Source organism: Ruegeria sp. AK4, assembly GCF_056541025.1.
Genome location: NZ_JBQFXS010000013.1, coordinates 1 through 100,688, shown reverse-complemented (window position 1 = coordinate 100,688; position 100,688 = coordinate 1). Strand labels below are relative to the sequence as shown.

91 protein-coding genes and 2 pseudogenes are annotated in these 100,688 nt (G+C 54.8%); 60 read left to right on the top strand and 33 right to left on the bottom strand.

Features of this window, described 5'->3' with window-relative positions; genetic code table 11:
- Positions 1–218 precede the first annotated feature (218 nt).
- The 7 genes from ACR0EZ_RS19240 to ACR0EZ_RS19210 all read right to left on the bottom strand — a co-directional run bounded on the left by ACR0EZ_RS19240 (position 219) and on the right by ACR0EZ_RS19210 (position 7,892).
- Positions 219–2,210, bottom strand: a complete 1,992-nt coding sequence (locus tag ACR0EZ_RS19240) for a cation:proton antiporter domain-containing protein (RefSeq protein WP_480616163.1) — start codon at positions 2,208–2,210, stop codon at positions 219–221.
- Positions 2,211–2,213: 3 nt separating this feature from the next.
- Positions 2,214–2,822 (bottom strand): NAD(P)H-dependent oxidoreductase, encoded by a 609-nt coding sequence (locus ACR0EZ_RS19235; RefSeq protein ID WP_480616161.1) that lies wholly within the window; start codon positions 2,820–2,822, stop codon positions 2,214–2,216.
- A 164-nt stretch (positions 2,823–2,986) separates the two neighbouring features.
- Positions 2,987–3,838: a 2OG-Fe(II) oxygenase family protein gene (locus tag ACR0EZ_RS19230; protein ID WP_480616159.1), complete on the bottom strand. Its 852-nt coding sequence runs from the start codon at positions 3,836–3,838 to the stop codon at positions 2,987–2,989.
- Between the two features lie 201 nt (positions 3,839–4,039).
- Positions 4,040–4,447 carry a nuclear transport factor 2 family protein gene (locus ACR0EZ_RS19225; protein ID WP_480616157.1) on the bottom strand — a complete coding sequence of 136 codons (408 nt, stop codon included), beginning with the start codon at positions 4,445–4,447 and terminating at the stop codon, positions 4,040–4,042.
- Positions 4,447–5,292, bottom strand: coding sequence for an enoyl-CoA hydratase/isomerase family protein (locus ACR0EZ_RS19220; protein WP_480616155.1), 846 nt, complete (start codon positions 5,290–5,292; stop codon positions 4,447–4,449). Before ACR0EZ_RS19220 ends, ACR0EZ_RS19225 begins: the two co-directional genes overlap by 1 nt.
- Before the next feature lie 205 nt (positions 5,293–5,497).
- On the bottom strand, positions 5,498–6,643 hold the full coding sequence (locus tag ACR0EZ_RS19215) for an adenylate/guanylate cyclase domain-containing protein (protein WP_480616153.1): 1,146 nt from the start codon (positions 6,641–6,643) through the stop codon (positions 5,498–5,500).
- Between the two features lie 262 nt (positions 6,644–6,905).
- Positions 6,906–7,892, bottom strand: a complete 987-nt coding sequence (locus ACR0EZ_RS19210) for a zinc-dependent alcohol dehydrogenase family protein (protein ID WP_480616151.1) — start codon at positions 7,890–7,892, stop codon at positions 6,906–6,908.
- Between the two features lie 325 nt (positions 7,893–8,217).
- Between ACR0EZ_RS19210 and ACR0EZ_RS19205 the strand changes: the two genes are divergently transcribed.
- From ACR0EZ_RS19205 to lpdA (ACR0EZ_RS19155), 11 genes are all read left to right on the top strand, one after another.
- Positions 8,218–9,204, top strand: coding sequence for a thiamine pyrophosphate-dependent dehydrogenase E1 component subunit alpha (locus ACR0EZ_RS19205; protein WP_480616149.1), 987 nt, complete (start codon positions 8,218–8,220; stop codon positions 9,202–9,204).
- A 16-nt stretch (positions 9,205–9,220) separates the two neighbouring features.
- Positions 9,221–10,240 carry an alpha-ketoacid dehydrogenase subunit beta gene (locus ACR0EZ_RS19200; RefSeq protein ID WP_480616147.1) on the top strand — a complete coding sequence of 340 codons (1,020 nt, stop codon included), beginning with the start codon at positions 9,221–9,223 and terminating at the stop codon, positions 10,238–10,240.
- A 71-nt stretch (positions 10,241–10,311) separates the two neighbouring features.
- Positions 10,312–10,545, top strand: a complete 234-nt coding sequence (locus tag ACR0EZ_RS19195) for a biotin/lipoyl-containing protein (protein ID WP_480616145.1) — start codon at positions 10,312–10,314, stop codon at positions 10,543–10,545.
- Positions 10,542–11,222 carry a 2-oxo acid dehydrogenase subunit E2 gene (locus ACR0EZ_RS19190; RefSeq protein ID WP_480616143.1) on the top strand — a complete coding sequence of 227 codons (681 nt, stop codon included), beginning with the start codon at positions 10,542–10,544 and terminating at the stop codon, positions 11,220–11,222. The genes ACR0EZ_RS19195 and ACR0EZ_RS19190 overlap by 4 nt, the downstream gene beginning before the upstream one ends.
- Positions 11,219–11,929: a lipoyl protein ligase domain-containing protein gene (locus tag ACR0EZ_RS19185; RefSeq protein WP_480616141.1), complete on the top strand. Its 711-nt coding sequence runs from the start codon at positions 11,219–11,221 to the stop codon at positions 11,927–11,929. The genes ACR0EZ_RS19190 and ACR0EZ_RS19185 overlap by 4 nt, the downstream gene beginning before the upstream one ends.
- A gap of 53 nt (positions 11,930–11,982) precedes the next feature.
- Entirely contained in the window at positions 11,983–12,345 is a 363-nt protein-coding gene (locus ACR0EZ_RS19180) for a putative quinol monooxygenase (RefSeq protein WP_480616139.1), read from the top strand.
- A 138-nt stretch (positions 12,346–12,483) separates the two neighbouring features.
- A complete protein-coding gene (locus tag ACR0EZ_RS19175) occupies positions 12,484–13,077 on the top strand; it encodes a hypothetical protein (protein ID WP_480616137.1) in 594 nt (197 codons plus the stop codon).
- Positions 13,078–13,088: 11 nt separating this feature from the next.
- Positions 13,089–14,666, top strand: coding sequence for a GMC family oxidoreductase (locus ACR0EZ_RS19170; RefSeq protein WP_480616135.1), 1,578 nt, complete (start codon positions 13,089–13,091; stop codon positions 14,664–14,666).
- Positions 14,667–14,785: 119 nt separating this feature from the next.
- Complete coding sequence (locus tag ACR0EZ_RS19165) at positions 14,786–15,376, top strand: VOC family protein (RefSeq protein WP_480616133.1); 591 nt, start codon at positions 14,786–14,788, stop codon at positions 15,374–15,376.
- Between the two features lie 65 nt (positions 15,377–15,441).
- On the top strand, positions 15,442–16,716 hold the full coding sequence (locus ACR0EZ_RS19160; RefSeq protein WP_480616131.1) for a HupE/UreJ family protein: 1,275 nt from the start codon (positions 15,442–15,444) through the stop codon (positions 16,714–16,716).
- A gap of 23 nt (positions 16,717–16,739) precedes the next feature.
- Positions 16,740–18,134, top strand: a complete 1,395-nt coding sequence (lpdA, locus tag ACR0EZ_RS19155; protein WP_480616129.1) for a dihydrolipoyl dehydrogenase — start codon at positions 16,740–16,742, stop codon at positions 18,132–18,134.
- 51 nt (positions 18,135–18,185) lie between these two features.
- Here lpdA (ACR0EZ_RS19155) and ACR0EZ_RS19150 read toward each other — a convergent pair whose 3' ends face one another.
- From ACR0EZ_RS19150 to ACR0EZ_RS19140, 3 genes are all read right to left on the bottom strand, one after another.
- Positions 18,186–20,066 carry a sigma-54-dependent Fis family transcriptional regulator gene (locus ACR0EZ_RS19150; protein WP_480616127.1) on the bottom strand — a complete coding sequence of 627 codons (1,881 nt, stop codon included), beginning with the start codon at positions 20,064–20,066 and terminating at the stop codon, positions 18,186–18,188.
- Between the two features lie 95 nt (positions 20,067–20,161).
- Positions 20,162–20,950, bottom strand: a complete 789-nt coding sequence (locus tag ACR0EZ_RS19145; RefSeq protein WP_480616125.1) for an SDR family NAD(P)-dependent oxidoreductase — start codon at positions 20,948–20,950, stop codon at positions 20,162–20,164.
- Between the two features lie 139 nt (positions 20,951–21,089).
- Positions 21,090–21,989: a CmcJ/NvfI family oxidoreductase gene (locus tag ACR0EZ_RS19140; protein ID WP_480616123.1), complete on the bottom strand. Its 900-nt coding sequence runs from the start codon at positions 21,987–21,989 to the stop codon at positions 21,090–21,092.
- Positions 21,990–22,025: 36 nt separating this feature from the next.
- Between ACR0EZ_RS19140 and ACR0EZ_RS19135 the strand changes: the two genes are divergently transcribed.
- From ACR0EZ_RS19135 to ACR0EZ_RS19030, 22 genes and pseudogenes are all read left to right on the top strand, one after another.
- Entirely contained in the window at positions 22,026–22,934 is a 909-nt protein-coding gene (locus ACR0EZ_RS19135) for a LysR family transcriptional regulator (protein WP_480616121.1), read from the top strand.
- Positions 22,935–23,621: 687 nt separating this feature from the next.
- The gene (locus ACR0EZ_RS19130) at positions 23,622–24,617 is read left to right on the top strand and encodes a substrate-binding domain-containing protein (RefSeq protein WP_480616119.1); all 996 of its coding nucleotides are present in this window, start codon (positions 23,622–23,624) and stop codon (positions 24,615–24,617) included.
- A gap of 68 nt (positions 24,618–24,685) precedes the next feature.
- On the top strand, positions 24,686–26,188 hold the full coding sequence (locus ACR0EZ_RS19125) for a sugar ABC transporter ATP-binding protein (protein WP_480616117.1): 1,503 nt from the start codon (positions 24,686–24,688) through the stop codon (positions 26,186–26,188).
- Positions 26,189–26,199: 11 nt separating this feature from the next.
- The gene (locus ACR0EZ_RS19120; RefSeq protein WP_480616115.1) at positions 26,200–27,177 is read left to right on the top strand and encodes an ABC transporter permease; all 978 of its coding nucleotides are present in this window, start codon (positions 26,200–26,202) and stop codon (positions 27,175–27,177) included.
- A complete protein-coding gene (locus ACR0EZ_RS19115; protein WP_480616113.1) occupies positions 27,177–28,202 on the top strand; it encodes an ABC transporter permease in 1,026 nt (341 codons plus the stop codon). Before ACR0EZ_RS19120 ends, ACR0EZ_RS19115 begins: the two co-directional genes overlap by 1 nt.
- A 45-nt stretch (positions 28,203–28,247) precedes the next feature.
- Entirely contained in the window at positions 28,248–28,958 is a 711-nt protein-coding gene (locus ACR0EZ_RS19110) for a bifunctional 4-hydroxy-2-oxoglutarate aldolase/2-dehydro-3-deoxy-phosphogluconate aldolase (protein WP_480616111.1), read from the top strand.
- Positions 28,959–28,992: 34 nt separating this feature from the next.
- Positions 28,993–29,829, top strand: a complete 837-nt coding sequence (locus ACR0EZ_RS19105) for an SDR family oxidoreductase (protein WP_170386406.1) — start codon at positions 28,993–28,995, stop codon at positions 29,827–29,829.
- Between the two features lie 4 nt (positions 29,830–29,833).
- The gene (locus ACR0EZ_RS19100; protein WP_480616109.1) at positions 29,834–30,889 is read left to right on the top strand and encodes a zinc-dependent dehydrogenase; all 1,056 of its coding nucleotides are present in this window, start codon (positions 29,834–29,836) and stop codon (positions 30,887–30,889) included.
- On the top strand, positions 30,886–31,941 hold the full coding sequence (locus ACR0EZ_RS19095) for a galactitol-1-phosphate 5-dehydrogenase (RefSeq protein WP_480616107.1): 1,056 nt from the start codon (positions 30,886–30,888) through the stop codon (positions 31,939–31,941). Before ACR0EZ_RS19100 ends, ACR0EZ_RS19095 begins: the two co-directional genes overlap by 4 nt.
- Before the next feature lie 23 nt (positions 31,942–31,964).
- On the top strand, positions 31,965–33,467 hold the full coding sequence (glpK, locus tag ACR0EZ_RS19090) for a glycerol kinase GlpK (RefSeq protein ID WP_480616105.1): 1,503 nt from the start codon (positions 31,965–31,967) through the stop codon (positions 33,465–33,467).
- A gap of 8 nt (positions 33,468–33,475) precedes the next feature.
- Positions 33,476–34,426 carry a shikimate dehydrogenase gene (locus ACR0EZ_RS19085; protein WP_480616103.1) on the top strand — a complete coding sequence of 317 codons (951 nt, stop codon included), beginning with the start codon at positions 33,476–33,478 and terminating at the stop codon, positions 34,424–34,426.
- Positions 34,427–34,438: 12 nt separating this feature from the next.
- The gene (locus ACR0EZ_RS19080; RefSeq protein ID WP_480616101.1) at positions 34,439–35,014 is read left to right on the top strand and encodes a glucose-6-phosphate isomerase; all 576 of its coding nucleotides are present in this window, start codon (positions 34,439–34,441) and stop codon (positions 35,012–35,014) included.
- Positions 35,015–35,030: 16 nt separating this feature from the next.
- On the top strand, positions 35,031–35,951 hold the full coding sequence (locus tag ACR0EZ_RS19075) for a phosphoglycerate dehydrogenase (protein ID WP_480616100.1): 921 nt from the start codon (positions 35,031–35,033) through the stop codon (positions 35,949–35,951).
- The gene (locus ACR0EZ_RS19070; RefSeq protein ID WP_480616098.1) at positions 35,948–37,252 is read left to right on the top strand and encodes an arsenate reductase/protein-tyrosine-phosphatase family protein; all 1,305 of its coding nucleotides are present in this window, start codon (positions 35,948–35,950) and stop codon (positions 37,250–37,252) included. The genes ACR0EZ_RS19075 and ACR0EZ_RS19070 overlap by 4 nt, the downstream gene beginning before the upstream one ends.
- Before the next feature lie 124 nt (positions 37,253–37,376).
- Entirely contained in the window at positions 37,377–38,420 is a 1,044-nt protein-coding gene (locus ACR0EZ_RS19065; protein ID WP_480616096.1) for a sugar ABC transporter substrate-binding protein, read from the top strand.
- 58 nt (positions 38,421–38,478) lie between these two features.
- Entirely contained in the window at positions 38,479–39,987 is a 1,509-nt protein-coding gene (locus tag ACR0EZ_RS19060; protein ID WP_480616094.1) for a sugar ABC transporter ATP-binding protein, read from the top strand.
- Between the two features lie 11 nt (positions 39,988–39,998).
- On the top strand, positions 39,999–40,994 hold the full coding sequence (locus tag ACR0EZ_RS19055; protein WP_480616092.1) for an ABC transporter permease: 996 nt from the start codon (positions 39,999–40,001) through the stop codon (positions 40,992–40,994).
- A gap of 3 nt (positions 40,995–40,997) precedes the next feature.
- A complete protein-coding gene (locus tag ACR0EZ_RS19050) occupies positions 40,998–41,783 on the top strand; it encodes an SDR family oxidoreductase (RefSeq protein ID WP_170694280.1) in 786 nt (261 codons plus the stop codon).
- Positions 41,784–41,792: 9 nt separating this feature from the next.
- Positions 41,793–42,674: a sugar phosphate isomerase/epimerase family protein gene (locus ACR0EZ_RS19045; RefSeq protein WP_480616090.1), complete on the top strand. Its 882-nt coding sequence runs from the start codon at positions 41,793–41,795 to the stop codon at positions 42,672–42,674.
- 62 nt (positions 42,675–42,736) lie between these two features.
- Positions 42,737–43,654 (top strand): MurR/RpiR family transcriptional regulator, encoded by a 918-nt coding sequence (locus ACR0EZ_RS19040; protein ID WP_480616088.1) that lies wholly within the window; start codon positions 42,737–42,739, stop codon positions 43,652–43,654.
- 99 nt (positions 43,655–43,753) lie between these two features.
- Positions 43,754–44,438: pseudogene (locus tag ACR0EZ_RS19035) on the top strand (IS6 family transposase).
- 67 nt (positions 44,439–44,505) lie between these two features.
- Positions 44,506–44,778, top strand: a complete 273-nt coding sequence (locus ACR0EZ_RS19030; RefSeq protein WP_480616086.1) for a hypothetical protein — start codon at positions 44,506–44,508, stop codon at positions 44,776–44,778.
- Between the two features lie 338 nt (positions 44,779–45,116).
- Here ACR0EZ_RS19030 and ACR0EZ_RS19025 read toward each other — a convergent pair whose 3' ends face one another.
- The 5 genes from ACR0EZ_RS19025 to ACR0EZ_RS19005 form a co-directional block, all read right to left on the bottom strand.
- Positions 45,117–45,974 carry an SDR family oxidoreductase gene (locus ACR0EZ_RS19025; protein ID WP_480616084.1) on the bottom strand — a complete coding sequence of 286 codons (858 nt, stop codon included), beginning with the start codon at positions 45,972–45,974 and terminating at the stop codon, positions 45,117–45,119.
- Between the two features lie 244 nt (positions 45,975–46,218).
- Positions 46,219–46,842: a class I SAM-dependent methyltransferase gene (locus ACR0EZ_RS19020; protein WP_480616082.1), complete on the bottom strand. Its 624-nt coding sequence runs from the start codon at positions 46,840–46,842 to the stop codon at positions 46,219–46,221.
- 9 nt (positions 46,843–46,851) lie between these two features.
- Positions 46,852–47,610 carry a CDP-diacylglycerol--serine O-phosphatidyltransferase gene (gene pssA, locus ACR0EZ_RS19015; RefSeq protein ID WP_480616081.1) on the bottom strand — a complete coding sequence of 253 codons (759 nt, stop codon included), beginning with the start codon at positions 47,608–47,610 and terminating at the stop codon, positions 46,852–46,854.
- A complete protein-coding gene (locus tag ACR0EZ_RS19010; RefSeq protein ID WP_480616079.1) occupies positions 47,611–48,285 on the bottom strand; it encodes a phosphatidylserine decarboxylase in 675 nt (224 codons plus the stop codon).
- Between the two features lie 289 nt (positions 48,286–48,574).
- Entirely contained in the window at positions 48,575–49,351 is a 777-nt protein-coding gene (locus ACR0EZ_RS19005) for an SDR family NAD(P)-dependent oxidoreductase (protein ID WP_480616077.1), read from the bottom strand.
- A gap of 256 nt (positions 49,352–49,607) precedes the next feature.
- Between ACR0EZ_RS19005 and ACR0EZ_RS19000 the strand changes: the two genes are divergently transcribed.
- Entirely contained in the window at positions 49,608–51,398 is a 1,791-nt protein-coding gene (locus ACR0EZ_RS19000; protein ID WP_480616075.1) for an ABC transporter substrate-binding protein, read from the top strand.
- Here ACR0EZ_RS19000 and ACR0EZ_RS18995 read toward each other — a convergent pair.
- Positions 51,392–53,014, bottom strand: coding sequence for an FAD-dependent oxidoreductase (locus ACR0EZ_RS18995; RefSeq protein WP_480616073.1), 1,623 nt, complete (start codon positions 53,012–53,014; stop codon positions 51,392–51,394). The genes ACR0EZ_RS19000 and ACR0EZ_RS18995 overlap by 7 nt on opposite strands.
- Before the next feature lie 247 nt (positions 53,015–53,261).
- Here ACR0EZ_RS18995 and ACR0EZ_RS18990 point away from each other — a divergent pair, with 247 nt between their 5' ends.
- The 20 genes from ACR0EZ_RS18990 to lpdA (ACR0EZ_RS18895) all read left to right on the top strand — a co-directional run bounded on the left by ACR0EZ_RS18990 (position 53,262) and on the right by lpdA (ACR0EZ_RS18895) (position 76,451).
- On the top strand, positions 53,262–54,419 hold the full coding sequence (locus ACR0EZ_RS18990; RefSeq protein WP_480616071.1) for a substrate-binding domain-containing protein: 1,158 nt from the start codon (positions 53,262–53,264) through the stop codon (positions 54,417–54,419).
- Between the two features lie 57 nt (positions 54,420–54,476).
- The gene (locus ACR0EZ_RS18985; RefSeq protein ID WP_480616070.1) at positions 54,477–55,556 is read left to right on the top strand and encodes an aldo/keto reductase; all 1,080 of its coding nucleotides are present in this window, start codon (positions 54,477–54,479) and stop codon (positions 55,554–55,556) included.
- A gap of 14 nt (positions 55,557–55,570) precedes the next feature.
- A complete protein-coding gene (locus ACR0EZ_RS18980) occupies positions 55,571–56,092 on the top strand; it encodes a VOC family protein (RefSeq protein WP_480616068.1) in 522 nt (173 codons plus the stop codon).
- Positions 56,093–56,464: 372 nt separating this feature from the next.
- Positions 56,465–57,823, top strand: a complete 1,359-nt coding sequence (locus ACR0EZ_RS18975) for a M24 family metallopeptidase (RefSeq protein WP_480616066.1) — start codon at positions 56,465–56,467, stop codon at positions 57,821–57,823.
- Positions 57,824–57,875: 52 nt separating this feature from the next.
- Positions 57,876–58,784, top strand: a complete 909-nt coding sequence (locus ACR0EZ_RS18970; RefSeq protein WP_480616065.1) for an NAD(P)-dependent oxidoreductase — start codon at positions 57,876–57,878, stop codon at positions 58,782–58,784.
- Positions 58,781–60,235 carry an NAD-dependent succinate-semialdehyde dehydrogenase gene (locus tag ACR0EZ_RS18965; RefSeq protein WP_480616063.1) on the top strand — a complete coding sequence of 485 codons (1,455 nt, stop codon included), beginning with the start codon at positions 58,781–58,783 and terminating at the stop codon, positions 60,233–60,235. Before ACR0EZ_RS18970 ends, ACR0EZ_RS18965 begins: the two co-directional genes overlap by 4 nt.
- Before the next feature lie 24 nt (positions 60,236–60,259).
- On the top strand, positions 60,260–62,455 hold the full coding sequence (locus tag ACR0EZ_RS18960; protein WP_480616061.1) for an alpha-ketoacid dehydrogenase subunit alpha/beta: 2,196 nt from the start codon (positions 60,260–60,262) through the stop codon (positions 62,453–62,455).
- Position 62,456: 1 nt separating this feature from the next.
- A complete protein-coding gene (locus tag ACR0EZ_RS18955; RefSeq protein WP_480616059.1) occupies positions 62,457–63,002 on the top strand; it encodes a VOC family protein in 546 nt (181 codons plus the stop codon).
- A gap of 12 nt (positions 63,003–63,014) precedes the next feature.
- A complete protein-coding gene (locus ACR0EZ_RS18950) occupies positions 63,015–64,283 on the top strand; it encodes a pyruvate dehydrogenase complex dihydrolipoamide acetyltransferase (protein WP_480616057.1) in 1,269 nt (422 codons plus the stop codon).
- Positions 64,284–64,612: 329 nt separating this feature from the next.
- Positions 64,613–65,743: a substrate-binding domain-containing protein gene (locus ACR0EZ_RS18945; protein WP_480616055.1), complete on the top strand. Its 1,131-nt coding sequence runs from the start codon at positions 64,613–64,615 to the stop codon at positions 65,741–65,743.
- A 65-nt stretch (positions 65,744–65,808) separates the two neighbouring features.
- Positions 65,809–67,299 (top strand): sugar ABC transporter ATP-binding protein, encoded by a 1,491-nt coding sequence (locus ACR0EZ_RS18940; protein WP_480616053.1) that lies wholly within the window; start codon positions 65,809–65,811, stop codon positions 67,297–67,299.
- A 13-nt stretch (positions 67,300–67,312) separates the two neighbouring features.
- Positions 67,313–68,275 (top strand): ABC transporter permease, encoded by a 963-nt coding sequence (locus ACR0EZ_RS18935; RefSeq protein ID WP_480616051.1) that lies wholly within the window; start codon positions 67,313–67,315, stop codon positions 68,273–68,275.
- Entirely contained in the window at positions 68,275–69,249 is a 975-nt protein-coding gene (locus ACR0EZ_RS18930; protein ID WP_480616049.1) for an ABC transporter permease, read from the top strand. Before ACR0EZ_RS18935 ends, ACR0EZ_RS18930 begins: the two co-directional genes overlap by 1 nt.
- Positions 69,250–69,266: 17 nt before the next feature.
- The gene (locus tag ACR0EZ_RS18925) at positions 69,267–70,046 is read left to right on the top strand and encodes a glucose 1-dehydrogenase (RefSeq protein ID WP_480616047.1); all 780 of its coding nucleotides are present in this window, start codon (positions 69,267–69,269) and stop codon (positions 70,044–70,046) included.
- A gap of 17 nt (positions 70,047–70,063) precedes the next feature.
- Positions 70,064–70,831 carry an SDR family NAD(P)-dependent oxidoreductase gene (locus ACR0EZ_RS18920; RefSeq protein WP_480616045.1) on the top strand — a complete coding sequence of 256 codons (768 nt, stop codon included), beginning with the start codon at positions 70,064–70,066 and terminating at the stop codon, positions 70,829–70,831.
- 11 nt (positions 70,832–70,842) lie between these two features.
- The gene (locus ACR0EZ_RS18915; RefSeq protein ID WP_480616043.1) at positions 70,843–71,910 is read left to right on the top strand and encodes a 2,3-butanediol dehydrogenase; all 1,068 of its coding nucleotides are present in this window, start codon (positions 70,843–70,845) and stop codon (positions 71,908–71,910) included.
- The gene (locus tag ACR0EZ_RS18910; RefSeq protein WP_480616041.1) at positions 71,907–72,995 is read left to right on the top strand and encodes an SDR family oxidoreductase; all 1,089 of its coding nucleotides are present in this window, start codon (positions 71,907–71,909) and stop codon (positions 72,993–72,995) included. Before ACR0EZ_RS18915 ends, ACR0EZ_RS18910 begins: the two co-directional genes overlap by 4 nt.
- A complete protein-coding gene (locus tag ACR0EZ_RS18905) occupies positions 72,992–73,993 on the top strand; it encodes a Gfo/Idh/MocA family protein (RefSeq protein WP_480616039.1) in 1,002 nt (333 codons plus the stop codon). Before ACR0EZ_RS18910 ends, ACR0EZ_RS18905 begins: the two co-directional genes overlap by 4 nt.
- Positions 73,994–74,004: 11 nt before the next feature.
- A complete protein-coding gene (locus ACR0EZ_RS18900) occupies positions 74,005–74,988 on the top strand; it encodes a zinc-dependent alcohol dehydrogenase (RefSeq protein WP_480616037.1) in 984 nt (327 codons plus the stop codon).
- Positions 74,989–75,056: 68 nt separating this feature from the next.
- Positions 75,057–76,451: a dihydrolipoyl dehydrogenase gene (gene lpdA / locus ACR0EZ_RS18895; RefSeq protein ID WP_480616035.1), complete on the top strand. Its 1,395-nt coding sequence runs from the start codon at positions 75,057–75,059 to the stop codon at positions 76,449–76,451.
- A gap of 386 nt (positions 76,452–76,837) precedes the next feature.
- Here the strand turns inward: lpdA (ACR0EZ_RS18895) and ACR0EZ_RS18890 are convergent, their stop codons facing one another.
- Positions 76,838–77,155: a hypothetical protein gene (locus ACR0EZ_RS18890; protein ID WP_480616033.1), complete on the bottom strand. Its 318-nt coding sequence runs from the start codon at positions 77,153–77,155 to the stop codon at positions 76,838–76,840.
- 99 nt (positions 77,156–77,254) lie between these two features.
- Positions 77,255–77,500, bottom strand: coding sequence for a YdcH family protein (locus ACR0EZ_RS18885; RefSeq protein WP_480616031.1), 246 nt, complete (start codon positions 77,498–77,500; stop codon positions 77,255–77,257).
- 173 nt (positions 77,501–77,673) lie between these two features.
- On the opposite strand from ACR0EZ_RS18885, the gene ACR0EZ_RS18880 reads away from it, so the two are divergent.
- Positions 77,674–78,588 (top strand): hydrogen peroxide-inducible genes activator, encoded by a 915-nt coding sequence (locus ACR0EZ_RS18880; RefSeq protein WP_480616029.1) that lies wholly within the window; start codon positions 77,674–77,676, stop codon positions 78,586–78,588.
- A gap of 203 nt (positions 78,589–78,791) precedes the next feature.
- Here ACR0EZ_RS18880 and ACR0EZ_RS18875 read toward each other — a convergent pair whose 3' ends face one another.
- The 8 genes from ACR0EZ_RS18875 to ACR0EZ_RS18840 all read right to left on the bottom strand — a co-directional run bounded on the left by ACR0EZ_RS18875 (position 78,792) and on the right by ACR0EZ_RS18840 (position 87,751).
- Positions 78,792–79,562: an SDR family oxidoreductase gene (locus ACR0EZ_RS18875; RefSeq protein ID WP_480616027.1), complete on the bottom strand. Its 771-nt coding sequence runs from the start codon at positions 79,560–79,562 to the stop codon at positions 78,792–78,794.
- Complete coding sequence (locus ACR0EZ_RS18870; RefSeq protein WP_480616025.1) at positions 79,559–80,599, bottom strand: zinc-dependent alcohol dehydrogenase; 1,041 nt, start codon at positions 80,597–80,599, stop codon at positions 79,559–79,561. The genes ACR0EZ_RS18875 and ACR0EZ_RS18870 overlap by 4 nt, the downstream gene beginning before the upstream one ends.
- A complete protein-coding gene (locus ACR0EZ_RS18865; RefSeq protein WP_480616023.1) occupies positions 80,596–81,696 on the bottom strand; it encodes a mandelate racemase/muconate lactonizing enzyme family protein in 1,101 nt (366 codons plus the stop codon). Before ACR0EZ_RS18865 ends, ACR0EZ_RS18870 begins: the two co-directional genes overlap by 4 nt.
- A gap of 1 nt (position 81,697) precedes the next feature.
- The gene (locus ACR0EZ_RS18860) at positions 81,698–82,693 is read right to left on the bottom strand and encodes an ABC transporter permease (protein WP_480616021.1); all 996 of its coding nucleotides are present in this window, start codon (positions 82,691–82,693) and stop codon (positions 81,698–81,700) included.
- 3 nt (positions 82,694–82,696) lie between these two features.
- On the bottom strand, positions 82,697–83,704 hold the full coding sequence (locus ACR0EZ_RS18855) for an ABC transporter permease (protein WP_480616019.1): 1,008 nt from the start codon (positions 83,702–83,704) through the stop codon (positions 82,697–82,699).
- Positions 83,701–85,227, bottom strand: a complete 1,527-nt coding sequence (locus tag ACR0EZ_RS18850; protein WP_480616017.1) for a sugar ABC transporter ATP-binding protein — start codon at positions 85,225–85,227, stop codon at positions 83,701–83,703. The genes ACR0EZ_RS18855 and ACR0EZ_RS18850 overlap by 4 nt, the downstream gene beginning before the upstream one ends.
- 69 nt (positions 85,228–85,296) lie before the next feature.
- A complete protein-coding gene (locus ACR0EZ_RS18845; RefSeq protein ID WP_480616015.1) occupies positions 85,297–86,271 on the bottom strand; it encodes an ABC transporter substrate-binding protein in 975 nt (324 codons plus the stop codon).
- 55 nt (positions 86,272–86,326) lie between these two features.
- The gene (locus ACR0EZ_RS18840; protein ID WP_480616013.1) at positions 86,327–87,751 is read right to left on the bottom strand and encodes an aldehyde dehydrogenase family protein; all 1,425 of its coding nucleotides are present in this window, start codon (positions 87,749–87,751) and stop codon (positions 86,327–86,329) included.
- 289 nt (positions 87,752–88,040) lie between these two features.
- Here ACR0EZ_RS18840 and ACR0EZ_RS18835 point away from each other — a divergent pair, with 289 nt between their 5' ends.
- The 3 genes from ACR0EZ_RS18835 to ACR0EZ_RS18825 all read left to right on the top strand — a co-directional run bounded on the left by ACR0EZ_RS18835 (position 88,041) and on the right by ACR0EZ_RS18825 (position 91,374).
- Positions 88,041–89,663 carry a GMC family oxidoreductase gene (locus ACR0EZ_RS18835; RefSeq protein ID WP_480616011.1) on the top strand — a complete coding sequence of 541 codons (1,623 nt, stop codon included), beginning with the start codon at positions 88,041–88,043 and terminating at the stop codon, positions 89,661–89,663.
- 94 nt (positions 89,664–89,757) lie between these two features.
- Complete coding sequence (locus ACR0EZ_RS18830) at positions 89,758–90,429, top strand: FCD domain-containing protein (protein ID WP_480616009.1); 672 nt, start codon at positions 89,758–89,760, stop codon at positions 90,427–90,429.
- On the top strand, positions 90,430–91,374 hold the full coding sequence (locus ACR0EZ_RS18825; RefSeq protein ID WP_480616007.1) for a sugar kinase: 945 nt from the start codon (positions 90,430–90,432) through the stop codon (positions 91,372–91,374).
- 194 nt (positions 91,375–91,568) lie between these two features.
- Here ACR0EZ_RS18825 and ACR0EZ_RS18820 read toward each other — a convergent pair.
- The 7 genes and pseudogenes from ACR0EZ_RS18820 to ACR0EZ_RS18790 form a co-directional block, all read right to left on the bottom strand.
- A pseudogene (locus tag ACR0EZ_RS18820) lies at positions 91,569–91,790 on the bottom strand (IS6 family transposase); the annotation flags it as partial.
- A 93-nt stretch (positions 91,791–91,883) separates the two neighbouring features.
- Entirely contained in the window at positions 91,884–92,396 is a 513-nt protein-coding gene (locus tag ACR0EZ_RS18815) for a hypothetical protein (RefSeq protein WP_480616005.1), read from the bottom strand.
- An 11-nt stretch (positions 92,397–92,407) separates the two neighbouring features.
- Positions 92,408–94,807, bottom strand: coding sequence for a trimethylamine N-oxide demethylase (locus ACR0EZ_RS18810; RefSeq protein WP_480616004.1), 2,400 nt, complete (start codon positions 94,805–94,807; stop codon positions 92,408–92,410).
- On the bottom strand, positions 94,804–95,175 hold the full coding sequence (locus tag ACR0EZ_RS18805; RefSeq protein ID WP_480616002.1) for a cupin domain-containing protein: 372 nt from the start codon (positions 95,173–95,175) through the stop codon (positions 94,804–94,806). Before ACR0EZ_RS18805 ends, ACR0EZ_RS18810 begins: the two co-directional genes overlap by 4 nt.
- Before the next feature lies 1 nt (position 95,176).
- A complete protein-coding gene (locus tag ACR0EZ_RS18800; protein ID WP_480616000.1) occupies positions 95,177–97,159 on the bottom strand; it encodes an ABC transporter permease in 1,983 nt (660 codons plus the stop codon).
- Complete coding sequence (locus ACR0EZ_RS18795) at positions 97,159–98,187, bottom strand: glycine betaine/L-proline ABC transporter ATP-binding protein (RefSeq protein ID WP_170694194.1); 1,029 nt, start codon at positions 98,185–98,187, stop codon at positions 97,159–97,161. Before ACR0EZ_RS18795 ends, ACR0EZ_RS18800 begins: the two co-directional genes overlap by 1 nt.
- An 82-nt stretch (positions 98,188–98,269) precedes the next feature.
- Positions 98,270–99,223: an ABC transporter substrate-binding protein gene (locus ACR0EZ_RS18790; RefSeq protein WP_170694193.1), complete on the bottom strand. Its 954-nt coding sequence runs from the start codon at positions 99,221–99,223 to the stop codon at positions 98,270–98,272.
- A 238-nt stretch (positions 99,224–99,461) separates the two neighbouring features.
- On the opposite strand from ACR0EZ_RS18790, the gene ACR0EZ_RS18785 reads away from it, so the two are divergent.
- Both ACR0EZ_RS18785 and ACR0EZ_RS18780 read left to right on the top strand, forming a co-directional pair.
- Positions 99,462–100,397, top strand: coding sequence for a LysR substrate-binding domain-containing protein (locus ACR0EZ_RS18785; protein ID WP_170694192.1), 936 nt, complete (start codon positions 99,462–99,464; stop codon positions 100,395–100,397).
- 173 nt (positions 100,398–100,570) lie between these two features.
- The coding region (locus ACR0EZ_RS18780) for a formate--tetrahydrofolate ligase (RefSeq protein ID WP_480615515.1) at positions 100,571–100,688 on the top strand (118 nt) is incomplete at its 3' end.

The following is a 100,688-nucleotide window of genomic DNA, read 5'->3' as shown; positions in this document are numbered from 1 at the left end:
CTATGACAGATGCCCCAAGGTCTTCCTGTCAGCCATCGCGCTCGCGGCTACGGTCCTATTCTGGCTGTAAATCAATGAGTCTGGAGCCTAGCAGGGTTTGATCTGTTGTATTTGTCGGGTACTTTCCCGGCGATTCTACCGCTCGACACACGCAGAAACCTGATCCGCTTTCTGACTGAGACTCGCTGGTTTCCGTTCTGAACTATACTCTATTGATGTTAAGCCTTCTTGGTTTTCACGTGATTTGCCTTAACTGCCTCGACATCCTTCCCGGACGGCGGCAACCAACCGGAATCTGTTCGATCACCGTAAGCATCGCCTTTACCGAAAATCTGCGCATCGCGTTCCTCCATCAGCGCCCGTGATTTCTCGATGTAGGCAGCGTTTTCCTGCAACGGGATATTGGGATCATAGACTTCAGCCATTTCCTGAAGAATGTGCCGGTCATCCTCTGAAAATTGCCGCGCGAGCAGTTCGGCTTCAAAAGGGTGCATGCCCAAGATTTCAAACGCCGACCGCCCGGTTCGCACCGAGGAGTCAAACGTCTCGCGAATGATTTCTTGCACGCCGGCCGCATAGAGGTCGTAGACATGCTGACGGTCTATCGCCCGCGCGATGATTTTTACATTCGGGTAGCTATGGCGCACGTGGTGTACCAAAGAATTGATCTGCTCTTTCCCGTCAATCGCGACCACCAGCAGCCGTGCTTTAGATATTCCTGCCGCATGCAACAGGTCTGGCCTGGTAGCATCTCCGAAAAACACTTTGAAACCAAACGAACGGAGCAGTTCGAGATGTGACGCGCTGTAGTCGAGAACGGTTGTGGTATACCCCGCCGCGCGCAGCATTCGGTTGACGACACCACCAAAACGCCCGTGACCCACAATAATCACGTCCCCGTCCTCATCAATTGCGTCTGTTTCTCGTTCCTGTTCCTGGGCGGAACGGGGCAGAACGAGTTTTTCGTAGATGATGAACAAGGCCGGAGTAAGCAGCATGGACAGCGCGACAACCAACAGCAGTTGATCAGCGATTGGTTTCGGGATGACGTGGCTTGCGACGGTGAAGGATAGCAAAACGAACCCGAATTCCCCAGCTTGAGCAAGCCCCAATCCAAAGAGCCACTTGTCGTTTCCTTTAATCCGGAAGATGTAAGCCAAAGCAAACAGAACACTGGCTTTCAAAAGGATCACGCCAAGCGTCAGTGCCAAGATGGGCACGAAGTTCTCGCCAAGCAGCGCAAAATCAATTCCTGCACCGACGGTAATAAAGAACAACCCCAGAAGAAGCCCTCTGAATGGATCTATGTTCGATTCCAACTCGTGCCTGTATTCGCTGTTCGCAAGAACCACACCGGCTAAGAAGGTCCCAAGCGCTGGGGACAAGCCGACGACGATCATCAAAAGCGCAATTCCGATAACGAAGAGAAGAGCGGTTGCCACAAATAGTTCACGCAGGCCAGCCATCGCGATGAAGCGAAAGATCGGACGGGTCAGGAATGTGCCACCGAGAACGATGGCGGCGACTGCTCCGATCGTTACGGATGCAACTTGCCAACCGGCCAGACCGTCCACGAGGCTGAGGCTTGCGTGACCATCGCTTCCGTGCCCATCGGATGCGTGCGAGTCTACAGTATGAGCCACTTCAGCCCCGTGACCTGTGTTGGAGACGACACCGAGCGAAATATCTGAGAGTTCCGGTAATGCGAGAAGAGGGATAAATGCCAACATCGGAATGACTGCGATATCCTGAAAAAGCAAGACGGAGAAGCTTGACTGACCTCCCTCCGTTTTCATCAACCCTTTTTCGTTTAGGGTCTGCAAGACAATCGCCGTCGAGGACAAAGCGAGGACCATGCCGATAGCAAGAGAAACCGTCCAGGGCTGCCCAAAGAAAAGCGCGACGACCATCACAAGACCGGTTGTCGCAGCAACCTGAAGTCCGCCTAAACCAAGCAGCTTGGATCGCATGGCCCAGAGCATTCTGGGCTCAAGCTCCAACCCGACAAGGAACAGCATCATCACGACGCCGAATTCAGCGAAATGCTGGATCGAGATTACATCTACGCCGAGTGCCACCAGCACAGGGCTGATCGCAATGCCAGCGATCAGGTAACCCAAGACTGACCCCAGACCCAAACGTGTAGCAATAGGGACCGCGACAACACCAGCTGTCAGAAAGACGAACGCGAGGAGCAAAAAATCGTTCATGGGTCAGGCCTTTTCTCGGATGGGCAGATCGGAAAATGTCATGATGTCTTGTTGCTCAGCCTTTCCGAAATCAAAGGTCTCGTCCTGAAGCGCGTTCAACAGTTTCGTGTAGCCGTTTGTGTGTTTTGCGATGGCACCTTCCTCATCCGCCTGCAGAGCGGAGTACAGCACATATGGCGTCACGAAAGTCATCCGGCAGAGGCGTGCGGTTTGCTCAAGCGGATACAGAAAGGAGCGTAGTGGAAAGTTTTGATACCCTGCGGCGGTATAAGCCTCTTCAGACCCGCCAGTGGTGATTGCAAGCACCATCGACTTGCCTGTCAGCTTGTTCCCGCCGTGACCATATGCAAACCCATGTTGCAGAACGAGGTCCTGCCACTCTTTCAGAAGGCTCGGCGTCGAGTACCAATACAGCGGAAACTGAAACACGATCACGTCGTGATCGAGCATGCGACGCTGTTCCTGTTCGACATTTATGTCGTGGCGGGGGTATTCGGCGTAAAGATCGACGAAGGTTAAACCCTCAACATCCTTGGCCGCTTTTGCCATGACCGTATTTGCTCGGCTATGGCGCTGACCGGGATGGGCGAAATACACGATCACTCTGGACATTTTAGCCCTCACTTCGGTTGTGACTTCGGTGGATCATACGGAGTCAATCCTGGTTGTCGCGGCTCGTCAGCTGCACCGCAACCAGGCACAATTTTGTAACCTGGTAACGCTGTGCAGACTGACGAGGTTTGTTTTGCACCGATGAAGCTGATTCAACGACTCTGCTAAAACGGTGCAAAATTGTCAGACGAGGCCGCTGGCACAGTCCAACGCTGACGCGCGTCTATTTCCTTGTGCTCCGCCCCTTGAGGTGGGATCTGACCGTTTTCACCGTAGAGCCAGAGCACAAAGTTGTAGCGCTCGCCGCTGGTGATCGGCTCGGACGCATGGGGCACACTGCCATGGTGTATCAATGCAGTGCCAGGCTCGAATGTAAGCTTGCTGACCTGACGCGTTTCATTGTCAAAAAAGCTGACAGCAGAACCTGAAAAATCCTCGCCCGGCAGGTTCAGATTGATGTTGAGCGTCACAGCGGACGCGTCGGTATGCGGGCGCAACGAGGTATCTTTGTTTTCTTGCCAGCGGATCGAGAACCCAAAGGTTTGTGTGTCATAGCCGACAACATCGGGGAACAGCAGACGAGAAACCGGCCTCATATAGCTGTCCATCAGCCCTTTATAAAACGCTTGGAAACTTGGGGCCGCAAGATACCCTTCCGAACGCGGATCAAGCAGCGCGCCGCCCCGGTTCAGCACGATCCCATAGGGAGGACGTAGTGGAATTTCCGCGCTGGATACCTCGTCCAGGTAATCCCTGAGAGCGGCGAGCCGTTGCGGGTCGAAGAACTGTGTCGCGTAAACACCAGGAAATACTTCATTCCAAAGTTCTCGAACCGCTGCCTCTTTGGTTGGGTCATCCCATGCTTGCTCGACAGCCGATCGCAGTTGTGGATGAAAAAGGGACGAGTCGAGCACGTGTTCTCGTCCCTCTAAACTTTCCCAATCAGTCCAGGCGTCTTTGAACAAGTCCCGGTTCTTGGTCCAGAATTGTTGAACAGAAGGTGCGCGTTGCAACATCTCGTCTCGTGTAGGTCGCTCGATTGTACGAGCCCGTTCCAGTGAAGTGACTGACATGATTACATTAGTCTCCGTTTGTGGGAGGCCGCGCCGCCTATAGCGCCGCAGCAGCAAGTGAAGTTGTCTAAAATCGCGGGCACCGGGTCCGCCGCCTAACAACGTCTGGACTTGGAAATCGCCCGTCAGCTGCGCAGATTTTGGTCAGACGTCGTCAATTAGGACCTGCTTGAGATGCAGCGTGTCCATGTATTCGCGGATTGCAGTGATCTTGCCGTCCTTCAACGTCACCAAGAAATGGTAGAAGTTGTTGTAGACAGTTCCGTTCACTTTGGTCCCGTAGGACTCCATTTCCATCGCGACCCGATCACCTTCTGCAGTCCAGCCTGTCGGCGCAAGCTGAAGGCCATCAGGCATTCTTTCACGCATCTTTTTGATAAGCTCCGCTATTCCTTGTCGATCCATCCGTGTATCCACAGGTGGGTTGCTTTTGAGGCCCATCGCTTGCCAAACGACGTCCGCGTCCAGCAAGGCCAGTGCCCCCTCAACATCGGTTTCAGAAAACCGCTCAAAAAAGCTTTGAACGGTTTCCTTGTTCTGGGTGGCAGACATCAGTTGATGTCCTGAACCTTCATCACCAGTTCGCTCCAGTTGCGCTGGTTTTCGATGTCATGCTCGAGTCCCTGCTCATCTGCGATAGCAAAGCGTTTGACCGCAGGGGTTTTGCTGGTTGCCTGATACAGCCAATAGGCTTCAGCTTTCAGAGCCTCATCAATCGGCTTATCGATGGACTCGTAGACCATTTGTTTGCAGGCATTGATCGACTCCGCCGGGAACTGTGCGATGCGTTTGGCCAGCGCGTCGACAAATGGTCCGATCTCGTCTGGTTCCAGCGCCTTGTTGATGGTGCCGAACCGTTCCGCGTCATCCGCATCATAGTCCTGCGCGCTGAGGATGATTTCCAGTGCGCGACCCAGACCCGTTTGACGGGCCATGCGTGATGCACCGCCGCCGCAAGGCAGGATACCCATGCCGACTTCCATCTGCATAAACTTGAACTTACCGCGTGCTGCAAATCGCATGTCCAGCGCCAGGGCCAACTCGTGACCGCCACCACGGGCGAAGCCTTCCAGTTTAGCGATGGTCGCCTGTGGTACACGGCTGATCCTTTCGCAGACGGCTTGCAAGTCCAGCAGCTTGGCTTCATCGCGCGACACAGCCTCGGTCGAAATGTCTTTCAACAGTTCAGTGTCATAGTGACAGACCCAGATTTCCGGATTGGCAGATTCAAAGACCACAACTTTTACGCTGCGATCCCTCTCCAGCCGCATCGCGAGGCTGTTCAGATCAGCCAGCATTTCCTGACCCTGAACGTTGACGGATCCGAAATCAAACGTGACGGTAGCGATTGCGTTCTCAACCTTCACGTTAAACGTGCTGAAGTTCTCATACTTCATTTTGGTTCCTCATTTCCTGTTTCGAACCGTTCGGACAAGAACGGTTTTGGAGGTTGGCGTTTCCCTAAGGGCGAAGCGGTTCTTGAAAAACACCCTGCCCGAACCGCAATCTATTGACTGGAAAACTTTAATAAATGGGCATAATCAGATTTCAGTATTTAAAATATTTATATAATAATCCGGAAAATACGGTCATTACCAACCTTCAAACCATTGAACGCAATGAAAACAGTTGCTTTGATTTGTTGAATCCTTTGAGATATCGTGTGCCCAGAGACTCGACCTTGTCATCAAGAAGGCATGCGACGTCTGAAGAGAAAAGCAGGTCTCGTTTCAGGTGTTTACAGCAGCCCTCGATACGGCTTGCCAGATTTACGGCATCGCCAATGACGGTAAAATCCAAGCGCTGCGCCGCACCGATGTTTCCAAAGAAGATTTCACCCAAGTGCAAACCAATGCCCGCATGTAGTGGAGTCCAAGCCGTTTCACTACGCATGCGCTCGTTCAGTAAATCCAGCTCAGATAGTGCTTGTCGCGCGGCTTCAACAGCCGCTTGAGCGGCGCTTTGAGACGTTTCAAAAGAAGCAAATGGAAACACGGCGAGCATACCGTCACCAATAAATTTCAAGACGTCGCCGCCATGCTGATTTACTGCGTCTGCCATGGCTGTGAAGTAATGATCGAGCACCGTTGCGACGGATTGGTTGTCCATGTTTTCCGAAAGCGTAGTAAAACCACGCATATCAGAGCTCCATACAACTGCCCTGATCGGAACGCCCGTTCCCCGCCGGATCGTCCCGCTTGCAACGCGGTCGCCTGCTTCCCATCCAAGATAGGTATAGGAGATGTTCTTCGTAATCCGCTCTGCGACGTGTCGATCCACATGCAAACCGAACAGCTTGATCAAGAGGATCAAACTTTCCAGTTGGTCCGTCTTGAATCCGCCTTGCTGTCGCGTGGCCAGCGTGATCGCGTTAAATCTGCCGCAACTCGCAGACATCGGAAGCGCCACATATTCGGAGAAACCCTCCTTACCAAGACTCTTCATGAGAGGGCTTGCCGCTTCGCCTTCATCGTTTTCAAGAGCCACCCGAACCGTTCGGCCGTACTCCATCACGTTGAAAAGAGGGTTTTTTCTGTAGCCATCAGAATAAAGGGTGTCCTCGCCAATTTGAATCTCATCGCAAAACCCGTCGGTTGTGCTCCAGTTCCACGCATATCCAAAGGCTTGCGGATGCAGCGTTCCAACATTGAGACTCAGACGACCAACCCCCAACCCAGCTTGCACCAACCTTTCCGCAAACTCTTTTGTAAGATCGATGGTGTCTTTAGTCAGAACTGCTGTGTTCAACAGCCAATCCCTGACATCGTCCGGAGCGCATTGTTGATTCAGGTCCAGGTCGAACCGGCTACGCCTGAGCAGACTAACACCAGAAGCATATGTCCTCGGTGCAGGATCCAGTTCGTTGGACCGAGCGTCAGAATTTTGTCGGGTCGCCGAATGCATCGTAATTTAGTTCCTTTAGTTCTCAAACTGAGTTCGAGGAAAGAAAAGAGGGCAGCGGCGCATATGGAATGCGCGCTGCCCGAGAGTTTGGTTTTGGTGAAGTGCCTCAGAGTTCGACAACGACCTTGCCGATGGCTTGACCACTGGTCAGTCGATCATAAGCATCACCAACTTGTTCAAACCCGAAACGCTGGTCATCAAGCAGTGGCTTCAACGCGCCTGCGTCTACGATCTCGGCCAGCTTGGCAAGGATCACGCCATGCTCTTCGCGTTTATGGTCGTGGATCATCGGGATCAGCATGAAGATGATGTGCAGAGACAAACCTTTGAAATGTGCAGGAGTAAGGTCCAGTTCGACCAAAGCAACGGTTGAGGCGATGTTGCCGTTCAGCGCTGCCGCCTCGAAGGAGTTGGTCATGTTTGGGCCGCCGACCGAGTCAAAGATGGTCTCGAAACCTGCACCAGCAGTGTGTTCCTCGACATAGTCTGCGACCTTCTCCTTCATGAAATCGATTGCCGTCGCACCGTAGCTCTCGATCATTTCAAGTTGCGACGCACCGGTTCCGGTTGCGAAGACGTCTGCACCAATATGCCTGGCAACTTGCACGGCTAAGTGGCCGACTCCACCGGCACCACCTTGCACCAGAACCTTCTGACCTGCTTGAGTACCTGCGCGGGTCAGCCCCTCATAGGCAGTAATGCCGACCAACGGGATCGCAGCAGCTTCTCGCATCGAAAGGGACTTGGGTTTGTGTGCAATAAGACGCGCATCAGCGACCATGTATTCAGCCAGTGCGCCCTGTAGCTTCAGTAGACCGCCAGCACATCCGTAAACCTCATCGCCTACCTTGAAGCCTCTCACGCCGTCCCCAACGGCCTCGACAGTTCCAGCAAAGTCCATACCCAGAACAGCGGGTAGTTCGGGCGAGAGAGGGAGATCCGTGCCCATCGCGCGGATCATAGTATCCACTGTGTTCACGCTGGTGGCTGCAACGCGCACGATAACATAGCCGGGGTCGGCAGTGGGCGTATCAATCTCAGCGAGTTCGAACTTTGCGTTCTCGCCGTACTCAATAAGGGTCATTGCTTTCATTGGGCATCTCCGGATGGATGTTTGACGGCTCATACGTAGATTGAACACCCAGCCGGATAAATTGATCTAAATCGGAGTTCAGTTTTCCGATTCTGAGAATAATTTGGGTGAATCTCCAATATCGGTTTTGGTACGTACCCACAGGCGGTGGTGGTGAAAGTTTGGGGTGCCGTTGTCTCAAACTGTCTCAAACTGTCTCGCGGTGAGACAGTTAAGCAATTGGCGAGATGCAGGACCAACGAGTTCCTTGCCGAATTCAGCGCTTCTCGCCAGCCTTCCCAACGAAACATGAGCGACATCATGATCGCATGCTTGGGAGGAGCGCATGACACCAACTCGCGAAGAACAGCATTGGATGTATCGCAATATGGTCACGAGCCGCCGGTTCGAAGAAACTATTGCGGGCATCTATTTCGAGGGCAAAACGCCCGTTTTTAATATGGCTAACGGACCGATCCCTGGGGAAATGCATCTCAGCGACGGTCAGGAGCCGGTCGCCGTCGGCGTATGTGCGCACCTCAACCCTGATGACGTCGTAACAGCAACGCATCGCCCACACCATCAAGCGATCGCCAAGGGTGTCGATCTGGACAAAATGGCAGCAGAAATCTTTGGGAAAAAGACAGGCCTGTCCGGTGGGCGCGGTGGTCACATGCATATCTTTGATGCTGACGTGAATTTTGCCTGCTCGGGGATCATCGCCCAAGGCATGGGGCCAGCCGTAGGCGCGGCACTTTCCCGCAAGATGCAAAACAAACCCGGAGTAGCGGTCGCGTTTGTTGGCGAAGGCGCAGTTAACCAGGGCGGTTGGCATGAAGCCATGAATTTGGCCGCCGTTTGGAACTTGCCCTTTGTCTGCGTGATCGAGGACAATGCATGGGGCATCTCCGTTTCCAAAGAAGCCTCAACAGCCGTTACGAACAATGCGGATCGCGCTGCGGCTTACGGCATCCCCGGGAAACGCATCGAAGGTAATGATCCTTTCGCGATCTATGACGCAGCCGGAGAAGCCATAACGCGCGCACGCGCTGGCGAAGGTCCGACCCTTCTGGAAATCGAGACATATCGCCTGGCGGGGCATTTCATGGGAGATGCGGAAGGCTATCGGCCAGAAGGCGAAAAGGACGCGCTTTTCGAGAAGGATCCAATCCCGAAGATGCGGACCAAAATGCTTGCCGATGGCATAGCCACCGAAGCTGAGCTCGACGCAATCGAAGCCGAAAGCGCGGCACGCGTCGAGGCTGCAATCAAATTCGCCCGGGAAAGCGAAGAGCCAGAACCTGAAGATGCACTGACAGCAGTCTTTGCCTGAGCTGGAGGGAGGAAAAATGAACAAACCAAACGAAAGAAAGCTGACTATCGCCCGAGCTATGGCCGAAGCGATGCAGCAGGAAATGCAGATTGACCCTTCCGTATTCGTAATGGGTGAAGATATCGGTGCACTGGGCGGAGTTTACGGCAATACGCGCGGCCTCTTGGACGAGTTTGGCGCCGAACGGGTTCGCGACACTCCGATCTCGGAAACAGCGTTTATTGGTGCCGCAGTTGGTGCAGCCCAGGATGGTATGCGGCCGGTCGTAGAATTGATGTTCGTGGACTTCTTCGGCGTTTGCTTCGATGCGATCTACAATCTAATGGCCAAGAACATCTACTTCTCGGGTGGCAATTTCAAAGTACCGATGGTGCTGATGACTTCGACCGGAGGCGGCTACTCGGACGCTGGTCAGCACTCGCAATGTGTCTACGGCACATTTGCCCATTTACCGGGTATGAAAGTCGTGGCTCCTTCCAACGCTTACGACGCCAAAGGGTTGATGACGGCAGCAATGCGTGACGATAGCCCCGTGGTCTACATGTACCACAAAAGCCTTCAAGGGATGGGGTGGTTAGGTACCGAGGCCGGAGCAACGGTTCATGTTCCCGAGGAAAGTTACACCGTGGAAATCGGCAAGGCCAAAGTGGTTCGCGAAGGTTCAGATGTCACCATTGTTAGCCTTGGCATGGGCGTTCACAACGCATTGAAGGCGGCTGCCAAGCTGGAAGCGCAAGGCGTTAGTGCCGAAGTTGTCGACCTCGTCAGCCTCGTGCCGCTGGACCGAGAAACGATCCGCGCCTCGGTGGCCAAGACCGGCCGACTGATCGTCGTTGACGAAGACTACATGAGTTATGGTGTCTCCGGTGAAATCATCGCGACAGTTACAGAGCATGACATCTCGGTGCTGAAAGCTGCGCCAAAGCGGATCGCGTTCCCGGATGTGCCGATCCCGTTCTCACGCGTCATGGAGCAACACTGCTTGCCGAACCCGGACAAGATCGTCGCAGCCTGGAACGACATGAAAGCCGCCTGATCTAAACACCAGTGGAAACCAACAAGCACGGGGCAGCACATTGCGGCCCCGAACAAGGAAGGAGTGCCTAAATGGCAACTGATATCGTTATCCCTTCGGACCTTTGGGAAGAGGACGAGGAAACCGTCATCACAAGCTGGCTGGTTGATGATGGATCTACCGTCGAAGAAGGCGCCCTGATCGCCGAAATTATGACGGCCAAGGTTCAGTATGAAATCCTTGCCCCAGCATCGGGGACTATAAGCATCAAAGAAGAGGCCGATGCTGTCGTCGCCAAAGGCGCCGTGATCGGATCGATAGAATGAGCGGTGAAGTGAAAACTGTCCCGCTCAAGGGTGTGCGCGGGATGATCGCTGACGCGATGGTGAAAAGCCTGCAGACAGCCGCTCAGCTAACGCATCAGGGCAGCGCCGACGCGACGGCTCTTTTGGCGGAAAAGGCCCGGTTGGCCGAGGCAGGAATCAAGGCTTCGGTTGAAGATCTTTTGATGTCAGCGGTCATCCGCGCTTTGAAAAAGAACCCAGACGCCAATGGCAGAGTGGAAGGAAAAGAAGTCAAACTTTTTAGCGCAATCGATCTGTCGGTTGCGATTGCCTTGCCAGGCAACTTGTTGGTCGCACCAGCGATCTTCGGTGCGGGTGAGATGGATGTTTCTGAACTGAGGGCGGCGCGACAAGACCTTGCCGCTCGGGCAAAGACCAACAAGCTCAGCGTAACAGAAATGACTGGCGGCACGTTCACTGTAAGTAATCTTGGATTGACCAGGGTCGAGCACTTCACACCAATCATCAATGCCCCGCAAATCTGCATTCTGGGTATTGGGCGCCTTATTGACAGGGCAGTTAGAGGTGAAGATGGCGGCATTGAACTGCGTCCGCATGTGGGCCTGTCATTAACTTTTGACCATCGTGCCCTCGACGGAGCCCCGGCGGGCGACCTCCTGACTTCGATATGCGAAGAAATTGAAGGAATGGGCAAATGACCGGCCTTCTACGTCAGTTTTCCAGCCCGGAAGAGGGTTTGGTTTTTGAAGCCAAGCTTTTTTCCGCACGGGAATCTGCCGTGGGCCTCTGGGCCAGCGAAAACGAAGCACTGGTCTGTCCGGCTTCGTATCGCAAAAGCCCTGGTTTCAAAGAAGCTGCAGCGCATTCGCTAAAGCGAGGTTGGCCTATCTTTACTCGGCCAACCGGGGGCGGTGCTGTTCCGCAAGGGTCGGGGATTGTCAATCTGGCGATCACTTTTAACGCGCCGCGCGGCTTCACGATCAATGATGGCTATAGGCTAATTACCGGCATCATCCGAGACGGGCTTGGTTCCACAGGAAACCGGCTGGCAACAGGTCCAACGCCGACCAGTTTCTGCGACGGCGACTGGAATCTCTCTCTTGGGGGCAAGAAGGTCGTAGGCACAGCACAGCGCTGGAAGCCGCTTGGTGAAACCAACACCCGGGTTTTGGCGCATGCCCTGATCCTGACACAAGGCCCAGTTGAACCCGGCGCACGGGCAGTAGACGCCTTTAATGCCGACCTCGGATTAGGTGCGGTCTCTTGTGCCGCTCACACGAGTTTGGAGCTTGCCACGGACAAGGCCATGCGGGCTCCTCGCACCCTCGTTCAAGACCTGCACGCAGCTTCAGTTTCAGCTCTGCGATCCATCCACTTCGAAGCACAGACCTCTGTCGCGGCATGAGCAAAGACATAAGCCGCAAGAGGAGAGCGGCTTTTAAGTAAAGGGAGGAAACCATGTCCAACGAAACGATCCACATTCACCTAAAAGTTGGTGTGCCCTCAGAAAACGGCGATAAGTTCGAAGACCTCATGACTGAGCTCGTCGCGAGAACTCAAAACGAGCCGGGCACACTGGTTTACGAATGGTATCGAACTGACGACGGCAACACCTGGCACATCATTGAAAGATATGCGGACGCTGAGAATGGCGACCTGCATGTGAAAGGGTTTGCCGAAAACTACGCTGGCCGGTTCTTCGATCTGATCGACGGGTGCGAAGCCATCGTATCGGAAAATGCGACTCCATACATCCGCGGCATCCTGGAGGGTATCGCGCCCCTATACGTCTCGCAGAAAGGCGGATTTCACCGCTTCTGATCCACGCAATTCGCCAGCGACCGACGCAAGAGTTTCCCCACGGTTTCTCGACGGGACCTCGTACGCGCCGCTGCCCAGGGATTCAATGGGCGATCCAACACGCCCAGCCAACAAGACAGCTAAAATCTGGAGGAGAAAATGAACATACGTTTCCATCGTCAAAAGCGGCGGGGTTTGGACACATCAGGTGTCAGTCGCCGCATGTTTCTAATGACGACTGCGATGGCTGGCGTCACGACAAGCGCGATGCTTGGCAGTGCGAGCCCTGCTTTCGCCGCCGTCTTTGATGAGGCGGAAAGCGCGACGCTTCTGCAAATGACTCAGGACATATATCCCCACCCGGACCTTCTGGAAATCAGCCACTATCAGACGATTGCAGACACGGTCACCACAAATGCCGAGGGGGCTGCGGACACTGCGGACGGCTTGCGGGATGGGCTGAAGCGGATCAACGAGCAGGCAGAAGCCCTGTTTGGGGTGCCATACGTTGAAATTGACGATCCAGACGCACGCGAAGGCCTCCTTCGAAAATTCCAAAACGAAGGCTTCTTCCAAGGCGTACGCTGGACCGCCTATTTCGCCATCTACAACAACAAAGATGTGTGGCCGCTGTTTGGATACCAAGGCTCTTCCGTTGAGCACGGCGGCTACATCGACCGTGGATTTTCAGACATCACCTTCGTTCCTCCGGGCCCGACCCTGGAAGAGCGGTTGGCGCAAGTTCAGGGCTAAGGGAGGCGATCATGGCTACGTTTGAAAAAGACGACGACAGCGTTGTTGTCATCATCGGTTCAGGTGCCGGAGGTGGAACCCTTGCGTATGAACTGGCGCAAAAAGGGATCAAATCCGTCGTGCTGGAAGCTGGGCCCCGGTTCGACAGTACCGACATGGAAAACGATGAATGGACCCAGTTCCAGAAATTGTCGTGGCTGGACAAAAGATACTCAGGCGGCGGTTGGCATGGTTCCGTCAACCACCCAAACTTGCCGGCTTGGATCGTCAAGGGCTACGGGGGATCGACCGTGCACTGGGCGGGTGTCGCTCTGCGATTTAAGGACTTTGAGTTCAAGACCCGCTCAACCTATGGCGAAATTGCAGACGCGAATATCGAAGATTGGCCCTTTTCACTGGAAGAGATGACGCCCTGGTACGAAAAGGCTGAGCTCAAAATGGGTGTGACCGGCAAGACCACGGGCATGCCACACCTGCCTTGGAACAACGGCTTCCGCGTCCTCGCAGAAGGATGTCGTCGCACTGGTCGCACGGATTACGCGTCTGGTCCGATGGCTATAAACTCCATTGATCGCGATGAACGTCCGGCCTGCATGCAGATCGGGTTCTGTATGCAGGGCTGTGCAATCGGTGCCAAATGGTCGACGATGGTTGCAGAACTTCCCAGAGCTGAGGACACCGAATTCTGTGAAGTCCGCACGGATGCCATGGTGCTGAAGATTGAGCATGATGAAACTGGGAAGGTGACCGGCGTCCTTTATGCGGACGCGGAAGGTAACCAACACCTGCAGAATGCACGCATTGTTTGCGTTGCCGGGAACTCAATCGAGAGCCCACGCCTGCTGCTCAATTCCGCTTCTACAATGTTCCCCGACGGTCTCGCAAATTCATCAGGACAGGTTGGCAAGAACTACATGGTGCATACCACGGGCGGCCTTTACGCAGCCATGCCCGAGCCAGTCCACATGTTCCGCGGCACCTCGGTGGCAGGCATTGTCGGAGATGACGTCAAACACGACCCCTCGCGCGGTTTCTCTGGTGGTTTTTACTTGGAGTTCCTGTCACTTGGCCTGCCGTTCATGGCTGCATTTTTGGAACCAGGCAACACGGGCTGGGGACGCAGCGTTTCCAGTGCACTTGAGAAGTATGATCATATGTCTGGTGTCTGGGTGCTGGGTGAAGACCTGGCGCAAGAGCAGAATGGGGTGGCTCTGCATGATAGCGAAGTAGACCAGTATGGTTTGCCTGTGCCAATCGTGTCGAAGACCCCGCATATCAACGACGTCAACATGACCAACTACATGTACGAGTCGACAGCTCAGATTTATGAGTCGGTCGGGGCAACCGATATCTACGAACTGCCTGCCTATCCCGCGTCTCACAACATGGGTACCAACCGGATGCATGCCGATCCGGCGAAAGGTGTGGTCAATGCCTATGGCCAATCGCACGACATCTCAAATCTTTTTGTGTCGGATGGTAGTCAGTTCACATCATCGGGCGCCTGCAATCCGACGCTAACGATTGTCGCTTTGGCGATCCGACAGGCGGAATACATCGCGCAAGAGATGAACGCCCAAAACATCTGAAATCGCATGCGTCTCTCCCTGGTGCGGTCAGGCCTTTGTGCCTGGCTGCATTGGAGGAGGAACGAGTGCGAACCATCGCGTGCGAACGCCGAATAACTAACAAACTTAAGGAGGATAAGATGTTAAAAAAGTTAAGTAAATTTGCCTGCGCCACGGCACTGACTCTGGGCATTCCAGCATCTGCGTTTGCCGAGCTACCAGGTATGCGGGGAACTCAACATATCGGCATCACCGTACCCAACGTGGACGAAGCCGTTGAGTTTCTCGTCGACATCATGGGATGCGAGGCGTTTTTCTCTTTCGGTCCTTTTGGTCCGTTTGAAGATGACTGGATGACAAAAAACCTGAACGTGAACCCGCGCGCGGTCATCGAAGTCATTACAATGGTTCGGTGCGGCAACGGTCCGGCTTTTGAAGTGTTCAAATACACATCGCCGGATCAGAACCCGAACCCGCCAAAGAACAGCGACATCGGTGGGTACCACATCGCTTTTTATGTCGATGATATCAACGAAGCGACCCAGTACCTGCGTGATAACGGTGTACAGGTCTTGGAAAGCCCTCACCCGCTGACGGGCACATTGTTGGAGGGGATGGACTGGGTCTATTTTCTGACGCCTTGGGGCATGCAGATGGAAATCGTCAGCGCGCCCAACGGCATTCTGGACGAAAAGCAGAATAATCGGAATTTCTGGGACCCGCGCTCCTGAAGATAATCCAAATACGAAAACGGGCTGCGGCACCCCAAGCCGCCACCCTTCTTAAGGAGGCGAACATGGCTTGGTTGAGCTCCTCGAAATATACACGACGCCAGCCTATCTTAACGGGTGTTTTAGTTCTCTTACTAGCGCTCTGCTGGTGGCCGCAGCGAGGATACGCTCACTTCAGCTATTCCGACCCGCGGATCATCCACATTGTTGACGACGGCGGAGACCAAGCACTCGTTCTCATTCGCATGCCCGCTCCTTTGGCTCTGCTTCCCGACGATTGGCAAGGACAGAGCGAAACTCGCTTACCCCCATTTGGTATCAGCAACGGTGCTGACACTTTTCTGGATGCGCATGCGATTGAAAACAACACACTTGAGCTTTTGGACGTATTGAACCGATCGTTGTCTATTTGGATTGATGGGCATAGATCAGATACGAAAGTTGAGCAAGTTCGGTTCTGGGCTGATACTGAGAGGCCCTCATTTGGAACTGTCAAATCTGCAAAGGCAGCATTTCAAGAGGCCGCCCAAACAAATGTGGCAGCCTTGCCATACTTCGACCTCACTGTAGACGTCGCGCTTTCGGTCCCGGCTGGATCTCTAAATCAGGATCTGCGCGTTGCTTCGGATCTTGGTAAGAATTTTCAGGTGATGGACAGGTTTGGAACTGTCGTGAAGCTACATCGCAGCAACTCAATCGAGACGCAGGCGATGATTGGGGTGCTGGATGTCTCGTATCCAGCGGCTTCAAACAAATGGATCGTTATGCGCGATGCGGCCTTAATCGGAGCAGAACATATTTACTTTGGTCTTGATCACCTGGCCATAATTGTCCTTATCGCTATTGCCGCACAAAGCTGGCGCCAAGCTCTGGGGATGGCTTCGGCCTTCACCATTGGACATATGATCACTCTTGCTGCCGGCCTCTACGGCATCGCCCCGGCAACGATCTGGTTCATACCGTTGGTGGAATTTAGCATTGCGCTATCGATCGTTGTTGCTGGCGCTTTTATATGCTTTCAGATCAGACATCCGCTGGGTTGGTTAGCGTTGTTCGTCATTGGGCTGGTCCATGGCTACGGGTTTGCCGCCTCTGCGTCTCAGGCAATGTTTGCAGGTCAGTTTGATTTCCTCGACCTATTGGCATTCACCTTTGGGCTGGAAGCCTGCCAATTCGCGATCTACGCCATGATCCTACCGATCATCCTGCTGACAGATCGCCTATTCCCATTGCTACACGACACGTGGCGCAGAGGTGTTGCGGTGTTCATCGCGCTGTTTGCCGCGTCCGCTACATTCACCCGCGTTACTGAAGCAGCAGACGCTTTTGGCCTAGTTTAGACCATTCACCTCGGAGATCCAAAATGACTGAAACAAAATTCGATATGATCGTAATCGGAGCAGGACCAGGTGGTTATGTTGCTGCAATCCGTGCAGCCCAACTGGGGTTGGATGTCGTTTGTATCGAGCGTGAACACCTCGGTGGTATTTGTCTGAACTGGGGCTGCATTCCCACAAAGGCACTTCTCCGCTCGAGCGAAGTGCTACACTTAGCTCAGAATGCAAAAGACTTTGGCCTCAAGATTGAAGATCCGGAACACGATCTCGAAGCCATTGTCGTGCGGTCTCGGAGGGTTGCCAAACAGCTTTCAAATGGCGTTGGTTATTTGTTCAAGAAGAACAAAGTTCCATCCATTATGGGTGAAGCGCGCTTGGCCGGGAATGGCGAAGTTGTTGTGAAAACCAACGATGGCGAAAAGAAACTGCGTGCTAACAATATCGTTCTGGCAACCGGTGCACGCGCGAGAGATCTTCCTGGACTTGAAGCTGATGGGAAACGCGTTTGGTCTTACAAACATGCTTTGCAGCCGCCGCATGAACCGAACAAGCTGCTGGTCATCGGTTCCGGTGCGATCGGTATCGAATTTGCCAGTTTTTACAACGCGATCGGAGCAAAAACGACCGTAGTGGAAGTAATGGGTCGCATTTTGCCTGCCGAAGACGCCGAGATATCGACCTATGCCAAGAAGAGCTTCAGCAAACAGGGCATGAAGTTTTTCGAGGGCTCGAAAGTTACGCAGCTTGAACGTCACAGCGACCGAGTTGTCGCTCATATCGTAAAAGACGGCGAGGTAACGGTTCAGGATTTTGACACCGTGATTTCAGCTGTTGGCATCACCGGTAACGTTGAGAACCTTGGTCTCGAAGAGATGGGTATTGAGATCGACCGAAATCACGTCGTCACAGACGAGTATTGCCGCACCAATATACCTGGACTCTATGCTATCGGAGATGTCGCGGGGGCTCCTTGGCTTGCTCACAAGGCAAGTCATGAGGGTGTTATGGTCGCTGAACTCATTGCTGGACTTGAAGGTCACCCTGTTAAGCCGGAGAGTATTGCAGGTTGCACATATTGCCACCCTCAGATCGCGAGCGTTGGGATGACCGAAGCGCAAGCAATCGAAGCCGGATTTGAAATAAAAGTCGGGCGGTTTCCTTACCAGGGCAATGGCAAAGCCATTGCATTGGGCGACGCGCAGGGGATGATCAAGACCGTCTTTGATGCCAAAACCGAGCGATTGCTTGGAGCGCATATGGTCGGGGCCGAAGTGACCGAACTGATCCAAGGATATGTCGTCGGGCAAAAGCTCAATGCAACAGGTCCAGATTTGATGGAAACTGTATTCCCGCACCCAACGCTTAGCGAAATGATGCATGAAAGCGCTCTCGATGCTTTCGGAAGAGTCATCCACAAGTAGCTTCGCTCAATCGCTCGTCAGCAACATTACTTGTTGCCGACCATGTTGATGCTAACGGGGTCGCGCGATGCCATATTGTTTCATCTTTCGATGAATGGTTGCGCGGCCCATTCCTAAGTTACGCGCTGCTTTCGAAACGTTCCATCGGGCTCCGATCAGCGCGTCCTGAATGAGTGTCTGCTCATCATAGTTCGAATTTGACTGGTCGGAATAATTCTGCCTTGTCTCTACGATCTTGCGGGTTTCTGACCCAGATATGGTGCATTCCGGTAGGTCCAGCCGTGAGATACGACGACCATCCCCTTCCATAAGCGATTGCTGCAGGGCGTTTTTGAGCTCTCGGACATTGCCTGGCCAATCAGAGCAGGAGATCAAGCTTTTTGCTTCTTCTGTTATTTGCACTGCCTCTCCCGCCAACTGCCGAGCGATCTCGCCAGCCAAGACCTCGATGCGTTCACGGTGTCGAAGAGGAGGAAGTTGAACAATCGTATTTGCCAGCAGGAAATAAAGATCATCACGGAACAACCCGTCCTGGACGGCAACGCGAAGCGGTTGACGGCACGTTGCTATTATTCTCGGTGTCGGTCCCGAATACTGCTCTTCGAGTAGCAACCCGTCTGCTTCAATTTCACCCATCAGCATCCTGAGTCGAGCCTGCGCGAACTCTGGCAGTTCGTCTACGTTCTCAAAAACCAGAACAATATGTTCCTGGTCTGCCATTCCAAAGGAACTCGCAATACGCGCTTGTTCCAGCAAGGTCTGAAAGTAAAGTTTGTCCTGTTCAGATTCACCCAGAGACGCACAATCAACGGTCGTTACACGTGCTGAGTCGAACTTGGTAGCTTCAAGGATCGCTACAATGAGGGCAGACTTACCGGTACCGGACTCACCTTCGATCAAGAAGGGTAATCCCTTTCTGAAGTTGGCCAGGGCCCTCGTACAAAGCGCAGCCATTCGATCGCTTCCGATTGAAAGCTGGCGTAACGAGGTGGCCAGTCGGGTACGTTTTGGTCTTAGCGAAGTTGTCGTTTTTCGGTTTTTCCATGACGCTGGAGAAGCGCGCTTACCGCTCTTAGTTAGCGCCGAGAAATTTAGAACTGTTCCGTTCTTGGATCGAACACTCGTTACTCTTTCGGGGACTGTTTCCATAACTTTTGAATCAGTACCGAACACTAACTCAAAGGCCTTCCCTTTTAGTGCCGCGGGAGTTTTTTCACCTACGAGGCGGTGTGCCCCTGCTGTAGTGCCCAAGATGATCCCAGCTTCGTTCAATGCCACATGTTCATCCCGCTTCAGCAAGTCGCGCCCATCAGCTGAGGAAACAGATATGATCAATTTATCTGCAAACTGCTTTTCGAATAGTATGCGTTGGATTCTGTCTGCGGCGGCGCCCAAAAGCTGAGACGCAAAGAGATAGTCTAACGAGTTATTGCGATCCAGCATGGCCAAGCTGATTGCACCGAGTGTCTGGTTTTCTGCGTCAAAAATAGGGGCAGCTGTGCAGGCGAATGGACGCAAAGAAGAAAAGTAGTGGTTTCCTCCGCTAACGGTGAAGGCATCTCTCTCAGATAACGCCATGCTAACACCATTAGTTCCTGCAATTCGCTCATCCCAACAGGAACCGACGGCGATGCCGTTTTCTTCAAAAACGGACCGGCCCTGGTCGGTGCCCTCCAGACGAACCGAAACACCATCGGTGTCCGTGACAACAAGGCAATGGCCGGCATTGGCTGCTATTTTAGCGAGTTGGCTGATTATCCCTTGGCGGCCGCCGGAACGTTCTACCAATTCCTCTAACCGAGGAGCCACTTCAGATGATTGTAGGCGAAGGATGGGGCGAGCTGTATCCCGAACAAGCTTGTACTTGAGCTCACAGCGTTCCCACGATTCACTAATAGCATTTCCAAAGTGTAAGGAATTATCGGTTTCCACCCTATGTCCTCCCCGTGCCATCAGCTTACAGCATTGAGAGCAATTTCGACAAAAAAACGTCGATGCTCCCGCGGTTTTCCCGCCTGTCTGAGAGTTTACCGCGAGGTGGCTGTGACCTCTTGGATAGCTTTCATCACAGATTTTCTATGGTCTTCATCCATTGCTGCTGAATGGGGTTTGGCCAACTGTCCCGAGTCGTTGTCGAAGTACTTGCCGGAAGCATTGGAAAACTCGGGGTCAAGTGCGGTACGGCATATGATGTCCGCGCCTATGCTCATATCATTCCCTGCGACGCCAAACCCCTCTTTCACCATCTTGGAGGCAAGCAGTGAGCCGGGATTCACCGCAATGACAGACGGGCCATTTGGCAGCGCTTTTGCCAGTTCCTGTGACCAGATAGTGATCGCCAGTTTGCTTTGGGCATAGGCCCCAAAATCGTCCAGCGGACCATGACCGACCATTGCCTTTGCATCGACTGGGGATTGTGCGGCCGACGACAAGTTAATTATACGGCCATCTTGCGGGATGATCGGCAACAGCCGTTGCGTCAGCACCCACGGCGCGAACGTATTCACCACAAAGCGAACGTCGAAGCCATCCGGTGTTCGTGTGGTAGGCGTCTTGTAGACGCCAGCATTGTTGATCAAGACATCGATGCGGTCATGTCGCTCAAGAATCTCTGTCGACAACGCTTCGACATCACTCAGTTTTGAAAAGTCGGCGACATAGCTTTCTGTATGGTCGCCAACTTCTGCTGCAGCCACCTCAAGTTTTGGTTGGTTTCGACCATGTAGCAGAATTCTATGACCTTGTGCCGAGAGGGTTTTGGCAGTCAAGAGACCGAGGCCGTCCGTTGATCCAGTGATAAGAATTGTTTTGGACATGGTTCGTTCCTTTGTTCGTAAGCCGGGCTTCGGACATTTGAGGATGGACTGCACTTTGAAGCTAGCATTCACCCGGTCTCAAAAAGCCGAACTATCCTGAAGTTCGTTTTAGCTATGTGTGTCGCTTTTCAGTAGCCTATCAGAAGCGAACAACAGTTCGGCTCTCGAGGCTCTTTCGAATTGAATGGATACTTGGATCCTCGATCAAATCGACTGCACTGTGACCCACTGAGGGCAGTCCTTGGTTGTCGTAGATATTGAACAGGACAATCTCATCCGGGGTCATTCTTGACTGATAAACCCAATCATGTGCGTCGCTCGCCGCCAGCCCCATAATGTGGCCGCGCCGATCCGGGTAAATCAGATCGATCAGAATCCAGTCTTCATTCGTGACGCTGGATGGGCGAACAAAACCAAGCGGCGCGCTATTGATAGGGTTTTCAACTGGGCGCCATACATTGATGAAGGCGTAGTGCCCCGTGCTCCATTCTGCGGCCTTGTCTGATCCCAGAATGTCTACCAGTCGCTTTTCCGCCCCCTCAGTGCTGTAGTCGCTATGGACATTCCGGGCTGGTTTGCGATCGGAATCGGGGTCATCAACCCTTAATGTGTGGTCGAAAACAACGACCTCTTTGGCACCCAGATGTTGGAAAAGCAACTCGGTCAATTCACGGTCATAAACCTGTTGCCAGTCGTTTCCATCGCCAAACGAAGTTACTTTGCTAGGTGATGTAACAAACGAGACGCCATCCGTTGCAAACGAAATCGCATCCTCTGATCCCCGCAGGTCTCGGAGCGAAATTTCCGTTGTAACAAGTTCTGGCGAGATCAGGTTTCCCGCGACACCACCAGCATCGATTTGAAACGCCTGCCTCGACGCACTGTGCACGTGATAATTGACAGTTGCAGCACCTGGCATAGCCTTCTCCTTTTTTAACATTTTTGATCCGCGACCCGACAAGCGATTTGAGTTCGCGTCGCGACCTTGTTTCGGCTGGACTCCAAGATACGCATTGAAGACGGAATAAAAATGGGTCATTAGAAGATAGATAATTCGGGTTTTGGATATAATGAGATGGATACGGAAAGCCTTCGCCTGTTTGTTCTTGCAGCTGAAAAGCTCAATATTAGCGCAGCAGGGCGCGAACTAGGTTTTGCACCGGCTGTAGCAAGCGCCCGGCTTGCCAAGCTCGAAAACACATTGGGTGCTGACTTGCTGCACCGCTCGACCCGTAAAGTTGCTTTATCATTGGAAGGTGCTGAATTTCTGCCCTACGCCCGCGAAATTCTGGCGCAAGAGAGTGCTGGGCGCGCCGCATTGGGGCAGGGACAATCTCAGCCCAAAGGAACACTGCGCTTTACTGCACCCAGCACTTTTGCACAGTTATACATCGCGCCAATCCTGCCAGAATTCCTCCTTAAGTACCCGGGGGTTAATCTCGACCTTCGTCTGTCCGACAGCCAGTTCAACCTGATTGAGGGCAGCTACGATTTGGCTATTCGGAACTCAGCGCTTGAAGATACCAGCCTCAAAGGCCGCAAGCTCGCTGACGACAATCGCGTACTTTGTGCCTCTCCTCAATATTTGGCCCAGCGTGGGGCACCGGCAGCACCATCCGATCTGGTAGATCATGATTTGATCGCATTCAGAGATCAGGAGCCGCGTCCTCTCACCGGTTCTAATGGCTCATCCGGAGAATTCGATCCCCGCGCGGCCCGTTGTCAGCTAACTTTTGATGATGGCCTCAGCCAAAAACTCGCCACGGTGGCTGGAGCAGGTATTTCAATGAATTCGCTTTGGAGCGTCCACCGTGAACTGTCGGAAGGCAGTCTTGTTCAGGTCCTGCCAGACTACCGGGTAACCGACGCATCTGTACTATGGCTTGTCTATCCGAAAGCAAATGTCTTGTCCGCTAAGGTTCGGGTTTTCATGGATTTCCTGTTGGACAGGATTGGACAGATGCCAAGTTGGGAAAGCATTTAGTCGTTTCGAAAAATCCATTCGCGGTTTCATGTTCTCAATCACCTCTGCCTGTCCTGTATGGCTAGAATATCCAGGTTCAGTGTGAGCGGTATTCCCCCATAAGCTAATTTATGTGAAACATGCTCCTGCGGACTTTTTCAAAGGCGACCCACTCCGTTTTAGCCCAATTCAGAGATACTTGATCCAGATTCTTTGACCGCAGCAACATCGAAGTATTTCGACCACCTCGTTTGCACTAAGGTTGAACTCTCTCGCGAGATCTGTGATCTGGACCGACCTAAAGCTGACAGCGTCCCGAACCAGTCTGCCGTCTTCAAAGGAGATAAACAAGTGGGACCGCGCAATGCTCCCAGTCGCGATGGTGGTGTTGAGGGCAGGTAAACCAGCGTAGCCCACCAGAACGCCATTGATCAGGCCATCGGCGACCCTGCCTCATAGCCGGTAACGGTTCGGCGGTTTCAGAACTTTGCCACTCTGCCAATGTTTCTTCGTTGGGTGTTTGTATTTGAAACCATAGCTGCGGTCGGCCACTGACATTCGGCTAATGGAGCCCGTTGTTCATCCGCTGACCAATGTCACAAAGCGAGGCCTGCAATTTCATAAGATTCTACAGTTTAGTCTTGCAATAAAATTTCATGCGATGCTAAGAAGGATTCGTGAAAATAATTTTCTCGAAGGGAGGAGCCCATGAAACTTTTGACTTTGCTCAAAGCAGCGGTGGCCGGAGGAACGGTCATTGGTGCGGCAAGTTCCGCGTTTGCTGAAGATCGCGTCTATTACTATGCATCCCAACTTCTGGGTCACCCTTATCTGCTCGATAACCATCTTGGCATGCGCTATGCGGCCGATAAGTTCGGTGTAGAGATCCGCACCACCGGCCCCCAGGGCTGGGATCCTGCAGGTCATGCCGAAGCAGTCGAGCAAGCGATCGCCAAAGAACCTGATGGGATCATCACATCGCTTTGGGAGCCAGGTGCGGTTCCTGCAATCAAACGAGCGATGGACCAAGGCATTCCCGTCGTTGTTATCGAAGCGACCGTCGATGACCACGGCGCGATGACCTTTATTGGTTTGGACAACTATCAATCCGGCGTGGAACAGGCCAAAGAGTTGATCCGTCTCGCGGGAACCGAAGGTGCTTATGTTGCAAGTGGGAACTGGGGCGCGTCCAACACTGACGCAAAGATCACGGGCTTTACCGATTACGTCACCGCTAATTCCAATTGGCAGGAAGCCGGGCGCGTTGACGACAAAGCCAATACGGCAGATGCTATTGAAGCTGGTAAGGCGATCTTCAACACCTATGAGGACATCGACGCCATTGTTGGCTTCGACGCTTCATCGGGCACCGGAATATGTCTGGCGGCAGAGGAACTTGGCCTTGATATCGCTGACCTCGCGGTGGTGGTCAACGATCGGGAAGCTCCGGTTCTTGAGTGTATCGCGGATGGTGTGATCGACAGCTCGATCATTAACAAGACTGCATTGGAAAGCTTCATGGCGATCCAAATCCTCGAAGCTTTCAACGATGCGAATGTTGGTTTGGCTGGTGTACCGATCTCGGCAGACAATACAGCATCCGGCATCACCTCGGCACCCGAGGTCATCTATATGGGTGCCCAGGTCATCAATGCAGAAAACGTTGGGTCGTTCATGCATGAGAACATCCCCCAGTACGACTGAGGAGAACAAGTCCTGCGCGCAGGAAGTTGCCAGCGCGTGGGACCAAGCCCTGCTTCGCGGAGGAAAAGATGCCAGATCTTGTCGAACTCAGGCATGTGTCCAAGTCCTACGGGCCGGTTCAGGCGCTGAAGGATGTGAGTTTCTCCATACGCGCCGGTGAAGTCCACGCGCTCCTTGGCGAGAACGGGGCGGGCAAAAGCACAACAATGCGTGTGGTGCGAGGTGAGACCGCCCCTTCGAAGGGCGAGGTGGTTGTGGTCGGTCAAACGCTGACGCGGTTCACTCCAGCCGTTTCTGATGATCTCGGTATCGCGATGGTTCACCAGGAACTGGCGATCTTTAATGGCTTGACCGTCGCCGAGAACCTCGCCCCCGACTTGCCTACACGCAACCGGGCCGGTTTTGTAAACCGAAAAGCACTGAATGAATTTGCAACTGCCAAGCTCAATCTTTTCAATTTAAATATTGCGCCGGATCAGCTGATGTCCTCACTGACAACCGGGCAGAAGCAGATTGTAGAGATCCTCCGGACCATTTCTGAGAGCCGCCGCCTGATCATACTTGATGAGCCAACGTCCAGCCTGAATGCGCAGGAAACGGAAACTTTGTTAGATCTCATCAAGTCACTGCGGGCGGAAGGTAAAAGTGTTTTGTTTGTCTCGCACCGGATCCCGGAAGTCCTGGAGATCAGTGATCGGATAACCGTGCTGCGAGACGGAGAGTACATTGAGACGCTGGAGAATGCGGGTCTGACCGAGGCGGACTTGGTGCGACGCATGGTTGGGCGTGACATGGGCGAGCTGCATAGGCGCCGAGCGTCAAGCGGCGCAAACCGGGACATCGTCGCCTTTGGCGCCAAAGGGTTGTCAGGTGTTGGCGGCCTCAACGACGTAACTCTAGATTTGTACCAGGGCGAGGTCTTGGGGGTTTTCGGTCTGGAAGGTTCGGGGGCGAGTGAGCTTTCCCGCCTTCTCTTTGGGCTTGATGTTCCGGCCGCGGGAACCCTGCACGTGAAGGAAAACGTCGTTCCCAACCCTACGCCGCTCAAGATGATCGACGCAGGGGTCACCTACTTATCGCCAGACCGCTCTGAATCCGGGTTGTTTAAATACCGGGCATTGACGGACAACATTACCGCGCCTGTCCTGTCTCGGCTCAGCCGTATGGGGTTGATCCGGCGCGCGAAGGTGCAAGATACGTCCCGGGCGTATTCGGACCGATTTGAGATCAAGGCGGGCGGGTTGGCCAGCACGCCCGCATCGCTTAGTGGCGGCAATCAGCAGAAAGTGATGATGGCCGCTTGTCTGACGCCAGATCCAGATGTGGTGATCGTCAATGAACCAACCAGAGGCGTAGACGTTGGTGCCAAGGCCGAGATGCACCGCAAGTTGATTGAGTTGGCCGAAAACGGCACCAGCGTGATGGTGTTTTCCTCCGAACTTCCAGAACTCGTGAGCCTCTGCGACCGCGTGATCGTCATGCGGAGCAATCGCATTGTCGGCGAATTGCGTGGAAATGAAATCACCGAAGATAGTGCGATGACGCTGGCCGCTGGCAGCGCCGTGCACTGAGGGGAAGATACATGGCTTCAACCGACCAATCCATAATCGAGCCTTTCAATCTCCGCGGATTTGCCGCCTCCGGCGGTATTCTCGTTGCAGTGGTGCTTTTGCTGTTTGTCTTCCTCGCGGTCACAAAGGCTCAGTTTTCTGCCTACAACAATCTCTACTCCCTTGCTTTCGCGCTTTCGATCGACGCGATTGCGATTTTTGGATTCACCTATGTGATGGTGCTCGGGGAGATCGATCTGTCGGTAGGTGCCGTCTACGCGCTGGCCGGAACACTGACAGGGTGGCTTCTCAAGGTGGGTGGGCTGGACCTTTATCCCGCGATCTTTCTGGCGCTCTGCGTTGCAACCGCTGTCGGGTTTGCCAATGGTTTTCTGGTAACCCGGTTCAAGGTCAATTCCTTGATGTTAACAATCGGCACTTTGATCCTTGTTCAAGGGGTCGTCGGTGTCCTGGCCACCGATTTGGTTGGGGGCGTTTATCCGCGAGATTTCAGGCTTTTGGCAAAGACCCGTTGGTTCGGAATAAGTGCAACAATCATTGTCGCGGGTTTTGCACTTGCCGTACTTGTGTTCCTGCAACTGCGCTCATCGCTGTTCCGCAAGATGTATCTGGTTGGAGAAAATTCAGAGACAGCGCGTATCTATGGCATCCGAACTGACGCATTCAAGCTTTGGGCATTTGTTGCGTCGGCCTTTTTCGCCGGGGTCGGAGGGGTCCTGACCGCATCTCGTTTAACCCATGCGAGCACCGATATGGGGGTTGGCCTGGAATTCACTTATGTCACGGCGGCCATCTTGGGGGGTGCCAGTCTATATGGAGGGCGTGGTGGTGTCGGAGGCTCGGTGCTGGGCCTACTCTTTCTTGCGCTGATCCTGAATGGCCTCGTCATGTACAACGTCAACCCGCTTGCCCAACAGGTCGCCATTGGTGTGCTGCTGATTTGCGCAGTGTTGGTCGACATGATCATGAACAAGAAGGAGGGCGCGTGATGTCTGCTGAAACAGTGGCGACACCCAAGACTGTTCCCGCACAATCAATAACGCTAAGCCGCTTGCTTGCACAGCCCGAGGTGACAGCCGGTATTGTGGTTGCAGTGCTGCTTCTGGTTTTGGTGTTTGGCAGTCCCTTTTTTCTGAACGCGAACAACCTCGCCTCCCTGCAAACCAGCATTGGACCAATGGTCCTTCTGGCAATTGGCATGACAGCGCTTTTTGTGACCGGCACATTCGACCTGTCGATCGGGGCCACCATGGCTTTGGCCGGTCTCGTGGCGACATGGCTTCTTTCTGCGGGTCTGCCTTGGCAAATGGCCATGATCGGCGGTGTCGGTGTTGGAGCAATTGTCGGAGTATTCAACGGCGTGTTGGTGTCTTATGTCGGGTTGAACCCTTTGATTGTGACCCTTGGGGCGCTGTATGTACTGCGTGGTTTGGTTGACCTGATGATCGGAGGCGGTCGTCCACAGCCTTGGATGTATGTGTCAGGTCCCGAGGTTGATCCAGGCTTTTATGCGTTTGGATCGCTGCATATCGGACCGCTTCACATTATTCTCCTTTTGGCGATTGTCTTGGCGCTTGGCGCAGATGTCATATTGCGCCGCCATCCGATTGGGCGCCGCCTCTATCTTGCTGGTGACAATCCGGATGCGGCGCGGTCATTGGGTATACCGGTGCGTCGACTTCAGTTGGCAGGTTTCGTTTTGTGCGGTGTTTTGGCCGCGATAGCCGGTATGTTCATCGCCGCGCGAACCGGTTTGGCCAGTCGTCATATTGGCTCTGGCGTGGAGTTGCAGATCATCATTGCCTGTCTCGTAGGCGGAGCCAGCATCGCGGGAGGGCGCGGCTCGGTGCTTGGGTCTGTTTTGGGTGTGCTGTTCATCACGCTGGTCAATAACGCATTCAACCTATTTGAGGTTGCTGCGGAATGGCAAAAGGTTGTCGTTGGCTCAGTTCTGATTTCTGTTGTTGTGTCCGATGGTTGGCGTTCTCTACGCCGAGCACGGCGGGGGAAGTAAATTTCGAGGCCGGCACAAGTTAGAAAAATAATTTTTTCAATTTTATTGCAGAATAAAATTTTGCGCGATAAGCTGATTGTGAAAAGAATCGCGTTTCATTCGATGGAGACAAGAACGGTGACAGAGCAAGACATCATCCAGCGCATCAACGCAGCACGGCTTTTGCCTGTGGTAGTCCTGAAGAGAGCTGAAGATGCCGTGCCGCTGGCGAAGGCTCTGCTTGCGGGTGGGTTGGACGTCGCAGAAGTCACTTTTCGAACAGCAGCGGCTAAAGATTCCATACACGCCATCGCACAAGCCGTCCCGGAGATCCTTTTGGGGGCAGGCACGGTCACGAACGTAGATCAGTTGGATGCCGCCGCCGAGGCGGGCGCAACTTTCATCGTGACCCCAGGGTTCAACCCTGACGTTGTCCGCCACGCGCAATCCAAGGGAATTCCGATTGTTCCAGGGATCAACAATCCAACCGGTGTCGAGCAGGCAATGTCGCACGGGTTGAAAGTTGTCAAATTCTTCCCCGCCGAACCAACGGGCGGAGTTCCATTCCTCAAAGCGTTGACGGGGCCCTATGGCGACATGCGGTTCGTTCCCACCGGGGGCGTCAACGCGCGGAATGTGTCGGACTACCTTGGGATATCGCAAGTGGTTGCTTGCGGTGGATCCTGGATGGTTGATCCCAAGCTGATCGCCGCCGGGAAATTTGACGAAATCAGAAAATTGACGGCCGCAGCCTTAAGCGCTGCTCGTGCTGCCTGAACAGAGTTCAAGTTCTTCAAGAAAAGGAAACATCATGTCGATAAATGGAAATGGCAGACGCGCTCCAATGACGCTTGAGGGCAAGGTCAGCATCATCACCGGCGCGGCTTCGGGGATCGGAGAAGAGGTGGCCCGCGTCTATGCAGACGCCGGATGCAAAATTGCGATGGTGGATTTTGATAAGGAACGTCTTGATCGCGTCGCTAAGGAAATCGCAGCCGAAGGCGGGGATGTTCTGCCAATCTACGCTGATGTCACAGAAGAAGAGACGGTCCGCGCGTTTTTCAAACAGGTGCATGAAAAGTGGGGCAAGATCGATGTCCTGGTCAATTCGGCCGGGCGCGACAGCCTGGCGCCTCCGCTGAACGAAGTGACGCTGGAGGAATGGAACAAGACCATCGGGCCAAACCTGACGGCCGTGTTCCTCTGCTGCCGCGAGGCTTTCATCTACATGGAACCGCAGGGCGGCGGACGCATCATTAATATGGGATCGTCTTCAACCCGAGTTGCATCGGGACCCGGCCACAGCCCTTACCGAGCTTCCAAACACGGTATGATAGGTTTCTCGAAGAACATCCTGTTGGATGGTGAGAAGAAGAATATCGGTGTCACGGTACTGAACCCGAGCCATGTGAAAACTCCGATGACCGAGATCATCGACAAGGGTCTCTATGACGGTGACTTGAAGGCCTACACAGACGGTTGGCTGGACGAGAAAGAACTGAAGGAAGGCATCCATGCCTCGTGCATCGACGTGGAAAACGTAGGCTGGTTGGCACTCTACGTTGCGACACGTACACCCGACGTCACGATCCCGACGATCTCGCTCTATCCCACGCACAAGGTGCACCGCTACGGGATGGAGGTCTGAACCAGTGAAGGCGGCTGTTTTCAAAGGGGTCGGCACGGTCACGCTCGATGAGCGCGAGATGCCTGCAATCAGCGCTGAGGAAGTGTTGGTCAAGGTGCATGCCGCATCGATTTGCGGCACCGATCTGAAGATTGTGCGCGGTGGCCATTTCCGGGTCGGCCCTGATGAAACACGCGTTCTGGGTCACGAGCTTGCCGGGGACATTGTGGCGGTTGGCGATCATGTTGCCCATTGGAAGGTTGGTCAGCGAGTTTCGGTTGTTCCCAATATCGGCTGCGGGCACTGCGACATGTGCCGCAAAGGGCTTAACAATATGTGTCCGAAATACGATGCCTTTGGTATCAACATCGACGGCGGTTTTCAGCAATATATGATTGTGACGCCGGCCGCGCTTTATGGTGGCAACCTCTTCGAAATTCCTCGCAGTCTTGACTATGAAGCTGCCGCCTTGGTCGAGCCGCTGTCGTGCTGTTTCAACGCATGGAAAGATTTACACGTTACGCCAGAGGATCGTGTATTGATCCTGGGTACGGGACCGATCGCCGCTCTCTTCCTGCAACTCGCCCGTTCTTACGGCGCGCGACAGGTGATCGTCGTGGGACGTCGAGACAGCCGGTTGCGTGAGATTGCGGGGCAGGGGGCCACAGACACGGTCAACTCTGCGGAAGTTGATGTGCACGACGAGGTTATGCGGATCACAGGCGGACATGGGGTGGATGTTGCATTGACCTGCGCACCCGCGCCAGAGCTGCAAGGCGTCGCTCTAGGATTGCTTGCCCGCTACGGCCGGATGAACTTCTTTTCTGGGCTGACCAAAGGCAGCACAGTCGATCTGGATACAAACAAGGTGCACTATTGGGGACTGACTCTTCTGGGCAGCACCGGGTCTAGCGTTGAGGACTACGCACGCTCGTTAAAGCTGGTCGAAAGTAATCAGATCGACGTGACATCCATCGTGTCCCATCGTTTCGGCATGAATGACGCCATCGCGGGTTTCGATCACGCACTGACCGGCAAGGGCTTGAAAACACTTATACTTCCGCAAGAGGCAAGCGCATGATGAAGGCTGCAGTTCTCCACGCCCCGGCTGATCTTCGGGTTGAAGACGTTCCGGTTCCCAAGGACTTGGGAGACAACGAGGTACTCGTCAAGGTGGCTGCCTGTGGCATCTGCGGCTCAGATATCGGTCGCGTTATGGTTACGGGGACATATAGTTTCCCAACGATACCAGGGCACGAATTCGCAGGGGTCGTGGAAGAGATCGGTACCGAGGTCTCGCATCTGAAGCCCGGGGACAAAGTTGCCGTTGCACCGTTGATGCCCTGCGGGACCTGTGATGACTGCGCGCGCGGAAATTACTCCTTGTGCGAGAATTACAACTTCCTGGGCTCTCGTACCGATGGCGCTTTTGCGCAGTATCTCAAGGCCCCTGCACAAAATGTCCTAAAGGTTCCGGACAATGTCAGCCTCGAGGTCGCTGCGACCATCGAACCGGCGGCCATTATCCTTCATGGTATCCATAAGGTGGATCTAAGCCTGGGCGATGCCGTGGTTGTCGTGGGATGCGGTGCGCTCGGGTATTTTGCCCTTCAGTTCGCCAAGCTGTCCGGCGCGCAGCCCCTGATTGCCGTGGATGTTGATGAGGAAAAGCTCGAACTGGCGCGACGGGTCGGAGCGGACGTCTGCATCAATCCTGCTCAGACTGATGCGTTTGCGGCAATCAAGCAGGCGACAAAGGGCCGGGGCGTTGCACTTGCGCTGGAAGCGGCCGGGAATGACGCAGGGCGAGACTTGTCTATCCTGTCCTGCGCGAAACAGGGCAAAGTCGTGCTCTATGGGACGGCCTATGGGGATGTAACTTTCTCCAAAGCGGCGTTCGACAAAGTTGTGCGCGAAGAGGTTGAAGTGATTGGCTCGTGGAATTCTTACTCTGTGCCGTTTCCGGGCAAAGAGTGGTTCGACATCATGGGTTTGCTTGAAGCTGAGCGTCTGGATGTTGAGCCGCTGATCACGCATCGAGCTTCTCTGGATGAAGCGCCAAGGATCTTTCGCAAACTGAAAGATCGTAGCTTTGGGCCGTATCACAAGATTCTGTTCAAGCCGAACACTTGAAGGCAAGAGCGAGGGAGGGCGATATGACTGACAAGAAATATGTGCTGGCACTGGACGAAGGGACGTCAAGCGCCCGCGCAATTCTATTTGACAAAGCCGGGGAAATCGCGGCCATCGGTCAGCAGGAATTTCGTCAGGTTTACCCTCAACCGGGTTGGGTTGAACATGATCCTCGCGAGATTTGGACAACGCAGCTGGCAGTCATTCAGGAAGCCATGAAGTCGGCTAATGCCAATCCAGCAGAGATTGCCTCCATTGGAATAACCAACCAACGCGAAACCGTGGTGATCTGGGACCGCAAAACCAGCCGTCCCATTTACAATGCCCTGGTTTGGCAGGATCGCCGCACGGCAGACGTGTGTGACGGGCTCAAGGCGCGGGGGCTTGAGGAAGCGATCCGCGAAAAGACCGGACTTGTTGTGGACGCCTATTTTTCAGGAACCAAAATTGCCTGGATCCTTGACAACGTGGAAGGCGCGCGGGAGCGGGCCGAACGGGGCGAATTAGCTGCAGGCACCATCGACAGTTGGTTGATCTGGAAGCTCACTGGTGGAGTGCATGTCACGGATGTCTCGAATGCGTCGCGGACGCAGCTGATGGATATCCGGACCTGTGAATGGGACGAGGAGCTGATGCGCGAATTGCGGGTGCCGCGCGCGATATTGCCGGATATAAAAGACAGCTCTGGAGTGTATGGAACCACACATCCGAATGTCTTTGACGGTGCGGAGATCCCGGTTGCCTCTGCCATCGGGGATCAACAAGGCGCGCTCTTTGGTCAGGCCTGTTTTGAGCCGGGCATGGTCAAGGCGACCTACGGCACCGGTGGTTCACTTATGATGAACGTCGGCGAAGAGGTGAAATACTCCGAGAACGGCCTGCTGACGACTGTTGCCTGTCGCGTGAATGGCAAAACACAATACGCGGTCGAAGGTCTGCTCTTTACCGTGGGCTCGGTCATTCAATGGCTTCGCGACGAAATGAAAATCCTTCACAACGCCGCCGAGAGTGAAGTCTCGGCAAACAACGTTGATGACACAAATGGTGTTTATGTTGTTCCGGCATTCACAGGCCTTTCGGCGCCGCATTGGGATCAATATGCGCGGGGCACGATTGTTGGCATCACTCGAGGGGCCAACCGCGATCACATCGTGCGGGCGTCGCTGGAAAGCATGGCCTACCAGATCCGAGACGTCATCACCTGCATGGAGAAGGACACAGGGATCACGCTTGCCGACCTCAAGGTCGACGGGGGCGCGGCCATGAATAATTTCGTCATGCAGTTTCAGGCTGACATGCTGGATGTCTCAGTGCTCCGACCCAAGATCGTCGACACCACGGCACGCGGCGCTGCCTTCCTCGCGGGTCTTGCAGTCGGATTCTGGGAAACCACAGACGACCTACGCGCGACATTCACACTGGACAGGCGATTCGATCCACAGATGGACCGGACGCAAGCCGATGAGCTGTACGCGGGTTGGACCCGTGCCGTTGAGCGATCGCGCGACTGGGCCGAACACGAATAGGAAAAACAATGACCAACTACGCCGTTGCAACGCGCCGGACGATGTACTTCATTGGCGTGACCACGACCAAATCGTCCATCATGAAGGTGTTTCCTGCTTGGGCGGATCATCTGGGGTTGAACGCCGAACTTAAGGGCATCGACTTTGTGCCGAACTCGGACCACGACGCTTATCGCAGTGCTGTTTCTTTTATCAAGTCGGATCCCTTGTCGCTTGGGGCGCTTGTGACGACCCATAAGGTCAATCTTCTGAAAGCCTCGCGCGATCTATTTGATGATCTCGATCCTTATGCACAGACATTACACGAGATTTCATCGATCTCGAAGCTGGGTGACCGGCTGGCGGGCCATGCAAAGGATCCCATCAGTGCTGGAGCCGCGTATGAAGCGATTGTTGCAGACGGTCATTGGGTACAAACCGGTGGTGAAATGCTCATACTTGGGTCCGGCGGTTCGTCGCTGGCTCTAACGCTTTATCTACATAACAAAGTCGCAGAAAGCGGCGATGTGCCCGGTAAGATCATCATCACCGCCCGGCGCGACGCTAGCCTCGACGAGATGCGCACCGTTCATGGCAATATCGGGTTCAGCATTCCAATCGAATACCGGCTGGCTCCGACCCCATCAGAAGCCGATGTAGTTGTCTCGGAATTGCCGAAAGGCTCAATGGTGATCAACGCCACTGGGCTTGGCAAAGACGGCCCCGGGTCACCTGTCTCAGATGCGGTGAGCTACCCCGAGGACGCTCTGATCTGGGAGTTTAACTACCGTGGCGATCTGGTCTTTCTCGATCAGGCAAACGCGCAGGCAGAGGCGAAAAACCTCACCGTGGTGGATGGCTGGGTCTATTTCATCCACGGCTGGACGCGTGTGATCGCCGAGGTTTTCGACATCGATATCCCCATGTCCGGACCGGCTTTTGACGAGCTGAGCCGGATCGCAAAAGAAGCGACTTCCTGAAAGGATTATTCCATGAACGATATGGCACCCACACTGTTTGATTTCGACGTCGAAACTGGCGCGTCCAAAACCGCCGAGCCGATTGCACGCCCTTTGTCGACCCTTAAGGGCTACTTTGCTGACGAGGACGCTTTCAACGCAGCGGTCACGGCAGATGATGCCATGGTCTATGAGTATTTTGACATGGGCGTTCCAGAGACCAGCGGAAATGTTGCCTATGGCACCACCCGTATCCGTCCCGGCAAAATCGGTGAGGAATACTACATGACCAAGGGTCACTTCCATACCGTGCTGGACACCGCCGAAGTATACTACTGCCTCTCCGGCAATGGTGGAATGATGATGGAGACACCTGAAGGCAGGGTCGAATGGCGTGAGATGAAGAAAGGCGATGCGGTTTACGTGCCGGGTCGCTGGGCGCATCGATCAATCAACATTTCTGACAGCGAGGACTTTGTGATGTTCTTCGCCTTCCCGGGGCACGCCGGTCACGACTATGGGACGATCGAAACCAAGGGATTCCGCAAACTGCTGGTGGAACGCGATGGCAAACCCACGCTGATCGATAATCCGCGCTGGCTAGGATAGCATCTAAGGTACTCAGATGACATCTAAAATTGCAATCACGCCGCGCTCGCTTTCGGGCGCTGGCCATCCCGCTTTGTCTTTGCTGACTGATCAAGGATATGAGCTTGTCTTTCCCGCACCGGGGCAGACACCTTCCGAGGATGCGCTCTTGTCTTCAGTGCCGGGTTGCGTCGGCTGGCTGGCCGGAGTGGAGCCGATTCCGGCTCGGGTTCTTGATCAGGCAGACGGATTGCGCGTGATCAGCCGCAACGGAGTTGGCGTGAACAACATCGACCTGGCCGCTGCCCAACGCCACGGCATTGCCATTGAACGCGCCGCAGGAACCAATGCGCGCGGCGTTGCAGAGCTTGCCATTGCGCTCATGTTGGCGGGGTTCCGTCATGTGCCATGGTCCGACGCTATGCTGCATCAGGGCAAGTGGGAACGCCGCAAAGGGGTTGAAGCCGAAGACCGCGTGCTGGGTGTCATTGGCTGCGGTGCCATCGGCCAGACCGTGGCGCGTATTGCCATCGGTTTGGGAATGAAGGTCCTGGGACATGATCCCTATCCTCCGCAAGGTTTTTCACCGGAAGGCTTTCGGCAGGCATCTTTGGACGAGGTATTTGAAAGGTCAGACGCCATAACTTTGCATTGCCCGCCTTCAGAAAATCCTTTGATCGATGCAAGTGTCATTGCACGTTTGAAGTCCGGCGTCCTGATCATCAATACCGCACGAGCTGAACTCCTTGACGACGCGGCGGTTCTGGCGGGATTGGAGAGCGAGAAAGTCTCATGTCTTGCGACGGATGTGTTCCGGGAAGAACCTCCAGAGCTGTCCAACCTTTTGTCGCACGATCGAGTGATCATGACCCCTCATGCCGGTGGATTCACTGAGGAAAGCGTTACGCGCGCCACAGAAACCGCCGTGTACAATTTGCTGAAAGTTTTGGAGCAATGAGTATCACGGGCGATCCTTGGCCCTCTCCCGATACGCTGGGCTGCCCAAGCTCGGGGGCAGCCGTCTGGTGGTTGGGGCAGGCGGGTTTCCTGATCGAAATGGGTGGGTTGCGGATCGTGATCGACGCTTATTTGTCGGATTCCCTGGCAGAAAAATACAAGGGTCAAAAGTTCCCACATATCCGAATGACCCAAGCTCCTGTCGGACCCGGCGATTTGGAAGGCATTGATTGGTTACTTTGCACCCACGGGCACACCGATCATATGGACCCGGGCACTATTCCTCCGCTCCTTGCGGCAAACCCGGAGGCGAAGGTCGTGGTGCCCAGATCGGACGTAGCGCGCGCCAAGGAACGTGGAGTTTCGCAAGATCGTTTGGTTGCCGTCAATGACGGTGAGTGGTTGGACTTGGGCGGCGTGACGCTGTTCGCTACGCCAGCGGCTCATGAAACGTTGAGCCGCGACGGCCAGGGGAACGCGCAGTTTCTGGGCTACGCCCTGAGAGGTCCAGACGCGACGATCTGGCATTCAGGAGATACCATTCCTTTTCCAGGGCTGGTTGAATCGGTTGCTCCTCTCTTGGTTGATCTTGTCCTCTTACCTGTGAACGGCCGCGATAAAGTCCGCGCAAGCAATGGTGTGCCCGGAAACCTCACTTTGGAAGAGGCTGTTGCGTTGACCGAGGAGGTTGGGGCAGGGGCCATGCTGGGGCACCATTTAGATCTGTTCGACTTCAACACACTCGACCGAGACATTGGACAAAAATGGCTGAGCAAAAACGCTGACTGTTCGCGTGTTCGTCTTGTGGAATTGGGGAAACGTTACGTTGTGAGGTCCAAGTCAGCCGGGGCACCTCGAAAGATTCTGGCGATTTGCCGCGGCAACATTTGCAGGTCGCCGTTGGCAGAGGGCATTTTGGCAGATTTGTTGAAGCATCGTTCGGACTGGGTTGTGGACAGCGCGGCAATCAAGAATTGGAATGTAGGGTGTGCGCCAGACAAACGCTCGATCAATATCGCGAAAACTCATGGGTTGGACCTAACGAGGCAGAGCGCGCGGCAAATCACTTCTGCGGACTTTCGTGACTTCGACCTGATCCTGGCGATGGACGCGGACGATTGCACCGCGCTCGCCGAGATCGCACCCGTGGATGCAACGGCACGTATTTTGAGACTTGGTGACTTGATCCGCCCAGGTCAACGCCACGATATTGCGGACCCATATGATTTTGGCGAAGCAGAGTTTGAGAAGTGTTTCGCCGAAATATCAACTGCTTGTGTTCAACTCGTAAAGAGAATTTGATTTCATTTATCTCAAAAAAGAAAGAAATTCTTTACAAGCAAAAGTTAATGGAACAGAATTTTATGAAATCTGGAGAAGGGAATCGCCAGAAGGCGAGATCAAAGTTCAACTGGAGGAGAACGATATGAACCTGAGACAGACCTTGCTGACGAGTGTTGCTTTTGTGAGCATCGCGGGCGGTGCTTGGGCCGAAGACATGTGCGATTATGCAGCCCCTACGGCCCTGAACGATGGCGCGCAAGCCGCAACCGGTACGATCCAGAATGACCAAGACGGAATTACGATCGCCTATCTGCCGATGGGAACCGAATTTAACTACCACATCGCGCTCGGCGAAGGCATCACTGACGTCACCGAAACACGCGACGGAGTTGATAGCTTCTTGTTGTCGCCCTATTCCGGCGGTGATCTGGCAGGTCAAATGGGCATGCTGCAGGATGTGACGGCCCGCGACGATGTTGATGCCATTATCCTGATCAGCTTTGACGAAAGTGCGTTGGCGCCGCTGGTTGAAGAGGCGGTAAACGCTGGCAAGGCCGTCGTGATCATAAACTCTGACATCCCGGACTTTCCGACACCGGTACATGGCGTTGTTGGTGTAAACCAGCGGGCTGTAAATCACGCCTTGGCCGATTGGGCCATGGAGCAGGCCGATGGCGCGGCGCGTAAGGTTGGTGTGCTCGACGGCGAGCCGGGATATCTGGCGACTGAACGGGCCGGTGGTTTTACCGACGGAATCGAAGGCACTAACTGGGAGCTCGTCGCGCGCATCAATGGTGGCTGGAGCGTCGAAAAGGGCAACACTGCGGCGATGGACCTGATCCAGGCAAATCCTGGGGTCGAAGTGATCTACGCCTCGAACGACTACATGGCTTTGGGCGCTGTCTTGGCCACCCAAGCTCTTGGTCGGGATGATATCTCCATTCTGGGTTACGACGGCGATACAGGCGCGCTTGAGGACATTGCGGCGGGAGGTATGACGGCCACGTCTGATACTTCGCCCGTCATCATGGGCCGCAAGGCAGCCTGCTTTGCGCTCGACCTTATCGAAGGGAAGAGCGAGGGCGGATATGTGAATACGCCGACACGGATCGTGCATGAAGGCAATGCAGTTCAGGTTCTGCAAGCACCTGAAGACCTCTTCCCCCTGCCGTCCAAGGATTATTAATACCTCCCCAACTGGGTCGGGGGCGGGAAACCGCCCCCGTTTTTGAAGGAGGCTTCCAATGCAAAATCAATCCCCACTTTGGGAACTCGAAGGGATCACCAAAACTTTTCCCGGTGTTCGCGCGAATGACGGAATCTCGATCCGCTTACATGCAGGTGAGATTCATGCGCTACTAGGCGAAAACGGCTGTGGTAAGTCGACGCTGATTAAGATTCTGTCCGGCGTGCATCAGCCAGACGCCGGTACGATCCGCAGGCGCGGCGATGTGGTCCAACTCACCAGTCCAATCCAAGCAAGAGGGCAAGGCGTTGCGACCGTATTTCAAGAGTTCTCTCTCGCCCCTACGTTGACAGTGGCAGAAAATATATTTCTTGGCCGTTATCCACGGCGGGGGCCGTTGGTCGACTGGCCACGCATGAAACGTGAAGCGGCTGACGTCTTGGGTTCGCTCGATATCGCAATTGCTCCGGATCGCATTGTTGGAACATTGTCAGTGGCCGAGCAGCAATTGGTCGAAATCGCCAAAGCGATCTCTATCGATGCAACGCTGCTCATTCTGGATGAACCATCCACCGCGCTCGGCGAGCAAGAGATTGTCGCTCTCCATCAGCTTCTACGGCGCATGAAGGATCGCGGCGTGTCGATCCTTTACATCTCCCACAGGTTGGATGAGGTGGTTTCATTGGTCGACTCAGCCACGATTTTGAAGGATGGCAAGGTCGTCTCAACCGCCACTGGTACCAATCTGGACGTCGATGAGATCGTTTCCAAGATGGTGGGAGAGGATATCGACGAACACTATCCCAAACAGAAAAATGCGACCAACACCGTTCTATTTTCCGCGCGGAACCTGTCGACGGATAACGGCGTGAGAGACGTCAGTTTTGATGTGCATGCCGGAGAAGTCTACGGATTGGGCGGTGTCATCGGATCCGGACGGACTGAAATTGCCCGCGCAATCTTTGGCGTTGATCCGTTGACAAGCGGCAAGGTTAGTATCGACGGGAAGACACTGCGGATCCGCAACCCGCAGGGTGCAATTCGCGCAGGATTGGCGTTGGTACCGGAGAACCGCAAGTTCGACGGGCTTTTCTTCAACTTCAATGGCGGCCCCAACATGACCGCAGCGGCGCTGGACAAAATCCGCGGCCAGTTTCTGCTAAAAAAACGCACTGAGGCAGACGTCGCACAAGACTACATCGATCAGCTCGAGATCTCGCCTGCAGCGGCCAGGAAATTCGTCAATTTGCTGTCAGGTGGCAATCAGCAAAAGATCGTCATCGCTCGGTGGCTCTTTGCCGACAGCCGGGTGCTGATCCTGGATGAGCCAACTCAGGGCATCGATATCGGTGCCAAGATCGCCGTTTACAATCTGATCAATGCGCTGACAGCGCGTGGTTACGCCGTGATCCTTATCAGCTCGGATCATAACGAGCTGATCGCGATGTCCGATCGTATCGGCATCATCCGCGAAGGCTCCCTCGTCGAGACCATGCCTGCAGCGCGCGTGACACACACCCATCTGGTTCAGGCATCCGCACAGGAACTGACCCATGATGCGGCCTAAGGAGGAATGACATGAGTGAGTCAAGTTTTCTTGGACGTCTGGCACGTCAGGAGTTCATTGGGCCGCTAATCGCACTTCTACTGATTGTGGTAATCGTAGCAGCGACCACGCCCGCATTTTTGGAGCCGCAAAACTTTCGTAATATCGCGCTGCAAGTGTCCATCCTATCAATTGTGGCAATTGGGTCGACCATTGTAATCATCACCGGTGGCATCGATCTGTCACCGGGCTCGATGATTGCGCTGCTTACCATGTGTCTTGCAGTTTTCATCAAGACCTATGGGCTCTCGCTTTGGGTCGCGATTCCTCTTACCTTGCTGATCGGCTGTGGGCTGGGCGTCATCAACGGCATTCTCGTAGCCTATGTCGGTATTCCAGCCTTCATTGTAACCCTTGCCGGACTATCAGCGTTCAAGGGTCTTGCCCTAACCCTAAATGGTGGCACTCCTGCCTTTTCACTGTCACCGGAATTGCGTGAAGTGTTTTATGGCACTTTCCTGGGCTTGCCGCTGCCATTCTATTACGTAGTCGGCGCCTATGCGCTTTTCACAATCATCATGGAGCACACCCGGTTGGGAAGAGAGATCTATGCGGTTGGTGGAAATGAATCTGCGGCGCGACTCTCAGGGATCAATGTTGCCCGTGTGCGGTTGATCGCATTTGTGTTTGCGGCGCTCTGTGCGGCAGTTGGTGCAGTGCTTCTTTCATCACGTTTGAACTCAGGTTCACCGAATTATGGCACCTTGATTGAACTGCAGGCGATTGCGGCGGCCGTGGTTGGTGGCGCCAGCTTGGCCGGGGGCAGGGGGCGCGTGATCTCAACTTTGATCGGAGCGCTGATCATCATCGTGGTGCAAAACGGCCTAAACCTGAATGCGGTTACCACCTCGATGCAAAGCTTGACCATCGGTCTGATCATTCTGGTCGCCGTCGGTGTAGATGTCTGGCGGAGTCGAATAGGTGCATCGATCGCTGGGTTTCTGAATGCCAAGACAAAGGAAGTGTAAGCCATGGATTTCGGGGTTAATGGAAAAGTCGTCATCGTGACAGGCGGTGCAACTGGAATTGGCAGGGCCATCGCCCAGACCTTCCACGACGAGGGTGCCATCGTCATCATCAACGGTCGGACGCAGTCGAAGCTGGACTCTGCCTGCGCCGAGATTGGTGAACGTGCGCACGGAGTTGTTGCCGATTTACGCAATGCCAAAGGGGCAGCGGATCTCTTTGAGTTCGCCAAAGCACATGGAGCTGTGGAGTTCTTGGTGAACAACATTGGCGTGTTCGATGTGAACGACTTTTTCGAGGTCAGCGATGACCGTTGGATGGAGTATTTTGATCACAACATCATGACGTCTGTCCGGATCAGCCGTTTGGTGCTGAGTGATATGCTGGATCGGAACTCCGGAAGCATCGTTTTCATTGCTTCCGAAGCCGCAATCCGGTCGATCGGTAATATGGTGCCCTATTCCACTACAAAATCTGCGATGCTTGGCCTCAGCCGTTCACTATCCGAATTAACACGCGGCACTGATGTGCGTGTGACGAGTTACATGCCTGGCACAACCGCAACGGAGTCGGTGATGGGCTACTTCGAAGGTTTGGCTAGTGATCAGGGCACTACGGTCGAGGCTGCTTTAAAAGACTTCTACCGTGACGTACAGCCGGGCAATCTGCCGCAAAAACTAATTGACCCAGCAATGCATGGGCGCGGCGTTCTGCAACTGGCCACAAATGCGGCGATGAACGGGGTCTGCCATCGGGCCGACGGCGGTACAATCCGTTCGATTTTTGGGTAAGGGAAGAAGATGAGCAAGATTGGCATCCATAGCCTTGTTTTCGGAGACACCTGGACCGAGGAAACCGCGCAGCGGGCAACAGGTATTGCGGCCGAGATCGGCTATGATCTGTTTGAGGTGCTGATTTTTGATCCTGAGACGCTGGATACCGGAATGACGGGCCGGGTCGTCAAAGACGCCGGACTTGAGTTGCGACTTGGTATGGCCCTTAGCCCGGGCGCGGATATTTCCAGCACCAATCCAGAAATTGCCAAAGCCGGCGAAGCAACCGTTACGCGTTGCCTGGAAATAGCAAGCGACCTCTGCGTGCCGGCGGTCAGTGGGATCACTTATGCGGCCTTCAACAACTACGCAGCGCCGCCAACCAATGCGCAAAGAGCCGCTGTTGTGGCAGCAATGGCGCGTCTGGACAAATTTGCGGGCAATCTGGGTGTCAAGCTCGGACTCGAGCCGGTAAATCGATATGAATCAAACATGATCAACAGTCTGGACCAGGCTGGAGATATGATCCGGTCAATCGGTGCGGCCAACATGTTTATTCATATGGATACGTTCCACATGAACATCGAAGAAGCGGATTTGCCGTCTGTTATTTCGCGGAACGCCGATCTTTTGGGTTACGCCCATGTCGCGGAAAACCATCGTGGCCTTCTCGGGACCGGCAATTTTAATTGGAGTGCATATTTCCGCGCCCTAGCAGATGTGGGTTATTCCGGCGATTTTACCGTTGAAAGCTTCTCGTCCGAAGTCCTCGGCCCCGACCTGGTTGGAGGGGTCAGCCTCTGGCGTAAGGGTTGGCTCGACGCGAAAGACGCCGCCACTTCGGCCCACGCTGTTGTCAAATCACATATGCAGACTGCGGAATTGTCTGTTTCTCCTTGGAATAAATGAGGATGCAATAAAATTTTCTTTCGTGCTACATGTTCGACAGCAAAGTCCGGCATGAGGAAAGAATGGAACCGAACAAGGACGATCATATGGATGGTGCGCACTCAACCGGGATTTTGAGCCGGATTCGCTATATGTCTGCATATCTCAACCCAGCCTTGCGCCGTATTGCAGAGCAGGTTCTGAAAAAACCGGAAAAAGTGAAGTCGATGTCGATCAAGGAGCTGGCCACAATCTGCGACGTGTCGGAATCTACAGTTACCCGTTTCGTGCGGGAAATTGATGTGTCGAGTTTCCAGCAGTTCAAAATCCTGATTGCAGAAGAGCTGTCGCAGTCTCAGGCGACCGAGACCTCCGGATCAGATCGGCACGTTTATGAAGATATTTCCGAAACGGACGATTCAAAAGCGATCATCGACAAGGTATCTGCGCGTTATGCCATGACTGTTCAGGACACTATGGCCGGGTCGCATTCTGGACAATTTGAGGCCGCGGTTGCGGCAATCGAGGAAGCAGATACGCTTTCGTTTTTTGCCATGGGCTCGTCCATGATATGCGTTGAAAACGCATTGATGCGGTTCATGCGCGTCGGCAAGAGCTGTCAGTTCTTTCGCGATCTTGGAGTTCGTCAGATTTCGACAGCATCGCTTGGCCCCCACAACCTGGCGATTGGTATTTCTAATTCCGGTCGCACAATTTCGACTGTAGATGCACTCAAAGCCGCACGAGAACAAGGCGCAAGAACGCTGTGTATAACGAGCTTCACTGATAGCCCCATTGTGAAATACTCAGATATCAAACTGTTCACGCCAACGGTTACAGGAGCGACAGGCACGGCAGACTACCATGAGTCTATGGTCTCCAAAATTGCGCAACTTCAGATGATCGACATTTTGTACTCGATCTACGCAGTGAAAAACTTCGGAAGTGCCATGGAGGGTTTGGAGAAGACGTCAAACGTCACTTCTGTTACGCGGTACTAGCGCGACGCCGAGCGGTTCCGTTGCAAACTTTCGGCCATTGACGCTTTCGGAATTAACGAGTGAATGACTCGTCGGTCGTATCAAGTCGAAAGCCAGCTCATGATTTCCTTCAATGGTGCACAGTATCCGAAAGATGTGATCCTATTCGCAGTATTCTTCTACGTTCGATACGGCGTTTCCTACCGCGATCTGGAAGAGATCATGGCAGAGCGAGGTGTTTCCGTCGATCACACCACGCTGAACCGCTGGGTGACACGATACTCTTGCGCAATCGCTGAAACAGCACGCCGCCGCAAAGGCCCATGCGACCGCTCCTGGCGAATGGATGAAACCTATATTAAAGTAAAGGGATCATGGGTTTACCTCTACCGAGCGATCGACAAACACGGTAAAACTCTCGATTTCATGCTTTCACAACGTCGAAACAAACCGGCTGCGACAAAATTCTTTGCTCGAATGCTGGAGGTCAACGCCCTTCCACGTAAGATCGTCATCGACAAAAGTGGCGCCAACACAGCTGGTATCAAGGCGATCAACAAAATGCTGAATGGCTTTGGCTGCCCGATCCCGATTGAGATGGTGAGGCGGAAATACCTGAACAACATCGTGGAACAGGACCATCGTTTCATCAAGAGACGCATCCGGCCAATGCTAGGGTTCAAGGCGTTCGCTTCAGCGGCGGCAACCCTCGACGAAATCGAAGTGGCACACATGATCCGCACGCAAAGGTCAAATCACGCCCGGAGTCTGTCCGTTTCGGCAATTTGCAGAGCTGGCCGCTTAGCCCGCCGATACAATGCTATCGCTGTCGCCAGTCAAAACTTCGCAACAGATCCGCTTATACCTCGTTGGTGACCGCATGGGCATTGTTTACCGGAACCTATTTTTGCTTGCTGATGTTGAGTTTCTATCTTCCTGTCGCCTTGATACTGGACGGTCGCATCAAAGACCTTGCCCGCAAGGCCCATAAAAGCGAAACGACAGAAGACGTTTTTGATGTTGAAGACTGGAAGGCATCTCACGGATTGAAAGAAGGCGTTGGAGAGGTGTTGCGCGCTGGCTTTGCACTTACCGCTCCTATTCTCGCATCGTTCGCAGGTGGCATCACGCCACTTACAATTTAGCTGCAAATTCTCAAGCAATTATGTCTTAAGCTGGTTCTGGTGCATTTTTTTGTCAGTCGATGGCTTCGCGCTGAGCATTTAGGTGCAATAAAATTTCTGATTCTGAAGAGATCGGATTGATCGGTGCGTATTTTGGAACGTACGCAACAGTTGCAAATAGGGAAAAATATGCCATGTGGCCGCATTCGGAGAATACCGCCCACAATTCCAAGAACCGACACTAAACTGAACTGAGAGAGATCAAAAATAGTAAGCGCCGTCAGTGGTATGGCATGAAATCTTGCAGCAATCGCAGAGAGGTCGTCACGTTCCAGTCAACCGCGTTCGAGTAGCTTGGTTCAACTGAGGAACTGCTCGATTACAGCCGCCTGTTGCTTTTTTCCATCCGGGTCTGCTTCGGTTTTCAGGCGCGTGAACTCTTCACCCCAATCCGAAGTTCGCATGCGGATTGGCGGTTCGGAGGCGTCAACCACGTCCATCACGACCGAGGCGACCTGTTCAGAGGTCTGATAGATATCGCTCCCATCCATTCGCGCTTGCGCGCCACCAATGTATTTCTGGAGAATGGGCAGGTACTCATCCTCAAGCATCCCGCCCGTGGCCTCAACATGTTTTAGCACGTTAGCGGCAAATTCAGATTGGATGCCGCCCGGTTCGACAGCTGAGAAATGGATGCCGAAATTGGGCGTGATATAACTGGCCAGGGCTTCTGTGTATCCCTCTACTGCGAACTTTGCAGCACAGTAGATTTCATTGAACGGTTGGCCCACAAGGCCACCTACGGATGAGATCGTGATGACGTGACCTGTGCGTGCAGTGCGCATGTGTGGCATTACCGCTTTTGTGCAGCGCACGACACCCTTGAAATTTACATCCATGACCCAGGCAACGTCCTCTTCGCTGGCCTGTTCGGTTGTGCGCACAAACCCAGCACCTGCATTGTTGATCAACGTGTCGATCCGCCCTTCGTCCGCGATGATCTGGTCGACAGCGGCGTTCACGCTGGCACTTTCCTGTACGTCCAGGGCAAGCACATTTAGACTGACGCCCGCTTCGGCGGTCGCTGCGTCTAGGGCATCGCGCTTGGCAAGGTTGCGCATGGTGGCGTAGACCGTATGACCGGCCCGCGCGGCTTGCACGGCGATTTGAACGCCAAGGCCAGTCGACGTCCCGGTGATCAGAATGACTTTGGACATAGGAAAAGCTCCACGTAGCAGACAAATTTCTTTCGGCAACGATCTGATGTAGCCGACTTAAGGTCAATTGCGGGACTTCAAACGCGGACCTCGTAGTCTAAGCGCAATACCTGAGCGGCCATCCCGTCGTGGCGACTCTGGCACAGGGCAAGACCGACATAAGCTTAAATGTGTTAAATGGTTGAGCAAAAATTGGTGTGCTCACTTTACTCTTTATGGCCCACTAGGTTGACTGACGAGGCCGTTATACGACTTTTGATTTCTTCAATACCAGAAAAGTCATCATCCCCAGCGGCGGAAGTGGTTTTTGCTCTTCGACGGTCAGTGCGTCCTCTTGCAATACCGTTTCGATCTTGAAGTCGGAATGCCAACCAATCGTGTTTGCGAGCGGAGCAAAGACGCGTTCCAGGGATGCAAGCAGCCCCCGTTTTCGTTGAAAATGATTGGTGATCACCACTTTTCCACCCGGTCTACAAACCCTTGCAATTTCCGCCATCACCCTTTCCGGTTCCGGAACGACAGACAGAACATGCATCGCTGCAATAGTGTCGAAACTGTCGTCCGGAAAATCAAGCCTGCGGGCATCCATTTGCCGGAGGACTGCGACATGGTTCAGCGATAGATCTTTTACTTTGTCGCGTGCCTTTTGCAGCATGTCCTCGCTGAAATCGATTCCGGTCACCTGCATCTCGGACTTGTAGTGTTCCAGTGACAGCCCGGTACCCACGCCCACCTCCAATACTTTGCCGGGGCGTGTATTGATGTATTCAACTGCGCACTGGCGCCCGACGTTCGTGACAGCTCCAAACGTCTTGTCATAGACGGGTGCCCAGCGAGCGTAAGAGGTCTGAACGGCTTTGATGTCCATATCTTGTCCTTAACGGTTAGAAGGTCTTTCGCTGTCGAGCAACGCCCAGGCGACCATTCCCACATACCCGACACAAAGCGCGATCAGCGTGGCCCAGGCAAAGGTCAGCAGCGCGGCGCCAACAACAGCGACGCCGATGAGAAAGAATTTCGCATTTTCGCGTGAGATCCGCGTGGTTTTAAAAGACCAGGTCGGTATGCGGCTGATAAGCAGAAGACCGATGATCACCATGTAGAGGCAAATCACTATACTGGGCAGCAATGGGGCATCCGCGAAGGCGAAGGACAGATACATTGGCAACATGACCAGCAGCGCTCCTGCAGGGGCGGGAACCCCCTCGAAATAAGCACTGTCCTGATCGCAGGTCTCGGACTTGCTACCCACGTTGAACCGGGCTAGGCGCATGACGCAGCACACCGCAAAGAACAGAACTGCAAGCCACGCCGCACTGCGTATGTCCTGCAAGGCCCAGAAATAGAGAACAAGCGGAGGGGCAACTCCGAAGTTCAAAAAATCAGCGAGTGAATCGAGCTCAGCGCCCATTTTACTATCACTACTGAGTAGGCGTGCAATGCGCCCGTCCAACCCATCCAGCACACAGGCGGCAATGATGAGTTGCACCGCAAGTACGTAGTTGCCCTGAACGCCAAATCTGATTGCCGACAGACCCGCACAAACAGCCGTAATGGTCAGCGCATTGGGCAACAAATGGATCAGCGCAAACCCGGTCTCTTCCTGTTCGGATGGTTCTGTCACTGATCCAGCCACCTACTTTTCATTGGGTGTGTGCAAACTGGCAAGGATGGTTTCACCTGCAATCATCGTCTGCCCGAGACGCACCTGCGGCTCCACACCATCTGGAAGATAAACATCCAGCCGGGATCCAAAACGGATCAATCCAAATCGCTGTCCGATTTGAAGCGCGGTGCCAGGTTTCACGAAGCAGACGATCCGTCTGGCCACGAGGCCCGCAATCTGGACCACAGCCAGGTCCTGACCATTCCTCATTTGAATACGCAGGCTGTTACGCTCGTTATCAGCACTGGCCTTGTCCAGGGAAGCGTTGAAAAACTTGCCGGGGCGGTAGGCGACAGCGGTTATCTCACCTTCAGTGGGAGTGCGGTTCACATGACAATTGAAAACACTCATGAACACACTGACACGGGTCAGAGGCGTGTCGGGCATCCCGAGCTCTTTCGGTGGTACCGCCGCTTCGATCAGAGAAACCACCCCGTCCGCCGGGCTGACAATCAGTCCTTCACCTGTAGGTGACACCCGTTCCGGGTCGCGAAAGAAATAGTAGCACCAGATCGTGAGGCCGACGCCGATCCAGCCCAGAATGTCTGACAACAGAAACAGCCCGACGGTTACGGCGGCAAAGATTGCGACAAACCGAATACCTTCTGGGTGCATCGGTTTGATGAACGTATCGCGCATGCGCATCGCAAGCTTTCCCCTAGGTCAATTGACGGCACTTTCATAAGTGGAATGGCGGGGAACGCAAGTGTGCCCAGTACGGTCAGTGTCAATCGATGTCAGGGTGTAACATGTTGATGGGCGCTACCAACGGCTCCGTAGCGCGTGTGTGAGCGATACCTGGACTTCGGCCTTGTTACCGGTAAGCCAAATTATGTGAAGCTTGGGTGCGCGCGCTTCTTTCGGAAAAATAAGCAGCGCAATTCCAACCAATTTTAGAGATGCCTGACCCACTCGCATTGATCCCGGTTGCACCTCACGCAGCAGAATACCCCGCATCCGCCATAAGAAGCTGACCGGTGATCCCACTCGCCGCGTCTGAGGCGAGGAAGGCAACCGCTTGGGCGATTTCGGCTGGTTCAAGGAGTCGGCTCATCGGAATATCGTCGATCCAGCGCGCCATGACATCAGGCTGCTCGATCCCTACCTTTTGAAGCATTTCAGTGTTGGTGTAGCCTGGCCCAACAGCGTTCACCCGAACACCGCGCGCTGCCCATTCTACTCCGGCGACCTTGCAGAAATGTGCGACACCAGCCTTGGTGACATCATATCCGATGTGAAGCTCTGGACGCACGGCCTTGACCCCGGCGATCGATGAAATCGCGACGATCGATCCTTTGCCCTGATCCAACATGATATTTCCGAATGCGCGGGCCACGAAGAACACACCGTCTAGGTTGATTGCCATCACACGGCGCCAGTCCTCGTCGCTGTGATCTTCGGTGGAGCTTTCATAGGCCACACCCGCATTTGCGACGACAATATCGACACGGCCGTGTTTCGCGTTCACACTATCTGCCAGTTCCTGCACGGATTGACTGGAGGTCACGTTAATTCGTTCAGCTTCGGTCGAAAGCCCCTCGTCGGCGAGTTTTGATGCGGTCTCGTCGACGAGATCAAGCAGGTCGGCCATAACAACATGGGCACCCATTTCGCCCAGTTGACGGCAAATCGCCTCGCCAATCCCGCGGGCCGCGCCGGTGACAACTGCGATCCTACCTTCAAGCGAAAACATGTTCAGGTTCTTTGCCATTTTGACCTCCGTATCACGACTGAACTTTCCGTTCGCCTGCAGATATCCCGTTACTCGCGGGACATTTCCCGTAACCTCTCGAATTTTGGGAAAAGGAGATGATTAGGAATCAGGACAAGCGCGAGGTTCGGCGATATTTGCGGATCATCTTCTGCACAATCTGCACACATTATTGTAAACAAGAAAATCCATTTTGGATATTCAATGCACACAGTTCGTCAGAACTTTGATATGGTGTTTTGAACAACGACGCGTTGTGCAGCTAAAAAATCCTCCCTGGACTTGGCGCCGGCGCATTGCTGGCGCTTTTTTGGGGAGAGTCGAGGTGCCTGTCTCTAATATCAAATCGGATATCACTGACCACGAAGTTATAAGGATCATCAGGTTCCTCTCGCGAACCAGAGCTCCGTTTAATGAACTGGTACGGGGTGGACCTGGGGATCCGTCCTGGAACCTGACGTCTTTCTTGGTGACGTCTTACCTAAAGGGTGAACCGGTCACGATTTCAATGCTCATCGATGCGGCGGAAGTGCCTTATGGAACGGCCCAGCGGCGCATTCACTCGATGATTGAAGATGGACAGATCGTAAAGGTCGCGCGCTCGACAACAGGCAAATCCTTTTACCTGCAGCCCAGCCCCGAGATGTATTCGGCATTTGTCGACTATATCGTTAAAGTCAAGTCGTTGTTGGCCGAAACAGTTGGGCTAACCGGCGTGGAAAATGCAGATGAATTTTACTTTGGCGGCGCAGATTTTGCGCGGGACATTTTGCCTCCACCGCCATTGCAATCTCAACTGGCCGAGAGCGATCAGGAACTGAAGTTCTTGTTGCACAACGATAACTACTTCTCGGCCATGCGCAACATGTGGGCGGATTATCGAAACAATCTGGGGTCCAGAAAGAGTTTCTCGTTGCACTTTCTGCCCGACCTACACGAACGCCTGCATGAGTTCCTGCCTAAATCTGAATTTGATGTGGTGACGCTGAACATGCCCTGGCTAGGTGAGTTTGCCGAAAATGACATGCTCATGCCACTGGACGAGTTCATCGAAGAAACCAACATCCGCGTGATGGATTTCCACCCGGCGGTTTGGGCGTCAGGCACTTGGGGCAACCGGCAGTACGGCGTTCCGATTTATGTGACGATCGAAGCAATGGCAGTACGCAAGGATTTGTTTTCCGAACATGAACTGCCTCATCCCAGAACATTCGATCAGGTGATCGAAACGGGTCGGCAATTGCAGGACCCATCCCGAGGTTTCTTTGGTGTTGCCTGGAACGCCGCGAGGGGAATGCCGATCGCCTCAAGTTTCATGATCTTGATGGGCTGTTGCGGTGCACCTATTCTGAGCATCCCGCGTGCGCGGCGGTATCACAACTGGGCCGATCTTGCCGGCAACAGTCTCCGTCCGAAGATCGACAGCGAAGAAGGTCAGATCGTCTTGGACTACATGCACCGTCTGGTCGAAATTTCACCACCTGATATCCTGAACATGGATTGGAACCGCCGGATCGAAGCTTTTCTGGAAGGTGAGGTCGCCATGGCCTATTGCTGGACCATGCGGGCGGCGCGGTTTGATTATGATATCGGCTCTATGGTCAAGAAACGCTCTGAGCTTATTCCTCAGCCCAAAGGTCCAATGGGCATGAGTGCCAATCCGACCGGGGGCTTTCTGCTAGGCATACCGGCCAACCTGCCAAAATCGCGCGCTAAGCTGGCATTTGAGGCAATTGCCTGGATGGCCTCGCCAGAGGCGATGAAGCGGCACGTCACGAATGGTTTGCCGGTTGCGCCTCGATTCTCGGTTGCCGCAGATCCAGAGGCCGCTGCGGCTTCGCCTATTGTTCGGTTCGTCGACCGGTTGTCGCAACGGGGAATGCTGTGTACCTGGCAGCGTCCTCCGGTACCTGAGTATCGTACAATCGAAAGCATACTTGGAGCGAGGATACATGATGCTCTGTCCGGCGCATTGTCCAACAAAGAGGCGTTGACGATGGCGCAGAATGAAGTTGACCGCGCCATGCAGAATAGCGGACGTTATTGAGCTTGAACCGTTGGTGTCCAGTCGATGCCGTAAGTGTCTTTGAAATAGGTCTGGAAATAGTCCTGGAACGCCGGAAATGCCGAAGCCAACCTGAGGAATTCCTGGCGATCCATCACCAGAACTTCCGTAGCCTCGAGGGCGCGTACAGTTCCTGCGCGCCGGCTTTCCCCAAGTATCAACCTTTCACCGAAATGCCCTCCGGCTGCGATCTCCCGGGTGGTCAACTCACCGGTGTTGGCATCCTTCATGCGCACTTCGACCCCGCCGCTGATGATGGTGTAAAACCCGTCTGCCCGATTGCCCGCCTCGAAAATGCGGTCTCCGGCCCGGTAGTGCGCAATTTGGGTATGGCTGTTCTCTGGCTTAACATCCTGAACAATGCTCCGAGGCATCAGACCGTCTAACACCCAATTCAGAAGGACTTTCAGTTTGGCAGACGCCCCAGGCAAAAAGAACAAGTAGAAGCCGCGCCATAACAGCCATGCTGGAAACCCCGTCAGCGTCAGGCCCATCACTTCGGCAACGCCGCGTTTGCCGCCTAAGGACGCCATTGCCCCCTTTGATTTGTAGTTGAACAGACAGGGCTGCTGCCCGGCCAGTTTTCTGCGGATATTTTCCGCCACTGTCCGTGCCTCACGCACTGCAAACTGTGCCGTTGGCGGTGCAAATTCATTCTGTGCGCTCGCATCTTCTACCAAGGGAACCAATGCACAATCGCCCAAGGCCCAGACATCTGGAACACCCGCAACCGCGAGCGAACGGTCAACTACGATCTTGCCGCGTTCGCAGTGGACATTCATTCCACGAACGACGCCTGAAGGTGCATTGCCGATGGTCGCAATAACCGTCCGAGTGCCGATAACGTCATTGTTTGTTGTTACGATTGCCGTACCGGTTGCACTGGCAACACCGGTTGACGTGTGGACCTCGATACCCCGCGCATCCAGCTTTTGGGCCGCGTATTGGCGCAGACGCGGGGGCAGTTCGTAGAGGATACTGTCTGCATATTCCAGCAAAATGACTCGAATTTCGGATGGGTCGATAGAAGGGTAATATTTCAAAGACCGGTCAATCAGCTCTTTGATCTCGCCGACAGTTTCAACTCCGGAAAACCCGCCACCGATGACGCAGAAAGTAAGGGCCTCTTGCTTGACTTCGGGCAGTTGCGTGATGTCGGCGTGCTCCAGTTTCTCGATGACATGCGCCCGCAGTCTGCTGGCATCTGCCAGCGTTTTCATCGCAAGCGCGTGGTCCGATAGACCGGGTGTTCTGGACAGGTCAGTAGATTGTCCCAGAGCTATGACAAGCTGATCATAAGCCACTTGTGTCGGGCGTCTTTGGACACCCTGAAACACGGTTACAGTCTTTGCTTCGAAATCGATGGAATGAACCCGTGCCTTCCTTGTCTTGACGTGTTTCAACAAACCGCGGAGCGAGGAAATAGCATGTGCTGCAGTGATTGAACCCGCGGCAACCTCAGGTAGCAGCGGTTGAAACACGAAGAAATTCTGGTCGCTGATCAGTTCGATTTCAGCGGATTTTCCCAGATGTTTCACAAGCGATTTCGCGGCAAACAAACCTGCAAAACCGCCGCCCAGAATCACGATGCGGGTCATTGTATCTCCTTCCGTTGAACACTTGATACCGGTCGAAGCCAGTCGGGCGGGCGGCAAAGATATCCATTTCAGGCAAGTTCAATGCAGGTGCAGCAAGTCCTTCTGGTGTCACGGTTTCTCGTCGTTTTTGAGAGAGAAAATCCCATGCGGATATCTTTGTCTCCCGGTCCCAACAAACGTCTCCAACAATATTCGCAGCTTCACGAACGCCGTAATCGGCTGCTGTGACCACTCAGGAGGAGACACCATGAAATCGCATTCGCCCATCAAGACTTTCGCCACGGCTTCCTTGGCACTTTTGATGAGTTTGCCCGCTGCACACACAGCCATTGCCGAGGATAGTCCGGGGTATGCAGGCAAACCCCGCACGCTGCTGTGGTCGAACCGGGACATCGAGTATGTGGATACGTCGGAATATGCCAAGGAACCGCCCTATGTTGTCGGATTTTCGAATGCTTCGATTTCAAATATCTGGCGGGTTGGGATGCTACATTCGATACAGCAGGCCGCGGCAGATAACAGCGATCTGATCGAGAAGCTGATCATCACCGACGCAAACGATGATCCCTCAAAGCAAGTGTCCGACATTCAAGACCTGCTGCAACGTGACGTCGATATCCTGATCGTGTCGGCTGCCCAATCCGAAGCATTGGACCCAGTTGTGACCCGCGCAATGCGCAGCGGTGTGCCGGTGGTTATGGTCGACCGCCGGGTGACCTCGGACAACTTCATCTCGTTCGTAACTGCCTCAGACCATGCACTTGGCCGGTTTGAGGCCCAATGGATGGCTGAAACACTCGGCGGCAAAGGAAATGTCGTCATGCTGGGTGGCATCGCGGGGGCCAGCCCGGCCGAAATCCGGATCTCGGTTGCCAAACAGGTGTTCGCTGAATTCCCAGATATCAACGTAATCGACTTGCAATACACCGACTGGAGTCCGGCAAAGGGCAAGCAGGTCATGGCCGCGCTGATCCAGAAATATGGCAAGGAAATCCACGGCGTGTGGTCTGACAGTGGTTTGCAAGGCTCGGGTGCGTTGGAGGCGTTTGTCGAAGCGGGGTGGGAGGACGGAAGCATTCCCCCGATCACCTGCTCGGATCTCAACGGCTGCGTCAAGCAAGCGGTCGAGCATGACGTCAAGGCAATCAATTTTGACTACCCGCCGGCTATGGGGGGCGCATCCGTCAATGTGGCACTAGACGTGCTGGCCGGCAAACCGGTGCCTAAGCAATACGAAGTGAACGCACAGATTTCGATCACCGAAGGTGACGAAACCGAGTCGGTCAAGGCAGACATCTGGATGGAAGACTACGCTCGGCTTGACCGACCGAACGATCTGATCCTGTCGACAGGCCTGGGTCCGGATTATGACCCCACGACGTTCAACGCGGACTACCCAAAATAAATCCATTTCGGGCGAGCCTTTGGAGCTCGCCCTTTCTTTATTAAGGAGGACAACGCCATGCCATTCGACCCAACCGAATTGCGCCAGATCGGACGCACAAAGCTCAAGACCAACCTCCTTGGCCTGGGGACCGTCCAGATCGGCGGTTGGCCGCGTCGCCTGTCGGAAGAGGACGCCGTGAAGGTTCTTGATGCCGCCTGGGATGCCGGGCTGCGTACCTTTGATACGGCACCGATGTATGGCATGGGCATGTCCGAAGAGCGGTTGGGGCGCTATCTGGCCTACAAGCCCAAAGAGTCGTTTGTGATTTCAACAAAGGTCGGCCGTATCGTCGAAGACGATCCCGACAACAGCGAACCAACGAGCGATGATGAGTTTTGGAAGGGTGCTCCGCCCCGGATTTACCAATTCGATTTTTCGTATGACGGTGTCATGCGTTCGGTGGAACATAGCCTTGAACGCACCGGTCTGGACCGGTTCGATATGTTGCTGATCCATGACGCCGATGACCACCTCGATGAGGCCCTTGGCGGATGCTACAAGGCGCTCGACAAACTGAGATCCGAGGGGACGGTGTCCGCCATCGGGGCAGGCATGAACCAAAACCCGGCGCTGGCGCGGATGGCGGCTGAGGTTGATATGGACGTGTTTCTGTTGGCTGGCCGATACACGCTGTTAGATCATTCGGCGCTGACCGAATTGTTCCCGATCTGCGAAAAGCGTAGCACGACCATTCTGATCGGCGGCGTGTATAATTCCGGTGTCCTGAATACTCCGGTTGAGGGTGCGTCGTTTGACTACGTGCCGTTGGATGAAAACTGGCGCGCCAATGTTCTGGACCACGGTGTGCGCGCACCTGCGGAGCATGAGACCGGCGAATACTGGTTGAAGCGGGCACAGTCGCTGAAGGCCGTATGTGATCGGCACGATGTACCTCTCTCGACGGCAGCAATCCAGTTTTCAGCAGCACATCCTATCGTATCCAGCATCCCCGTCGGGGCCGGTCGCCCCGAACGGTTCGAACAGAATATTGCCGCTCTGGAAGCAGACATTCCCGATGACCTGTGGGCGGAATTGAAGCACGTGGGTCTGATCGCAGATGCGGCCCCGGTCCCTGCTGAGACAGAAACCGTTTAGGGAAAGGCCGCGACATGAGCACAGGAATCCCCGGCCTCGCAGGAAGTGACCACATCGGCTTCACTGTTCCGGATATAGAAGAGGCAACTCGGTTCTTTGTGGATGTAATCGGGTGCATTGAACTGTTCGAGGTCGGGCCTTTTGTGGCGCATGACGACTGGATGACTGAGCATCTGAACGTCCATCCGCGTGCCGTCATCGAAACCCTCCGTATGCTGAAATGCCGAAACGGACCTGCTTTTGAGATCTTTGAATACTCGTCGCCCGATCAAAGGGAAAATTTGCCGAAAAACAGTGATCATGGCGGACACCATCTTGCTTTTCATGTTGAAGATATGGACGCGGCGGTTGCCTATCTCAATTCTCACGGCGTGCGGTTCCAAGGGGAACCGAGTTTTATGGAAGAAGGTCCAAGCAAAGGGCTAACTTGGGTGTATTTTCTAGCACCTTGGGGTATGCAACTCGAACTTGTCAGTTATCAGGATGGGTTGGCGTATGAAGCCACATCGAACGAAGTAATGTGGTCTCCCAAGTGACAGGCGAACAAATCGCCGGATCCGACCACGATTGATTGGTAAAGGCAGCAAGTTCTGCTGAAGTCGCCGGTGAATTGTGTCGGCCGAAATCCCTATCGGACCGACTGAGTTTTCCGGTCGGTCTCTACTAGCACATGGCGCCGTGATTTCTGTGCTTTCCATTTGTTTTCAATAAACTGGACGTACCTTCTTCTGTCGCGGTCTGTGGAATATCGAAATTGGATATCATCACAGCACATCGCTCACTGCCCTCTGCAATATTGGGAATCATAGAAAACGATCCCTGGGATTCCAGGGGTCATTCGCCCAACGGTGGGCCTCGGTTTTTGACTTGTGGCCCCATCATGAAAGACAATGAGAGAGAGGCGCGAAATGGCGATTGAGACCTATGGCACCATGGCCGTGGATTGGGAAAACCGCATCAATTTTGATCGGTTGAGGACTGAACGCCTCGCGCGCGTGAAAGAGAAGCTTGAGCAGTCGGAAATGGGTGCATTGTTGTGCTTTGACATGACCAATGTGCGCTATATCACGGGCACTCATATCGGCACCTGGGCGCAGGACAAGGTGTCCCGCTGGACGCTGCTGCCGCGCGGCGGCGAGCCGATCCTTTGGGACTTCGGATCCGCAGCAAAACACCATGCGTTGCACTGCGGCTGGATGGGTGGCGAAGAGCGGTCCCGCGCGGGTATCCCCTTGTTGCGAGGCGCTATGACACCGAATATGGGTCGGGCTGAAGAAACCGCTGACAAGATTGTTCGCGAGTTGGAAAAGCACGGGTTGAAGAACGAACCGCTTGGGATTGACCTTGTTGAACCGCCCATCATGTTTGCGCTGCAGGAGCGTGGCGTCAAAGTTGTCGATTGCCAATGGCTTATGCAGGATGCGCGGGTCATCAAAACGCGGGATGAGATTAGCCTGCTGACCCACGCCTCGGCCATGGTGGATTTCACCTACGAGGAAATCTACCGCGCCATCCGCCCCGGCGTTCGCGAAAACGAACTGGTCGGAATTGCGTCGAACTTCCTCTATAATAACGGATCGGAATACGTCGAAGGTGTGAACGCGATTTCGGGCGAGCGATGCAGCCCGCACCCCCATGTCTTCTCGGATAGGGCATTACGCCCTGGTGACCCAGCTTACTTCGATATTCTGCATAGCTACATGGGATATCGGACCTGCTACTACCGGACTTTCGCAGTGGGTAGCGCAAGCCGCGAAATGCAGGATGCCTATAAGCGATGCCGCGATTACCTTGATCAGGCGATCGCAATGATCAAACCCGGTGTGACCACCGGAGAAGTCGCAAAGGTCTGGCCAAAGGCCGAAGAATTCGGGTTCCCCAACGAGGAAGCTGCATTCGGCTTGCAATATGGACACGGGCTTGGTCTCGGGATTTGGGAACGACCGGTCATCAGCCGTCTGGTCTCGATCGACCATCCTGAGGTTATTCAGGAAGGCATGGTCTTTGCGCTTGAAACCTTCTGGCCCGCCAAAGGCAGCCACCATGCGGCCCGCATCGAAGAAGAAATGGTCGTAACCAAGGACGGGGTCGAAGTGATTTCGAAATTCCCGGCCGAAGACCTGTTGGTTTGTGGTCGTCAGTATTGGTCCGGTCACGACATGCTGCCGGGTATTCGCCACAGCGAGTCTCATTTCAACAATCACCGCGTTTTCCCGCAGGCCGAAAACACGACGCAGCCGCGTTTCGGCAAAACCTGGGAAGACTAGCACCTGATGAAACCCTGAGCCCGAGAGACGGTACAGGGTCCGAGAGGTAAATATGACAACGCGAATAGGCTGGATCGGGCTCGGTAAAATGGGCGCTCCGATGGCGATCAATCTGTGCCGGGCCGGTGCCAATGTGACCGTGTTCAACAGAAGCCCGGACAAATGCAAACCCGTTGTGGACGCGGGAGCCGCATTGGCACCCAAGGCCAGTGTGTTGGCCGCTCAGTCGGACATTCTCTTTACCATGCTATCGGACGACTGTGCTTTGCAACAGGTACTTTTGGGCGATAACGGCGCTCTGCGAGAGATGCGCTCAGGGTCCGTACTCATCGACATGAGCACAGTGTCCCCTGCTGTATCCCAGGCCATTGGCGATGTGGCAGAGAACTACGGAGTTGAGTATCTTCGGGCCCCGGTTTCCGGGTCGGTGGCTCTAGCAGAGGCTGGAACTCTGACCGTTATGGCGTCGGGACCGAAGGGTGCCTTTCACGACTGTCTCGACCTTCTGAAGGCGATGAGTGCACGCCAGTTCTATGTTGGAAATCATGAGCAAGCACGGGTTCTGAAGCTGTCGATCAACATGATGGTGGGGTTCACGGCGGCCATGATGGGCGAAGCCTTGGCGCTTGGGCTGAAAAACGGGCTCGATCGGGCAACCATGCTGGATGTGATAGGCGCAAGCGCCATTGCGTCGCCATTGGTTGGCTACAAGCTGGATGCGTTGAAGGCGCGGGATTACTCACCAGCGTTCGAAGTCACTCAGATGGCTAAGGATTTCGATCTGATACTGGAGGCCGGCCGTCAATCTGCAGTTCCAATGCCGCTGGCCGCGCAGGTCCGCGAAGGTTGGAGCGAACTAATCGCCGATGGCGATGGCGAGATGGACTTCTTCAAATATGTCGAACTGGCCACGCAGCGCGCAGGCACAGCCCTTCGTGCCGACAGGGAGACGGCGGCATGACCCTGAACCCAGACCTGATGAAGCACGCTTGTCTAATTGGCGGTAGATGGCGGCCCGCTGGGGCCGGTGGAGTGGTTTCCGTAGACAATCCGTCAACCGGTTTAGTTCTGGGTGCGGTGCCGAATTTTGGGCCGGAGGAAACGCGTGAGGCGGTCTCTGCGGCTCAATCGGCTTTGGCGAATTGGCGGGGCCGTACGGCCAAGGATCGCGCCACCATCCTGCGTCGCTGGTACCAACTGATCCTCGAGCATACAGAAGACCTCGCAGCGATCATGACAGCGGAGCAAGGCAAACCGCTGGCCGAATCGCGGGGCGAGGTGGCTTATGGTGCCAGTTTTATCGAATGGTTCGCCGAAGAGGGTAAGCGCATATACGGCGATGTCATCCCAAGCCCTTGGGAAGACCGACGTATTGTTGTTGTGAAACAACCGGTTGGGGTTGTTGCGGCCATTACACCATGGAACTTTCCCATTGCAATGATCACGCGCAAAGTCGGGCCGGCATTGGCCGCAGGCTGCACCTGTGTCGTCAAACCCGCTTCCGCTACACCGTTTTCCGCTCTGGCGATTGCGGCCCTTGCGCAAGAGGCTGGCGTACCGGATGGCGTGCTGAACGTCGTAACAGGATCAGCGCGGGCGATCGGCGGTGAGCTGACGGCCAATCCGATTGTGCAAAAGGTGACGTTTACCGGATCCACCGACATCGGCAAGGTGCTCATGCGACAAAGCGCCGATACCGTGAAGAAAGTCTCGATGGAGCTGGGCGGTAACGCGCCGTTCATCGTGTTTGATGACGCGGATATCGACGCCGCTGTGGACGGCGCTATTGCGTCGAAATACCGAAATACTGGGCAGACCTGTGTTTGCACCAATCGAATACTTGTGCAGCGCGGCGTACACGAAGCGTTTGTTGAAAGATTAGTGGCGCGTGTGAACAAATTGGCTGTTGGGGACGGATTCTCCGAAGGCGTTCAGCAAGGGCCCTTAATTGATTTGTCAGCGGTCGAGAAAGTCGAAGAACACATTGCCGATGCGTGCTCGAAAGGGGCTTCGGTCGCCGCAGGCGGCGCGCGCCATACGTTGGGCGGGTCTTTCTTTCAACCGACAGTTTTGACCGGTGTCACGAAGGATATGGCCGTCTCGAGGGAAGAAACTTTTGGGCCACTGGCACCGATTTTCACATTCGAAAACGAAGAAGAGGCAATCAAGCTGGCCAACGATACTGAATTCGGGCTGGCCGCCTACTTCTATTCCCGTGATATCGGTCGGATCTGGCGCGTCGCCGAGGCGCTTGAGTACGGCATGGTCGGGATTAACGAAGGTATTATCTCGACCGAAGTCGCGCCGTTCGGCGGAATCAAAGAAAGCGGCGTGGGACGAGAAGGCGCCCATTACGGAATCGAGGAATTTGTCGAGACAAAATACCTGTGCATGGGCGGGCTGAACACCTGACCTTTGCCTGCGGAGTAGAGCGCAATGCCAAAAACAACGAAAATCAAACCGATGGCCGATTGGGTGGATATCACCGCCACCGAAGCCGACTGGGACAAGCTCGGCAAAGCCGAAGCAATCAAGATGCACAACCATCTGCATCTCGTGCGCGCATTCGAAGAAATGGTGCTGGAAATGGATGCACAGGGGTTGATCCACGGTCCGGCACACAGCTCAATCGGGCAAGAGGGTGGCGCGATCGGCTCAATCTCACCCTTGAAACCCGGAGATCAGGTCACCGGGTCCCATCGAGGCCATCACCAGTTTGTCGCTAAGGCTTTGGCATATCTTGATCCCGGTCACGTCGATCCGCTGACGACCGATTTGTCGGGCGACATTCTGCAGTTGTTGCAGAAATCCTTGGCTGAAATCATGGGACTGGCACAAGGCTATTGTAAAGGTCGCGGCGGCTCGATGCATTTGCGTTGGGAAGAGGCTGGCGCGTTGGGCACCAACGCTATTGTTGGTGGTGGCGTGCCATTTGCAACCGGGGCCGCGTGGACCAAAAAACGCTGCGGCACCGACGAAGCGGTGTTTTCCTATTTCGGCGAGGGCAGCGCACATATCGGCTCGGTCCCAGAGGCAATGAATCTGGCAGCGCTTTGGGACTTGCCTGTCTGCTTTTTCATTGAAAACAACGGGTTTGCCGTGGCGACCACGGTCGAAGAAGAAACGCGCGAAACTCGGGTCTCATCTCGCGGTTTGGCTTTTGGAATCCCGTCCTTCCGAGTTGACGGCATGGACCCAGTTGCGGTCCGCGTCGCGACTGAACGCGCTTTGGATGTCATGCGCTCGGGCAAAGGGCCGACGGTTATCGAAGCCGTGCTTTATCGTTTTTTCCATCATGGGGGCGGCGTTCCGGCCAGCGCGTTCGGGTACCGTAGCAAAGAAGACGAAGCCACTTGGCGCAAACGCGATCCAATTTTGGTGATGCTGGACGGTTTAAAAACACGTGGATGGCTGGACGATGACGGTGACGCCACATTGGCCACGCGTGCCAAGTCCGCGATGCAACTGGCGGCCTCGGCGCTGACGGTTGAGGATGGCAACAAACGCACTGTCATCGAAGCTCTGTGGCCAGATACCGCAATGCGCGACGCAGGATTGCGTGGAGATTTGAGTGAATTGGACGGCAAACGCTTCGAAGAACAAGAAGAATTCTCGGGTACGTTGGTACCTGTCAGATATGTGGATGCCGTCGCCGAAGTTATGAACCGGCGCATGGCCGAAGATGACCGAATCTTTTGTCTGGGCGAAGACATTCACCGCCTGAAGGGTGGAACTAATGGTGCCACAAAGGGACTTGCCGAAAAATATCCGGACCGGATCATTCCAACTCCCATAGCCGAGGCAGGATTTAGCGGGCTGGCCGGTGGCGTAGCTATGTCTGGTAAATACCGTCCGGTTGTCGAACTGATGTATCCCGATTTTGCGCTGGTCGCGGCGGATCAGTTGTTCAACCAGATCGGCAAGGCCCGGCACATGTTTGGCGGCGATACCGCGATGCCAATCGTGTTCCGTACCAAGATCGCTATCGGAACCGGATACGGGTCGCAGCACTCGATGGATCCGGCGGGGTTGTTTGCGCAGTGGCCGGGCTGGCGCATTGTCGCGCCCTCGACCGCGTTCGACTACGTCGGGTTGATGAACAGTGCTTTGGCCTGCGACGACCCTGTTCTGGTGATCGAACATGTAGGTTTGTACACGCAAAAGATGCCCGGGCCGGTCGAGGACTATGACTATTTCATACCGCTTGGAAAAGCCAAGGTGGTGCGGGAAGGTAGTGATATGACCGTCATGACATACTCAGCGATGGTCGAAGAATCCCGCAAGGCGGCCGAGGCACTTGGGTTGGACGCCGAGATCATCGATTTACGCTCTCTGGATCGTGCTGGTATGGATTGGGAGACCATCGGTGAAAGCATCCGCAAAACCAACAATGTGGTGGTTGTCGAGCAAAGTCCGTTGACCGTTTCTTATGGCGCGATGTTGACTGACGAATTGCAGCGTCGGTTCTTTGACCACCTTGATCAACCCGTCCAGCGGGTGCATGGCGGCGAAAGCTCTCCCAGTGTGTCCAAAGTGCTGGAGCGGGCAGCCTTTGCGATGGCCCCCGAGGTCGAAGTCAGATTGAAACAGATGATGATCGATACGGGCCGTGGGGCCTTGGTCGGGGTTTGACATGGCTGATGGCAGACCAAACAGGATGCCTGGACTGCGCGGGGTTGAGCATGTTGGCTTTACCGTGCCGGATCTTGAACAGGCGACTCGTTTTTTCGTCGACGTGTTGGGGTGCGAGGCATTCTACGATCTCGGTCCGTTCCAGTTCGATGACGATTGGATGTCGCGTCAGTTGAACGTTCACTCCCGTACAGTGATGAAGAAACTCCGTTTCTTTCGCTGTGGGCATGGGCCGAATTTTGAAATCTTTGAATACGAAGCACCGGACCAACGGAAGGCCCAACCAAAAAACAGTGACATCGGCGGACACCATTTGGCTTTTTATACTGATGACTTCCACGAAGCGTTGAATTGGTTGCGCGACCACGATGTCGAAATACTGGGCGAACCCGTGGTGCGCCATCAAGGGCCATCAGCGGGGCAGACCTGGGTGTACTTTCTTGCACCTTGGGGGATGCAACTGGAACTTGTGAGTTTTCCAGATGGCAAAGGGTATGAAATGACCACCGACCGACGCCTTTGGACACCTGTAACCCCTTCCGAATGAACAGGAAAAACCATGCCCATTGAAATCACAATGCCAGCACTTTCCCCAACTATGGAGGAGGGTACCATCGCCTCCTGGCTTGTTTCCGAAGGGGAGCAAGTAAGCCCGGGTGACATACTTGCCGAAATCGAAACCGATAAAGCGACGATGGAGTTCGAGGCGGCAGATGCTGGGACCGTTGCGAAAATTCTGGTGCCCGCAGGGGCTGAAAACGTGGCCGTCAGTACACTGATAGCCATAATCGCCGAAGACGGTGAAGACGCAGCAGGCATAGAAATCCCAAATCAAAACAGGCCTGAGCCGCAGGCTGAAATTGTCAGCTTGTTGGACGCCCCAAGACCAAGCCCAGACATCGCCTCTACGGCGGCTCAGTCGAATGACCGGGTTTTTGCATCACCTTTGGCGAAACGAATAGCCGCAGAAGGTGGGGTGGATCTTTCAGGTGTCTCAGGCACGGGTCCCAAGGGGCGGATCGTTCGGCTGGATGTCGAGAACGCGTTGAGGCAACCAGTGGAAGCTTCAATTCCGAAAAAATCAGAATCGCCTGAATCAACGCCGGTTTCGGACCTATATCCTGAAGGCAGCTATGAGGTTGTTGAACTAGACTCTATGCGCCGAACGATTGCACGGCGATTGACCGAGGCCAAGCAAACTGTTCCCCATTTCTATTTGCGGGCGGACGTTGAACTGGATGCTTTGTTGGCACTGCGGTCGCAACTCAATACGGCAGCACCGAAAGTAGCGGAGACTCCGTCCTTTAAGATTTCGGTCAACGATCTGGTTATAAAGTCCCTTGCTCTGGCTCTGGCAGAAGTACCGGATGCAAACGTCACTTGGGCAGACGGCAATGTGCTGCGTCACCGGGCTGTTGACGTTGCCGTTGCTGTCGCGATCGATGGTGGGTTGATCACGCCGATCATTCGGGATGCCCAGCAGAAAAGCATCTCGGCCATTTCGTCAGAAATGAAGGATCTTGCCGCGCGGGCCCGGGCTCGCAAACTCACGCCGGAAGAGTTCCAGGGCGGGACAACTTCGGTATCCAATCTGGGTATGTTTGGCGTGGACTCGTTTGATGCGGTGATCAACCCTCCGCAGGGAACGATCCTTGCAGTTGGCTCCGGCACACGCCGCGCCGTAGTTCGCGGTGAACAGGTCGAAGTCGCAACAGTGATGACGGTGTCTCTGTCCGTAGATCATCGAATGATCGATGGGGCAGTTAGCGCAGAGCTTCTTGCAGCTTTCAAACGTTATGTCGAAGCGCCATTGACGATACTCGCCTAATGTATTCTTGGTTCCCGGCCTGAATGCAACGTTTTGCCTTCGATGTCGGGTACGCCGCATCGCACCTGCTCCCCGGCGCGATGCGGCTTTTTTGTTTTAGCGACCGACAATGGTTGGCAAGGAGCCATGACAGGTGTCGTGCCGCCTGGGGAATATCACCAGCAATATCCATAACGGATAACTTCGAGACCACCTGATTCCCGCCAAATCGTAACCTTTTTTCGTACACCCGAGTGCCGATTCTGAGAGCCACCGAAGTTGGGGCAAAGCGGAATGGGGGAGGATCTCAAACTTGCGGTCCGGCACGTCTGAAGTTGGAGGAGAACCTAATGAAAACCCTTAGAATTGCAGCCACAATGGCTGTAACTTCAATCGCTGCAACCGCAGTAGCGTCGGAGGTCTATACCGGCGCGCCGCGAACATATCTGTACAACCCGGACGTCGAGGTCTGTTTCAACGACACCTCGCAATACAAAAAGGAAGGCCCATACACGATTGGGTTCTCGAACGCCGGACTTGGGGACAGCTGGCGTGTTGTTATGCAGCATTCGGTTATGACTGCTGCTGCGGAGCATCGGAACCAGATCGAAAAGCTGATCATCACTGATGCTGGTCATGATGATGCCAAGCAGGTGGCGGATATTCAGGACCTGATTTCGCGTGGTGTGGATCTGCTGATTGTTTCCGCAAATACCCAACAGGCTCTGGACCCCGCCGTGTCTCGTGCCATGCAGCGCGGAATTCCCGTGGTCATGATGGACCGCCGGATCGCCTCGGACAATTTCGTGACATTTGTAACCGCGTCGGACGCGATGATGGGGCGGCTATTTGCGCAGTGGATTGTGGAAAAGCTGGATGGCGAAGGTAATGTTGTAATGCTGGCCGGTCAGGCCGGGTCCAGCCCTTCGGAAAACCGCGAAAAACCTGCACGAGAAGTGTTCGCGCAGTATCCCGGCATCAATATACTCGAGACTGTCTATTCCGACTGGTCGCCTGTGAAGGGCAAGCAAGTCATGCAAGGCATGATTGCCAAATACGGTGAAGACATTGATGCCGTGTGGTCTGCACATGGTTTGCAAACGCCGGGTTCTGTCGAAGCATTCCTCGAAGCAGGGTGGGCACCTGAGACTATTCCTCCGCATACCACGGCGGATGTGAACGGGCCGCTGCAAATGGCGATCGAACACGGCATCCCGATGCTTGAGGTCGGATATCCTCCGGCGATGGGCGGAATTTCGGTCGGCGTCGCACTGGACGTACTGGCCGGGGCACCGGTGCCTTGCATCTATGAGATCAACGCTCAAATCGCCGTGTCCGAAGGTCACAATACGCCTTCCATTCAGACCAACTTGCGTCTGACCGATCTTGTTGTGCCAAACGGCGCACCGGACATGCTGGTTACCGGCGGTATGGGTCAGGACTATGATCCGACGACCTACACCGTCGACTATCCCAAGTAAGCCAAAACCACTCAAACCGGACGGGGTCCGAAAGGACCCCGTCTAACTCACAGCTGAGGCCAGACATGCTGACACTCACTTCCATATCCAAATCATTCCCGGGCGTAAGAGCGCTGGATCAGGTCGATCTTGATGTTCGGGTCGGTGAGATCCACGGGCTGCTCGGTGAAAACGGGGCCGGTAAGTCGACGCTAACCAAAACGATTGCTGGGGTTTACCAGCCCGATGAAGGTCAGATCGAGTTCGACGGGGAAATTATTCACTGGACCGCGCCAGGCGATGCCAAAGACGCCGGAATTCATGTTATCTATCAGGAGTTTGTCTTGTTCCCGCATCTCTCGGTCGCCGAGAACATCTTTTTGGGAAATGAACGTCGGAATGGGCTGGGGCTGATTGATTATGCGCAAACGCGCCGGGATGCGCGTGAGCTTTTGCAGCGCCTTGGCGTTGACATCGACCCCGATCAGCTTGTGTCCGAACTGACCGTTGCCGACCAGCAGATGGTCGAAATTGCCAAGGCGATGGTTCACAAGGTTAAATTGCTTATCCTGGACGAACCAACTGCCGTGATCTCGGGTCACGAGGTTGAGTTGCTGTTCAAACGTCTCGAGGCTTTAAAGGCGGATGGCGTGGCCATCATCTATATTTCACACAGGTTGGAAGAGATTTTTGAGATCTGCGACCGGGTCACCGTTCTAAAAGACGGTCAGTTCGTGGACAGTAAGAAAATCGAAGAGATCGACCGGGACCACCTGATCGCCTTGATGGTTGGCCGTGATATGTCCGAACTGTTTCCTGTGAAGGAAGACGATGCACCTGCCGGTGACGTTGTTCTGCGTGCCCAAAGCATTTCGGTAAATGGGCGAGTCCACAATGCCAGCATCGAACTGAGGGCTGGCGAGATCACCGCATTGGCAGGGATGGTCGGTGCCGGGCGTACGGAGTTGGCGATGGGCATCTTCGGTGGTCTTCCCCTCAAGTCCGGAACCGTTGAGATTGACGGCGAAACTTATTCTCAGATGAACCCCGCATTGGCGATTAAAATGGGCATCGGTCTTGTGACCGAGGATCGCAAAGGGCAGGGGCTGGCAATGCAACTGGATGTTGCCGCGAACGTAACGGCCTCTGATTTGGGTTCGGTCACACAATCCGGTCTCATCAATTTCGCCAAGGAATTCAAAATCGCGGAGCAGGAAATAAAAGAGTATCAGATTGCCTGCCGCGGACCACGTAACCCGGTTGCAACGATGTCGGGTGGCAACCAGCAAAAGGTTATCGTCGCGCGTTGGGCGCGTACATGCTCCAAAGTCCTGATCCTGGATGAACCCACTCGTGGCGTTGATGTCGGGGCGAAAACCGAAATCTACCGGATTATGCGGGAACTGGCCGCAAAGGGGATCGCGATACTAATGATCTCATCTGAGCTGCCGGAAGTTGTCGGAATGTCCGACCGGGTGGTTGTGATGCGCGAAGGCGTCGTCACCGGCGAGTTGTCAAAAGACACACTCTCAGAGGAAGCAATCATGCAGCTAGCAACCCAGCAGGAAGCAGCGTGAGGGAGGACGAAACATGACGGAACTTGCTTATCGCTCTTACAATTTTTTCACCAAACGTCAGTCTGGCCTGTTGGTTGTCATTGGATTGTTGGTCCTGCTTTTCCTGTTTGGCGCATTCATTTCCGACAGGTTCAGCTCTGCCTCGAACCTATTGAATGTCTTTGAACAATCGACCGGGCTGGCGCTGGTTAGCCTTGGGCAAACAATGGCGGTGCTGACCGCAGGGATTGACCTATCGGTTGGCTCCATGATCAGCCTGCTCAGCGTACTTCTGTCCGGCACGATTGACGGAGAAGCGGCGCGGGTCCTGCCTGTGTGTCTGGGCATCATGGTACTGGGCGCAGCCATCGGAAGTCTGAACGGCCTGACCGTGATCTGGCTGAAAGTGCATCCGTTGATCGTCACACTTGGCATGGGTGCACTGCTGCAGGGGGTTACTCTTCTGTATACTTTGGGACCGGCAGGCTCAGTTCCATTTGAGTTCGACTTTGTAGCCTATGGCCGAGTTGCCGGGCTGCCGGTCGGTGCGGTCTTCACGATCGTCCTGTTCATTTTGGTGGCTCTGTTCCTTCGGTACGTTCCGTTTGGCCGGTTTATCTATGCAGTTGGCGATGACGAAGCGGGCGCGCGCCTGATGGGTCTTCCACGCAAACGTGTGCTTGTCTTTGTCTATGCGTTTTCGGGCTTCTGCTGCGCACTGACCGCGATCTACCTGGTAGGCCGGTTCGGAGTAGGCAATGTCTACACCGGGCAAAATTACACCCTTGCGTCGATTACCCCGGTGGTTGTCGGGGGGACCCTTCTGACTGGTGGTCGTGGTGGTGTCATTGGAACGCTGTTTGGGGTCTACCTGATCTCGCTTCTGAACAACCTGCTGAATTTCATGGATATTTCTACGCACTATCAGCTGATCATTCAGGGTCTGATCATCATTCTGGCCGTGTCCGTTTATGTCGAGAAAAAGAGGGCTGTGTGATGCAACAAGCCGTGAACGCTGAACTGTCGACCGCAAACCAGAAATCCAAGGCAATAAAGGAACTTGGCGCCCGCTACGGTATTCACTTGGCGCTTATCGTCTTGATTGTTGTATCGGGCATCGTGTCCCCAGCCTTTTTGTCAGGCAACAACATCTCGAACATGCTGCTGCAAGCGGCGCCGCTTGGGATCGTCGTGATTGGTCAAGCTTTCGTGATCCTTGTGCGCGGGTTGGACCTGTCTGTGGCCTCTATCATGGCAACCGCGGCAGTTGTCGCCACTGCCTTCAACGGCCAGCCCGGGGATGTAATACCCATCATCCTGATTGCATTGGGTATCGGGTTGTGCACGGGCTTGATCAATGGCCTGCTGGTTACCAAGCGGGACGTGTCGCCGTTTCTTGCCACGCTTGCAACCATGATCGTTCTACAGGGGTTCCGCTTTGCCTATACACAAGGAGCCCCGTCAGGAAACGTACCGCATTTCTTCCGCGTAATCGGTGCCGAGACCTTCTATGGGCTGCCCTACAACGTGGTCATTCTGGCAATCCTCGCTGTCATTTTCTCGGTTGTGCTGCACAAGTCGGCCTTTGGTCGGCAGGTCTATATCACCGGAGGAAACCCCAAGGTCGCACGGCTGGTCGGGATCAACGCCGACCGGGTCACCATCATCTGCTATGTTATCTCGGGTGGGCTTGCTGCCATTGCCGGACTGGTTCTGTCAGGGTTTGTCGGCATTGTGGACAACTGGGTTGGCCGCGGTTTCGAGCTGGACTCCATCGTGGCAGCCGTCATGGGAGGTATTGCTCTCTCTGGCGGGCGCGGCAGCATTCTAGGTGGCCTGGTGGGCGCCGCAATCCTGATCGTGGTGTTCAACGCAGTTCTGCTGTTCGGAATGCCTGTTCAGTTTCAGATCATCATTAAGGGCGTCGTGATCGTCATCGCGGCCGCCTTCTACGTCAAACGCGGTGCATGAAGCGCCAGGAGGAAGACATGGGTAACGACGTTACAGGTAAATCGATCATCGTGACTGGCGCGGGTCGCGGAATTGGAGCCGGGATCGCAAAGGACCTGGCTGAGAAAGGCGCTCAGGTCTGCGTTGCGGATCTAAACGAAGAGGCTGCGAAAGAGGTAGCCGCTAAGATTGGTCATGGGGCCATTGGAGTCAGCGTCAATGTGGCCGATCGAGCATCCACCCGCGCAATGATCGGCGCAGCAAAGGAGGCATTCGGCAAGCTTGACGTCATCTTCAACAATGCCGGGATCAGTCAGACCTGCCCGTTCATGGAAATCGTCGAAGATGATTGGCAGCGCATCATGGATGTGAACGGCAAGGGTGTGTTGGTCGGCACGCAGGAAGCCGCGCGGCAATTCATCGAGCAGGGTACACCGGGTAAGATCATCAATACAGCATCGATTGCCGCGAAACAGGGCTATCCGCTTTTTGCCCACTACTGTGCCTCGAAGTTCGCGGTCGCTGCGCTTACTCAGGCTGCAGCGCGCGCTTTGGCCGAGCACAAAATTACGGTGAACGCATTCGGACCCGGAGTCGTCAAAACCGAACTGTGGGAGCAGTTGGATCGCGAGTTCATCGAACGGGGCGTCACCGAAAAAGAAAACGAGGCGATCGACGGGTTCTCGGAGTCCATTCTACTCGGTCACGCCGCTGTTCCAGCCGATATCGTGGGAACGACGACCTTCCTGGCCTCCTCAGCCTCTGACTACATGACCGGCCAAACCGTCATGATCGACGGCGGCATGGTTCTGATCTGAATTAGGGGACAAATACAATGGGACGTACACAAGACCAAATCGCCATCGTTACTGGTGGTTCACGCGGGATCGGTGGTGCCACAGTAACGCGACTGGGTGAAGAAGGCGCGAAGGTCACGATCTTTGACGTGATCGAAGAAGCCGGGCAGGCCCATGCCGAAAAACTGCGGGGCAGGGGTATGGATGTTGACTTCATCAAGGTTGATGTCACCAACGAAGAAAACGTGCAATCGGCAATTGATGAGGTGATTGCTAAGCACGGCCGTCTCGATATTCTTGTGAATTGCGCGGCGATCACCGGCGTGAACAAATTTGCCCATGAGGTCGAAGCCGAAGAATGGGACAAGGTCTTTGATGTGAACGTCAAAGGCTCGTTCCTGTGCACCAAGTACGGTGTTCGGCCGATGATGGAGCAAAAGAAGGGCGCAATCGTCAACTTCTCGTCTATCTACGGTTTGATCGGCAACGACGACTTGCCACCGTATCACGCCACCAAAGGCGCAATCCTGTCGATGACCAAAACCGACGCGATGTGTTACGCGCGCCATGGCATCCGGGTGAACACCGTGCATCCCGGCTCGACCATGACCGAAATCTTTATGCAGGCGGCAGAAACCTATCCCGAAGGCAAACAAGCTTACCTCGACATGATGGGCAAGCTTCATCCACTCTGTCTGGGAGAGCCGGTTGACGTGGCCAATTGTGTCTTGTTTCTCGCCTCAGACGAGGCCCGCTTTGTGACAGGAGCAAGCCTGGCCGTAGATGGCGGCTATACTGCACAATAGGGAGACAAGATATGCGTGCCGTCCGCTTTCATAACGCCAAGGATATCCGCGTAGAAGAGGTGCCTGCGCCCGACAGCAATCTGGCCGCTGACGAAGTGCTGGTGCGACCAGGGGCCTGCGGGATTTGTGGAACCGATTTGCATGAATACATCGCAGGCCCCATCGTGACCCCGGATACGCCGCATGTGTATACAGGGGCCACGAACCCCCAGATTCTGGGCCATGAATTCGTCGCAGTGGTCGAAGCCGTCGGCGGCAATGTCAGCCATGTGAAACCCGGAGACCGGATTTCCGCTCAGCCACTGATATCGCCTCGGGATGATTATTATGGTCGGCGTGGTCAATACCATTTGAGTGACAAAATGGCGTGTGTTGGCCTCAGTTGGGCCTGGGGTGGTATGGCCGAACAGGCAGTGCTGCCGGGCTATTGCGCGCAACCTGTGCCGGATGCGGTGTCTGATGATCAAGCCGCCATGATCGAGCCAGCTGCGGTCGCGATGTACGGCGTTGATCGCGGCCAAATCGGAGCAGGATCAACGGTGTTGATTTCGGGCGCCGGGCCGATCGGTGCGTTGACGGTGATTTGTGCCCGCGCTGCCGGAGCAAGCCTGATCATCGTCTCTGAACCGAACCCAAACCGGCGGCGGATCATCCAACAGATCGACGCCGCTGTGATCGTTGTTGATCCAGCAACCGAAAATGCGGGCGATGTCGCCAGAGATCTGACCGAGGACCATGTTGGCGTCGACGTCGCGCTGGAATGTGTTGGACTGGAAGTATCGCTGAACACATGCGTCGACGCGGTGCGCAGAGGCGGCAAGGTTGTTCAGGTGGGGCTTCACATGAAACCCGCCAGCATTGATGCGATGCTTTGGGCACTCAAGGATATCAGCGTCGAAGCGACATGGTGCTATCCAACTTATGTCTGGCCTCGTCTTGCGGGATTGATCGCCGCCGGAAAGTTGCCCGTGGAAAAAGTGATCACTGGTCGGATCGATGCAGTAGACGTGGTTGAAAAAGGGTTCGAGGCCCTTTTGGACCCAGGCGGTGAACACCTCAAGATACTAGTTGAAACATGACCCGTACAGCCTTGATCATAGGTGCTACCGGCTTGTCCGGTAGCAACCTGGCCGCTCGACTGAACCAATCCGGGGGCTGGTACGTCTATGGTTTGTCCCGTGGAGGTAAGGACGTGCCTGGCGTCGACATGCCCCTCGCCGCGGATCTGACGGATGAAACAACCAGTGTGGCGCTACTATCTGAGCTAACCGATGTCACGCATGTCTTTTTCTGCACTTGGTCGAGACAGGAAACGGAGGCTGAAAACTGTCGGGTAAACCGGGGGATGGTGCGCAACGCGCTGAACGGGCTATATAATTCCCCATTGAAGCACGTCGCCCTGGTGACTGGAACCAAGCACTATCTGGGGCCATTCGAAGCATATGCGCAGGGTCGACCTTACACCCCATTTCTGGAAGAACAGCCCAGATTGCCAGGTGATAACTTCTACTACGAACAGGAAGACGAAATTTTCGACGCTGCCGAAAAACGCGGCTTCACATGGTCGGTCCATCGCCCGCACACGATGATCGGCTATACGCTTGGGAATGCAATGAACATGGCCGTTACGCTGGCCGTTTATGCGTCGATCTGTGCAGAAACAGGACGGCCGTTTCTGTTCCCCGGATCGAAGGCACAGTACCATGCTGTGGCAGATATAACAGATGCCCGCTTATTGGCCCAACACCTGGAATGGTCTGCGACAACGCCGGTCGCGGCAAACACTGCCTACAACGTGGTGAACGGAGATCTGTTCCGGTGGGAGTGGATGTGGCGCCGTATCGCAGACTGGTTCGGACTCGAAGATGCAGGCGCGCCCGACCATGTCACGCCATTGGAATCCCAAATGGAGGACGCAGGTGCAATCTGGCCCGTGATCGTGAGCAAACACGCGCTGCAAGAGCATTCTGCGTCGAAACTTGCCTCGTGGTGGCACACGGACGCTGATCTGGGGCGCGAGATCGAATGCTTCAACGATATGCGAAACAGCCGTCAGGCTGGGTTTTGTTCTCATCAAAACAGTGCTGGTTCGTTCTTTGACGTTTTTGAGACGCTCGTAAAAAACCGGATTATCCCGGCTCCGATTGGAAAGGAATTAACATGACCGTCAAAATCGCCATGATCGGGTTGGGTTGGTGGGGGCAGAAGATGGTTTCTGTCTTGCAAGCCGCGCCGGATGAGATTGAGATTGTGCGTGCGGTTGAACCCAACCTCAATGCGGTGAAAGACTTCGCGCGCGAAAAGGGGTTGTTTGTCACGACGGACTACGCGGATGCACTCAACGACCCAATGGTCGAGGCGGTCGTTTTGGCAACGCCGCATTCGTTGCATGAACAGCAGATCGAACAGGCGGTTGCTGCCGGTAAACACATCTTTTGTGAAAAGCCGCTGGCCCTCACGAAAGCGGGGGCTGAAAAGGCCGTGCGCCTATGCAAGGAAGCGGGTTTGGTTCTGGGCATGGGCCATGAGCGGCGCTTTGAACCTGCAATGGCGGAATTGCTTGCCATGGCGGATTCAGGGGACTTGGGGCGTGTCCATCAGATAGAGGCCAATTTCAGCCACGACAAATTCGTGTCGCTTGATCGAGACAATTGGCGCCTAAAGGCCGATCAGGCTCCGGCTGGAGGAATGACCGCCACCGGCATTCACCTGTTGGATTTGTCGGTGCGGCTGCTCGGTGAGGCGGAAAGCGTTCTGTGTCATTGCGAAAACCTATCTACCGATTTACCGCAGGGCGACACCGTGGCGGCCTTCGTAAAATTCAAAAATGGCGGTACGTCTTATGTTTCGGCCTCTCTGGCGAATCCATTCGTCTCGCGTTTTGCGGTCTACGGATCAAAGGGCTGGGTCGAAATCCGCGATAAGGCTCATGTCGAGGCACCGAACGGATGGGTTGTCACCAAAGGACTCGTGGATGCGCCCATTACGGTCCAGGAAATCCCTACAGCGGAAGCCGTTAAGTCCAACCTGATCGCCTTTGCCCACGCGGTCAAAGGTAAAGAGTCCTACCCAATTACATCTGACCATCTGGTCAACAACATCGCACTGCTTGAGAGCGTTTTCAAATCGGCTCAAAGTGGAATGATCGAGGAAATCGCATGACAAATTCAACGATGAAAGCACTTGTATTCGAAGAACCCAAAAAGCTTGTCGTTTCCTCTCAACCCGTTCCCGAGATTGACGCCAACACGGTTCTGGTCAAAACGCGAAAGGTCGGCATTTGCCACTCGGACTACGAGCTTTTGGCTGGGCAATACATCATACCGATCAGCTATCCCGTTGTTCCGGGTCATGAGTGGGTCGGCGAGGTTGTTGAAGTTGGCAAAAACGTAACAGGATTTGCATCGGGTGACCGCGTCGTTGGCGAATGTGTGATCAATACGCCGGAGCGCATTCACCATTTCGGGTTCTCGATGAACGGCGCGGACCGGGAGTATTTCAAAGCCCGCCCCGAGTGGCTTCACAAATTGCCAGACGATGTTGACGATGCCAAGGGCGCTCTAATCGAACCATTCACCTGCGGCTATTATGCGGTCCTGCGGGGAGGCGGTACAAACGCCAGCGAAACCGTCGTCGTGTCTGGTGGTGGGACAATCGGTCTGGTTTCGGCGGCTGCAGCAATTGGAATGGGTGCGCGCGTGATCGTTGTCGACCCGATCCAACTGCGACGCGAGACAGCATTGAAACTTGGTGCGGATGCGGTGGTCGACCCGACCGACGGGAACCCTGTCGAGGCAGCGCAAGAACTGACCGATGGCGGAGCCGATCTGGTGATTGAGGCGGCAGGCCATCCGTCGTCGCTTGCCAACGTGTTCGACTATGCGCGCCCGGAGGGACGGGTATCAATGGTCGGTATCAATATCGGTCAGAAATTCCCGGTAGAACTCGGCCTCATCCAAATCAAGGATCTGAAAGTGAACGGCTGCATCGGATCGCCGGGCGTTTGGCCCGGTGCCATTCGCTTCCTCGGTCGGACAGGGCTAGACCTGTCACCGATCCAAACGCATGTGTTCGATTTGGATCAGGCGTCTGAGGCGTATGAGTTGGGGAAAGAACCGACACAGGCGGTGAAGGTCACGCTCGACATAGCAAAATGAAATCTTTCATTTAACTACTGGGGCATCGCTGTTTATGCGGTGTACTCCATGACCTCGCGGAGACAACAGTGTCGTCTAATTTCTTTGATCTGATCGTAATCGGGGCAGGCCCCGGAGGCTATGTCGCCGCAATTCGCGCGGCGCAGCTGGGACTGAAAACTGTTGTTGTCGAGCGTGAGCATCTGGGCGGCATCTGCCTGAACTGGGGCTGTATTCCCACGAAGGCACTGCTGCGGTCGTCCGAAGTGTTCCACCTGATGGAGCGGGCCAAGGATTTCGGCCTGAAGGCGGACAAGATCGGTTATGATCTGGATGCGGTCGTCAAACGCTCGCGTGGGGTTGCGGGGCAGCTCTCGGGTGGCATCGGGCACCTGCTGAAAAAGAACAAAGTCAGCGTGGTTATGGGTGAGGCGACGGTCCCTGCCAAAGGCAAGGTCTCGGTCAAGACCGACAAAGGCACGGAAGAACTGACCGCAAAGAACATCATCCTCGCCACCGGTGCGCGCGCGCGGGAACTGCCAGGGCTTGAGGCCGATGGTGATCTGGTCTGGACCTACAAGCATGCACTGCAACCGCCTCGGATGCCGAAGAAGCTGCTGGTCATCGGCTCTGGTGCCATCGGGATTGAGTTTGCAAGCTTCTATAACACGCTTGGCGCGGACACGACCGTGGTCGAGGTGATGGACCGCGTGCTGCCGGTCGAAGACGCCGAGATCAGCGCTTTCGCCAAGAAGGCCTTCACCAAGCAAGGCATGACCATCATGGAAAAGGCGATGGTCAAGCAGCTCGATCGCGCCCAAGGAAAAATCACCGCGCATATTGAAGTCAAAGGCAAGGTCGAGAAGCACGACTTCGATACCGTGATCTCAGCGGTTGGCATCGTGGGCAATGTCGAGAACCTTGGTCTTGAGGCGCTTGGCGTCAAAATTGATCGCACCCATGTGGTCACGGATGAGTATTGCCGCACCGGGGTCGACGGGCTTTATGCCATCGGCGATATCGCAGGCGTGCCTTGGCTGGCGCATAAAGCCAGCCACGAAGGGGTCATGGTCGCGGACCTGATCGCAGGAAAGCACGCACATCCGGTGAAACCCGAAAGCATTGCCGGTTGCACCTATTGTCAGCCTCAAGTTGCCTCAGTTGGGTATAGCGAAGCAAAAGCGAAAGAACTTGGCTACGACATCAAAGTTGGCCGCTTCCCGTTCATTGGCAATGGCAAAGCCATCGCATTGGGCGAACCCGAAGGCCTGATCAAAACGGTCTTCGACGCCAAGACCGGAGAACTTCTTGGCGCCCATATGATCGGTGCGGAAGTGACCGAACTGATCCAGGGCTACGTTGTGGGCCGTCAGTTGGAAACCACGGAAGAAGACCTGATGAACACCGTCTTCCCGCACCCGACTTTGTCCGAGATGATGCACGAAGCCGTGCTCGATGCCTATGGGCGTGTGATCCACATGTAGAAGGATTTCAAACGAAGGCGACGGTATTGATGCAAACTACGTGACAGATTGCTTCAAAGAATCCGGTCCGCGCTGATCATCCAAGCATCGAACACGGGAAAAAATATCCACGCAATTTGGAAATCAATTCGATTCACGTTCAGCCCGGCTGTCAGATCATTGCAAAGGACGGGACGTTTGTGATGGTGTGGCGAAATGTATCGCGCCTACGTAACAGCTGGTTCCAAGGGCAGAACCTAGCAGCGGGGTACAATGAACACTGAAACGACATGTGTGGTGTTAACGACACCCGAACCGCGCATAGCCTAAATTATGTGAAGTCTGCACATACGCACTTTCCAATAGAGCGAAGAGGGCACCGCCAACCTGTTTCACAGATACCTGATTCATAGGGATTGATTGTCTGAATCTCCGATCACTTCGGCGATTTCAGCTGGGTTGAGGCTAAATTCCACTACCAGATCTTCGACCTGGACCGGTTGTAAGCTATTCAAACTTCGTAAAATCCGGCTTTCTTCGAATGCAATCAATTCGTGAGATTGGCCGTACCAACGGACGATTCCACTGCTCAGTGACTCATGCCGTTGGCCGCGGCGCATCACTACACCGCGCCGACGCCGAAATCCTGTTCTATCGGATACGGGGCTGACCCTGACGATGTGCCTGTCGCGGATCGACGTGCGGACTACCGCCGTCCGGTCCATCCTCTTCGTCTTCCAGAATGGCTTTTCTCATGTCTCTCAGATCAGTGCTGTGAAAAAATCTGAGGCCGGTCAGTTGGTACATTTGTGAAAACATATTGATCACCTTAGGGGATGAAGGGACTGGCTGGGCGACAAGGCACTCAATGTGCGAAGCAGCCCGTCATAGCGGGACATTTGGTCTTTCAATTCCAGTTTCCTGCGTTTGAGCCGTTGCAAAGACAATGAACATGGCAGCGGCCTCTTCAGTTCGTCGGCTATTAGCTTTTTGACTTCCATGTTTTTTATGCGCAGCTCAGCCAGACGGGCTTTCAACGAAATGGCGTTTACAAGGTTATTGCGGGGCATCTCTGTCTCCTATCCAGGTGGCGATTGATTAGGGCTGACTGACGAGCCCGCTCAATCAGCTCTAATTCTTTCGATATCGGTTGGATTGAAGTTTATGAAAGGTGATCATAAATTAAAGTTGAATAGGAAAAACCTATCAATTTTAGGTCGACACTTTGGGCAACGATGTAACCTTGAAGCAGCTGGAGTATTTCGTCGCGCTGACGGAAGCGCGGCACTATCGGCGTGCGGCTGAACGCCTTGGTATCAGCCAGCCTTCGCTGAGTCAGCAGATCGCCGGGCTGGAAACCGCGCTTGGCGTCGAATTGGTCGAGCGGGGACAGCGGGGGGCAATACTGACCCCAACTGGGCGCGAAGTTCTGGCGCAGGCGCGACGGGTACTTGAAGAAGCGGAAACGCTTAGGGGCTTGGCGCGAGATGCCAGCGCAGGTATCAGTGGCACCATCCGCTTGGGAACATCTCCGACATTGGGTCCTTATTTTCTGCCGCATATTATGCGGCGCCTGCACACATCCTACCCCTCGCTAAAGCTAATCGTTCGAGACGCAGCACCGCTGGTTCTGCAAGAAGAGCTTCTTCGCGGTCAGCATGATCTAATCCTCACACAGCTTCCGGTACGATCAGCCGACTTGGAGGTAGAGCGCCTATTCCGGGAGCCACTCAAGTTGACCGTCGCAAAAGATCACGCGCTGTCGAGCAAGTCTGAAGCCCAAGATGCGGACTTGGTCGGGCAAGACATCCTTGCTTTGACGTCGACTTACGTGTTGCACAATCAGATCGTCGCTTTGTGCGAGGAATTGGGTGCCAATCCACGGCAAGACTATGAAGGTACAAGTCTTGATGCCTTACGGCAAATGACTGCGTTAAACATGGGTGTCTGCTTTCTGCCTGCGCTGTACGTGCGTTCCGAAGTTTCCCTGGACACCGGGGATGTTTCTGTTCTGTCGTTTCGCAAGGACCGTTTCACAAGGTCCGTTGGCTTGGTCTGGAGAAAACGTTCAGCGCACAAACGCACCATAGAAAGTATAGGAACCGTTTTCCGGTCTGTTGCGCGCGACAAGTTTGCCGATCTGCTGACCCCAGAGTGAGGTGCTAAGCAGGGCGAGCGTTCCGCCTGCATAGCGCAAAAGGTCCGGCTTATTTCCAGAGAGCCGTTCTCCAGTGCAGCGCCGCGCCGCCGTCCCGGGCGGTAGGCGCTTAAAGTTACATTGGTCTAACTTGGGCGGAATGTTCGGAGACCGATGCGCATCCATTTCATTTCCAAGTGAATTCCACCGTTGGATATCCTGAGCTAGCGACCCATCCATCCGCCATCCACGACAAGAATTTCACCATTGACGTAGTCAGAGGCTGCAGAGCTCAGGAATACCACAGGCCCCGCAAAATCGTCGGGTTTGCCCCACCGACCCAGCGGTATCCTTTCAAGAATAGCCCGAGAGCGTGTCGGGTCATCGCGCAAGGCCTGAGTATTGTCCGTCGCAATATAGCCGGGGGCGATCGCATTGACGTTTACTCCTTGTCCCCCCCATTCATTTGCCAGTGCTTTCGTCAGCTGGCCGATCCCGCCTTTGGAGGCTGCGTATCCCGGAACTGTGATTCCCCCTTGAAACGTAAGAAGCGACGCCGTGAAGATGATCTTGCCGCTGCCGCGTTTCAACATCGCGCCGCCAATCTCGCGCGCCAAAAGGAACTGCGCGGACAGGTTCACGTCGATCACTTCGTCCCAGAGGTCGTCCGAATGCTCAGCCGCTGGCGCACGTCTGATCGTTCCGGCATTGTTGACGAGAATGTTTGGCACGATGCCTTCCCGAGACAACTGCGCAGCAAAGTTGCGCACCGCGTCCCTATCCCGGAAGTCACACTGAAATGCCTTAAACGCACGCCCATGTTCCCGGACTTTTTTTTCGACCTCGCTGTTTTCCGGTTCCAGCGTTGCACTGACGCCAACAACGTCAGCGCCAGCCAATGCCAACGCTTCGGCCATGCTTCGCCCGATCCCACGCTTGCACCCGGTGACAACGGCGGTCTTTCCAGCAAGGTCAAACATCGACAAACCACTCATCCTCTGTCACCGATCTTGATCAGGCTTTTCATTGCGACCGGGCTGGAATCCAGTGCCTCAAACGCGGATTGAATGTCGCTCAACGGGCTGACATCGGTGATTATTGTGGCGGCATCCACCGCACCGTTTCTGATTAACTCGATGGCTTTCTCGTAATCCTCGGGCTCATAGACCCGGGCGCCAATCAATTTGAGCTCACGCCAGAAAAACTGAAACATGTCGACCTTCGGCGGGACGGCATGGATCGCCACCATCACGATCCGCCCGCGGGTCGCGGCGACGGTTGTCATTGCATCGACACCCGGCTGAGACCCGGATACTTCGAACACGACCTCGGCGCCTTTGCCGCCCGTCTTTTCATTGATCGCTGCGACCAGGTCGCTTTTCAAAGGGTTGACGGTGTCGAAGCCAAGCCCCTCCGCGATTTCCAAGCGGTTTTCGTTGACCTCAGAGATCGTGATGTTGCCTCCTGCGTCTCTTGCGACCATGGCAACCAGTGTACCGATGGGCCCGCCGCCGATGACCACAGCGTTTTCGCCGGGCTTCAACTTTGACAACCGCACGTCGTGGCACGCGACAGCAACGGGTTCAATCAAGGCGGCATGGTCCAGGCGTATGTCTTCTGGCAGAGCATGCAGGGTCTCGGCTGGAACAGACCAGTATTCTTGCATGGCCCCATCCGTGTCCAAGCCCAGAAACTGCAGGTTGTGACAAATGTGTGAATAACCTTCAGCACAGGCCGGACAATTTCCGCAGGCTGCCAAGGGGCGCACGACGACTTTCTGGCCTTTCTCAAACCCGGACACGCCTTCGCCAAGCTCTACCACGGTCGCCGACATTTCATGGCCGACGATGCGGTTCAGCCCGACGCGAGCGTCCATGTTTCCGTGATAGACGTGCATGTCGGTGCCGCAAATGCCGCAATAGGCGATCTTTAATAGAACTTCACCCGGTTTCGGTCGTGGAACTCCGGCGTTCTCGACTATGAATGTCTTGTCACCACGGTAGTAGGCCGCGGTCATCGTGTCAGGGGTCATGAGTGCATTTCCTTGTGAGCTTGGCGAAGCTTGTTCCAGTCGAAGGTGACGCCGATCCCCGGATCATCAGGCGCAACAGCCAGATGGTTTTCGACGTGAAGCGGGCGGGTGGTGTAATAGTCGATCGGAAAGGAATGCACCTCGATCCAGCCGGCATTTTCCTGCGCGCTGACAAGGCTGACGTGCAGTTCCTGCATTCCGTGGGAGCAAATTGGTAAATTGTGTTCCCGGCTGAGTTCCGCGACTTTCAACCAACCCGTCACACCACCGCAATTGGACGCATCCGGTTGCAGATAGCTTAGCGACGCATCGGCCACTGCGTATTCGAACTCGTGGATCGTGTGCAGGTTTTCACCCATGGCCAAGGGAATGTTTGAGTTCGCCGCGATCCGTCCAAAACCCTTGTAGTCGTCTGGAATTGTGGGTTCTTCAAACCACGTCAGGTTGAAAGGTTCAAAGGCGCGTGCGGCGGCGATGGCCTGATCCACGCTCATGGAATAGTTGGCGTCGACCATAAAGGTGATGTCCGGTCCAATCAGGTTTCTCACCGCTTCGACCCGCGCTAAATCTTCCTCCAATGTGGGCTGCCCGATTTTGATTTTTACACCGTTGAAGCCCCGGTCCAGATAGCCCCGAATGGATGTAAGCAGTTTTGGAAGCGGAAAATTCAGGTCGATGCCACCTGCATAGGCGCGGCATCGGTTGCTGTGACCACCGGCAACCTGCCACAGCGGTTTCCCAAGTGCCTTGCAACGCAAATCCCACAGCGCGATATCGACGGCAGAGATCGCAAAGGACGCTATACCGCCCCGCGCGACGTAGTGCACGTGCCACTGCATCGCGTCGTGCAATGCTTCGACATCGTCCGCGTCTTGTCCGGTCAGAAAGGTCGCCAGATCGAATTCGATCATGGCAGCGATGGATCGCCCGCCTTTGCCACCGGTATAGGTATAGCCGGTCCCCTCACGGCCATCGTCAAGCCGGATTGTCGCGGTTACCAGTTCGAAATGGGTGTGATCCCCGTGTTTCGCATCCGTCAGCACTTCGGCAAGGGGAACATCAAACAGGTTCACGGAAACGCTTGCGATTTGTCCCATGTCAAACTGTTCCTTCCTTTGATGACGACGCCACGCGACTTTGGAAGACAATGACGACAAACAGGAAGGCTCCGCGGATCACCATCTGCCAGTAAGCGCTTAAGCTGATCACGCCTCTGCCGTTCTCAAAGTTAAGGATGTTGAAAACCAGACCCAGCAACAGCGCGCCTGCGACGGTTGCCGGGACTGATCCCAGACCACCCGTCAACAAAGTACCGCCGACGACGACCGATGCGATGGCAGAAAGTTCCCAGCCGACACCTTCAAGTGGCTGCCCCGCACCAAAACCAGAGGCAAGAAAGACACCTGCCAACCCCGCGCATCCGCCGCTGAGCGTGTAGACGAAGATCTTCGCCTTTTTCACGCTGAGGCCCATCATGATGCTGGCATCTTCACCGCCGCCGACTGCAAGAACCGTGCGCCCCAAAGACGTTTTTTCGAGCACGACCCAAAGCGCGACAACCAACACAAGGGTTATCACAATCGTCCAGGGCAATATGCCAAACGCCTTTTCCAGACCGAGCTTGGTGAAATTCGATCCCCAGTCGATCGAAATGGTTTGCGCGCCTGAGATCACCAATGCACCGCCTTTGGCCGCCAGCATTGTGGCAAGCGTGGCGATAAAAGGTGGGATGCGCATTGCGACAACAAAGAAGGCGTTCAACCCGCCTATGGCCAGCCCTGCTGCCACCGCACCGGGCAAAGCGACCTGAATACCGTACGGTGACAGATAGGCCGCGATAACAGATGTGAACGCCGCAACTGATCCTACGGACAGATCGATGCCGCCGGTCAGGATCACAAAGCACATCCCGACAGAGATAACGATGAACATTGCGTTGTAATTCAGGAAAGATGAGATGTTGTAGGCACCGCCAAAGTTCTCATAACGCAGCAAGCCGAACACGATCAGGACGACGAGCGCGATCCAGACGCCGATGCTGTGTGTGTTGCCCTGCAGATAGCGGCGCAGGTCGAATGCGGATGTATCAAGCATTGATCACTCCTTGCGCGCTTGCTGAAGATAAACGGCCATCACGATGATTGCGGCTTTGGCGATCAGCGCGACTTCGTCTGCGACCCCGTTGGCCAACAGGGTGTATTTGACCAGCTGAATGATCACGGCCCCCAGAATGGCGCCAAAAATAGGCGCCTTGCCGCCCTGCAATAACGCGCCACCGACTACTGCGGCGGCGATTGCATCCAGTTCCATCAAGTTGCCGATCCGCGCCGCGTCCGAGGCGGAGTTGATCGCAACCACTATCAGACCCGCCAGACCCGCCAGACCGGAGCAAATTACGTAAGCCCCGATCTTGACTCGCTTGACTGGTACACCGGCCAGTCGCGCAGCCTTTTCGTTTCCACCCACTGCCAAAAGCTGACGACCAAACACTGTCTGGCTTACCATCCACCACACAACGACCGCTATGATGAGGACCAGATACCCCTGAAATGGGAAACCAAGGATCTTTCCGGTGCCCAGATAGCTGAACTCGGGGTTGGTGAAGGTCTGAAGATTACCGTTGGTCAGAACCAAGGCGATGCCCCGGCCTGAGATGAAGAAAATCAGTGTTGCAACAATGGGTTGCACATTCAGATAGCTGACCATAAACCCGTTGAAGGCCCCGCAGAGCAGCGCTACCAGCACCGGGACCACGATGGATAATGCCAGCCCCAGTTGCGGGTTTGCCTCGGCAAATGGTGACGTGAAGATCAGGGGTGCCATTGCCCCTGATAGCGCCATCACTGCACCAACGCTCAGGTCGATCCCGCCGGTTGCAATCACCAGTGTCATCCCAACGGCCACAATCGCAATTGTCGCCACCTGGCTGATGTTCACGAATAAGGTCTGCGGGTTCAGGAAGTTCGGCGTCACGACAACGTTGAAAGCCAGAATTACGATTAACGCGATCACTCCGCCGTTGCTGCTGACCCAGGTCCAGTCGAACTGGGGTCGCGGCCCTGAGGGTCGGCTGCTGTGCAAGGTTTGTTTGTTCTCCGGGGTCATGCCGCGCCTCTTTCATAGTGGTGGGCAATGGCGGCGATCAGGCTTTCCTCGGTCACGCCGGGGTTTTCCAGCTCCGTGACAGAGTGGCCATCCTGCAGCACAACGATCCGGTCCGCGCCTTCTACCAGTTCCTCGAATTCAGAGCTGATCAGAAGGACACCCAGACCCTTTTCCACATAGTCCCGGATGATCGACTGGATTTCGAACTTGGCCCCCACATCGACCCCGCGGGTCGGTTCGTCCAGGATCAGCACTCGGGGGTTAAGCGCAAGCCATCGCGCCAGCAGGACCTTTTGCTGGTTGCCGCCTGACAATTCTCGGATCGGCTGCTCCATACTTGCGGTTTTAATGTCCAGCGAACGTATGAATGACCCGACCAGTTCATGCTCGCGCTTGCGATCGACGCCGCCGAGTTTCCGAAGCCAGGGCAGCAAGGCAAGGGTCATGTTCTCGCGCACAGACATATGCGGGATGATCCCCTCACGTTTGCGGTCTTCAGTTAGGAACCCGATACCGGATTCGATCGCTTGTGCCGGGGTGCTGATGCGACCCGGATCGTCGCGATGTGTGATTTTTCCCTTGCTCAGGGCATCCAGTCCGAACAGTGCCCGTGCAACTTCGGTCCGACCGGACCCGAGTAGGCCGCCCAGCCCAACGATCTCGCCTTTTCGGACAGAGACTGTGACACCCTTCAGCCCATGACCTGTCGAGATGTCCTCGGCCTTCAGCAAAAGCTCGCCAGGTTGATTGCGCTTTTCCCCTGCCAGGCCGGTCATGCCAGCGGCTTCTATTTCTTCGGGGTCCCGGCCCAGCATTTCAGAAATCAAACCCAGTTTGGTTGTCCCTGAAACGACATGTTGGCCAACGGTTTGGCCGTCACGCATGATCGTCACTCGGTCGCAAATCTGGTAAAGCTCGTCCAGAAAATGCGAGATATACAGGATTGCAACGCCTTGCTTTTTCAGCTCGCGTACGACTCCAAACAGGATTTCAATCTCTTGGTCGTCCAGCGATGATGTGGCCTCATCCATGATCACAACCTGTGCCTTCATGGATGCAGCTCGGGCAATCGCAACAAGCTGTTGGATGGCGGTGGAATAGGTCCCAAGCTGCGCGCGCACGTCAATGTTGACGCCGAACCGTTTCAAAATCTCTTCTGTCTGCTTGTGCGCGCGTTTCCAGTCGATCAATCCAAGTTTCGTGCGTGGCTCGTACCCCATCATCACATTTTCCGACACGCTGCGCAGGGGCACGAGGCTCAGTTCCTGATAGATCGTTGCGATCCCGGCATCCTGCGCTTCGCGGGGGGTGTTGATCCGGGTTTCTGACCCGTTGATTTTCACACTCCCGGAGTCCTTCCGGTAAACGCCGGTCAATATCTTGATAAGAGTGGATTTTCCTGCACCATTCTGGCCGATAATCGCATGAACTTCGCCGGGCTTCAGCTGAAGTCGGGCATCCTGTAGGGCCACGACCCCGGCGAACGCCTTACAGATACCGCTCATTTCGATTAAGTCTGTCATCTGCGTGATCTCTTGCGATGAGGTGTATCAAAGGGGACGGCAAGCCGCCCCCTCCGACACAGGGAGTGATCAATAGGCTTCGTCGATATGATCGGCCGCGTTGTCCTTGGTGAAGATCCGGTCTTCGACCTTGATCCAACCCGGAATTTCCTCGCCTGCTGCGTAGCGTTTCATCACGTCGCATGCGAGCGGGCCAAAGAAGGGTGAGCTTTCAACGGTCACGCCCATTTTGCCGTCAATAATGGCTTGAAGCGCATCGCGCGTGCCATCGATCGATACGATGATCACGTCTTCGCCCGGCTTCCGGCCTGCCAGTTCAAGCGCCTGGATGGCGCCAATCGCCATTTCGTCGTTATGGGCATAGACCACGTTCACGTCCGGGTGGGCCTGCAACAGGGTTTCCATCACCTGACGCCCCAGGTCGCGCGCAAAATCGCCCGTTTGGGAGGCTACGATCTCAAACCGGTCATCCGTTGCGATCTGATCGTCAAAACCCTTTTTCCGGTCGTTGGCTGGCGAAGATCCTGTAGTGCCTTCCAGCTCGACAATAACGCCTTTTTCGCCATCAAAATTCGCGATCAACCAATCTGCAGCGCGCTGACCCTGTTCTATAAAATCGGACCCAAGGAACGACACATAGTGCTCACCCGCCGTAGCAACGCTTGGGTCAACCGAGCGGTCCACCAAAAAGGTTGGAATTCCCGCGGCCTTGGCCTTCATGACAGCCGGGATGAGAGGTTTTTCTTCGCGCGGTGGCAGGAACAGAACGTCGATACCCTGCGCGATCATTGAATCCACGTCTGCAACCTGCTTGGCTGCGGACCCGGCGGCGTCCGTTGCGATCAAATCCCAGCCACAGGTTTCAGCGGTGTCGTGAAAGGACTTGGTTTGCGCGATGCGCCAGGGATTGTTGGACTCCATCTGCGGGAAGCCCACGCGGTAGGTGTCTTTGGCTTCCAACGGCGGTGTCTCGGCAGTGGACAGTCCTGCGCTTAGCCCGACACTGAGCGCAATTGCGGATCCAAGCAAATAACGACGTTTCATTTTCTCTCCTCCAAGTTGAATGCGGCCGTCTCCTCCAAGCCGCTGGATACCGGGATCACCCCCAGTTTAAGTAAAGGCTCTGCTTGCGCAGGTACCCGTCGAAACCATATTTCCCATCTTCTCCGCCCAGACCGGACTGACCCCAGCCATTGTGAAAGGCGTGAACCTGTTCGCCATTGGCCCTGTTGACGTAAATCTCGCCAAACTTCAGCGCTTTGGGGGTTTGCATGATGCGGCGGTGATTTGCTGTGAAGACGTAAGCGGACAATCCGAATGCGGTGTCATTCGCCATCGCCAAGGCCTGATCGAAATCCTCCACCCGGATGGCAGGCACCACTGGGCCGAATACTTCTTTTTTTACCACTGCGGTCTTGTTGTCTCTGACTTCCAGAACCGTGGGGGCCATCCAATGGCCTTTGGCGTAGGGCCCGTGACTCAGAGGGCCGCCCTCCAACAGAACCTCTGCGCCGTCCTCAACCGTAGTCCGGACCAGCGATGCCACCTTGTCGACCTCCAGCCTGCTGACTTTTGGGCCTAAGTCCGGGTTGTCCATCGGGTCGCCAATCGTCAATGCTGCCGCCTTGGAAACAAATTTGTCCAAAAACTCATCGGCGATTGCGCGATGCAGGTACATCCGCTCATTACAGGTGCATATCTGGCCGCAATTTGTGAAACGCGAAACGATCGCAGCTTCGACGGCCCGGTCTATGTCGGCGTCGTCCAGAACGATGAAGGGGGCTTTCCCGCCGAGTTCCAGGCGCAGCACCTTCATCCCGTCGGCTCCGGCCCGAAAAATCTCACGCCCGGCCCGGTTGCTGCCGGTCATTGTAATCATTGAGGTGAGGGGGTGCTGCACAAGGGCCTGACCCGTCACCGGACCTTGACCCGATACTACATTGAACAGCCCATCCGGTACGCCGGCTTGCTGCGCAAGTGCCGCGATAAACAAACCCGAGAGCGGCGTGATTTCGTGCGAAAGCAGAACAAATCCGTTCCCGGCGACCAGTGCCGGGCCTAGTTTGCGGGCGACGAGGGCGGCCGGGTAGTTCCAGGCCGTCAGCCCAACAACCACGCCATACGGATGGCGTCTTATGAAGATCTCTTCGTCACAGTTGTCCGAGGTCAGGATATCCCCTTCGATGCGACGCGCGCTGTCGGCGGCGTTAAAAAAGAACTCCGCGGTGGCGGCTACTTCGCCCGATGCCTGATTAAGTGGTTTGCCCTGTTCCGTGGTGATGATACGGGCAAGGTGTTCGGCCTTGGACAACACGAGCTCGCCAATTCGACGAACGATGCGCCCACGCTGCACAGCCGGGACCATTTCCCATTCCGATTGCGCTTTGTGCGCGGCTTCCACCGCCCGTCCCGCATCCTTTTCCGATCCAATCGGTATTGTTGCGATGACGCGCTCGTTTGCGGGATTTTCAACTTCGACCCGGTCGCCGAGCGCGCCGTCAACCCATGCGCCATCAATGAACATGCGCGCGTTGAGGGTTGTTCCGGACTGAATGTCAAAATCTAACACGGCTCACCTTTGGTCATACCAAAACAATTCCTACCTCGCCCAAAATAGCATTCAGGTCAAGAAAATTATCTGAAAAAGGGCCTAAGTTCCGAAAATGCGCCGCGTCTTGCTAATTTTGGTATGATCATATAGGTGTGAATCGCCACCGTCCTGACTGCCTTCGATAAAGCAGAGCTTTCGTTGGGATGGGGCTGCATGTCGTGCCTGTATCGTTGAGCAGGCGCTGTTCTTCGGAAGGACCAATATGGCCGTCGAATACGATTACATTGTTGCCGGAGGAGGGGCCGCCGGATGCGTGGCCGCCGCACGACTGGCCAAGGACGGAAAGCACCGCGTTCTTCTGCTTGAGGCGGGGTATTCCAACAAACACCCGCTTTTGGACATGCCGCCGGGCATCTTCAAAATGATAAACGGCACAAAATTCATGCGCTATCACAAGACGGTCGAACAAGAGCATCTGGGCGGGCGTGTTCACGACATCCCGCAGGGGCATGTGCTTGGGGGCGGCTCGTCTGTGAATGCACAGGTCTACATGCGCGGACGCCCGTCGGACTACGACGCGTGGCACGACAACCTGCGCGGAAGCAATGACGGTATCGACTGGAACTGGGATGCCGTACTCCCGCATTTTCGCGGCATGGAAGACAACAACCGGCTGTTCAACGACCTTCACGGGGCAGGTGGGCCGTTGCTGGTGTCTGATCCGGGCCATATCGATGATTTGTCGCGACTGTTTGTTCAGGCCGTTCAGGGTTTGGGCGAACCCTTCTCGCCTGATTTCAATGGTGAAAGACAGCGCGGTGTCGGCTTTTACCAATTCATGAACCGTAAGGGTAAAAGGTCATCGTCAGCTTATGCGTTTATTGAGCCGCTAAAAAACGACCCGAACCTGACGATACGCCTGCAGGCCGAGGTTCTGAACGTAATAATTGAGAATGGCAAAGCCGTCGGGGTCCGATTTGCCGACCGTTCGGGAACTGTTCATACCGAAAGATGCAACGGGGAAGTGATCGTCTCAGCCGGCTCTCTGGTGACGCCAAAAATCCTGATGCACTCGGGCATTGGCCCGGCTAATCATCTTCGCGAATTCGACATCTCATGTGTTGCGGACCTGGCCGGGGTCGGGGAAAATCTGGTGGACCATCCCGAAGTTCCGATTACCGCGCGCATCAAGGGCAAGGGTGGCTACTACCGGCAAGGTGAAGGCTTGCGCATGATCAAGAACGGCCTTCAGTTCAAGCTCTTCGGCAGCGGACCGATCACCAGCGCCGGAGTTGAGGCAGGTGCATTCGTCAATCCCCGGGACGCGGATGGTGAGCCGACGATTCAGGCCTTTTGCGTTCCGATCGTCTATGTCGATCGTGATACCCGGCACTTGGTTGAAGACGGATACGGGCTGACCGTTACAACAGTCGTAGTCAAACCCAAATCGCGCGGTACTGTCAAATTGTCCTCGTCCGATCCCAAGGCTATGCCGCGTTTATCGCCGAACCTTTTGAAAGAACCAGAGGATATGGACAGGATGGTAGAGGGCCAGCGGTTTTTTCTTGAGGCGTTCAACACAGCCCCTCTTGCCGACCGGATCGACAAAGTCATGTTGCCGCAACCCGATGCGCGGTCGGATCAGGATCTGCGCGCCTATTGCTGCCGCTTCGTAAAAACCAACTACCATCCGGCAGGCACCGCGAAAATGGGAGCTGACAACGACCCGATGGCCGTTCTGGACCCGCGTATGCGCGTGAGAGGTGTTGATAACCTCCGCGTCTGCGATTTGTCTGCGATGCCAGACATTAATGCAGGAAACACGCAGGCGCCCGCCATGATGATGGGGGATCGTTGCGCGGACCTGATACTCGGGCGTTTATAGAACTTAGGCCGCACGGGGCACTGGCCCGTGTGGACCCAATAACCGAAAGGATATCTTTGTGCAGAACCAAGCTGAAAAAGGGCGAGCTGCGGACATGGTTGTCGCAATCCTTGCTCAGAGAATCCAGACCGGTGAACTGGGTGACGGCCAACCCCTTCCACCTGAGCGCGACATGATGGAAGAGTTCGGTATCAGCCGCACGGTTGTTCGCGAGGCGGTGGTCGCATTGTCGAACAAAGGGCTGATTGAAGCGCGCCCGAGACACCGACCGTTGGTGAGAAAGCCGGGATATGACAGCGCCTTCAGCGCCATCGAAAGCATCGTAACCCATCTGCTTCACCAGCCAGGAGGCGTTCGTAACCTGTTCGATACCCGCATACTGCTTGAGGCCGCGCTGGTCAGGGACGCCGCCAAAACAGCGGACAAGCACGACATCGCCGCTTTGAAACAGGCCCTTGAGGCCAACGAAGCCGCGATAGAAAACAGCGAGATGTTTTATGAAACCGATATCGGGTTTCACCGGATATTGTATGAAATTCCTCAGAATCCGGTCCTGCCTGCGGTCAACCGGGCCTATACGACATGGCTGGCACCGCACTGGATGCAGATGCCGCGATTGCCGGATCGAAACCAAAAGAACTTTGAGGCTCACAAAGAGATTTTTGATGCGGTTCTCATGCGCGATTCGGACGCGGCCGAAGATGCTCTCAAGCGTCACCTCGAGAGTGCCTGGAATCAAGTGCGGCAGACATTCGGAGAGCTTTGAGTGACAGGAAGTAAACGCCCGATCTGCAAGGTCTGCTGCATCGGCGAAGTGATGATAGAGCTTGTATCCGGTGATGGCGTAAACGCAAAACTGGGCGTCGCCGGGGATACGTTCAATACCGCCGTTTACCTGAGCCGATTGTTTGCCGACGCAGACGTGTCCATTTCTTACTGCTCTGCCTTGGGGTCGGATCCTTACTCGCAGATCATTTTAAAGTCGATTGCGGCCTACGATATCGACACTTCATATATTGAAATTCGCGACGATAAATGCCCAGGCCTTTACGCCATAGATACGGATGAAAACGGAGAGCGCAGCTTTACTTACTGGCGCTCAAACTCCGCTGCTCGCACACTTTTCCAGTCCCCGTGCTCCGTTTCAATGCAATCACTAGCAGGGTTCGATCTGTTGTATCTGTCCGGTATATCCCTTGCGATTCTTCCGCCCAATGTACGTAGTAACCTGATCCGCTTTCTGCGTGAATTCAGAAATGATGGTGGGTCTGTTGCCTACGATAGTAACTACCGGCCACGACTGTGGGAGAGCACAACAGCGGCGAGGGATTTCAATCTTGAGATGTGGCAGCTGTCCGATATCGCACTTCCTTCGCTAGACGATGAGATTGAACTTTTCGGGGAACAGAACGAAAAAGATGTGCTGCGTCGCTTAGGCAGGCTTGGTGTAGAATTCGGCGCGCTGAAACGTGGCGCTCTTGGTCCGGTTGATCTCATTACTTCGCAGAAGGTCGAAGGTTTGCATGCCGTCGCAGAAGTCGTGGACAGCACCGCCGCAGGGGACAGTTTCAATGCTGGTTTTCTTGCTGCGCATGTCAGGAGTAAGAGCATTCGGGAGTGTCTGGAAGCAGGCCATAACTTGGCAACAGAAGTGATCAAATGGAAAGGGGCAATCATACCAATACAGAAGAAGGATCACTTCTGCATGTAAGCGAAATTATGTTCAATCACGACCAAGTTTGACATCTGACTCCTTCGCAAATCTGGTTGCGGCTAAACTGAACACGAGCCATCAAACCTAATTTCTGCGCTCGATACTTGCATTCACAATCGGAAGAAGCAGAACCACCTGAGCAGGGGGAAATTTCGAACAACTTGTTTCCTGTTTTGCACGAACCATGTCAGCCATGAACGGTCGGTGGGACGCTTTCTATACCGTGAAGCATCGGCTACGAGACTGGCATAACCGCTCACCCAGCGGTTCAGCGTCGCGTGATCCAGATCAAAGCCACGTTCCGCCATGATTTATTCCAAATACCGGTATGAAACACCGTATCGGAGATAGAAGAAAACAGCGTACAAAATCACCTCTTTCGGAAAATGCGCACCCTTGAAAGAGATCGTCACGATTTGCTCCTGTCTTATCCGAGCACGCGCTATCAAAAGTACGCTCGACCTCACAGTTGGAGAAAAAGTTTGCGACAGAACCATCAGGACTTCTTAGTTGTGGTTTACAAAACCCATCACAACTAAAGTTTGGTTTTGCTTGCTCTTGTCCTTCTTCGACACGCGGTATGTGCCCCGCTCTGTGATCAGTTCCCGCAAGTTGTAGCTGTCGGGGTGGTTCACAGGGTCGGAAGCTGAAGGGCTGCTACCTTCGCGACAACTTATGACTTCAAGCCAAGCGTCGCGAAAAAATAGGTCAGCGCTATCGTTTCGATACGAAAATGACCAAAAGCATGAAATGCCCTTGGTGCCGGCCAAGCCCACAAAGGTTTCACAGACTGCGTTTTCGGGTGCGACAGCAGACGTTTCGTAGTTTTCCAGCATAGTAATCCGATCACATTCGTCGGCCAATCCGGGTGTTGAATACAACGCCAGTAAAGCGACCATGGTGACTTGAAAGAGCGGCAATCTGAAAATGCCCGTTTTGGACAGTATCTCAAAACCAAATGACGAATGCTTTCTTGAGGCCCGGCAACGATCCGACATGATGACCTCGAATGTCGTCACCTTTTTTGCGGCTACTCTGCAGCGTCCGGAACGGTCGCTTCTGCGTATATCCCTTTCACACGTTCCTTTGTCGGATCAAAGTGCGGGAATGGAACGATCGTGGCTTTCAACCGCTTTTGCTGCCCGTCCAGTTGCCCAATCTCAATGTCTGCCCCAATGGTGGCATGTGTAACCGAAATCCGACCCAACGCGATGACTTTGCCAAGGACGGGTGATTTCATTGCGCTGGTTATCTCTCCAACCTGCGCTTTTCCAACGCGCACGCAATCGCCGGGCGAAGGGACAGTGCCGCCTTCGATCTCGAAACCGACCAGTTTGCGGTGCGGGTGCGCCTTGCGTTCCTCGATCGCGGCCCGTCCGATGAAATCGTCGGTTTTTGATTTCAGCGGTACTGTAAAGCCGATGCCTGCTTCAAACGGGTCCGTCTGATCGTCAAATTCCGACCCGGCAAAAATCAAACCGCCTTCGATCCGCAACATGTCGAGTGCCGCAAGCCCGAGCGGCGCGATACCATATTCCTGACCAGCTTCCCAAACGCGATCAAAGATCTCGACCGCATCTTTGGGGTGGCAGAAGATTTCGTATCCAAGTTCACCGGAATAACCGGTCCGGGAAATAACCACTGACGTCCCCTGCACATCGCCCACACGTGCGACGGTAAGCCGGAACCATGGCAGTTCTTCGATCGTTGGTTGCTGAGGTGGCGTCCAGAAGATCTTGGAAAGAATGTCGCGGCCGTGACGCCCCTGCACCGCGATGTTGTGCAACTGGTCCGTCGAGTTACGCACCCAGACATTCATATTGCGTTTGAGCGCCTGTTCCTGCAGCCACAATCCGCTGGTGTCACTCCCGCCAATCCAGCGAAAGTTTGTTTCACCCAAACGATAGACGGTGCCATCGTCAATCATCCCGCCGTGTTCATAGCACATGGCCGTATAGACGACCTGACCAACACTCAGCTTTTTCATGTTGCGAGTCATACAAAGTTGCATCAGCTCTTCTGCGTCAGGCCCGACAACCTCGTATTTCCGCAGGGGGCTAAGGTCCATGACCGCGACCTTGTCCCGACAGGCCCAGTATTCAGCAATGGAACCATGATTGGTCATCGTGTTGGGCAGCCAATAGCCGTTGTATTCTATGAAATCACGGGTGTGCCGTGCAAAGCAGTCGTGAAATGCTGTTTTCTTGGTTTCTTCCACATCCGCCTCCGCAGATTTTCTGTAGCCATAGGATCGCTTGAAATTCTCGGTCGCCTTGTAGGTTCGCACCTGAATATCTGTTGGATTCCAACCATTTGCCGGATCAATGTCGCAGGGGCAGCCGGTGCTGACGCAGACCAGATCCGTCAGCGCGCGCAGCAGCACGAAATCACCGGGCCGCGACCACGGGTCATCCATGCCTATTGCGTTGGTCTGGTCCAGCATTGTGTTGAAGAAGAAGTTGATCGCCGGCCAGCCTCCGCGCGGCTTGATACCATACTGATTCAGATCCTTGTTGATATTGTCCGAACAATTCACGTGACCGGGATAGCCAAGGTCTTCGTAATACCGCGCGGTACAGGCAAGGCCGAAGGTGTCGTGCCGTCCGCAAGTGTCCTGTACGATTTCGACCAAAGGCTCTTGATCTACCGACCAGTATTTCGAGAAGATCCCTGGTTGAGGATACAAACTGCCCATCAGGCTGCGGGTTGTCGTCGGGTCAATTTCGCGCTCGATCCCTTGATCTAAGGCGCGGCGGCTAAAGGCCTGAAAGTCCGAGCACTCGCGGCCCCGGATATCGACGATCTGGATGAACTCCCCGGCCTTGACCTCATAGGATTTGGCATTGCCCGGTTGGATGTTGATGTCCTTGATAGGATCGGCTAGCGGTTCGGGCGGACCAACTTCGGGTTTCTCGAGGCCGGGCGCGGCCCTCTGGATGTACAGAATGATGTCGGTCGGAGGGTTGTTGTTCTCGGGCCGCATCGCTTCGCCCGGTGCGGCGACAATCAGCAGGCCGTCATTTTCTGCTACGAAATGCACCATATCGCCCGGGCGCGACCCGTCCGAAAAAGCCCGGACTGCATCCCCGCGTCCGATATCGAAGCCTGCGACCTCTAGTGCGCGCAGCACTTTCTGTCCCGAGGCCGAGCCATTTGTCAGCGTTGCAATCAACCCTTCGGGCTGCCCATGCCCCTGCGTGCCCAGCATGGCTGCGTCGGAACTTCGGTCAGGAGCAAAAAAGACCATTTCGGCCGGTTGCATCCCATCGCGATCCAGCAAAGTGATCTTGTCGCCTTTGGACACCGGAACCGCACGTGATCCAGCGGCGGGGACGGGATGGCGTTCTGTTCCATGAGGCAGGATAGGAAGGCCGGGGGCCAGAACCCCGCTTCGTTCGTATGGTACCTCAAAAACCGGCTTCACATTCATAATGCACCTTCCTGAATGGATTCGGTCGTACCGCGGTGCGTGACCACTAAAAGGCATCCCGATTTGGTGTGTGAAAAATGGCTGGAACCTGCGGCAAGACTTACGAAGTCACCGCTGCGATAGCTGAATCCATCGTGATCGGTCAGGTCACCCTCAAGGACAAAGAACTCTTCTGGGCCATGATGGACATGCGGGTTCGAGCGCGTGCCTGGCTCCATTTTCATCAGATAACTGCCTTGCCCGGTATCCTGGTCAAAGCTGACATTCTTCCACCAAACTTGTTCGTCGGGCAGGTCTGTCATCTGCATCCTGACAAAGCCGTTGTCGTCGAAACGGGCAACACTGCGTCTGTTTTTTAGCTGTGCCATCTCAGTCGAGCCCCAGTCGCTTTTTACGTTTTTCCGCCCAGCTGCTGATGGCCATGTCAAAGGTCAGCGCCATCAGCGACACGTTCAGGCCAAGGACAAAGTTTTTGCCCAACTCGGTACCTGCCAGCGTGCGTTGCAATTCCTGTCCCAGGTCCTGTGTGCCGATGAAGGCCGCGATGATGACCATGAAAAAGGCAAACATGATCGCCTGATTAAATCCGACGGCCATTGTTGGCAGCGCCAGCGGAAATTGAACCGACATCAGCTTTTGGCGCCGCGTGGACCCGGACATGTCCGCCGCTTCTGTCATTTCCGGGGGCACGCTGCTGAGGCCAATAATGGTGTACCGGATCAATGGCACAGCGGCGAAGATCAGGATCGAGAACACGACGGCCACATCATTGACGCCGAACAGCATGATTGCTGGGATCAGATAGATGAAACTGGGGAAAGTCTGCGCGGTGTCGCAGGCTAGAAGGATGCTCTTGGACCAGCGGGTGGATCGGGCCGCGACAACTCCCAGGGGGATACCGATCAGTGTCGCCAGCGCGACCGCCGAAATCACCGTGTAGAGCGTGATAACGGAGCGATCCCACCAGCCCGAGAAAGCCACGATCGTAAAGAAGACTGCAGCATAGATGCCGGGGCGGCGTCCGCCGACCCAATAGGCAAAGGCAACGACCAGCAGGATGAAGGCGGGGGTAGGGATCGCCAGCAACGTGTCTCGGAACGGGATCAGAACCTTGACGTTCAGGAACCAGCGCAACCATTCGGTCGTTCCCTTGATGGCATCAATCGCCAGAATCGACTTGATTACCACGTCAATTTCCTTGCCTTGGCTCAGGTGCTGCTTGCGGCCAACTTCGGCAAGGATCGGGAAGACCTGCGAGAGCAGGATAAACCCGACAAACAGACCCAGCGCCACCAGCGAGATCTGGTGCCGCTTCCACCATGGGGTGCCGCGTTCGAAATGAACGGGCTGTTTGACGACCCAAGCCTTTGACATCCGATCGAGCATGACCGCCAGAAGAACGATGGTCACACCAATCTCAAAAGAACGCCCGAGTTTGAAACTGCCCATCATCGCTAACAGCTTGGCGCCAAGGCCGGGCATGCCGATGAATGCGGTCAGCACCACCATGGCCAGACACAACATGATCACTTGGTTAACTCCAACCAAAATCTCGGTGCGCGCGGCGGGAACATAGACATGTCGCAGCATCTGCCAGCGGGTGCAGCCAGACATCTGACCCGCTTCGATCACTTCGGGACTGACCTTTTTAAGGCCCAGTGTTGTCATCAGGATCATCGGCGGGATGGCGAAGGTAATCGTTGCCACGGCACCGGCTGTTGGTCCGACTTTAAAGAAGATCACCGCAGGCAGCAGGTAAGTAAAGAAGGGCAGGGTCTGCAACACCGACAAGATAGGCTTCAGCATCCGCTCGAACCAGCCATATTTCCACGCGGCGATACCCAGAACCAGACCCAGCAGGAACGCCAAGGGTGCCGCGACGACAATCACGGACATGGTTTGCATGGCGATTTTCCACTGCCCGATTGCCGCCGTCCAGATGAATGTGCCCGCTCCAAGGGCTGCCAACTTCCATCCCCCTACGGCATAGCCGACAACACCGGCAACTGCGGCAATCGCAGACCATGGGATCGGTCCCAGATTAGGCCAGCGACGCTTGCCTTCCAAAAGGTTGGCCGACGTGTCCAACAAAAACTCCAGCGGGCCTTCGGCGATGAAGCGAGTCACATAGATCAGGCCAAGGTCGTTCTGGATGAAGTTGAAGATCGCATCCAGAAGCTGTGCTGTGGGTGGGATGGCCGCTTCGGGAATGCGGTTCAGCCATTCGGGCAAAACACCGACGACCTTGACAAGGATCAGTGCAAAGGCCACGGTCAGCAATGCCGTAAGCACGCGGGTACGCCCCCATGGCTTGTGCGAGGCCTCGTGCAGATCAGTGGATAGCGTCGCCATCATTCGGCTCCGAGCAAGACATTCAAAGCGGCGTCGCGTTCCAGAACACCGGTGACAATGCCCTTGTCATCCGCAACCGGCAGAAGGATGCGGTTGTCATTAACGAGAACCCGCGCCAATTCGTGGATGGTCGAGCCGCCATTGACGGGCGCTCCTTCAAGAGCATGTCCATTGATCGGTTTCGCCAGCCCTTTTGCGTGTACGACACGGGCTTTGTCGATGTCTTCGGTAAATTTTGCCACGTATTCGGTGGCCGGGTTCATGACGATCTGATCAGGTGTATCGCATTGTTCAACCGCACCGTTGCGCATGATTGCGATGCGATCTGCGAGGCGTAGCGCTTCGTCGAAATCGTGAGTGATAAAGACGATGGTCTTGCCCAGCATCTCTTGCAGCCGCAGGAATTCATCCTGCATTTCGCGGCGGATCAATGGATCAAGGGCCGAGAACGGCTCGTCCAGAAACCAAATATCCGGTTCAATCGCCAGGGACCGGGCGATGCCGACCCGCTGCTGTTGCCCACCGCTAAGCTCGCGTGGGAAGTATTCTTCGCGGCCCTCAAGGCCGACCAATTTGACAACTTCCAAAGCGCGCTCGCGCCGGTCATGGCGATCCTGACCGCGCATTTCCAGCGGGAAGGCAACGTTATCCAAGACCGTGCGGTGCGGCAACAGGCCGAAGGACTGGAATACCATGCCCATCTTATTGCGTCGCAATTCGATCAGGTCTCGCTCGCTCAGGCCCATGATATCCTGACCATCAACCTTGATCGAACCGCCGGTGATGTCGTGCAGGCGCGAAAAGCACCGCACCAGGGTTGATTTGCCTGATCCGGACAGTCCCATTATGACCAGCATTTCGCCCCGGCCAACCTCAATCGAGACGTTCTTGACCCCGGCGATATAGCCGTCCGCACGAATCTCGTCGAAGCTGCGGCCAGCCGGCATAGACTTCAGATAGCTCTCGGGCGAAGGTCCAAACAATTTCCAGACGTTTTGGGCTGAGATTACAGGCGCTGAGGCGGACATGGCTGCCTTTCTTTCTTGTTAAGCACGGCCTTGCTTAAATGAGATCAGGAAGGCCGCGCCAGTTTCGTTGTGTACGACCGGATTATCCGCTGCAGGCGCTGATCCATGGATCAACAACAGCGCGGTTCGCATCCAGCCATTCGGCTGCTGCTTCTTCCGGTTCCAGCTCGTCCGTATCGACCAGCTTGGCCATCTCTGCGATTTGCGGATTGGTGAAGGAAATTTCAGTCAACACACAGTAAGCAGCAGGCCATTTGTCTTTCATACCGTCCCAAGCGGCCTTTTTCAGGTAACCGGTAGCCGGATTGCCGCAATCATACAGCGCATCCGGGTTCGGACCTTTGGACGGGTCTTTGTCGCATCCATCTTCCCAGGCCGGAAACTCGACAAACTCACCGGGCCAGACAGCTTCGGCAAAGTTGGGTGTCCAGTTGAAGACCAGAACCGGCTTCTTGTCCGCCTCTGCGGCACCAATCTCGGCCCATAGGGCTGCAGCCGAACCTGCGTTGATCACGGTGAAATTCAGATCGAGCGCTTCAGCACGCTCTTTACCATGTTTCAACCAGTCTACCGGACCGTCCAGATATCGGCCTTTGTCGCCGGTTTCGGCTGTCGCAAACAAATGCGCACAATCGTTCAAAGCTTCCCAATCCGGCAGGCCGGGGCAGGACTCTTTGGTCCACATCGGATACCACCAGTCCTCGCGGGTGACAGCATCGTGGTCGCCTGCATCATGCAGACCGCCCTTTTCCAGAGCTGCGCGGAAGGATGCGCCAAACGCGCCTTCCCAGACTTCCATCTCAAGCGTGACGTCGCCCAGACGCACCGACTCGTAGACCGCCTGACTGTCAGTCGTGACGTATTCGACATTATCGCCGATCTCTTCGAACAACTGACCGACCACGTAAGACATCACGATCTGGCTGGACCAGTTGTGAATTGGGATGACGATCGGATCGCTGCTGTCTTCTGCGATCGCACCGGTGCCCGCTACCGCTGCCAAGGTTGCAGCAGAAAGTAGGTTTGAAAGTTTCATGTTTGCTCCCTGAGTGACGTTCGATTTTGGATTGAGGGCTCTTCCGGCCCCGAATTTGGTCATTCTGCCTAAGTTTGCGCGAGACGCAGAACAGAAATTTGAGAGGCGTTGCCCATAAAATCTTGAGGCTAAATCGGTTTTTTACTATCTTAACAGTCAGTTGCCTGATCGGTTTCCAGTCGACGCAGGCAAATGTTCTTTGATTGCAATCCGCTTCAGATCGGGAATCCGCCGTCAGATGCCAAAGAAAGCGCCAGTTACCGGGAAGGTCCTCCCGCCGCTCGACTACCTTTTGGCTTTTGAAGCGGCCGCCAAGGCCCAGAGCTTTGCGCAGGCCAGCAAGGTGCTCAACATTTCGGAAACTGCCATCAGTCGCAAAGTGCGTCTGTTGGAGCAACATTATGACGTACCCTTGTTTGTCAGAGGTCATCGGTCGGTTTCGCTGACACAGCAAGGGGCCATATTGCTGGCGACCGTTGAAAAGTCGCTGGATCTGATACGAGACGTCAGCCGTGATATGTTGGCCAAACATCAGGCCAATACGGTTTCGATCTCTGCGACCAACTCCGTTGCCTCGCTCTGGTTGATGCCGCAGCTACGCAAGTTCAACAAATCCAATGGACGCATCCGTATTTCGCTGGTGTCTTCGGACAGCGACGCAGAGTGCCTGTCTGATTCAATGGATCTGACGATACTGCGCGGTGAAGGGGATTGGCCCGGATATGAGGCGCAGCTTTTGTTCGGGGAAACCGTTTTCCCGGTGTGTAGCCCTGATTATCTCAAAAGTAATCCGAAGGCGGCAGCACTATCCGCGCTGCCGGAGTTGGATCTGATTGAAGTGACCAGTAGCCATGCGGAATGGATGACATGGGATACCTGGCTTAGCGGCAATGGAATCTCCACTTCTTTGATGGAACGCGCTGTGGCTTTCAACACCTACCCTCTCTCGATACAAGCAGCGGTCGATGGATTAGGGGTTGCTTTGGGTTGGGCCCATCTTGTTGACCCGCTGCTCGAAAGTGGTGCGTTGGTCAGGCCAATCCACGACGTATCGGTGCGAACGCAGTCGGGATACTATCTTCTGAAGAGCCCATCGCAAAAAGCATTTCCGGAACGACGCATTGTCGAGGATTGGTTGTTGGGGCTCAGCGCAGGTCGCAAGCGTTACGCGTGATCCGAAGGTGCAATCGCGCGATAAATGATCGTTCTGTCAAAGTCTCTGTAATTCAGAGGTTGACCAAAGGGAATATTTATTTACCGTAAAGAAAGAATCCGATTCCGGCCAGGCCGTACATGCGGACCTGTTTGAATTCGTTCGGCCTACTTTTGCAGGGAGTCCAAAACCCAATGAGCTACAAATCCGACATTGAGATTGCCCGCGAGGCGAACAAGAAACCGATCCAGGAAATCGGTGCCAAGCTGGGCATCTCCAGCGACGATCTGCTGCCTTACGGCCACGACAAGG

Coding starts and splice junctions, on each gene's coding strand:
- ACR0EZ_RS18870 (WP_480616025.1), bottom strand. CDS start 80,599: ATGACCCCTGACACGATGACCGCGGCCTACTACCGTGGTGACAAGACA.
- ACR0EZ_RS18800 (WP_480616000.1), bottom strand. CDS start 97,159: ATGGCGACGCTATCCACTGATCTGCACGAGGCCTCGCACAAGCCATGG.
- ACR0EZ_RS18805 (WP_480616002.1), bottom strand. CDS start 95,175: ATGGCACAGCTAAAAAACAGACGCAGTGTTGCCCGTTTCGACGACAAC.
- ACR0EZ_RS19085 (WP_480616103.1), top strand. CDS start 33,476: ATGACCAACTACGCCGTTGCAACGCGCCGGACGATGTACTTCATTGGC.
- ACR0EZ_RS19195 (WP_480616145.1), top strand. CDS start 10,312: ATGGCAACTGATATCGTTATCCCTTCGGACCTTTGGGAAGAGGACGAG.
- ACR0EZ_RS19235 (WP_480616161.1), bottom strand. CDS start 2,822: ATGTCCAGAGTGATCGTGTATTTCGCCCATCCCGGTCAGCGCCATAGC.
- ACR0EZ_RS18930 (WP_480616049.1), top strand. CDS start 68,275: ATGCAACAAGCCGTGAACGCTGAACTGTCGACCGCAAACCAGAAATCC.
- ACR0EZ_RS18860 (WP_480616021.1), bottom strand. CDS start 82,693: ATGCTTGATACATCCGCATTCGACCTGCGCCGCTATCTGCAGGGCAAC.
- ACR0EZ_RS19095 (WP_480616107.1), top strand. CDS start 30,886: ATGATGAAGGCTGCAGTTCTCCACGCCCCGGCTGATCTTCGGGTTGAA.
- ACR0EZ_RS19185 (WP_480616141.1), top strand. CDS start 11,219: ATGACCGGCCTTCTACGTCAGTTTTCCAGCCCGGAAGAGGGTTTGGTT.
- ACR0EZ_RS19105 (WP_170386406.1), top strand. CDS start 28,993: ATGTCGATAAATGGAAATGGCAGACGCGCTCCAATGACGCTTGAGGGC.
- ACR0EZ_RS18905 (WP_480616039.1), top strand. CDS start 72,992: ATGACCGTCAAAATCGCCATGATCGGGTTGGGTTGGTGGGGGCAGAAG.
- ACR0EZ_RS19190 (WP_480616143.1), top strand. CDS start 10,542: ATGAGCGGTGAAGTGAAAACTGTCCCGCTCAAGGGTGTGCGCGGGATG.
- ACR0EZ_RS19075 (WP_480616100.1), top strand. CDS start 35,031: ATGACATCTAAAATTGCAATCACGCCGCGCTCGCTTTCGGGCGCTGGC.
- ACR0EZ_RS19040 (WP_480616088.1), top strand. CDS start 42,737: ATGGAACCGAACAAGGACGATCATATGGATGGTGCGCACTCAACCGGG.
- ACR0EZ_RS18935 (WP_480616051.1), top strand. CDS start 67,313: ATGACGGAACTTGCTTATCGCTCTTACAATTTTTTCACCAAACGTCAG.
- ACR0EZ_RS19145 (WP_480616125.1), bottom strand. CDS start 20,950: ATGTCCAAAACAATTCTTATCACTGGATCAACGGACGGCCTCGGTCTC.
- ACR0EZ_RS18890 (WP_480616033.1), bottom strand. CDS start 77,155: ATGGACCGGACGGCGGTAGTCCGCACGTCGATCCGCGACAGGCACATC.
- ACR0EZ_RS19025 (WP_480616084.1), bottom strand. CDS start 45,974: ATGTCCAAAGTCATTCTGATCACCGGGACGTCGACTGGCCTTGGCGTT.
- ACR0EZ_RS19175 (WP_480616137.1), top strand. CDS start 12,484: ATGAACATACGTTTCCATCGTCAAAAGCGGCGGGGTTTGGACACATCA.
- ACR0EZ_RS18795 (WP_170694194.1), bottom strand. CDS start 98,187: ATGTCCGCCTCAGCGCCTGTAATCTCAGCCCAAAACGTCTGGAAATTG.
- ACR0EZ_RS19050 (WP_170694280.1), top strand. CDS start 40,998: ATGGATTTCGGGGTTAATGGAAAAGTCGTCATCGTGACAGGCGGTGCA.
- ACR0EZ_RS19055 (WP_480616092.1), top strand. CDS start 39,999: ATGAGTGAGTCAAGTTTTCTTGGACGTCTGGCACGTCAGGAGTTCATT.
- ACR0EZ_RS19080 (WP_480616101.1), top strand. CDS start 34,439: ATGAACGATATGGCACCCACACTGTTTGATTTCGACGTCGAAACTGGC.
- ACR0EZ_RS18910 (WP_480616041.1), top strand. CDS start 71,907: ATGACCCGTACAGCCTTGATCATAGGTGCTACCGGCTTGTCCGGTAGC.
- ACR0EZ_RS18850 (WP_480616017.1), bottom strand. CDS start 85,227: ATGACAGACTTAATCGAAATGAGCGGTATCTGTAAGGCGTTCGCCGGG.
- ACR0EZ_RS19230 (WP_480616159.1), bottom strand. CDS start 3,838: ATGTTGCAACGCGCACCTTCTGTTCAACAATTCTGGACCAAGAACCGG.
- ACR0EZ_RS18845 (WP_480616015.1), bottom strand. CDS start 86,271: ATGAAACGTCGTTATTTGCTTGGATCCGCAATTGCGCTCAGTGTCGGG.
- ACR0EZ_RS19005 (WP_480616077.1), bottom strand. CDS start 49,351: ATGGCAAAGAACCTGAACATGTTTTCGCTTGAAGGTAGGATCGCAGTT.
- ACR0EZ_RS19130 (WP_480616119.1), top strand. CDS start 23,622: ATGAAACTTTTGACTTTGCTCAAAGCAGCGGTGGCCGGAGGAACGGTC.
- ACR0EZ_RS18970 (WP_480616065.1), top strand. CDS start 57,876: ATGACAACGCGAATAGGCTGGATCGGGCTCGGTAAAATGGGCGCTCCG.
- ACR0EZ_RS18950 (WP_480616057.1), top strand. CDS start 63,015: ATGCCCATTGAAATCACAATGCCAGCACTTTCCCCAACTATGGAGGAG.
- ACR0EZ_RS19160 (WP_480616131.1), top strand. CDS start 15,442: ATGGCTTGGTTGAGCTCCTCGAAATATACACGACGCCAGCCTATCTTA.
- ACR0EZ_RS19170 (WP_480616135.1), top strand. CDS start 13,089: ATGGCTACGTTTGAAAAAGACGACGACAGCGTTGTTGTCATCATCGGT.
- ACR0EZ_RS18955 (WP_480616059.1), top strand. CDS start 62,457: ATGGCTGATGGCAGACCAAACAGGATGCCTGGACTGCGCGGGGTTGAG.
- ACR0EZ_RS19200 (WP_480616147.1), top strand. CDS start 9,221: ATGAACAAACCAAACGAAAGAAAGCTGACTATCGCCCGAGCTATGGCC.
- ACR0EZ_RS18965 (WP_480616063.1), top strand. CDS start 58,781: ATGACCCTGAACCCAGACCTGATGAAGCACGCTTGTCTAATTGGCGGT.
- ACR0EZ_RS18865 (WP_480616023.1), bottom strand. CDS start 81,696: ATGGGACAAATCGCAAGCGTTTCCGTGAACCTGTTTGATGTTCCCCTT.
- ACR0EZ_RS18925 (WP_480616047.1), top strand. CDS start 69,267: ATGGGTAACGACGTTACAGGTAAATCGATCATCGTGACTGGCGCGGGT.
- ACR0EZ_RS18945 (WP_480616055.1), top strand. CDS start 64,613: ATGAAAACCCTTAGAATTGCAGCCACAATGGCTGTAACTTCAATCGCT.
- glpK (WP_480616105.1), top strand. CDS start 31,965: ATGACTGACAAGAAATATGTGCTGGCACTGGACGAAGGGACGTCAAGC.
- ACR0EZ_RS19120 (WP_480616115.1), top strand. CDS start 26,200: ATGGCTTCAACCGACCAATCCATAATCGAGCCTTTCAATCTCCGCGGA.
- ACR0EZ_RS18790 (WP_170694193.1), bottom strand. CDS start 99,223: ATGAAACTTTCAAACCTACTTTCTGCTGCAACCTTGGCAGCGGTAGCG.
- ACR0EZ_RS19115 (WP_480616113.1), top strand. CDS start 27,177: ATGTCTGCTGAAACAGTGGCGACACCCAAGACTGTTCCCGCACAATCA.
- ACR0EZ_RS18960 (WP_480616061.1), top strand. CDS start 60,260: ATGCCAAAAACAACGAAAATCAAACCGATGGCCGATTGGGTGGATATC.
- ACR0EZ_RS18835 (WP_480616011.1), top strand. CDS start 88,041: ATGGCCGTCGAATACGATTACATTGTTGCCGGAGGAGGGGCCGCCGGA.
- ACR0EZ_RS18990 (WP_480616071.1), top strand. CDS start 53,262: ATGAAATCGCATTCGCCCATCAAGACTTTCGCCACGGCTTCCTTGGCA.
- ACR0EZ_RS18785 (WP_170694192.1), top strand. CDS start 99,462: ATGCCAAAGAAAGCGCCAGTTACCGGGAAGGTCCTCCCGCCGCTCGAC.
- ACR0EZ_RS18900 (WP_480616037.1), top strand. CDS start 74,005: ATGAAAGCACTTGTATTCGAAGAACCCAAAAAGCTTGTCGTTTCCTCT.
- ACR0EZ_RS19070 (WP_480616098.1), top strand. CDS start 35,948: ATGAGTATCACGGGCGATCCTTGGCCCTCTCCCGATACGCTGGGCTGC.
- ACR0EZ_RS19180 (WP_480616139.1), top strand. CDS start 11,983: ATGTCCAACGAAACGATCCACATTCACCTAAAAGTTGGTGTGCCCTCA.
- lpdA (WP_480616129.1), top strand. CDS start 16,740: ATGACTGAAACAAAATTCGATATGATCGTAATCGGAGCAGGACCAGGT.
- ACR0EZ_RS19020 (WP_480616082.1), bottom strand. CDS start 46,842: ATGGACATCAAAGCCGTTCAGACCTCTTACGCTCGCTGGGCACCCGTC.
- ACR0EZ_RS19045 (WP_480616090.1), top strand. CDS start 41,793: ATGAGCAAGATTGGCATCCATAGCCTTGTTTTCGGAGACACCTGGACC.
- ACR0EZ_RS19010 (WP_480616079.1), bottom strand. CDS start 48,285: ATGCGCATGCGCGATACGTTCATCAAACCGATGCACCCAGAAGGTATT.
- ACR0EZ_RS19065 (WP_480616096.1), top strand. CDS start 37,377: ATGAACCTGAGACAGACCTTGCTGACGAGTGTTGCTTTTGTGAGCATC.
- ACR0EZ_RS19140 (WP_480616123.1), bottom strand. CDS start 21,989: ATGACCCATTTTTATTCCGTCTTCAATGCGTATCTTGGAGTCCAGCCG.
- ACR0EZ_RS19060 (WP_480616094.1), top strand. CDS start 38,479: ATGCAAAATCAATCCCCACTTTGGGAACTCGAAGGGATCACCAAAACT.
- ACR0EZ_RS19220 (WP_480616155.1), bottom strand. CDS start 5,292: ATGAAGTATGAGAACTTCAGCACGTTTAACGTGAAGGTTGAGAACGCA.
- ACR0EZ_RS18840 (WP_480616013.1), bottom strand. CDS start 87,751: ATGTTCATTGATGGCGCATGGGTTGACGGCGCGCTCGGCGACCGGGTC.
- ACR0EZ_RS18830 (WP_480616009.1), top strand. CDS start 89,758: ATGGTTGTCGCAATCCTTGCTCAGAGAATCCAGACCGGTGAACTGGGT.
- ACR0EZ_RS19210 (WP_480616151.1), bottom strand. CDS start 7,892: ATGAAAGCAATGACCCTTATTGAGTACGGCGAGAACGCAAAGTTCGAA.
- ACR0EZ_RS18985 (WP_480616070.1), top strand. CDS start 54,477: ATGCCATTCGACCCAACCGAATTGCGCCAGATCGGACGCACAAAGCTC.
- ACR0EZ_RS18995 (WP_480616073.1), bottom strand. CDS start 53,014: ATGACCCGCATCGTGATTCTGGGCGGCGGTTTTGCAGGTTTGTTTGCC.
- ACR0EZ_RS18885 (WP_480616031.1), bottom strand. CDS start 77,500: ATGCCCCGCAATAACCTTGTAAACGCCATTTCGTTGAAAGCCCGTCTG.
- ACR0EZ_RS19135 (WP_480616121.1), top strand. CDS start 22,026: ATGGATACGGAAAGCCTTCGCCTGTTTGTTCTTGCAGCTGAAAAGCTC.
- ACR0EZ_RS18940 (WP_480616053.1), top strand. CDS start 65,809: ATGCTGACACTCACTTCCATATCCAAATCATTCCCGGGCGTAAGAGCG.
- ACR0EZ_RS19125 (WP_480616117.1), top strand. CDS start 24,686: ATGCCAGATCTTGTCGAACTCAGGCATGTGTCCAAGTCCTACGGGCCG.
- ACR0EZ_RS19165 (WP_480616133.1), top strand. CDS start 14,786: ATGTTAAAAAAGTTAAGTAAATTTGCCTGCGCCACGGCACTGACTCTG.
- ACR0EZ_RS18980 (WP_480616068.1), top strand. CDS start 55,571: ATGAGCACAGGAATCCCCGGCCTCGCAGGAAGTGACCACATCGGCTTC.
- ACR0EZ_RS18920 (WP_480616045.1), top strand. CDS start 70,064: ATGGGACGTACACAAGACCAAATCGCCATCGTTACTGGTGGTTCACGC.
- ACR0EZ_RS18855 (WP_480616019.1), bottom strand. CDS start 83,704: ATGACCCCGGAGAACAAACAAACCTTGCACAGCAGCCGACCCTCAGGG.
- ACR0EZ_RS19240 (WP_480616163.1), bottom strand. CDS start 2,210: ATGAACGATTTTTTGCTCCTCGCGTTCGTCTTTCTGACAGCTGGTGTT.
- ACR0EZ_RS18975 (WP_480616066.1), top strand. CDS start 56,465: ATGGCGATTGAGACCTATGGCACCATGGCCGTGGATTGGGAAAACCGC.
- ACR0EZ_RS19205 (WP_480616149.1), top strand. CDS start 8,218: ATGACACCAACTCGCGAAGAACAGCATTGGATGTATCGCAATATGGTC.
- ACR0EZ_RS18810 (WP_480616004.1), bottom strand. CDS start 94,807: ATGAATGTGAAGCCGGTTTTTGAGGTACCATACGAACGAAGCGGGGTT.
- ACR0EZ_RS18915 (WP_480616043.1), top strand. CDS start 70,843: ATGCGTGCCGTCCGCTTTCATAACGCCAAGGATATCCGCGTAGAAGAG.
- ACR0EZ_RS19225 (WP_480616157.1), bottom strand. CDS start 4,447: ATGTCTGCCACCCAGAACAAGGAAACCGTTCAAAGCTTTTTTGAGCGG.
- ACR0EZ_RS18875 (WP_480616027.1), bottom strand. CDS start 79,562: ATGAGTGGTTTGTCGATGTTTGACCTTGCTGGAAAGACCGCCGTTGTC.